At 66.2% G+C, this 95161-nt stretch carries 93 protein-coding genes and 4 pseudogenes (1 of these 97 running past the window's edge); 30 read left to right on the top strand and 67 right to left on the bottom strand.

Annotated elements, in window-relative coordinates; translation table 11 throughout:
- On the top strand, positions 1 to 1594 hold a 1594-nt coding region (locus tag A8M77_RS07115), incomplete at its 5' end, for a DUF637 domain-containing protein (RefSeq protein WP_192871559.1).
- A gap of 20 nt (positions 1595 to 1614) precedes the next feature.
- Positions 1615 to 1839 carry a hypothetical protein gene (locus A8M77_RS35115; protein WP_143694558.1) on the top strand — a complete coding sequence of 75 codons (225 nt, stop codon included), beginning with the start codon at positions 1615 to 1617 and terminating at the stop codon, positions 1837 to 1839.
- Between the two features lie 7 nt (positions 1840 to 1846).
- Here A8M77_RS35115 and A8M77_RS37200 read toward each other — a convergent pair whose 3' ends face one another.
- On the bottom strand, positions 1847 to 1981 hold the full coding sequence (locus A8M77_RS37200) for a hypothetical protein (protein ID WP_272947429.1): 135 nt from the start codon (positions 1979 to 1981) through the stop codon (positions 1847 to 1849).
- Between A8M77_RS37200 and A8M77_RS07110 the strand changes: the two genes are divergently transcribed.
- Genes A8M77_RS07110 through A8M77_RS07095 form a run of 3 tightly spaced genes read left to right on the top strand, consistent with a single transcriptional unit; the run spans position 1980 to position 5642 of the window.
- Positions 1980 to 4493 carry a DUF637 domain-containing protein gene (locus tag A8M77_RS07110; protein ID WP_086920837.1) on the top strand — a complete coding sequence of 838 codons (2514 nt, stop codon included), beginning with the start codon at positions 1980 to 1982 and terminating at the stop codon, positions 4491 to 4493. The two genes, A8M77_RS37200 and A8M77_RS07110, sit on opposite strands and share 2 nt — an antisense overlap.
- A 17-nt stretch (positions 4494 to 4510) precedes the next feature.
- Positions 4511 to 4942: a hypothetical protein gene (locus tag A8M77_RS07105; RefSeq protein ID WP_086920836.1), complete on the top strand. Its 432-nt coding sequence runs from the start codon at positions 4511 to 4513 to the stop codon at positions 4940 to 4942.
- Positions 4943 to 4994: 52 nt separating this feature from the next.
- On the top strand, positions 4995 to 5642 hold the full coding sequence (locus tag A8M77_RS07095) for a hemagglutinin repeat-containing protein (RefSeq protein WP_143694557.1): 648 nt from the start codon (positions 4995 to 4997) through the stop codon (positions 5640 to 5642).
- Here the strand turns inward: A8M77_RS07095 and A8M77_RS07090 are convergent.
- On the bottom strand, positions 5573 to 6850 hold the full coding sequence (locus A8M77_RS07090) for a c-type cytochrome (RefSeq protein WP_086920858.1): 1278 nt from the start codon (positions 6848 to 6850) through the stop codon (positions 5573 to 5575). The two genes, A8M77_RS07095 and A8M77_RS07090, sit on opposite strands and share 70 nt — an antisense overlap.
- 5 nt (positions 6851 to 6855) lie before the next feature.
- Positions 6856 to 7575 (bottom strand): c-type cytochrome, encoded by a 720-nt coding sequence (locus tag A8M77_RS07085; RefSeq protein WP_086920833.1) that lies wholly within the window; start codon positions 7573 to 7575, stop codon positions 6856 to 6858.
- A gap of 38 nt (positions 7576 to 7613) precedes the next feature.
- Here A8M77_RS07085 and A8M77_RS07080 point away from each other — a divergent pair, with 38 nt between their 5' ends.
- The gene (locus A8M77_RS07080) at positions 7614 to 8261 is read left to right on the top strand and encodes a DUF1345 domain-containing protein (RefSeq protein WP_086920832.1); all 648 of its coding nucleotides are present in this window, start codon (positions 7614 to 7616) and stop codon (positions 8259 to 8261) included.
- Positions 8262 to 8286: 25 nt separating this feature from the next.
- On the opposite strand, the gene A8M77_RS07075 is transcribed toward A8M77_RS07080, so the two are convergent.
- From A8M77_RS07075 to A8M77_RS07065, 3 genes are read right to left on the bottom strand one after another with little or no spacing between them, the layout of a single operon-like run.
- Positions 8287 to 9258, bottom strand: a complete 972-nt coding sequence (locus tag A8M77_RS07075) for a DMT family transporter (RefSeq protein ID WP_086920831.1) — start codon at positions 9256 to 9258, stop codon at positions 8287 to 8289.
- Positions 9255 to 9752 (bottom strand): methylated-DNA--[protein]-cysteine S-methyltransferase, encoded by a 498-nt coding sequence (locus A8M77_RS07070; protein WP_086920830.1) that lies wholly within the window; start codon positions 9750 to 9752, stop codon positions 9255 to 9257. Before A8M77_RS07070 ends, A8M77_RS07075 begins: the two co-directional genes overlap by 4 nt.
- 9 nt (positions 9753 to 9761) lie before the next feature.
- Complete coding sequence (locus tag A8M77_RS07065) at positions 9762 to 11306, bottom strand: Ada metal-binding domain-containing protein (RefSeq protein ID WP_086920829.1); 1545 nt, start codon at positions 11304 to 11306, stop codon at positions 9762 to 9764.
- Between the two features lie 122 nt (positions 11307 to 11428).
- Here A8M77_RS07065 and A8M77_RS07060 point away from each other — a divergent pair, with 122 nt between their 5' ends.
- Both A8M77_RS07060 and A8M77_RS07055 read left to right on the top strand, forming a co-directional pair.
- Positions 11429 to 12811 carry a phosphomannomutase/phosphoglucomutase gene (locus A8M77_RS07060; protein ID WP_086920828.1) on the top strand — a complete coding sequence of 461 codons (1383 nt, stop codon included), beginning with the start codon at positions 11429 to 11431 and terminating at the stop codon, positions 12809 to 12811.
- A gap of 21 nt (positions 12812 to 12832) precedes the next feature.
- On the top strand, positions 12833 to 14200 hold the full coding sequence (locus tag A8M77_RS07055; RefSeq protein WP_086920857.1) for a 3-deoxy-D-manno-octulosonic acid transferase: 1368 nt from the start codon (positions 12833 to 12835) through the stop codon (positions 14198 to 14200).
- 16 nt (positions 14201 to 14216) lie between these two features.
- On the opposite strand, the gene A8M77_RS07050 is transcribed toward A8M77_RS07055, so the two are convergent.
- The 6 genes from A8M77_RS07050 to A8M77_RS07025 are packed head-to-tail and all read right to left on the bottom strand — an operon-like array spanning position 14217 to position 21906.
- Positions 14217 to 15749: a TolC family outer membrane protein gene (locus A8M77_RS07050; RefSeq protein WP_086920827.1), complete on the bottom strand. Its 1533-nt coding sequence runs from the start codon at positions 15747 to 15749 to the stop codon at positions 14217 to 14219.
- 19 nt (positions 15750 to 15768) lie between these two features.
- Entirely contained in the window at positions 15769 to 16107 is a 339-nt protein-coding gene (locus tag A8M77_RS07045) for a rhodanese-like domain-containing protein (RefSeq protein ID WP_086920826.1), read from the bottom strand.
- Complete coding sequence (locus A8M77_RS07040; RefSeq protein ID WP_086920825.1) at positions 16107 to 16790, bottom strand: protein-L-isoaspartate O-methyltransferase family protein; 684 nt, start codon at positions 16788 to 16790, stop codon at positions 16107 to 16109. The genes A8M77_RS07045 and A8M77_RS07040 overlap by 1 nt, the downstream gene beginning before the upstream one ends.
- 46 nt (positions 16791 to 16836) lie before the next feature.
- The gene (locus tag A8M77_RS07035; RefSeq protein WP_086920824.1) at positions 16837 to 20067 is read right to left on the bottom strand and encodes an efflux RND transporter permease subunit; all 3231 of its coding nucleotides are present in this window, start codon (positions 20065 to 20067) and stop codon (positions 16837 to 16839) included.
- A gap of 16 nt (positions 20068 to 20083) precedes the next feature.
- Entirely contained in the window at positions 20084 to 21229 is a 1146-nt protein-coding gene (locus A8M77_RS07030; RefSeq protein WP_086920823.1) for an efflux RND transporter periplasmic adaptor subunit, read from the bottom strand.
- The gene (locus A8M77_RS07025) at positions 21226 to 21906 is read right to left on the bottom strand and encodes a TetR/AcrR family transcriptional regulator (protein ID WP_086920822.1); all 681 of its coding nucleotides are present in this window, start codon (positions 21904 to 21906) and stop codon (positions 21226 to 21228) included. Before A8M77_RS07025 ends, A8M77_RS07030 begins: the two co-directional genes overlap by 4 nt.
- 102 nt (positions 21907 to 22008) lie before the next feature.
- Here A8M77_RS07025 and msrA point away from each other — a divergent pair, with 102 nt between their 5' ends.
- The 3 genes from msrA to A8M77_RS07010 all read left to right on the top strand — a co-directional run bounded on the left by msrA (position 22009) and on the right by A8M77_RS07010 (position 25120).
- Entirely contained in the window at positions 22009 to 22557 is a 549-nt protein-coding gene (gene msrA / locus A8M77_RS07020; RefSeq protein ID WP_086920821.1) for a peptide-methionine (S)-S-oxide reductase MsrA, read from the top strand.
- A 7-nt stretch (positions 22558 to 22564) separates the two neighbouring features.
- Positions 22565 to 22942, top strand: coding sequence for a hypothetical protein (locus tag A8M77_RS07015; RefSeq protein WP_086920820.1), 378 nt, complete (start codon positions 22565 to 22567; stop codon positions 22940 to 22942).
- A gap of 78 nt (positions 22943 to 23020) precedes the next feature.
- Complete coding sequence (locus A8M77_RS07010; RefSeq protein ID WP_086920819.1) at positions 23021 to 25120, top strand: TonB-dependent receptor; 2100 nt, start codon at positions 23021 to 23023, stop codon at positions 25118 to 25120.
- Between the two features lie 3 nt (positions 25121 to 25123).
- Here A8M77_RS07010 and A8M77_RS07005 read toward each other — a convergent pair whose 3' ends face one another.
- A complete protein-coding gene (locus tag A8M77_RS07005) occupies positions 25124 to 26134 on the bottom strand; it encodes an aldo/keto reductase (protein ID WP_086920818.1) in 1011 nt (336 codons plus the stop codon).
- A 212-nt stretch (positions 26135 to 26346) separates the two neighbouring features.
- Between A8M77_RS07005 and A8M77_RS07000 the strand changes: the two genes are divergently transcribed.
- Positions 26347 to 27294, top strand: coding sequence for an AEC family transporter (locus A8M77_RS07000; RefSeq protein ID WP_086920856.1), 948 nt, complete (start codon positions 26347 to 26349; stop codon positions 27292 to 27294).
- A 12-nt stretch (positions 27295 to 27306) separates the two neighbouring features.
- On the opposite strand, the gene pdxH is transcribed toward A8M77_RS07000, so the two are convergent.
- A complete protein-coding gene (pdxH, locus tag A8M77_RS06995; protein ID WP_086920855.1) occupies positions 27307 to 27954 on the bottom strand; it encodes a pyridoxamine 5'-phosphate oxidase in 648 nt (215 codons plus the stop codon).
- A 43-nt stretch (positions 27955 to 27997) separates the two neighbouring features.
- On the opposite strand from pdxH, the gene A8M77_RS06990 reads away from it, so the two are divergent.
- On the top strand, positions 27998 to 28561 hold the full coding sequence (locus tag A8M77_RS06990; RefSeq protein ID WP_086920817.1) for a nucleotidyltransferase family protein: 564 nt from the start codon (positions 27998 to 28000) through the stop codon (positions 28559 to 28561).
- On the opposite strand, the gene A8M77_RS06985 is transcribed toward A8M77_RS06990, so the two are convergent.
- Together A8M77_RS06985 and A8M77_RS06980 are read right to left on the bottom strand one after the other, a co-directional pair.
- Positions 28548 to 29087, bottom strand: coding sequence for a superoxide dismutase family protein (locus A8M77_RS06985; protein ID WP_086920816.1), 540 nt, complete (start codon positions 29085 to 29087; stop codon positions 28548 to 28550). The genes A8M77_RS06990 and A8M77_RS06985 overlap by 14 nt on opposite strands.
- A 3-nt stretch (positions 29088 to 29090) precedes the next feature.
- A complete protein-coding gene (locus tag A8M77_RS06980; RefSeq protein WP_086920854.1) occupies positions 29091 to 29765 on the bottom strand; it encodes a gamma-glutamylcyclotransferase in 675 nt (224 codons plus the stop codon).
- 111 nt (positions 29766 to 29876) lie between these two features.
- On the opposite strand from A8M77_RS06980, the gene A8M77_RS06975 reads away from it, so the two are divergent.
- Positions 29877 to 30413, top strand: coding sequence for an OmpA family protein (locus A8M77_RS06975; RefSeq protein ID WP_086920815.1), 537 nt, complete (start codon positions 29877 to 29879; stop codon positions 30411 to 30413).
- Between the two features lie 3 nt (positions 30414 to 30416).
- Here A8M77_RS06975 and A8M77_RS06970 read toward each other — a convergent pair whose 3' ends face one another.
- Positions 30417 to 30806 (bottom strand): cupin domain-containing protein, encoded by a 390-nt coding sequence (locus A8M77_RS06970; RefSeq protein WP_086920814.1) that lies wholly within the window; start codon positions 30804 to 30806, stop codon positions 30417 to 30419.
- Positions 30807 to 30925: 119 nt separating this feature from the next.
- Between A8M77_RS06970 and A8M77_RS06965 the strand changes: the two genes are divergently transcribed.
- From A8M77_RS06965 to A8M77_RS06945, 5 genes are all read left to right on the top strand, one after another.
- Positions 30926 to 31807 carry a LysR family transcriptional regulator gene (locus tag A8M77_RS06965; protein WP_086920813.1) on the top strand — a complete coding sequence of 294 codons (882 nt, stop codon included), beginning with the start codon at positions 30926 to 30928 and terminating at the stop codon, positions 31805 to 31807.
- Between the two features lie 73 nt (positions 31808 to 31880).
- On the top strand, positions 31881 to 33719 hold the full coding sequence (gene edd, locus A8M77_RS06960) for a phosphogluconate dehydratase (protein ID WP_086920812.1): 1839 nt from the start codon (positions 31881 to 31883) through the stop codon (positions 33717 to 33719).
- On the top strand, positions 33710 to 34357 hold the full coding sequence (gene eda / locus A8M77_RS06955) for a bifunctional 4-hydroxy-2-oxoglutarate aldolase/2-dehydro-3-deoxy-phosphogluconate aldolase (protein WP_086920811.1): 648 nt from the start codon (positions 33710 to 33712) through the stop codon (positions 34355 to 34357). The genes edd and eda overlap by 10 nt, the downstream gene beginning before the upstream one ends.
- A complete protein-coding gene (locus A8M77_RS06950; protein WP_086920810.1) occupies positions 34354 to 35079 on the top strand; it encodes a haloacid dehalogenase type II in 726 nt (241 codons plus the stop codon). The genes eda and A8M77_RS06950 overlap by 4 nt, the downstream gene beginning before the upstream one ends.
- A gap of 233 nt (positions 35080 to 35312) precedes the next feature.
- Complete coding sequence (locus tag A8M77_RS06945) at positions 35313 to 36539, top strand: tyrosine-type recombinase/integrase (protein ID WP_086920809.1); 1227 nt, start codon at positions 35313 to 35315, stop codon at positions 36537 to 36539.
- On the opposite strand, the gene A8M77_RS06940 is transcribed toward A8M77_RS06945, so the two are convergent.
- From A8M77_RS06940 to A8M77_RS06835, 23 genes are all read right to left on the bottom strand, one after another.
- Positions 36466 to 36774 (bottom strand): helix-turn-helix domain-containing protein, encoded by a 309-nt coding sequence (locus A8M77_RS06940; protein ID WP_082321908.1) that lies wholly within the window; start codon positions 36772 to 36774, stop codon positions 36466 to 36468. The genes A8M77_RS06945 and A8M77_RS06940 overlap by 74 nt on opposite strands.
- Before the next feature lie 160 nt (positions 36775 to 36934).
- Complete coding sequence (locus A8M77_RS06935; protein WP_086920808.1) at positions 36935 to 37210, bottom strand: DUF2274 domain-containing protein; 276 nt, start codon at positions 37208 to 37210, stop codon at positions 36935 to 36937.
- The gene (locus tag A8M77_RS06930) at positions 37207 to 38520 is read right to left on the bottom strand and encodes a TrbI/VirB10 family protein (RefSeq protein WP_238136743.1); all 1314 of its coding nucleotides are present in this window, start codon (positions 38518 to 38520) and stop codon (positions 37207 to 37209) included. The genes A8M77_RS06935 and A8M77_RS06930 overlap by 4 nt, the downstream gene beginning before the upstream one ends.
- 2 nt (positions 38521 to 38522) lie before the next feature.
- Positions 38523 to 39536 carry a P-type conjugative transfer protein TrbG gene (gene trbG / locus A8M77_RS06925; protein WP_086920806.1) on the bottom strand — a complete coding sequence of 338 codons (1014 nt, stop codon included), beginning with the start codon at positions 39534 to 39536 and terminating at the stop codon, positions 38523 to 38525.
- Positions 39533 to 40237, bottom strand: a complete 705-nt coding sequence (gene trbF / locus A8M77_RS06920; RefSeq protein ID WP_086920805.1) for a conjugal transfer protein TrbF — start codon at positions 40235 to 40237, stop codon at positions 39533 to 39535. Before trbF ends, trbG begins: the two co-directional genes overlap by 4 nt.
- 12 nt (positions 40238 to 40249) lie before the next feature.
- Positions 40250 to 41620 carry a P-type conjugative transfer protein TrbL gene (gene trbL / locus A8M77_RS06915; protein WP_086920804.1) on the bottom strand — a complete coding sequence of 457 codons (1371 nt, stop codon included), beginning with the start codon at positions 41618 to 41620 and terminating at the stop codon, positions 40250 to 40252.
- 18 nt (positions 41621 to 41638) lie between these two features.
- Positions 41639 to 42412, bottom strand: a complete 774-nt coding sequence (gene trbJ, locus A8M77_RS06910) for a P-type conjugative transfer protein TrbJ (protein WP_086920803.1) — start codon at positions 42410 to 42412, stop codon at positions 41639 to 41641.
- Positions 42409 to 44856, bottom strand: a complete 2448-nt coding sequence (gene trbE, locus A8M77_RS06905; protein ID WP_086920802.1) for a conjugal transfer protein TrbE — start codon at positions 44854 to 44856, stop codon at positions 42409 to 42411. The genes trbJ and trbE overlap by 4 nt, the downstream gene beginning before the upstream one ends.
- 10 nt (positions 44857 to 44866) lie before the next feature.
- The gene (locus tag A8M77_RS06900; protein WP_086920801.1) at positions 44867 to 45151 is read right to left on the bottom strand and encodes a VirB3 family type IV secretion system protein; all 285 of its coding nucleotides are present in this window, start codon (positions 45149 to 45151) and stop codon (positions 44867 to 44869) included.
- A complete protein-coding gene (locus A8M77_RS06895; RefSeq protein WP_238136746.1) occupies positions 45148 to 45456 on the bottom strand; it encodes a TrbC/VirB2 family protein in 309 nt (102 codons plus the stop codon). The genes A8M77_RS06900 and A8M77_RS06895 overlap by 4 nt, the downstream gene beginning before the upstream one ends.
- 92 nt (positions 45457 to 45548) lie before the next feature.
- Positions 45549 to 46592, bottom strand: a complete 1044-nt coding sequence (gene trbB / locus A8M77_RS06890) for a P-type conjugative transfer ATPase TrbB (RefSeq protein WP_086920800.1) — start codon at positions 46590 to 46592, stop codon at positions 45549 to 45551.
- The gene (locus A8M77_RS06885; RefSeq protein WP_057597552.1) at positions 46589 to 47089 is read right to left on the bottom strand and encodes a CopG family transcriptional regulator; all 501 of its coding nucleotides are present in this window, start codon (positions 47087 to 47089) and stop codon (positions 46589 to 46591) included. Before A8M77_RS06885 ends, trbB begins: the two co-directional genes overlap by 4 nt.
- The gene (traG, locus tag A8M77_RS06880) at positions 47086 to 48486 is read right to left on the bottom strand and encodes an IncP-type conjugal transfer protein TraG (protein ID WP_272947428.1); all 1401 of its coding nucleotides are present in this window, start codon (positions 48484 to 48486) and stop codon (positions 47086 to 47088) included. The genes A8M77_RS06885 and traG overlap by 4 nt, the downstream gene beginning before the upstream one ends.
- Positions 48437 to 49108, bottom strand: a complete 672-nt coding sequence (locus A8M77_RS37195) for a type IV secretory system conjugative DNA transfer family protein (protein WP_272947427.1) — start codon at positions 49106 to 49108, stop codon at positions 48437 to 48439. Before A8M77_RS37195 ends, traG begins: the two co-directional genes overlap by 50 nt.
- A gap of 244 nt (positions 49109 to 49352) precedes the next feature.
- Positions 49353 to 49622, bottom strand: coding sequence for an EexN family lipoprotein (locus A8M77_RS06875; protein ID WP_057598389.1), 270 nt, complete (start codon positions 49620 to 49622; stop codon positions 49353 to 49355).
- The gene (locus A8M77_RS06870) at positions 49619 to 50551 is read right to left on the bottom strand and encodes a LysR family transcriptional regulator (RefSeq protein ID WP_057597550.1); all 933 of its coding nucleotides are present in this window, start codon (positions 50549 to 50551) and stop codon (positions 49619 to 49621) included. Before A8M77_RS06870 ends, A8M77_RS06875 begins: the two co-directional genes overlap by 4 nt.
- A 47-nt stretch (positions 50552 to 50598) precedes the next feature.
- Positions 50599 to 51528: an electron transfer flavoprotein subunit alpha/FixB family protein gene (locus tag A8M77_RS06865; protein WP_057597549.1), complete on the bottom strand. Its 930-nt coding sequence runs from the start codon at positions 51526 to 51528 to the stop codon at positions 50599 to 50601.
- Between the two features lie 12 nt (positions 51529 to 51540).
- A complete protein-coding gene (locus A8M77_RS06860) occupies positions 51541 to 52290 on the bottom strand; it encodes an electron transfer flavoprotein subunit beta/FixA family protein (protein ID WP_057597548.1) in 750 nt (249 codons plus the stop codon).
- A gap of 13 nt (positions 52291 to 52303) precedes the next feature.
- The gene (gene pcaF / locus A8M77_RS06855) at positions 52304 to 53512 is read right to left on the bottom strand and encodes a 3-oxoadipyl-CoA thiolase (RefSeq protein WP_086920799.1); all 1209 of its coding nucleotides are present in this window, start codon (positions 53510 to 53512) and stop codon (positions 52304 to 52306) included.
- A 48-nt stretch (positions 53513 to 53560) separates the two neighbouring features.
- Positions 53561 to 55624: a 3-hydroxyacyl-CoA dehydrogenase NAD-binding domain-containing protein gene (locus A8M77_RS06850; RefSeq protein ID WP_086920798.1), complete on the bottom strand. Its 2064-nt coding sequence runs from the start codon at positions 55622 to 55624 to the stop codon at positions 53561 to 53563.
- A 16-nt stretch (positions 55625 to 55640) separates the two neighbouring features.
- A complete protein-coding gene (locus tag A8M77_RS06845) occupies positions 55641 to 56861 on the bottom strand; it encodes a CaiB/BaiF CoA transferase family protein (protein WP_086920797.1) in 1221 nt (406 codons plus the stop codon).
- Between the two features lie 4 nt (positions 56862 to 56865).
- The gene (locus A8M77_RS06840; protein ID WP_086920796.1) at positions 56866 to 57855 is read right to left on the bottom strand and encodes a Bug family tripartite tricarboxylate transporter substrate binding protein; all 990 of its coding nucleotides are present in this window, start codon (positions 57853 to 57855) and stop codon (positions 56866 to 56868) included.
- Between the two features lie 42 nt (positions 57856 to 57897).
- Positions 57898 to 59058: an acyl-CoA dehydrogenase family protein gene (locus A8M77_RS06835; protein WP_086920795.1), complete on the bottom strand. Its 1161-nt coding sequence runs from the start codon at positions 59056 to 59058 to the stop codon at positions 57898 to 57900.
- Positions 59059 to 59189: 131 nt separating this feature from the next.
- Between A8M77_RS06835 and A8M77_RS06830 the strand changes: the two genes are divergently transcribed.
- Positions 59190 to 60083: a LysR family transcriptional regulator gene (locus A8M77_RS06830; RefSeq protein WP_086920794.1), complete on the top strand. Its 894-nt coding sequence runs from the start codon at positions 59190 to 59192 to the stop codon at positions 60081 to 60083.
- 17 nt (positions 60084 to 60100) lie between these two features.
- On the opposite strand, the gene A8M77_RS06825 is transcribed toward A8M77_RS06830, so the two are convergent.
- The 7 genes from A8M77_RS06825 to A8M77_RS06795 form a co-directional block, all read right to left on the bottom strand.
- The gene (locus A8M77_RS06825; RefSeq protein WP_086920793.1) at positions 60101 to 60991 is read right to left on the bottom strand and encodes a helix-turn-helix domain-containing protein; all 891 of its coding nucleotides are present in this window, start codon (positions 60989 to 60991) and stop codon (positions 60101 to 60103) included.
- 199 nt (positions 60992 to 61190) lie between these two features.
- Positions 61191 to 62090 (bottom strand): transporter, encoded by a 900-nt coding sequence (locus tag A8M77_RS06820; RefSeq protein WP_158100892.1) that lies wholly within the window; start codon positions 62088 to 62090, stop codon positions 61191 to 61193.
- 174 nt (positions 62091 to 62264) lie between these two features.
- The gene (locus tag A8M77_RS06815; protein ID WP_086920791.1) at positions 62265 to 63695 is read right to left on the bottom strand and encodes an NAD-dependent succinate-semialdehyde dehydrogenase; all 1431 of its coding nucleotides are present in this window, start codon (positions 63693 to 63695) and stop codon (positions 62265 to 62267) included.
- 15 nt (positions 63696 to 63710) lie between these two features.
- Positions 63711 to 64763: an alcohol dehydrogenase gene (locus A8M77_RS06810; protein ID WP_086920790.1), complete on the bottom strand. Its 1053-nt coding sequence runs from the start codon at positions 64761 to 64763 to the stop codon at positions 63711 to 63713.
- A 68-nt stretch (positions 64764 to 64831) separates the two neighbouring features.
- Complete coding sequence (locus A8M77_RS06805) at positions 64832 to 65584, bottom strand: glucose 1-dehydrogenase (protein WP_086920789.1); 753 nt, start codon at positions 65582 to 65584, stop codon at positions 64832 to 64834.
- A 34-nt stretch (positions 65585 to 65618) separates the two neighbouring features.
- Positions 65619 to 67214, bottom strand: coding sequence for a flavin-containing monooxygenase (locus tag A8M77_RS06800; RefSeq protein ID WP_086920788.1), 1596 nt, complete (start codon positions 67212 to 67214; stop codon positions 65619 to 65621).
- A 120-nt stretch (positions 67215 to 67334) separates the two neighbouring features.
- Positions 67335 to 68237 carry an alpha/beta hydrolase gene (locus tag A8M77_RS06795; protein ID WP_086920787.1) on the bottom strand — a complete coding sequence of 301 codons (903 nt, stop codon included), beginning with the start codon at positions 68235 to 68237 and terminating at the stop codon, positions 67335 to 67337.
- A 124-nt stretch (positions 68238 to 68361) separates the two neighbouring features.
- On the opposite strand from A8M77_RS06795, the pseudogene A8M77_RS06790 reads away from it, so the two are divergent.
- A pseudogene (locus A8M77_RS06790) lies at positions 68362 to 68617 on the top strand (IS3 family transposase); the annotation flags it as partial.
- Between the two features lie 120 nt (positions 68618 to 68737).
- Here A8M77_RS06790 and A8M77_RS06785 read toward each other — a convergent pair.
- The 9 genes from A8M77_RS06785 to A8M77_RS06735 form a co-directional block, all read right to left on the bottom strand.
- Positions 68738 to 70696, bottom strand: coding sequence for a relaxase/mobilization nuclease and DUF3363 domain-containing protein (locus tag A8M77_RS06785; protein WP_086920786.1), 1959 nt, complete (start codon positions 70694 to 70696; stop codon positions 68738 to 68740).
- Positions 70697 to 70967: 271 nt separating this feature from the next.
- Complete coding sequence (locus tag A8M77_RS06775) at positions 70968 to 71519, bottom strand: S26 family signal peptidase (RefSeq protein ID WP_086920784.1); 552 nt, start codon at positions 71517 to 71519, stop codon at positions 70968 to 70970.
- Positions 71516 to 72097 (bottom strand): DUF2840 domain-containing protein, encoded by a 582-nt coding sequence (locus A8M77_RS06770; RefSeq protein ID WP_238136742.1) that lies wholly within the window; start codon positions 72095 to 72097, stop codon positions 71516 to 71518. The genes A8M77_RS06775 and A8M77_RS06770 overlap by 4 nt, the downstream gene beginning before the upstream one ends.
- The gene (locus A8M77_RS06765; RefSeq protein WP_086920852.1) at positions 72094 to 72366 is read right to left on the bottom strand and encodes a chromosome partitioning protein ParB; all 273 of its coding nucleotides are present in this window, start codon (positions 72364 to 72366) and stop codon (positions 72094 to 72096) included. Before A8M77_RS06765 ends, A8M77_RS06770 begins: the two co-directional genes overlap by 4 nt.
- Positions 72363 to 73001 (bottom strand): ParA family partition ATPase, encoded by a 639-nt coding sequence (gene parA / locus A8M77_RS06760; protein WP_086920783.1) that lies wholly within the window; start codon positions 72999 to 73001, stop codon positions 72363 to 72365. The genes A8M77_RS06765 and parA overlap by 4 nt, the downstream gene beginning before the upstream one ends.
- A gap of 244 nt (positions 73002 to 73245) precedes the next feature.
- On the bottom strand, positions 73246 to 74091 hold the full coding sequence (locus A8M77_RS06750) for a replication initiator protein A (RefSeq protein ID WP_086920782.1): 846 nt from the start codon (positions 74089 to 74091) through the stop codon (positions 73246 to 73248).
- A 35-nt stretch (positions 74092 to 74126) separates the two neighbouring features.
- Positions 74127 to 74435: a helix-turn-helix domain-containing protein gene (locus A8M77_RS06745; RefSeq protein WP_086920781.1), complete on the bottom strand. Its 309-nt coding sequence runs from the start codon at positions 74433 to 74435 to the stop codon at positions 74127 to 74129.
- 84 nt (positions 74436 to 74519) lie between these two features.
- The gene (locus A8M77_RS06740) at positions 74520 to 75341 is read right to left on the bottom strand and encodes a DUF2285 domain-containing protein (RefSeq protein WP_086920780.1); all 822 of its coding nucleotides are present in this window, start codon (positions 75339 to 75341) and stop codon (positions 74520 to 74522) included.
- 293 nt (positions 75342 to 75634) lie between these two features.
- Positions 75635 to 75988: a DUF2958 domain-containing protein gene (locus A8M77_RS06735; protein WP_086920779.1), complete on the bottom strand. Its 354-nt coding sequence runs from the start codon at positions 75986 to 75988 to the stop codon at positions 75635 to 75637.
- 312 nt (positions 75989 to 76300) lie between these two features.
- Between A8M77_RS06735 and A8M77_RS06730 the strand changes: the two genes are divergently transcribed.
- Positions 76301 to 76591, top strand: a complete 291-nt coding sequence (locus tag A8M77_RS06730; RefSeq protein ID WP_060986960.1) for a helix-turn-helix domain-containing protein — start codon at positions 76301 to 76303, stop codon at positions 76589 to 76591.
- Positions 76592 to 76652: 61 nt separating this feature from the next.
- Here A8M77_RS06730 and A8M77_RS06725 read toward each other — a convergent pair whose 3' ends face one another.
- The 8 genes and pseudogenes from A8M77_RS06725 to A8M77_RS06690 all read right to left on the bottom strand — a co-directional run bounded on the left by A8M77_RS06725 (position 76653) and on the right by A8M77_RS06690 (position 85427).
- Positions 76653 to 76964: a DUF736 domain-containing protein gene (locus tag A8M77_RS06725; RefSeq protein ID WP_086920778.1), complete on the bottom strand. Its 312-nt coding sequence runs from the start codon at positions 76962 to 76964 to the stop codon at positions 76653 to 76655.
- A gap of 733 nt (positions 76965 to 77697) precedes the next feature.
- Positions 77698 to 78450 carry a hypothetical protein gene (locus A8M77_RS06720; protein ID WP_086920777.1) on the bottom strand — a complete coding sequence of 251 codons (753 nt, stop codon included), beginning with the start codon at positions 78448 to 78450 and terminating at the stop codon, positions 77698 to 77700.
- A 346-nt stretch (positions 78451 to 78796) separates the two neighbouring features.
- A pseudogene (locus A8M77_RS06715) lies at positions 78797 to 80203 on the bottom strand (chromosome partitioning protein ParB); the annotation flags it as partial.
- Between the two features lie 95 nt (positions 80204 to 80298).
- Positions 80299 to 81303 (bottom strand): annotated as a pseudogene (locus A8M77_RS06710) (tyrosine-type recombinase/integrase).
- Complete coding sequence (locus A8M77_RS06705; RefSeq protein ID WP_086920775.1) at positions 81300 to 82214, bottom strand: tyrosine-type recombinase/integrase; 915 nt, start codon at positions 82212 to 82214, stop codon at positions 81300 to 81302. Before A8M77_RS06705 ends, A8M77_RS06710 begins: the two are co-directional and overlap by 4 nt.
- Positions 82208 to 83326, bottom strand: a complete 1119-nt coding sequence (locus A8M77_RS06700; RefSeq protein WP_158100891.1) for a tyrosine-type recombinase/integrase — start codon at positions 83324 to 83326, stop codon at positions 82208 to 82210. The genes A8M77_RS06705 and A8M77_RS06700 overlap by 7 nt, the downstream gene beginning before the upstream one ends.
- A 568-nt stretch (positions 83327 to 83894) precedes the next feature.
- Positions 83895 to 84506: pseudogene (locus A8M77_RS06695) on the bottom strand (ParB/RepB/Spo0J family partition protein); the annotation flags it as partial.
- A gap of 93 nt (positions 84507 to 84599) precedes the next feature.
- Positions 84600 to 85427: a DUF932 domain-containing protein gene (locus tag A8M77_RS06690; protein ID WP_086920849.1), complete on the bottom strand. Its 828-nt coding sequence runs from the start codon at positions 85425 to 85427 to the stop codon at positions 84600 to 84602.
- Positions 85428 to 85962: 535 nt separating this feature from the next.
- Between A8M77_RS06690 and A8M77_RS36760 the strand changes: the two genes are divergently transcribed.
- Positions 85963 to 86145: a hypothetical protein gene (locus A8M77_RS36760; protein WP_238136741.1), complete on the top strand. Its 183-nt coding sequence runs from the start codon at positions 85963 to 85965 to the stop codon at positions 86143 to 86145.
- Positions 86115 to 86630 (top strand): DUF6988 family protein, encoded by a 516-nt coding sequence (locus tag A8M77_RS06685; RefSeq protein ID WP_238136740.1) that lies wholly within the window; start codon positions 86115 to 86117, stop codon positions 86628 to 86630. The genes A8M77_RS36760 and A8M77_RS06685 overlap by 31 nt, the downstream gene beginning before the upstream one ends.
- Positions 86631 to 86663: 33 nt before the next feature.
- Here A8M77_RS06685 and A8M77_RS06680 read toward each other — a convergent pair whose 3' ends face one another.
- From A8M77_RS06680 to radC, 3 genes are all read right to left on the bottom strand, one after another.
- Entirely contained in the window at positions 86664 to 87011 is a 348-nt protein-coding gene (locus A8M77_RS06680) for a DUF2958 domain-containing protein (RefSeq protein ID WP_086920773.1), read from the bottom strand.
- A gap of 211 nt (positions 87012 to 87222) precedes the next feature.
- Positions 87223 to 87747, bottom strand: coding sequence for a thioesterase family protein (locus A8M77_RS06675; protein WP_086920772.1), 525 nt, complete (start codon positions 87745 to 87747; stop codon positions 87223 to 87225).
- A 286-nt stretch (positions 87748 to 88033) separates the two neighbouring features.
- Positions 88034 to 88555, bottom strand: coding sequence for a RadC family protein (gene radC / locus A8M77_RS06670; RefSeq protein WP_086920771.1), 522 nt, complete (start codon positions 88553 to 88555; stop codon positions 88034 to 88036).
- Between the two features lie 487 nt (positions 88556 to 89042).
- Between radC and A8M77_RS06665 the strand changes: the two genes are divergently transcribed.
- The 6 genes from A8M77_RS06665 to A8M77_RS06645 form a co-directional block, all read left to right on the top strand.
- Positions 89043 to 90206 carry an AAA family ATPase gene (locus tag A8M77_RS06665; RefSeq protein WP_192871558.1) on the top strand — a complete coding sequence of 388 codons (1164 nt, stop codon included), beginning with the start codon at positions 89043 to 89045 and terminating at the stop codon, positions 90204 to 90206.
- Entirely contained in the window at positions 90203 to 90478 is a 276-nt protein-coding gene (locus A8M77_RS36755) for a hypothetical protein (protein ID WP_238136739.1), read from the top strand. Before A8M77_RS06665 ends, A8M77_RS36755 begins: the two co-directional genes overlap by 4 nt.
- 213 nt (positions 90479 to 90691) lie before the next feature.
- The gene (locus tag A8M77_RS06660; RefSeq protein WP_238136738.1) at positions 90692 to 92425 is read left to right on the top strand and encodes a S8 family peptidase; all 1734 of its coding nucleotides are present in this window, start codon (positions 90692 to 90694) and stop codon (positions 92423 to 92425) included.
- 63 nt (positions 92426 to 92488) lie between these two features.
- Positions 92489 to 93268 carry an RNA polymerase sigma factor gene (locus A8M77_RS06655; RefSeq protein WP_086920769.1) on the top strand — a complete coding sequence of 260 codons (780 nt, stop codon included), beginning with the start codon at positions 92489 to 92491 and terminating at the stop codon, positions 93266 to 93268.
- The gene (locus A8M77_RS06650) at positions 93265 to 93858 is read left to right on the top strand and encodes a hypothetical protein (protein WP_086920768.1); all 594 of its coding nucleotides are present in this window, start codon (positions 93265 to 93267) and stop codon (positions 93856 to 93858) included. Before A8M77_RS06655 ends, A8M77_RS06650 begins: the two co-directional genes overlap by 4 nt.
- A gap of 4 nt (positions 93859 to 93862) precedes the next feature.
- Positions 93863 to 95161, top strand: partial view of an ATP-dependent helicase gene (locus A8M77_RS06645; RefSeq protein ID WP_086920767.1) — the 5' portion only. The gene runs 2130 nt beyond the window's last position; 1299 of the gene's 3429 nt are visible here — the first part of the coding sequence; the start codon lies at positions 93863 to 93865; its stop codon lies off the right edge, out of view.

Below are 95161 nucleotides of genomic sequence, written 5' to 3'. Positions count from 1 at the left end.
CGAGCAACTCGCCAGGCAGCCGGGCATGGGCTGGATCGAGCAGCTCAACAACGATCCCAACCTGAGTGGCAAGGTCGACTGGGTCAAGGTCGAGGAAGCGCACCGCAACTGGGACCACAAGCAGCAGGGCCTCACGCCCGAGGGCGCGGCCATCGTGACGTTGGCGGTGGCATGGGCCACGTGGGGCGCGGCATCTGCCGCCGGGACAGCAGCCGGTGAAGCCGTGACGACCAGCGGCGTCGCGGCGCTGGGAGAGGGTGGGTTCGTCGCTGCCGGGGGCCTCACCGCTTCCAGCGTGGTGGGCGGTGCGGTGACAGCGGGTGTGACGGCGCTGGCGGGCCAGGCGAGCGTGGCGCTGATCAACAACCGGGGGGACATCGCAGGCGCGCTGAACGACCTGGGGTCCAGTGCCAGCGTCAAGAACCTGCTGACGGCGATCGTCACCGGTGGGGTGCTGGGGGGACTGAACCTCAATCCGACCGGCTTGCCGACGGTGGGCGGTGGTGCGCAGCCCTTCATGACGCAGTTGGGACAGAACCTAGCTGCGGGCGCAGCCAGAGCGCTCATCGGAACGGCCATCAATGGCGGCAGCTTCGAGGAGAACCTGAAGGAAGGGCTGAAGGGCGCGATCCTGGATACCGTTGCCGCGCAAACAGCATTCGCGATCGGGAGTGCCCGGCTGGACGACTTCACCAACAAGGTGGCACACGCGGTTGCCGGATGTGCAGTTGGGGCGGCAAGAGCAAGCGACGGATGTGCGGCGGGCGCGATTGGCGCTGTGATCGGAGAGATCAGTGGCGAAGCGTTCGGCTTCGACGAGAACGGCAACCCCAAACCTGCGGCAACCCAGTTTGCCGCCATGCTAGGCGGCATTGGCGCTGCGATCGCAGGGCTCGACGTAGACCAGATCAACCTTGCGAGCGGTGCGGCCGCGAATGCTGCAGCCAACAATGCGCTCAAGCACTATGTTGATCGTGCGCTCAGCAAACTGGCCGATGGCCTGAAGGCGCTCGAACTGAAGCCACTCGTCGAGAAGCAACAGTTGATCCGGGAGTACCTGGAGAAGGCCGGAGCGCGCGGTGGACTCACCGATTCAGAAATCTCTGCACTCGGCGTCATCTACGCCGCCAATGAAGCACTCTTCCCGACGAGCGTGCTTGACGTGTTTCCTGGGGGCGGCAAGGCAGTCAGCAAGGCCGGCACGCTTATCAAGGCCGGCGCGACAGCGGAAGATGTGGCAAAGGTAGCGGTGGCCGAGTCCAGAGCAATGAGGGAGGCTGCCGGAGAGGCAAGTAGCCTCGCGAACGCCGCCCGTTTGCGCATGCAACTCAAGGCAGAGGAGGTAGCGGGTGTACCTCTGCCGGTAGAAATCACTGGGTATTCGCGTCATGGACTGAATCAAGCAATTTCGCGTGACGGCGCGGGTGTTTCGCCTGACGCGATACTTGATGCCTTCAAGAATCCTATTAGCATCACAGGACAAAGCGGCGGACGATTTATGTTGACTGGTAAGGATGCCGTGGTTGTCGTAAACGGACAGGGCAGGGTTATTACCACCTGGGCAACTGGCGCGTCGGGGGTTCGACAACCATGAATCTAATTTTGACTCAAAGGATGCTTTCCCTTCTTGAGGAAGTTTTCACATTCCGTGGCGCAGATCTATCGTTGATAGAAAACCTGTCGCGCAACAAAGTGACGCCGGCTGAGCGTAAGGCAATCATCGATGTGATCGCTTTGGAGCTGTGTGATAAGGGATTCGATGCCCAATCAGAGCCGACCGCGTACGGCCTGGAATTAGAGCGATTGATTGATTTCGTGAACGGGCCCAATTTGAAGTAGCGTCTCCCTACGTGAGCGGCACACGAGGCGTGAGCTGTCGGCGGGCAACCGGCTGAACATCTACGAGGGCCGCAACACCCAGCAGCACCAGCATCGACGTCGACAAGAAGCGCTCCAGCCCGATCTTCGATCCGGTCTTCATGCAGAACAGGGCCTCGGGCACCGGCATCGACGTCAGGACCGACACGGCCGCGCCCAGCACCATCACCAGCAGCCAAGGTGGCGTCCTGCTGCAGGGCGGTGGCGTGGTCCAGCTGCAGGGCGTGCAGGTCGCGGCCGCCAAGGACATCGCCATCGAAGGCGGCGAGATCTACATCACTGCTGCCACCAACCGCAGCGAGGTCAGCGGCGAGCAGCGCCAGCGTGGTGGTGACTTCGGGCCCCTGGGCCTGCACGACCTGGGCCATGGCCTGGGCGCCAAGGCCAACGACACCCTGGATTCAGAGACCACCCGCCTTGCGCGCACCACGCTCAGCGGCGCCAACGTCAGCATCACCGCCACCGGGCCCGAAGGAAAGGGCGGCGACCTGCACATCGCCGGCACCACCGTCAACACCCCGGGAACCCTGAGCCTGAGCGCCGAGACCCTGTACCTGGATACCCAGAGCACCGTCGCCACGCTGGAAACCGGCAGCCAGCGCAAGGACTTCGCATGGCAGCAGCAGGGATCGCGCGGCACCAGCGACGAGACCACGAACTACAACCAGTTCAACGCCGCCGCCCTGGCGGTCAACGCCAACCGGGTGCAGGCCGGGGTCGGGGCGAGAGACAGCCTCGAGCAACTCGCCAGGCAGCCGGGCATGGGCTGGATCGAGCAGCTCAACAACGATCCCAACCTGAGTGGCAAGGTCGACTGGGTCAAGGTCGAGGAAGCGCACCGCAACTGGGACTACAAGCAGCAGGGACTCACGCCCGAGGGGGCGGCCATCGTGACGCTGGTGGTGAACTACTTCACCTTCGGCGCGGCATCTGCCGCAGGGACAGCAGCCAGTGAAGCCGTGGCGACGAGCGGCGTCTTGGCGCTCGGTGAAGGTGGGTTCGTCGCTGCCGGGGGCCTGACCGCTTCCAGCGTCGTGGGCGGTGCGGTCACGGCAGGCGTTACCGCGCTGGCGAGCCAAGCGAGCGTGGCGCTGGTCAACAACCGGGGCGACATCGCAGGAGCACTGGATGACCTGGGATCGAGCGCCAGCGTCAAGAATCTGCTGACGGCCATCGTCACGGGCGGGGTGCTGGCGGGGCTGAATCTGGACCCGACGGGCTTGCCGACAGTTGGCGGCGGTGCCCAGCCCTTCATGACGCAGTTGGGACAGAACCTCACCGCGGGCGCGGCGCGGGCGGTGATCAAGACGGCCATCAACGGCGGCAGCTTCGAGCAGAACCTAAAGGAAGGGCTGAAGAATGCGCTGCTCGATACGGTCGCTGCGCAAGGTGCGAATGCGATCGGCAAGTTGACCGCCAACGGCACGCTGGATGGCTTCACCAACAAGGTCGCGCATGCGATCGCGGGATGCGTGGTGGGGGCAGCGAGGGCCAGCAGTGCCAGCGGTTGTGCGCCGGGTGCACTCGGCGCAGCGATCGGCGAGATCGCGGCCGAGACCTACGGCCGGCAAGCTGACACGGTGCAGTTCGCTGCCATGGTGAGCGGTATCGCGGTGGCGGTCACGGGCGGGGATGCCAGCCAGATCAACATCGGCAGCCAGGCAGGGAGCAATGCGGCGGCGAACAACTATCTTGCCCATCCGGAACAGATCCGCGATCCGAAGATGCAGCAACGCATTCTTGCCGCAGGGGAAGGGTGCAAGGGGCCCTCCAGTTGCGAAGGCGTCGCTGCTCAGGCGCAAGCCCAGATTGATCTACTGAGCGACAGCAAGATCGCGGCGATGTGCAGCAGCAACACGGCTTGCGTGGCTGACCGTGAACTCGAACGCTCCATCTATGCCCGCACCCGCGATGAAGCCATATCGAAGTTCGATCCGAACACGGCGGCTGCGAAGTTCCTGGACGAACAGGCTGGCAAGAGCCCCTATAGGCCTGACGAACTGTCTGCCGCAGTCACCCGGATGCAGAACGGGCGCTCGGACGAAGGCAATCCCGTCGACCAGTATGTGCGAGACACGCTGGCGGGCAGTCCGCCGCTGTTTGCTGCGGTGCTGGGCGTGTCGCTCATCGATGGAGATGGCGGCAAGAGCGCCCGAAAAGGGCCGACACCCGGGCAGCGCATGGGCGACAGCATCAATGCCTATTACGCGAAACGCACGGATCAGGCAGTCCTCGAGCAGATTGACATCGAACACATTGCTCAAGGACACATCAACCGGGTCGGCAGGGCAGTCGGCTTCCATCATGAGCCCAGCGGAGAAGGTGTCGCGCGCGTCAACAGTTACACGAAGCCGCCAGATGCAAATGGGGTCTATGAAGGTACTGTGCAGGTTCAGAATGCGTTGGGTCAATGGGTTGACAAGAGTAGGTCTTCAACGTTCTTCCCGCAAAGTTGGTCCGAAGCCAGACTCAACTATGAACTGACTATCGCGTTCAACAATAAAGCGATCGAGCCAAACGGCCAATGGATCGGGAGAACATACTCCGGGATCAAAGTGCAGTTCGTTCCACCAACCGCCAGCATCACGCAATGGCGCGGATGGCCTTTAAGGTAGAGAAGATGAAACTAAGAATGTTCAGAGTGCTCGAAACATGGCCGGATACCGATCACCACAACAGGCTAACGCGCAAAGGCTTTTGTCCTCAGCGCTTGGAGGGCTGCGAAGTAATCGAAAAGGATGGGGTTTCTGTAGTAGGTACCGAAGGTGAGCTTCAGTACATGCCATACCAATTCCGCGACGATGTGCGATCGGAAGCATCTTTTCTTATCACGGAGAAGGCCATTGAAGATGTCGTTACGGGCCGGATTCCTAAATGGGAAGGAACTGGAAATGCCTGGACCACGATCATCTTCCCTGACAGGGTAATCTTCGAGTACTCCATCATGGATGGCGAACCAGGCGGCCAAGTTAGCTTGATAACCTACCGCCTCGCCCTCAAAGCTTGGCGAGACTTTCTGGCCGACGAGAGCTGCGACGAGCGCATCATTGAACTACCAGATTGATTCAATATCAGCGCCCGCGCTATTCCAACCACTGGTGTCCACTCCAGACGGTGTGCAAATCCACCTCGGTGGCGGGCTTCGGCAGCGGCGCGTCGATGTCGGGCGCCACCTCCCGCGAGATCGGCACCACATCGCCACCGATGGCACCACGCTCCTGAATGCGGGGCGCGATGTCAACGCACGCCAGGCCACGGTGGACGCCGGCGCCGGCCTGCTGAGCGTGCACGCGGATCGCGACATCCGCATCGAATCGGGCCAGGCGCAAGGCACGGGCAGCTACCAGATGCAGTGGACCGACAAGGGCCTGCTCAGCCGCTCCGACAACCGCGTGAGCGGCGGCTGGGACACCGGCACCAGCATCGCCAGCAGCTTCTCGGGTGGCCTCGTCTCGCTGGGCGCCAGGAACGACATCACCATCGAGGGCTCGCACCTCAGCGGCACGCAGGGCAGCGTCAGCGCGGGGGGCGACTTCGGGCTGTTAGGCCTGCACGACCTGGGGTCATGGCTGGGGCGCAAGGCCGACGACATCCTGGAATCAGAGGACACCCGCCTTGCGCGCACTACGCTCAGCGGCGCCAACGTCAGCATCTCGTACATGTCCCATGTCCCGTTGCCACACCAGGCCGTGACTCAGGACGGCCGCATGATCTGCGCGCGAGAAACCGGCGGGGCGTCGTTGCCCCAGGCGCCTCGGATGTAGGTCAGCACGGTGGCGATGCCGTCGTCGTCCAGCACATGCCCGAAGGGCGGCATGCCGTAGGGCCGGGGATTGCCGGCCGTGGCCGGCAGGAAGCCGCCGTGGCGCAGCACCTGCACCAGGTTGGCGGGCGAATCCATCAGCACCGCGCGGTTGCCGGCCAGCGGCGGGTAGGCCCCCTCGGCACCCTGGCCCGCGTCGCCGTGGCAGTAGGCGCATTGCTGGTCGTAGATCTTGGCTCCGCGCGTCATCACGCCGGCGTCGCGACGCAGGGGTGATTCCGGCGCGGCGCCGCTCTTCGCCGGGGCCTCGGGCAGTTGCTTGAGGAAGACCGCCATCGCCTGCAGGTCCGCATCGCTCAGGTGCTGCGTGCTGCCGTAGACCACGTCGGCCATCGGCCCCATCACCGAACCGCGCGGCGAGGTGCCGGTCTTCAACAGCGCGACCACGTGTTGCGTGTCCCAGTCGGCCACGCCGGCCTCGCGCTTCGCGCTGAGCGAAGGCGCATACCAGTTCTCCACCGGGATCAGGCCGCCGGAAAGCCCCAGCTTCTCCTCGGTCGCGCCAAGCACGTTGCGCGTGCCGTGGCAGGCGATGCAGTGCCCCAGGCCCTCGACCAGGTAGGCGCCGCGGTTCCACTCGGCGGGCTTTGTGGGGTCGGGCGCGAAGGTGCCCGGCGTGAAGAAGAGCGCGCGCCACACCGCCAGCGCGGCCTGGGTGTCGTAGGGAAAGCGCAGCCGGTGCGGCGCGTTCGGCGCCGCGGCCGCCGGCACGGTGCGCAGGTAGGCATAGATCGCATCCGAGTCCTCGCGCGTGATGTGCGTGAAGCTCGGATAGGGGAAGGCGGGGTAGAGCAGGCGCCCGTCCTTCGAGCGTCCGTTGTGCAGCGCGCGCCAGAAATGCGCGGCGCTCCAGCGGCCGATGCCGGCCTCGTCGTGCGGCGTGAGATTGCTCGCGACGACGGTGCCGAAGGGCGTGGCGATGCCCACGCCGCCGGCATAGGCCGCGCCGCCGCGCGCCGTGTGGCAGCCGGCACAGTTGCCGGCCAGCGCCAGGTAGCGGCCGCGTTCCACCAGGTCGGGCGTGGACGCGAAGGCGACCGATGTTTCGGGCAGCGGGTCTTCGCCGCGCAGGTTGAGGGCCACGAGGCCGAGCGCGGCCAGCACCATCAAGACGCCCAGGGCGATCAGGGTGTAGAGGATGCGTCGCATGGCCTTCACTTCCCCATCGCGCTGCAGGGCATCGGCAGCGGTCGTGCGGGCGCGGCCGCGGGCTTGGGATTGGCCGGCACCGGCTGCAGTGCGAGCCAGCTGGCCACGGCGTTGATGTCGGCGGCATCGAGCCTGCGGCCCACCTCGGCCATGCAGTCGGGCGCGAGTGCATGGCGGCCGTTGTTGAGCCAGTCGCCCAGCTGCGAGGCCAGGTACAGGCGCGGCAGGCCGAGCAGCGAGGGAATGGCGGGCGCGATGCCGGTCAGCGCCTCGCCGTGGCAGGTGGCACAGGCCGGGATGCGGCGCCCCGCATCGCCCTCGAACACCAGGGCCTTGCCGCGCGCGAGGCTCTGTTCCGAGGCGTCGGTGCGCGTGGGCGGCGGCGGGTAGGACAGGTCGAGCTCGGCGAAGTAGCGGGCGATCTCGCGCAGGTAGCCGTCGGAGAGGTGCCGCACCATGTAGGCCATGTCGCTGTTGAAGCGGCGACCGTCGCGGAAGCTCAGCAGCTGGTTGTAGAGGTATTCCTCTGGCTTGCCGGCCAGCCGCGGGAAGTAGCCGGCGTTGGTGCTGGCGCCCTCGCGCCCATGGCAGGCGATGCAGGCAGCCGCGCGCTGCTCGATGGTGTCGGGCACGCGCGCAGGAGCGGGGGAAGCGCCATGGGCCAGGGTGCAGAGGCCGAAGGCGGCACCGAGCAGGCGGCGCCAGGGGAATCGGTTCTTCGTCATGGGGGCCACGATTGTCGCCGCACGTTACAGTGCCGCGCATGCGCATTCCATTCACCTGGATGATCGGCTGGCAGCGGCTGCTGCTCGGTGCGGTGGTGGGGCTCGCCGTGGGGCTGCCGCCCTGGCCGTTGGACGGCGCGATGCGCGGCCTGCTGGGCTGGTGCTGTGGCGCGGCGGTCTATCTGCTGCTGGCCTGGTGGCTGGCCGAATGCTCGGACGCGGACAGCACGCGGGCGCGCGCGCAGTCGCTGGACCAGCCCAGCGCGCTGATCCTGGCCACCATGGTGGTCGTGGTCGTCGCGAGCGTGGCGGCGATCACGGTGCTGATCGGGCGCAGCGGATCGCTGACCGGCTCGCAGCGCGCCGGCCACATCGCGCTCGGGCTGATTGCGCTCGCGGGTGCCTGGCTGATGATCCACACCATCTACGGCTTCCACTATGCGCACCGCTACTACCAGGCCGATGCTGCGCGGCACCCGGGCCTGGACTTCCCGGGCAAGCTGGCGCCAGACTACTTCGACTTTCTCTACTACGCCTTCGTGATCGGCATGTGCTCGCAGGTCTCGGACGTGCAGGTGCGCTCGCGCGAGATGCGGCGCATCACGCTCGTGCACAGCGTGCTGTCCTTCGCATTCAACATGCTGGTGCTGGCCTTGTCGATCAACGTGGTGGCCGGAGCGATCTGAAGATGGCGCGGGCCTGATCCGCCGATCAGGCCGTCGCGCCCTGCCGCCGGCCCAGCTTGACGATGCCGGTCGACAGCGCCACGCCGCACACGATCACCACCGCGCACACCAGCATCCACTGCGTGATGTCCTCGCCGAGGAAGATGGCGCCGTAGAACAGCGCGAACACCGGGACCAGGAAGGTCACGGTCAGCGCGCGCGCCGGGCCCGCTCTCTCGATCAGGCGAAAGAAGAGGATGTAGGCCACGCCGGTGCAGGCGACACCCAAGGCCACGAGTGCGAGCCAGGCCTTGAGGCTGGGCATCTGCGCCGGCCACAGCCAGAGCGCCGGCAGGGCGAGTGCCAGCGTGGCGCCGATCTGGCTGCCGGCGGCGGTGGCCAGCGGTGGTACGCCGGTCAGGTACTTGCGGGTGAGGCTGGCCGAAAAGGCATAGCAGATGCAGGCCGCCAGGCAGGCGGCCATGGCCCAGCGTGCCGCCGTCTCGTCGGCGCCCGAGTGGAAGCCGGCACTGCGGCCCGCCAGCATGGCGACGCCTGCGAAGCCGATCACCAGGCCCAGGCTGCGCGAGCGGTCGGGCCGTTCGCCGAAGAAGCCCCAGGCCACCAATGCGCCGAACATCGGCACGGTGGCATTGAGGACGGCGGCCAGGCCGCTGTTGATGCTGAGCAGCGCGAAGCAGAAGAGGGCGAAGGGCAGGCCGGAATTGAGGACGCCGATGCCCAGCGCCGGCTTCCAGTACTGCCTGAGGCTGGACCATTGCCCGCGCATCAGCAGCAGCGGCAGCAGGAACAGCATGGCGATCCCGACCCGCACCGCCGCCGTCGGCAGCGCGCCGAACTCCGCCGCGCCGATGCGCATGAAGAGGAAGGAGGCGCCCCACAGGGCACCGAGCAGGACGAGGTCCACCAGCCAGGCCTTGCCCGACGGACGTGCGGAGAGGGCCGCGGGTATGGTGGTCGAAGGCTTGCCTTCGGCGCTGCACTCGCCTTCGCTCATAGAGCACCTTCCAGCAGCAGCAGCGCGCTCTTGCGCTCGAGGCCCCCGGCATAGCCGGTCAGCGAGCCGTCGGTGCCCAGCACGCGGTGGCAGGGCACGATCACGCTGATCGGGTTGCGGCCCACGGCCGCACCGACCGCACGCACGGCTGCCGGCTTGCCGATGTCGCTGCTCAGGGTACCGTAGCTGGTGGTGCGACCGATGGGGATGGCCAGCAGCGCCTGCCAGACGGTCTGCTGGAACGCGGTGCCGTGCGACAGGTCCAGCGGCAGGTCGAAATGCCTGCGCCGCCCCGCAAAGTAATCGGCCAACTGGGCGACTGCCTGGCGCAGCACGGGATGTGCGTCATCGACCTGCCAGCCCGCCGTGTCGGGCCAATGGCGCTGCCGCTCGAACCAGGCGCCGGCCAGGCCGTGGTCTGTGGCTGCCAGGACGATGCCGCCGAGGGTGCTGTCGATGCGGGTGCTGCGGATGGTGGTGTTCTTGAACTTCATGAAAGAGCCTCAGGCGGGAACGCTGTCGAGGGCGGCGGGCGTCGCGGCGGTTTCGGTGGCCGGAAGCGGACTGTGCCATGCGCGCAGCACCGCATAGCTGCGCCAGGGCCGCCAGGCCTGCGAAGCCTCGGCGGCGGCACGCGCCGACGAGACGCGCAGGGCCTTCTGCAGCGCGACGTCGCCTGCGGGGAAGGCATCGGGCCAGCGCAGCGCGCGCATCGCGATGTACTGCGCGGTCCAGTCGCCGATGCCGGGCAGCGCCTGCAGGGCGGCGAGCGTGGCAGGCAGGTCGGCGCCTGGGTGCAGCGTCAGCCGGCCTTCCATCGCCGCGTGTGCCAGCGCCGACAGCGCTGCCTGCCGCAGCCGCACGATCCCGATGCCGCCCAGCAGGTCGCCGCTGGCGCCGGCGATGGCCGCCGGCGTGGGGAACAGGCGCTCCAGCCCCGCGATCGGCGTGGTGATGGGTTCGCCCAGCGCCTGGACCAGGCGTGTGCCCAAGGTGCGGGCGGCGGCCACGGTGATCTGCTGGCCCAGCACCGCGCGCACCGCGAGCTCGAAGCCGTCCACCGTGCCTGGCACGCGCAGCCCGTCGCCCTGCGGGAAGCTGGCATGCAGCGTGGCGTTGATCGCCATCGGGTCGGCATCCAGGTCCAGCATGGCGCGCACGCGGCTGATCACGGTGGGGAGCACGGCGGCGAGGGAATCGCCCACCTGCAGCAGCCATTGTTCGCGGGTGCCGTCGAAACGCAGGCGCAGCCAGCCTGCATGGACCTGCTCGCCCTGTGCCACGCGCAGCGTGCGCGCCAGTTGCGGCGTGCTGCCGGCCGGCTCGGCCAACTCCACGCCGCCCAGCGCGCGTCGTGCAAAGAAGCCGAGCATCGCTTCCGCGTCGTAGGGCGGGCGCAAGCCCAGCCGCACATCGATGGCGTCGCTTGCACGGCCTCCCGCGCCGGGGCCGGCGCGCCGCAGGGCGCTCGGGTTGAGGCCATAGTGCGACACGAAGGCCGCATTGAAGCGCCGCACGCTGGCGAAGCCGCTGGCCAGGGCCACCTGCGTCATCGGCAACCGGGTGTCGGCGATCAGCTGCTTGGCGGCCAGCAGACGGCGTGTCTGCAGGTATTGCAGCGGCGAGACACCGAACTGCGCCTCGAAGATGCGGCGCAGGTGCCGGTCGCTCACGCCCAGCCGCGCGGCGATGCGCGCGGCGCCGGGGCCCTCGTCGTCCCAGGCGTCGGGCTCGTCGATCAGGCGGGCGGCCTGCAGGGCGAGGATGCGGGAGGCATCTTCCGTGGACCAGCTCGCGGCCCGCGGCGCCAGCTCGGGGCGGCACCGCAGGCAGGGGCGGAAGCCCGCGGCCTCGGCCTGCGCCGCGTGCTGGAAGAAGCGGCAGTTCTCGCGCCGCGGAAGCTTGACGCGGCAGACCGGCCGGCAGTAGATGCCGGTGGAAGTCACGGCGGTGAAGAAAGAGCCGTCGAAGCGCGCGTCATGGGCCTTCATGGCCAGATAGCAGGCGTCGCTTTCGAGCTCGGCGGGGGAGGCGGCAGCGGAGGACATGCACCAAATGATACGAATCGGGGCGCGCAGGAGTAGCCATTTCCGGACATCTGGCACGAAAGGCGCATGCCTACAATCGTCTTCAGTTTTCCGAACTCATTCAATCACTGCAAAGGACGCCCATGCAGCTCAGCGCATCGATCTTCAAGGCCTATGACATCCGTGGTGTCGTGCCCACCACGCTCGACGCCGATGTCGCCGAGGCGCTCGGCAAGGCCTTCGGCAGCGCGGCCCGCGCGGCCGGCGAGCAGGCGGTGGCGGTCGGGCGCGACGGGCGCCTCTCGGGCCCGGCGCTCGCCGAGGCCCTGATCCGCGGCCTGGTGGCCACCGGCATCGAGGTCATCGACGTCGGCGCGGTCACCACCCCCATGCTTTATTTCGCGGCCAATACGCTGGCCAGGAGCGGCATCCAGGTCACCGGCAGCCACAACCCCAAGGACTACAACGGCTTCAAGATGGTGCTGGCCGGCCGCGCCATCTACGGCGACGAGATCCAGGGCCTGCGGCGCGTGATGGAAGCCGGCAGCGCCCAGCTCGCCCCCGGCGGCAGCGTGCGCAAGGTCGACGTGATGGAGGCCTACACGCAGCGCATCGTGGGCGACATCAAGCTCGCCCGGCCCATCAAGATCGTGGTCGATTCCGGCAACGGCATCGCGGGCGCTTCCGCCCCGGCCATCCTGCGCGCCATCGGCTGCGAGGTGACCGAGCTCTTCAGCGAGGTGGATGGCGACTTCCCCAACCACCACCCCGATCCCAGCAAGCCCGAGAACCTGAAGGACCTGATCGCGGCCCTGGCTGCCGGCGATGCCGAGCTGGGCCTGGCCTTCGACGGCGATGGCGACCGCCTGGGCATCGTCACCAAGGACGGGCAGAACATCTTCCCGGACCGCCAAATGGTGCTGTTCTCGCAGGACGTGCTCTCGCGCGTGCCGGGCGGCACCATCGTCTACGACGTGAAATGCTCGCAGCGTCTCGGCCCCGCCATCGAGGCGGCCGGCGGCAAGGCCATGATCTACAAGACCGGCCACTCGCTGATCAAGGCCAAGATGAAGGAGATCGATTCGCCGCTGGGCGGCGAGATGAGCGGCCACATCTTCTTCAAGGAGCGCTGGTTCGGCTTCGACGACGGCACCTATGCGGGCTGCCGCCTGCTGGAGATCCTGAGCAAGACGCCCAACGCCAGCGACACGCTCAACGGCTTGCCGACCAGCTTCTCCACGCCCGAGCTCAATGTGAAGTGCGCCGAAGGCGAGCCGCATGTGCTGGTCGAGAAGCTGGTGGGCACCGCGAAGTTCGACGCGCCTGCGCAGGTCTCGACCATCGACGGCCTGCGCGTGGACTGGCCGGACGGCTTCGGCCTGATCCGCGCGTCCAACACCACGCCGGTGCTGGTGCTGCGCTTCGAGGGCCAGACCCAGGCCGCACTCGACCGGATTCAGCACGCCTTCCTCGCGCTGCTCAAGGGCGTGAAGCCCGACGCCACGCTGGCCGAAGCCGCGCATTGAACCCACGGATTCCGATTGAGCGTGCGTTCGCTGCTGCTGCGCCTGTACGGCGCCTTCACCACCCTTGCCCAACCGCTGGTGCGGCGCAAGCTGCGCCGGCGCGCGGTGGCCGAGCCCGGCTATGCGCATGCGGTCGAGGAGCGCTTCGGGTCCTATGACGAGTCCGCCGCAGGCACCGGTTGGTGCTGGGTCCACGCGGTGTCGTTGGGCGAGGCGCGGGCCGCGGGCATCCTGATCGCCGAGCTTCGGCGCCAGTACCCGGGCATCCCGATCCTGCTCACGCACGGCACCGCCACCGGGCGCGAGGAGGGCGCCAAGCTGCTGGAAGAGGGCGACCTGCAGGTCTGGCAGCCCTGGGATGCGCCGGCCGCAGTGGCCAGCTTCCTCGACCGTTTCGAGCCGCGCATCGGCGTGCTGATGGAGACCGAGGTCTGGCCCGAACTCACCGCCGCTTGCGCCGAGCGCGGCATTCCGCTGGTGCTGGCCAATGCGCGCTTGAACGAGAACTCGCTGGCCTCGGCCGAGCGCCTGGGCTGGCTGGCGCGGCCCGCCTACTCGTCGCTGACCGCGGTGTGGGCGCAGACCGAGGCGGACTCGCACCGCCTGGTCTCGCTCGGCGCCAAGGTCGAGGGGGTCTACGGCAACCTCAAGTTCGATGCCACCCCCGATGCGAGGCAGCTCGCGACCGCGGCCCGCCTGCGCGGCCAGTTGCCGCGTCCCGTGGTCATGCTGGCCAGCTCGCGCGACGGGGAGGAGGCACAGCTGCTGGACGTGCTCAAGCGCTTCGGCGCGCTGTCGCCGGTGCCGCCGGCGCAGGACGCGGTGCAGTCCATCGCCAGGCGCGTGCACGACGTGCAATGGATGATCGTGCCGCGGCACCCGCAGCGCTTCGACGAGGTGGCCGCGCTGATCGAGTCCAAGGGCTTCGCCGTCGCGCGGCGCAGCACGGCGGGCGCGCCGGCCGAGTCCGAGATCTGGCTCGGCGATTCACTGGGCGAGATGGCGCTGTACTACGGGCTCGCGGACGTGGCCCTGCTGGGCGGCAGCTTCGAGGCGCTGGGCGGGCAGAACCTGATCGAGGCGGCCGCCTGCGGCTGCCCGGTCGTCATGGGGCCGTCGACCTACAACTTCGCCGAGGCCGCCGAGCTCTCGCTCGCGGCCGGCGCCTCGCTGCGCGTGAGCGACATGGAGCATGCGGTCACGGCGGCGCTCAAGCTGGTCGAGAACCCCGAGCGCCGCGAGGCGATGGCGGAGGCGGCGCAGGCCTTTGCCAGCGCGAACCGGGGCGCGGCGCAGCGCACGGCGGCGGCGCTGCTGGCGATCGCTGAAACCGCGGCGGAGCCCAAGGCCGCAATGACCGAAGAGCGGACCGAGCCCAGCCTGGATTGAGGCGGGCGGCCCGCGCTCAGCGCGTCGGCGGCAGGATCACCGGCGGCGGAGGCGGCGAGGGCATCGTCGGCGGCGTTGGCGTGAACGGCGGGGTCTGCACCGGCGGCACTTGCGGAATGACCACGGGCGCGCCGGGCGGCTGGCCCGTCGTGCCGGGCTGCGAAAACGGTGTTTGCGGCGGCTGCGGCGGCGTGGCGGTCATGTCGACGGCCGGACGGCCATCGGTGGCGAGCGTGCCGTTGATGGGGCGCAGGTCGTCCGGCGTCAGCGTGCCGTTGGCCTGGCGCAGCTTGAGATTGCCCAGCAGCACGTTGTAGCGCGCCACGGCGAGATCCCGCTTGGTCTGGTAGAGCTGGCTCTGCGAGTTCAGCACGTCGATGTTGATGCGCACGCCCACCTGGTAGCCCAGGCGGTTGGCATCGAGCGCGCTCTGGCTGGATGCCTCGGCAGCTTCGAGCGCCTTCACCTGGCCCGCGCCCGACACCAGGCCGAGGTAGGCCGCGCGGGTGGCCTGCGTCACGCTGCGGCGCGTGGATTCGAGCACCGAGCGCGACTGTTCCTCCAGCGCCAGCGTTTCCTTCACGCGGTTCTCGATCGCGAAGCCGGCGAACAGCGGCATGCTGAAGGTCACGCCGACGGTGGCGGCATTGATGCGCGAGCGGCCGGTGGTGGTGCTGGTGCCCTGCGGGTTGTTGGTGACGTTGTAGCCCAGGTTGGCGTCGATGGTGGGCTTGTGGCCGGCCTGGGCCTTCTGTACCTCCAACCCGGCCACGTCCAGGCCGAGGCGGGCCTGGCGGATCGAGGGGCTCACGTCCTCGGCCTGCGCGACCCAGGCATTCATGTCGGCCGGCATCACCTCGGGCAGTTGGACCGGCGCGGCCAGCGCCACCGGCACGCTGCCGGGGCGGCCGACGAGTTGGTCGAGCGCGATCTTCTTGACCTGCAGGTCATTCTGGGCCGCGATCTCCTGCGAGATCACCAGGTCGTAGCGTGCCTGTGCCTCGCGGCTGTCGGTGATGGTGGAGGTGCCGACCTCGAAGTTGCGCTTGGCGGCGGCCAGCTGCTCGGCCGTTGCGGCCTTCTGGGCGCGCACCAGCGAAAGCGTGTCCTGCGCGGCCAGCACGTCGAAGTACGCTTGGCTGACCCGCACCACCAGGTCCTGGTCGGCGATGGTCAGCACGGCTTGCGCGATGTCGGCTTGGCGCTTGCTCTGCTCGTAGGTGGCCCAGTTCGCGGGGCGGTACAGCGGCTGCGTGGCGTTGATGCCGGCGCTCTGGGTGTTGAAGCCGCGCGAGCTGTCTCCGGCGGGCGTGTGCACGTCCAGCTCGGTGCGCGAGGCGCCGGCCGACAGCCCGACCGACGGCAGGATGCCGGCCTTCGCCTGCGCCGCGCGGGCCAGGGTGGCGTCGTACTGGGCACGGGCGGCCTGGTAGGTCGCGTCGTAGCCGCGTGCCGCTTCGTAGAGTTCGATCAGGCTCTGGCCGTGGGCCGGCAATGCGATCGCGGCGGCGATGGCCGCCGTGAGGGGAAGAAGCCGGTGCACGGGCATGAAGGTCCTTGATGTCTGTCTAGTAGCGCGGAACGGAGGGGTCGTGCTGGATCGACCAGGCGTCGATGCCGCCGGCGACGTTCGCCACCTCGGCAAAGCCGTTCTGTTCGAGGAAGAGGGCCACGCGCTGGCTGCGCGCGCCGTGGTGGCACAGGCAGGCGACGCGCTGGGCGGGGTCGAGCTCGGCCAGGCGCGCCGGGATCTCGTTCATCGGGATCGCGACCAGCGTGAAGCCCTGCGGCGTCACGCTCGCGGTCTGGCGCTCCCAGGGCTCGCGCACGTCCAGCAGGACGGGTTGCGCGGCGGCGTCGAGCGCGAACCAGTCGGCCAGCCGGGCCGGGGCAACTTGCTCGATCATCAGAAGTTGAAGCGCGAGGGCGCCGGGAAGTTGAGCAGGCGCGGCGCGACGGTGTCCCAGGGCTGGAGGATGTCCCACTTGCCTTCGCCCACGCGGGTGACGAAGTGGGCCCGCATCATGGGCTCGTCGCCGACGACGGCGGCCAGGCGCCCGCCCATCTTGAGCGAGCCCATCAGGCCCTGCGGCAGGCGCGCGACCGAGCCGCTGAGCACGATCACGTCGAAGGTCGGGCCGCTGGGCAGCGGCACGGCACCGTCGGCATGGCGCACCTCCACGTTGTTCACGCTGTTGCGGCGCAGGTTCTCGGCCGCCAGGGTGGCGAGGCCGGCATCGATCTCCAGGGTCAGCACCTGGGCCGCGCGGTGGGCCAGCAGCGCGGCCATGAAGCCGGAGCCGGTACCGACCTCGAGCACGGTCTCGTGCTTCTGGATGTGCAGGTCCTGCAGCATGCGGGCCTCGACCTTGGGCGAGAGCATCACCTGGCCGGGCTCCTTGTTCTTGGCGCCTTCGAGCGGGATCTCCATGTCGAAGAAGGCCAGGCCGCGGTGGGCGCGGGGCACGTAGTCCTCACGGCGGATCTGCGAGAGCAGCTCGAGGATCTCGAAATCCAGCACATCCCAGGGACGGATCTGCTGCTCGATCATGTTGAAGCGCAGGCGCTCCAGGTCGGGGTTGGCGGTCATGGCATGGTTCCTCGTATGGATGTGTGCAGGGATGCGCGGGGCTGATTCAGGACAAACCTTCAATTTTAGGCGGCGCATGTGACGCGCCTGCCTCCGGCCGCGGCCGGCGCTCGCCGCGCCACAGGCGCTTCGCCCAGGCGGCCAGGTCGTCCATGTAGCAATAGACCACGGGCACCACGACCAGGGTGAGCAGCGAGGAGGTGATCACGCCGCCGATCACGGCCTGTCCCATGGGGGCGCGCTGCTCCGAGCCCTCGCTGAGGGCGAAAGCCAGCGGCACCATGCCGAAGATCATGGCCAGCGTGGTCATGAGGATCGGGCGCAGCCGCACGCGTGCGGCCAGCAGCAGGGCCTCGGCCCGCGGCAGGCCGGGCGTGGCGCTGCCGTCGGGCTGCACTACCGGTTCGCGTGCGCGGATGGCGAAGTCCACCAGAAGGATGGCGTTCTTGGTCACCAGGCCCATCAGCATCACGATGCCGATGATCGAGAACATCGAGAGCGTCGAGCCGAAGCCCATCAGCGCGAGCACCACGCCGATCAGCGTGAGCGGCAGTGCCGTCATCAGCGCCAGCGGCTGCAGGAAGCTCTTGAACTGGCTGGCCAGGATCATGTAGATGAAGATGATCGCCAGCGCCAGGGCCGAGACCGCGTAGCCGAAGGACTCCTGCATGTTCTTGGTCGAGCCGCTGAACTGCCAGCCGTAGCCGGGCGGGAAGGCGATGCCGGCGAGCGCGGTGCGGATGTCGGCCGAGACCTCGCCGGCCGAGCGGCCCGCGACGTTGGCGTTGATGCTCACCTCGCGCGCCAGGGCGCGCCGGTTGATCTGGTTGGGCCCGGTGCTCTCGCGCACCTCGGCCACCTGCTGCAGGCGCACGATGCGGCTGGAGCCGTCGGCGTTGGCCCCCATGGTGGTGCTGACGAAGGGCAGACGCGCCAGGTCGGCCGGCGAGTTGCGCACCTCGGGCGCCAGGCGCACGTTGACGTCATAGGTCTGGTCGTCGGGTGCGCGCCAGTTGCCCACGGTGGTGCCGGCCACCAGGGTCCGCAGGGCGGCGGCGATGGGCGCCACACCCAGGCCCAGGTCGGACGCCGCATCTCGCCGCACCACCACGTTCACGGTGGGCTTGTTGGGCTTCTGGCTGGAGTCGAGGTCCACCAGGCCGGAGATGGGGCGGATCGTTTCCATCACCCGCTGCGTGAGCCGCTCCAGCTCCTGCAGGTCGGGGCCCTGCAGCGAGAACTCGATCGCCTTGTTGCCGCCCACCGAGTCGCGCAGGCCCACGTGGGTGACGGTGATGCCGGGGATCGTGCGCAGCCGCTCGCGCAGCACCGTGGACATCTGGTCCACGCTGCGGCTGCGCCGGTGGCGGTCGACCAGGCGCACGTAGATGCTCGCGTAGATCTTGCCCTGGGCGTCGCCTGTGTTGATGGTGCTCAGCGTGTAGCGCACCTCGGGCATCTCGCGCAGGATGCCCTCGACCTGGCGGGCCTTGGCCTCGGTCACCTCCAGCGACGAGCCGACCGGCGTGTAGAAGCTGATGTTGGTCTCGGAGTAGTCGGCCTTGGGCACGAACTCGCTGCCGAGCAACGGGACCATGAGCACGCTGGCGACGAAGATGCCGATCGCGGTGAGCAGGGTGGCGAGCTTGTGCGCGAGCGACCAGCGCAGGATGGCCTGGTAGCCCTCGCCGAGGCGGTCGGTGGCGCGGTCGAACCAGCCGGTGACGCGGCCGATGGTCCTGTCGTAGAGGCCGGTGGGCGCCTTGCGCTCGCCGTGCGCATGGATGGACGGGTCGTGCCAGATGCTGGACAGCATCGGGTCCAGCGTGAAGCTCACGAACATCGAGATCAGCACCGCCGCCACGATGGTGATGCCGAACTCGTGGAAGAACTTGCCGATGATGCCTTCCATGAAGCCGATGGGCAGGAACACCGCCACGATCGACAGCGTGGTGGCCAGCACCGCCAGGCCGATCTCCTGCGTGCCGTCGAGCGCCGCGGCGTAGGGCGCCTTGCCCATCTGCACGTGGCGCACGATGTTCTCGCGCACCACGATCGCGTCGTCGATCAGAAGGCCCACGCACAGCGACAGCGCCATCAGCGTCACCATGTTGATGGTGAAGCCGAACATGGCCATGAACCAGAAGGTGCCGATCAGCGCGATCGGCAGCGTCAGCCCGGTGATGACGGTCGAGCGCCAGGAGTTGAGGAACAGGAAGACGATCAGGACCGTGAGCAGCGCTCCCTCGATGAGGGTCCGCCGCACGTTGTCCACCGCGACGCGGATCGGCCGCGAGGCGTCGCCGATGGGCTCCAGCTTCACGCCGGGCGGCAACTGCGGCGCGATGTCCACCAGCGCCTTGCGCAGGCCGTCCACCACCTGGATGGTGTTCTCGTCCTGCGCCTTCTGCACCGACAGGAGCAGGGTGCGCTGGCCGTTGTAGAGCGCCAGGCTCTCGAGCTCCTGCGCGCCGTCGCGCACGCTGGCCACCTGGTCGATGCGGATGGGCGCGCCGCCCTTGCGCGCGAGGATGATGCGGCCGAAGTCCTCCGGCCGCGCCATGCGCGCATCGATCTGCACCACGCGCTCCTGTTCCAGCGAGCGCACCGCGCCCACCGGCAGGGCCTGGTTCTCGGCCCGCACCGCCTCCACCACCTGCTGGGCGCTGACGCCGAAGGCCTCCATCGCCTGCGGGTTGAGGTAGATGTTGATCTCGCGCTTGGTGCCGCCCACCAGCGTGACGGAGCCGACGCCGCGCACGTTCTCCAGGCGCTTCTTTAGGACCTGGTCGGCCCAGTTGGTCAGTTCGACGGCGGAAGGCTGACTGCCCTTGGCGCCGTCCGGAAGCACCGCCACCGACCACACGGGCCGGGAGGCCGGATCGAAGCGCAGCACCCGCGGCTCCTTCACCTCGTCGCGGAAGAGGGGCCGCACGGCCGCCACCTTCTCGCGCACGTCGTCGGCCGCCTTGCGCCCGTCCACGTAGAGCTGGAACTCGATGATCACCACCGACTGCCCCTCGTAGCTGCGCGAGGTGAGGGCGTTGATGCCGGCGATGGCGTTGACGCCTTCCTCCACCTTCTTGGTCACCTCGCTCTCCACGATCTCGGGCGAGGCGCCGGGGTATTCGGTGATCACCACCACCACCGGGAAGTCGATGTTGGGGAACTGGTCCACCGCCAGGCGCTGGTAGGAGAACAGGCCCAGCACCACCAGCGCGAGCATCAGCATGGTCGCGAAGACCGGGTTCTTCAGGCTGACGCGGGTGAACCACATGGCCGGCCGGATGCCTTCAAGGGGCGACGGGCGCCGCGAGCTTCACCGCGGTGCCTTCGCGCAGCTGGCCGACGGTGCCGGCCACGACCGGCATGCCCTCCTCGACGCCCTGCACCGCGATCAATGTCTGGCCGCCGACCTGGCCGCGCGGCCCGGTCTGGACGGGGCGGTGCGCGATGCGGCCCTCGATCACCACCTGCACGTAGGGTGCCGGCTTGTCGATGCGCACCGCCGAAAGGGGCAGCGCCAGCGCCTCGGTCTGGCCGACCGCCAGGGTGCCCTGCGCGAACAGGCCCTGGCGGAAGCCGGTGCTGCGGTCCAGCCGCAGGTAGACCAGCACGCTGCGGCTGCCGGCCTGCGCGCTGGGGTTCACGCGCACCACGGTGGCATCGACCTGGCGCGCCGCGCTGGTGGGGTCGAGGAGGCCGCTGCCTTCCACCTGCAGCGTCGCGCGCTGGCCCACGCGCACGGCGACCGAGTCGGCGGCCGAGAGCGTGGCCTCCACTTCGAGGCGGCTGAGGTCCACCACTTCGATCACCCGCGCATCGACCGAGACGCGCTCGCCGTTCTGCGCCAGGCGCTGTGCCACCTGGCCGTCGATCGGGCTGGTGAGCGCGGTGTCGTGCAGCGACTTGCGCGCCATCTCCACCGCCGCCAGCGCGGCGCGATGGGTGGCGCGCGCGGCATTGAGGTTGGACAGGGAGGTGTCCAGCGCGGTGCGCGAGATGAAGCCCTGGTCCACCAGGGCCTTGTTGTTCTCGTAGGTGCGCTGCGCCACCTCGGCCTGGGCGCTGGCGCTGTCGGCCTGCTCCTGGGCCTGGCGCACGCGGGACTGGTATTCGGCCGGCTCGATGCGCGCGATCACCTGGCCGGCCTTCACCGTGTCGCCCTCGCGCACCGTGAGGCCGGTCAGCTCGCCAGCGACGCGGGCCTTGACCAGGGCCCAGTCGACCGCCCTGAGGGTGCCCGACACCGACAGGGTCTGCGCCAGCTCGCGCCTGGCCGGGCGGACCACGTCGGCCGGGGCCAGCTGGACCACGGTCTCGGCCGGCGGCGCTGCCGCGGCCTGCTTCGCACGACGTGCCTCGATGGCACGCAGCCCACCGGCGGCCAGCAGCACCAGCAGCAGGGCCGCGACGCTCCAGGCGAGGATGCGCTTCATGGGCCCGCCTTCTGCGGCTTGCTCAGGCCGTGCAGCACCGTCTCGGCCTGGATCGCAAGGTACTTTTCGGGGTCGATATCGGCCTCTCCGTCGACGCAGACCATGGCCGAGTGCTTCCACAGCATGAGGAAGATCATCGGCGCGATCACCGAATAGATGGCATGGTCCACGTCCACCGGCCCGAACTCCCCGCTGTCGATGCCGCGTTGGATGATGCGCCGCAGGAGAGAGTGCCCGGGCCGCACCACTTCCTGACGGTAGAACTCGGCCAGTTCGGGGAAGTTGCTCCCCTCGCTGAGCATCAGCTTGGTCAGGCCCGAGGCCTTGGTCGAGCCCACGCGCTCCCACCAGATGCGCATGCAGTAGCGCAGCATGTCGGAGGTGCTCCCCTCGAAGGCCTCGAACTCGGCATTCCATTCGGTGAAGCGGCCGGACAGGTTCTCGATCACCACGGCCTTGAAGAGCTCTTCCTTGCTCGGAAAATAGAGAAAGAGGGTGCCCTTGGAGACCCCGGCGCGGGCCGCCACCTCCTCGGCCCGGGTGGCGGCGAAGCCCTTGGCCACGAACAGGTCCAGCGCCGCCTCCAGCAGTTCGCCGGGCCGCGCCTCCTTGCGTCGCTCGCGCTTGGCGCGTTCGGGGAAGAGCTTGTCGCTGATGAAGCGGGAGGCGGCGGGCATCGATTTCTTAATGACTGGCGGGTTAGTAATGTAGTGAGCGCACCCGGGGGCGTCAAGCCGCGACAATGCGGGGTTTGCAATTTCCAGCCGACGGAGCCGCTCATGTCATCACCGCAAGTCGAAACCATTGTCCTGGGCGGTGGCTGCTTCTGGTGCACCGAGGCCGTTTTCGACAGAGTCCAGGGCGTGCTCGACGTCGAGTCGGGCTACAGCAACGGCGAGACGATCAATCCGAGCTACGAGCAGGTTTGCACCGGCCGCACCGGCCATAACGAGGTCGTGAAACTGGCGTTCGACCCGGCGCAGATCTCGCTGCGCGAGATCCTCGAGATCTTCTTCGTGGTGCACGACCCGACCACGCTCAACCGCCAGGGCAACGACGTCGGCACCCAGTACCGCAGCGGCATCTACTACCTGGACGAAGCCCAGAAGCAGATGGCCGAACAGGTCATCGCCGAGATCGGGGCCAGCAAGACCTATCGTTCGCCGGTAGTCACGGAGGTGAAGCCGCTTTCGAACTATTCGACGGCCGAGGCCTACCACCAGGACTACTTCGCCAACAACCCGAACCAGGGCTATTGCGCCTTCGTGGTCGGGCCCAAGGTCGAGAAGTTCCAGAAGACCTTCGCTTCACGGCTCAAGAAGGCCTGAAGAAGGCATGCGCTTCGCCCGCCGCCCCAGCCACGCCCGCGCACTGCTGTGCGTGCTGGCGTTCGCGCTGTGGCTGGCGACCACGTTGGGGCTGATGCACCGCACGCTGCATGGCCATGCCCTCTTGCATGCGCCCGCAGCGGTGGCCGGGCAGGGCGAGGCGGGCGATGCCGGTCACGGGCTGTCCGCGCTTTTCGGCGGCCACGGCAGCGATGCCGACTGCCGGCTCTACGACCAGCTCTCCCATGGCCCGGCCGCACTCTGCGTGCCGGCGCTGATGCTGCCGGTTCAACTCCCGGCCGCCACCTTCCTGTTCCTCGAGGGCGAGGCACTCGCCCGCTGGGTTGCGCTGTTCGACGCGCGCGGCCCGCCTGCCACTCGCTGAATCCGTCTTGCCGACCGCGCTGCTGCGCCCGCCTGCGGGCCGCGGCCGGATCCTCATCGATTCAACGAATGTCCTTCCATGTCTACTCTTTTCGCGCGCAACGCCTTGGGCGTTGCCGTTCTCTCGCTTCTGTCCTGCGCTGCCTCGGCGCAATCCGACGCGGCGGCGCCTGCGGGTTCGCTGCAGGAAATCACGGTCACCGGCAACCCGCTGGGCGCCACGGACCTGATCGCGCCCACCACCGCCGTCTCGGGCGACCCACTGCTGCTGCGCTCCCAGCCCACGCTGGGCGAGACGCTGAACACCCTGCCGGGCGTCAGCAGCACCTACTTCGGTCCCAATGCCAGCCGGCCCACCATCCGCGGCCAGGACGGCGATCGCATCCGGATCCTGCAGAACGGCGGCGCCGCGCCCGACGCCTCGGCCCTGAGCTATGACCATGCGGTGCCGGTCGATGCGCTGGTGACCGAGCGCATCGAGGTGCTGCGCGGCCCCTCGGCCCTGCAGTACGGCGGCAGCGCCGTCGGCGGGGTGGTCAACGTGATCGACAACCGCATTCCCAGCGAGCCACTCGACGGCTTCGGTGGCCGCATCGATGCCGGCTGGGCCAGCGGCAGCCGTGAGAAGAGCGGCGGGGCGGTGCTCGAGGGCGGCAACGACCGCTATGCGCTGCACGTCGATGCCTTCAGCCGCGACGCGGACGACACCCGCGTGCCGATCGAACTGGGCTGCGGGAACCCGAAGCGTCCGGGCCCGGCGCGCAGGATCTGCAATTCGGCCAACCGTGCCGACGGCGGCGCCATCGGCGGCACGCTGTTCTTCGCCCAGGGCTGGATCGGCGCCTCGGTCAGCAGCTACCGCAGCAAGTACGGCACGGTGGCGGAAGACGACGTCAGCATCGACATGAAGTCCGACCGCTATGCGCTCGAAGGCGAGTGGCGGCCGGGCGGCTTCTTCAGCAGCATCCACGGCAAATTCGGCTACACCAACTACCGCCACACCGAGTTCGAAGGCCAGGCACCCGGCACCACCTTCGCCAACAAAAGCCACGACTTCCGCCTGGAGGCGCGCCACCGCAAGATCGGCAACCTGGAGGGCCTGATCGGCTTCACCAGCGAGACCGGCCGCTTCTCCGCCGATGGCGAGGAGGCCTTCGCACCGCACAGCCGCACGCGCTCGAACGCGCTGTTCCTGCACGAGGAGCTGGGCATGCCCTGGGGCCGGCTGAGCTTCGGCGCGCGCACCGAGCAGGTGAAGGTGCGCTCGCTGGGCTCGCCCGATCCGGACGTCGCGCGCTTCGCGGTGGGCGAGCGCACGTTCAATCCGCACAGTGCGGCGCTGGGCGCGCTGGTGGACCTGAACCCGCAGTGGCAACTGACCTCGAACCTGGCCTACACCGAGCGCGCGCCCAAGGACTACGAACTCTTCGCCAACGGCCCGCACGTGGCGACCGGCGCCTGGGAACTGGGCGATCCGACCCTGCAGAAGGAGAAGTCGGTGGGCTTCGACCTCGGTGCGCAGTGGAAGTCCGGTGCCAACACGGCGCGGGTCAACGCCTACGCCACGCGCTTTCGCAACTACATCGGGCTGACGGCCTCGGGCAACGTGCGCGGCGAGGACGGGACGGTGAACCCCGGCCCGATCGAGACGGAGGAAGGCCTGGTGTTCCCCGACGTGATGGACGAATACGTCTACCGCGGCGTGCGCGCCCGCTTCACCGGCATCGAGGCCAGCGGCAACCTGCGCCTGCTGGGTGTCGACGGCTTCGGGAAGGCGGCCGACGGCTCCACGCTGGACCTGCAGTGGCGCGGCGACCTCGTGCGGGCGAAGAACACCGACACCGGCGAGCCGCTGCCGCGCATCTCGCCGGCGCGCGTGGGTGCGACCCTGGTGTACGGCAACGGCCCCTGGTCGGCGCGCCTGGGCTTCGATCACTACGCGGCCCAGCGGCGCGTGCCCGCCGTCGGCGCGCGGCCGACCGATGCCTACACCTTGTGGAACGCGGCGCTGACCTATCGCATGAAGGTGCAGCACGCCAGCCTCACCTGGTACGCGCGCATCGACAACGCGACCAACAAGCTGGCCTACAGCGCGACCTCGATCCTCACCACCACCGCCTTCCCGAATGCACCGCTGCCGGGGCGCAGCGTGAAGGTGGGGCTGCGGGTGAACTTCTGAGGCTCAGCGCGGCGCGTCGCCCTTGCGGTATTCGGCTGTCAACTCGTCGAGCCGCTGCTTGAGCGCCGCGTCGAGCTGGTAGCCGGCCGCCGCGATCGTGGCGTCCAGCTGATCCGGCCGGCTGGCGCCCAGCAGCGGCGCGGTGATCAGCGGGTTGGCCATCACCCAGGCCACCGCGAGCGTCGCGAGCGGCACGCCGGCCTCGTCGGCCAAGGCGTGCAGTTTCGCGACCGTGGCGAAGCTGCGCTCGTTCCAGTAGCGGTCCTGGTACATGGAGCCTGCTGTGCCGAGCGTGAAGCGGGTGTTGTCCTCCAGCTTCGTGTCGTGCTTGTACTTGCCGGTGAGCAGCCCGCCCGCGAGCGGGTTGTAGGGGATGACGCCCAGTCCCTCCTCGTCGGCCAGCGGCAGCAGCTCGCGCTCGATCTCGCGGAACAGCAGGCTGTAGCGCGGCTGCACGCACACGATGCCGGTGAGGCGGCGCAGCTCGGCGCGGCCGATGGCGCGCGCCAGGCGGTACGCCAGGAAGTTCGAGACGCCGACGTAGCGCGCGCGGCCCGAGCGGACGATCACGTCCAGCGCCTCCAGACTCTCGTCCAGCGGCGTCGTGCGGTCGTCGCTGTGCAACTGGTACAGGTCCACGTGGTCGGTCTGCAGGCGTGCCAGCGAGGCATCGATGGCATCGAGCAGGTGCTTGCGCGAGGCGCCCTGGTCCCAGGGGTTCGGGCCGACTTTGCCGACGGCCTTGGTCGCGAGGATGAAGCGGCGCCGCGCGCCGGGGCCCTTGGACTGCAGCCAGCGGCCGATGATCTCCTCGGTGCGGCCGGTGGTCTCGACCGTGCCGCCGAGCGGGTACACGTCGGCGGTGTCGAGGAAGTTGATGCCGGCCTCGGTGGCCTTGTCGAGGATCTGCCGCGCCACCGTCTCGTCGGTCTGAAGGCCGAAGGTCATGGTGCCGAGGGCGAGGCGCGAGACGACGAGGCCGGTGCGGCCGAGGCGGGTGGTGGGAATGCTCATGGGTAGAGTCCTGCGGTGATGGCGGGAGGGAGCGGGCCATCATAGTTGTCGACCGTGCTTCCTGCGACGCGCGACCTATGAGGCTTCGGTGGATATTCGGGGAACACCGCGGAACCGGCTTTGCCGGGCCGCTGGTGTTGCCCCCGGTGAGGGGGTTGGCGGACCACACGAAGTGGGGGAGCCTGGGGGAGAGCTTCTGTATGCTCGGCGCGGTGAACTCGTCGGTCCTGTCGTCGCTGCTTCCCGTTTTTCTGCTCATCGGCGCGGGCTTCCTGGCAGGGCGGCGGGGCTGGGTCACCGGCGGCGCGGTGCGCGACCTGTCGAACCTGATCTTCCTGCTGCTCGCGCCGGCCCTGCTGTTCCGCACCATGAGCACGGTGCGCGTCGAGCAGCTGCGGCTGGGGCCCGTGGCGGCCTACTTCCTCGCGGCCGGCCTGATCTTCGCGGCCACGCTGCTGGTGCGCGGCTTCAACCGCACCGCGGCCGTGGTCGCGCTGGCCAATACCTTCAGCAACACGGTGATGATCGGCATCGCGCTGATCGGCCTGGCCTACGGGCCCGAGGGCATGGTGGTCCTGCTGACCCTGATCTCGCTGCACTCGCTGGTGCTGCTGACCAGCGCCACCCTGGTGCTGGAACTGGCCGTGGCGCACGAGCAGGCGCGCCAGGCGGGTGGCGAACGTACGCCGATCCTGCGCACGCTGGCCAAGGCTTTCTACAACGCCATCGTGCACCCCGTGCCGCTGCCGATCGTCTGCGGCCTGCTGTTCGCGCAGACCGGCCTCACGCTGCCTGAGGCGATCTACAAGCCCATCGCCTGGCTGGGCCAGGCCTTCGGGCCGATCGCGCTGGTGATGGTGGGCATCACCCTGGCTGCCACGCCCATCGGCCACCAATGGCGTCCGGCGCTGGTGCAGGCGCTGATCAAGAACCTCGTCCATCCGCTGCTGGTGGCGGTGCTCGGCTGGCTGTTGGGCCTGCGCGGGCTGCCGCTGCAGGTGATGGTGGTGGCCGCCGCGCTGCCGATCGGTGCCAACGTGTTCCTGTTCTCGCAGCGCTACAGGACGGCCGAGGACCTGGTGACGGCGAGCGTCGCGGTGTCGACGGCGCTGGCGCTGGTCACGCTGTCGGTCGTGATGTCGCTGGCGAAGTGGCTCTGAGTCGACCCTGGCTCACGGCGCCAGCCGCTCGCGCATCCAGTTCCCATCCTCCAGCCGATAGCGCAAGCGATCGTGCAGCCGGCTCTTGCGCCCCTGCCAGAACTCCCACCGGTCGGGCACCAGCCTGAAGCCGCCCCAGTGCGGCGGCCGCGGCGGGGAGAGCAGGTGCTTCGCGGCCTGCACGGCGGCGTTCTTCACCAGCACGTCGCGTCCGCTGATGACCTCGCTCTGCGGGCTGGCCCAGGCGCCGATGCGGGAGTCGAGCGGGCGGCTGGCGAAGTAGGCATCGCTCTCGGCGTCGTCGACCTTGCCGACGCGGCCCTCGATGCGGACCACGCGCTCCAGCTCGACCCAGTGGAACTGCAATGCGGCCCAGGGATTGCCGGCCAGCTCCTGGCCCTTGCGGCTGTTGTAGTTGGTGTACCAGATGATGCCGCGCGCGTCGTAGCCCTTGATCAGCACGATGCGGGTCGAGGGCCGCAGGTCGCCGCCGACGGTGGCCAGGGTCATGGCGTTGGGTTCGGGCAACTGGGCATCGATGGCTTCGGCGAGCCAGCGCTCGAACTGCAGCAGCGGGTCGGGGGTGCTGCTGGCCTCGTCCAGCTCCGCGCGCTCGTAGCTCTTGCGCAGCGCGGCGAGGGTGTCCTTGGGGGAAATCATCATGGCTGCATTGTTGCGCAAGCGATGCGGGGATACTGCGCGCATGCCAATGCCTCTGCCCACCGTGATCGTGCTGGCCTCCGGTCGTGGAGAGCGATTTCGCGCCGCCGGCGGCAGTGGCTCCAAGCTGCATGCCGCGCTGGCGGATCGCACGGTGCTCGAGCACACGCTGGCCGCGGTGCGCGCCAGCGGCCTTCCCTGGCACCTGGAGGATGCCGGCCATCCCGGCATGGGCGATTCGATCGCCGCCGCGGTGCGCGCCACCGGCGATGCCGCGGGATGGCTGGTGCTGCCGGCCGACCTGCCGCTGGTGCTGCCTTCCACCCTGCAGGCGGTGGCCCGGGCGCTGGGCGGCCCAGTCCAGGCGGCGCAGCCGCATCACCGCGGGGAGCGGGGGCATCCCGTGGGCTTCGCGGCCGCCTGCGGCCCTCGGCTCTCGGCGCTGGCCGGACCCCAGGGCGCGGCGCCCGTGCTGCGCGCGCTGCGCGAGGCCGGAGCAGTGGCGGAGGTCGAGGTGGACGACATCGGCATCCTCACCGACATCGACACGCCCGAGCAGCTCGCCCGGGCGGAAGCGTTGCTGGCCGGTCGCCTCACCGGCGGGTGATCAGCGCGCAGGCGACGCGCGGCCCCGAGTTGCCGGCCGGCTGCGAGGTGAAGTCGTCGCGGTCGCGGTGCACGATGAGCGCACGCCCGATGACGTTGTTGGCGGCGCCGTCGGTCAGCGAGATGGAATGCACGTCGACGCTGAAGCGCGCCGTGCCGGTGGCGTCGGCCACCAGGCTGGGCAACTCGCCCGCATGGCTGCCGGGTGCGCCGAACTTGCCGTGCGTGCCGCCTGCCGGATTGAAGTGGCCGCCGGAGGCATTGCCGTTGTCGCCGCAGTCGCCCTTTTCATGGATGTGGAAGCCATGCTCCGTGCCCGGCGCGAAGCCGCGCACCTCGCCGGTCACGCGCACGCCGTGATCGAGTGCGGTGAAGGTCACGTTGCCCGTGGTCGGATTGGGCGAGATCGCGCCTGTCGGCGCCAGGTTGGCAGTGGCGCTCGCCTTGCCCCCCATGGTGCCGCAGCCCGCAAGCAGGCTGGCTGCTGCTGCGATGGCAAGAGCGGGGGCGATGAGGCGAGGGGACATGGGCTACTCCTTGGAAGTCGTGGAAGGGGTCGAATCAGTGGTCGGGTATACCGGAGTGGCTGCATCGCCGCAATCGGGGGACTCCGACAACCTGGATTCGGCCAGCCTGACAAGCCGCGCCAGCGCCGCGTCGTGGATCGAGTGGCGCTGCAGTTCCAGCAGAGTCTGCTGCGCATAGTCGAGCGAGCTGCCGTAGCGCCCGACCGCGCTGGCGAAGATGCGGCGGTAGCGCTCGTCGTCCAGGTGGCCGGTGAAGTTGGGGCTGCGCCGCGACAGGGTGAAGGCCAGCGCCCGCACCGCGCCATGAGGCATGTCGCACTGCAGCCAGCGCGGGTCGTAGACGCCGGTGGGCATTTCGCGCAGCCACAGCCGGCCCAGCGTCTCCAGGCCATCGGCGGCCGGGATGCGGAACACCATGCCCCGGCAGCTGCCGCCCGAGAGCAGGCCGAACACCAGGCCGGGGTTGTCGACGGTGCCGCGGTTGACACGGCTCCACATCTTGAGCGCCCGGTGCCAGCCGTGCACCCGCGCCGGATGCCGCTCGATGAAGCCGAACTCGGGCCGCCAGATCAGCGAGCCGTAGCCGAATATCCACAAGTCTTCGTGGCCACCCCATTCCTCGATCACGCGGTCGAGCATGGGTTGGGGGTCGCGCAGGGGCTTGGGCAGAGGATCCAGTCCCGGTGGCCCAGGGTTGCCTTGGGGCTGCAACGGGCCCGCGCCTAGAATTTGGCGGTCATGGTTCACCGCACCATTATTTACCGGCCCCTCAACGAAGGAGTTCGACCCATGTCCGCATTCGCCGACGACGAGAGTCAGCAGAATTTCGTTCTCGCCTTCGTGCTGGGGCTCATCGCCCTGGTGATCCTCTTCGTGATCGGCATCGTGCTCTACACCCAGGGCCACAAGGCGCATCCCGTGGCGGCTGGCGCGGCCGCGCCGGCGTCGGTGGCCGTGGTGGAAGTCACCGAAACGGTGACGGTGGTCATTCCCGACGGGGCCAGCATCCGCGTGCAGGGCGGGACCGTGAACTTCTATTTCGCCACCGGCAGTGCCGATCTGGCGCCCGGTGCGGCCGAGGCGCTGGCCGTGGTGATCAAGGGCGTGGAGGGCGGCCGCAAGGCGGTGGTCTCGGGCTTCCACGACACCACCGGCGACCCGGCGCAGAACGAACAGCTCGCGAAGAAGCGGGCCGAGATGGTCCGCGACGTGCTTGCCGGCCTGGGCGTGCCGGCCGGCAGGATCGACCTGCAGAAGCCCGCCGTGACCACCGGCTCCGGCACCGACGCGCAGGCGCGCCGCGTGGAAGTCAAGCTGGTCGACTGAGGCTCACCACGGCAGCGGCATCGGCCTGCGCTCGAGGTCGAACACGCCGACCGGCGCGGCCGGAAACACGCCGGTGATCTCCATCGGCTCGTCCCCCACATTGAAGATCTGGTGCGGCACGTCGCGCGGCAGCAGCACGCTCGTCTCGGCGCCGAAGGGGTGCACGCGGCCGGCCAGGTGCACCTCGCCGCGTCCGGTGTGGCACAGCACCACCTCCTCGGTGTCGTGGGAGTGCGGCGGCGTCGCGGCGCCGGGCGCCAGCGTCTGGCGCCAGATCGACAGCTGGGTCGAGCCATGCTCGCGGCCGGCGAGCGTGCGGTGCGCGATGCCCGGCAGTTCGGCCAGGGGCAGGGCGGCGTGGGAGAAGACGGTGGCGTCGGGCGGGGTGGTCATGGGGCGGCTCCTGGGGTTTCGAGTGACGGTGAAGGCAGTGTCGTGAAGCGCGCGGCCATCGGGAAGACGTCTCAATAACCTAAGATTGAGGACATTCCTTCCTCAATCGGAGGTGTGCGATGCAGGGCCTGCAGCAGTTCCTCGCCTTCACCGAGACCGCCAAGCACGGCAGCTTCGCCGCCGCGGCGCGCGAGGTGGGCACCGCGTCCTCCACGCTCGCCAAGGCGGTGCTCCGCCTGGAGGACTCGCTGGGCGTCAAGCTCTTCCACCGCACGACGCGGCAGGTGACGCTCACGCCCGACGGGGAGCGCCTCTACCACCGCTGCCAGCGCGTGCTGGCCGAGATCGAGGACCTGCATGCCGATGCCGCCGGCACGCGCGCGAGCGCCACGGGCCTGCTGCGCATCGACATGCCGATCGTGTTCGGCCGGCGCGTGATCCTGCCGCTGCTGGCGCGGCTGCAGCAGCAGCATCCGGGCCTGGAGCTGGACCTGCGCCTGCAGGACGGTTACGTGGACCTGGTGAAGGATGGTATCGACCTGGCCATCCGCGTCGGCGCGCTGCAGGACTCCTCGCTGGTGGCGCGCCGCTTCGCGAGCCAGACCCTGCTGCTGGTCGCCGGCCCGGCCTACCTGGCCCAGCACGGCCAGCCGACCACGCTGCGGGCACTGGCGCAGCACCGTGCGATCGTCTTTCGAATGCCCACCAGCGGCCGCGACCGGCCATGGCAGTTCATCCAGCGCGGCCATGCCATCACGCTCCACCCGACGAGCCACATGCGCCTGAACGACGGCGAGGGCATGGTGCAGGCGGCCCTGCTCGGCCAGGGCATCGCGCAGCTGCCCGACTACATGGTCACCGACGAGCTGGCCGACGGCCGCCTCGTCGAGCTGCTGCCCTCGCTTCGGCCTGCGGCGATGCCGATCAGCGCGGTCTACCCGTCGCAGCGGCTGCTGCCGCCGCGGGTGCGGGTGGTGCTCGATGCCTTGACATCCTCGTAAGGTCGTGAGGGCTTGGTACGATGTATAGCCGCGTCGGCGTGGCGGCCGCGCGGCCACTGCACAGCGAAGCACCATGACCACACACCCCACAGTCCACGAGGTCACCGAGCGCATCCGTGCGCGCAGCCGTGACCTGAGAAGCGCCTACCTCCAACGCCTCACTGAGATCCGCAGCCGCGACCGCGGCTCCGACCGCATGGGCTGCGCCAACGTGGCGCACGCGGTCGCCGGCATCCCGGCCAACGACAAGCTCAAGGTCGTCGCAGAGCGGGCGCCCAACATCGGCGTCGTCACCGCCTACAACGACATGCTCTCGGCCCACGCGCCGTACCAGGGCTACCCCGACATCGTCAAGCACGAGGCGCGCCGCCTCGGCGCCACCGCGCAGGTGGCGGGCGGCGTGCCCGCCATGTGCGACGGCGTGACCCAGGGCACGCCTGGCATGGAACTGAGCCTGTTCAGCCGCGACGTGATCGCCATGGGCACCGCCGTGGCGCTCACGCACGACATGTTCGATGCCGCGCTGCTGCTCGGCGTGTGCGACAAGATCGTGCCGGGGCTGCTGATCGGCGCGCTGCACTTCGGGCACCTGCCCACCGTCTTCGTGCCGGCCGGCCCCATGCCCTCGGGCCTGTCGAACAGCGCCAAGGCCAAGGTGCGCGAGCAGGCCGCGCAGGGCCTGGTCGGGCGCCAGGGGCTGCTCGATGCCGAGATGGCCGCCTACCACGCCCAGGGCACCTGCACCTTCTACGGCACGGCCAACAGCAACCAGATGCTGCTGGAGGCGATGGGCCTGCATGTGCCGGGCACGGCCTTCATCCAGCCCGGCGACGCGATGCGCGAGGCGCTCACGCGCGAGGCGGTGCGCACGGTGCTGGGGCGTGCGGCCGACAATGCTTATGCGGTGCCGCCGATCGGCGAGATGGTGGACGAGCGCTGCATCGTCAACGCGATGGCCGCGCTGCTGGCCACGGGCGGCTCGACCAATCACCTGATCCACTGGGTGGCCGTGGCGCGTTCCGCTGGCATCCTGATCGACTGGAACGACTTCTCCGAGCTCTCGGAGGTGGTGCCGCTGCTCACCCGCGTCTACCCGAACGGCAGTGCCGACGTCAACGAGTTCCAGGCCGCGGGCGGCCCCGGCTTCGTGATCGGCGAGCTGATCGACGCCGGCCTCATGCACGGCGACGTGCTGACGGTGCGCACCGGCGGCCTGCGCGAGTACGCGAACATCCCGACCCTGGTCGGCGAGCCCTCGCAGGAGCACGTGCTCAAGTGGCATCCCGCCGCGCCCTCGAAGAACGAGGCGGTGGCGCGGCCGGTCTCGGCGCCGTTCAGCGCCACGGGCGGCCTGAAGCTGCTGTCCGGCAACCTGGGCCGCAGCGTGATCAAGGTGTCATCGGTGCCGGACGACCGTCACGTGATCGAGGCGCCTGCGCGCGTCTTCGATTCGCAGGGCGCGCTGCAGCAGGCCTTCAATGCCGGCGAGCTGGAGCGCGACGTGGTCTGCGTGGTGCGCTGGCAGGGCCCGCAGGCCAACGGCATGCCCGAGCTGCACAAGCTCACGCCGCCTCTGTCGGTGCTGCAGGGCAAGGGCTTCCGCGTGGCGCTGGTGACCGATGGCCGCATGAGCGGCGCCTCGGGCAAGGTGCCGGCCGCCATCCATGTCTCACCCGAGGCCGCCGCCGGCGGCCCCCTGGCCAAGGTGCGCGACGGCGACCTGATCCGCCTGGATTCGGTCGCCGGCACCCTGGCCGTGCTGCTGCCGGCCGACGAGTGGGCCGAGCGAAAGAACGCGACCATGCCCGACGAGCAGCGCAGCGCCAACGGCCACGGCCTGGGGCGCGAGCTGTTCGCCGGCATGCGCCGCAATGCATTGACTGCCGAAGAAGGAGCCTGCACATGGCTGTAGAGAACCACACGAGCATCACCGCGATCGAGGTGATGCGCGACGCGCCGGTGATCCCGGTGATCGTGCTGCACGACGTCAAGGACGCGGTGCCGCTCGCCCGCGCGCTGGTGGCTGGCGGCATCCGCATGCTGGAAGTGACCCTGCGCACGCGCGAGGCGCTCGAATGCATCGAGATCATCTCCAAGGAAGTGCCCGATGCGGTGGCCGGCGCCGGCACCATCCGCAGCGCGGCCGACGCGCAGGCCTCGGCCCTGGCGGGCGCGAAGTTCGGCGTGAGCCCGGGCTACACGCGCGCGGTCGGGAAGGCCTGCCACGACCTCGGCCTGCCGCTGCTGCCCGGCGTGGCCACCGGCAGCGAGATCATGCTGGCCCAGGAGGACGGCTTCACCGAGCTGAAGTTCTTCCCGGCCGTGCAGGCCGGCGGCGTCGCCATGCTGAAAGCCTGGCAGGGCCCCTTCGGCGACGTGAAGTTCTGCCCCACCGGCGGCATCACCGCGGCCAATGCGCACGAGTTTCTCTCGCTGTCCAACGTGGCCTGCGTGGGCGGCTCCTGGATCGTCCCCACCGATGCGATCGCGGCGGGCGACTGGGGCCGCATCGAGGCGCTGGCGCGCGAGGCCAGCAAGCTGGCGAGATGAGCGTCGACTTCGATCCGGGCGAGCTCAAGGTCATCGCCTTCGACGTCTTCGGCACGGTGGTGGATTGGTACAGCGGCATTGCCGCCGAGGCCGAGCGCCTGCTGCCCGGCGTGGACGGCGGTGCCTTCGCGCTGGCCTGGCGTGCCGGCTACCAACCCGCGATGAAGAGCGTGATGGAGCGCATCGCGGCGGGCGAGGGCGGCTTCACGCTGCTGGACGAGCTGCACATGGGCATCCTCGGGGGCGTGCTGCGCGACTTCGGCATCGAGGAGCTCGAGAGCGGGCGCAAGCGCGAGCTCAACAAGGCCTGGCACCGGCTGCCGGCCTGGCCGGACTCGGTGGAAGGACTGGCGCGGCTCAAGCGCAAGTACATCATCTGCTCGCTGTCCAACGGCAACATCGGCCTCCTGACCGAGATGGCCAAGAACGCCGGTCTGCCCTGGGACTGCGTGCTGTCGGCCGAGGTCTTCAAGGCCTACAAGCCCGACCCGCGCACCTACCTGGGCGTGGCGGCGGTCTTCGACGTGACGCCCAACCAGGTCATGCTGGCCGCCGCGCACCACGACGACCTGGCCGCGGCGCGGACCTGCGGCCTGCGCACCGGCTACATCGAGCGGCCGAACGAGTTCGGGCCGGCGCGGCCCAAGGACGTCTCGCCGCACCCCGACAACACGCTGCACGCGCGCGACATCGGGGCGTTGGCGGATCTGCTGGGCTGCTGAGAAGGCTCAGCGCAGGCCGCCGCCGGCGGCTTCGTCGGCGCGCTGGATCAGTTCGATCTTGTAGCTGATTGTTGTGTTTGTCGTCATTTTTTAATGTCTTATAAATCAATAGCTTATAAGATTTTTGTGCCTGAGAAGTGCCTCAAAAACATCCACAGACGCCACAAAATGGCGGCTGAAACTCGATCAGATCATGCGATGATCCATCTCATTCATGTGATGGAGATTGTGGCATGGCAAAACCCCGACTCAAGCCATCCGGGAAGTGGGAAATTGGGCTGAGGCACCCATCGCTTCCAAACGGACGCAAGTACTTCACCTTCGATACCGAGGCCGAGGCCATTGCCTACGGGCAGCAGTGGAAGCTGATGAAGCACGCGGACATCCCGCCGCCGGCAGAACTGACTGCCCCTACATCCCCCGGCGACGGCGTGCGCTTGTTGCGCATTCTTGGTGAGTGGTCGGACAGCGGCTTCGCGGCGCCTTCGCAAATTCTCACGCTCAAGACGCTGACGCATGAGGTGGGTTCGGTGCGGTTCTCGGACGCCAATTACAAGTGGCTGACCGGCTATCTCCGTTCCCTGAAGGTAGAGAAGAACCTGTCCCCTTCGTCCATCAAGCACCGCATTCAGGCGCTGAGCCGGGCCATTGACGAGTACCTGCGGCACAACGTGAACGTCAAGATCAGCAACCCCGTGAAGCTGCTGCCCAAGGGCTACTCGACTTATACCGACGTCGATGCCCAGATGGTCAAAGCCAAGGGAGGCAAGGTGAAGGTGAACCTGGCGCGCGACAGGCGCCTGCTGCCAGGGGAGCACGAGAAGATCGTGGCGGTGCTGTCGGGCTATGAGCGGCCGGATCGCGCGCGCGGCCTCGAACTCAAGGGCGGCGATGCGTTGCTGACCTTGTACCTGCTGATCCTGAACACGGGACTACGGCTCAGGGAGGCGTACACCCTGACCAGGGGCCAGATTGACATGGAGAACAAGGTGATCCATGCCAAGGAGACCAAGCAGTGGCGTGGGAAGATTTCTTATCGGGATGTCCCGATGCGCCCCGAAGTGCATCAGGCGCTTTCCTCGTACTTTGCATCGCGGCCGCCGTTTGAACCCGACGCGCACATCCTTCCGTTCCTCCACGAAGAAGGGATCGAGGAAGGGAAAATGGGCTTGGTGCGTACCAGTCAACGGCTGTCATTCCGTTTCAGGATCGCTTTCGAGTACATGGACATCGTTGGCCTCCATGAACATGACCTGAGACACGAAGCTACGTGCCGATGGCTGGAGCTGAAAGACAAAGACGGGCGCGATCTGTTCCGACTGGAGGAGCTGAACAAGATCATGGGATGGAAGCCGGGCTCGGTGATGGCCCAGCGCTACGCCAGCTTCAGGGGCGTGGACCTTGCGCAAAGGCTTTGGCCGGCACCGGAAGCGGTGGAGGCGTCTGTCGCCGCGGCTTGATCGGTATGTCCAGGCGCGGCACCGACTTTCGGGCGTTGAGGTCCTGGCGCCGCTCTTCCGCCTCTTTCCGGGCGCGGTCGGCAATGTAGGCCAGCAGGTCGGCCTTCACGTAGATCCAGCCGCGGCCGAATTTCATCCCCGGTAACTCGCCGGTTCGGGTCAGTTCCTCGATACGTTGCTCGGTGCAGTGCAGGAGTTCGGCGCACTGTTCGGCGTTGATCGTTTCGTCGGTCATGTGGCACCGCCTTGCTGATGGTGCTCGCGGCGCTCGGGCGGATCGAACACCATGGAGCTGCCCACCCACGAGCCATTCTTGACTTTGTGGTGTGCCGCGTTCTCGCTACAACCTAACCCAAGATGTGGCCAGATGGGCTCAAACGTTTTCACCAAGCAGTTCATTCCAGTACCCTGCCAGCACCGGCCGATTTGGTCGACGCCAATGGAGTCTTACCTTTGGCATCTCCTCGCCGGAATCCTCGGTCCCTGGCCATGAACGCTGCCAGCATGTGCGGAATCAGCGCCAGCGCATCCGTCGCCTCGCCATAGGTCTGAGCGTGCAGAGCGGCGTAGCGATCCAGTTCGGACTTGAGGTCGGACGGACAAGAGAAGGTCAGCTTGACGCTTTCGGTCTTGGGCAGAGGCCCCAGTCGAAGCTTGTGGTTCGTGCTCATCGCGGCGTCCCCCGGACGAAAAACAGCGGCTGGTAGGGCCTCAGCACCAGGTCGCGGTTGACGATGACGCGCATGGGCAAGCCGGGCCGCGCGGTCAGCGTGGGTTGGATGTTCAGGTTGCGGCGGGTCACCTCCTGACCGATCTGGTTCACGCTGTCTTGCAGGCTGTCCCGTCCGGCGATCACGATGCGGTTGCCGTCCTGCCGGTTCTCGGGCGCGGCCAGCTCGGCACCGATGCCCAGCAGCGAGGTCAGTGCGGCCCCTGCGAAGACGCGATCCCAGTGCCAGTCCACGCCATCTTCGAGCCCGGCCCGGCCGGCAGGGTCGGAACCCACCAGGTTGTCCAGTGTCAGTGACGACGTGTCGGGCAGGATCACCCGGTTCCACACCACCTGCACCCGGCTCTGGCCATAGCTCACCTGGCTGTTGTAGCGCCCGAGGATGCGAGAGCCCTGCGGGATCAGCAGGTGTTTGCCGGTGGCGGTGTCGTAGACCGGCTCGGTGACCGTGGCGATCACGTCGCCGGGCAGGTCGGACTGGATGCCGGTGACCAAGGCACCGGCGATCACCGTGCCCGCCATCACCTGGTACGGCGAGGCGGGCAGTTGCAGCGAGCCGGAATTGCGTGTTTCCGTGGAAGCGGTTTTCTGGAAAGCCTCCTTCTGGTCTTGCCGGTTCTGTGACGCCGTGGCGTCGGCACCGCTGGCCTGCGCCGGCGTGGACGCCGGGCCAGCCGCCATGGGGTCGAAACCCGTCAGGTCGCTGGGCACCGAGCTCGGGGTGCCAGGGGCCGCAGAGGTCGGCGCAGCAGTTGTCGCGCGCTGCGAACCATTGCGAAAGAACACCGATGCGGCGGCAGCTTGCTCGGACTCCTTGCGCCGGGCATCGCGCTCTGACGCGGCAGGGTCGTGTCCCGGCGGCGAATAGCTCGGCACCACCGGCTGTTGCGATTTGACGATGGCTGGGCCCAGGTCGCCGGGCAGGGGTGGCCCCAACTCCGGTACCGGTGCGGGTTGTTGCAGCTTGGAGTAGTCCGCCGGCAGCTGCCCCAGGCCTTCGGACCGCGAGACGCGATCAACGTTGAACAGCTCGGCGGGTTCGCTGGACTCCCGGCGGGTTTTGGGCTGCAGCGACCAGACCGTCGCTCCCAGCACGCCCAAGGCCAGCAGACCCGCCAGCAGCGCAAGGCTGCGGCGATTGAGCCGGGTCACCGGGCGTGGCTGGGCGCGCAGCGCCATCGAATCGGGAGACACCTTGGCCGCTGCAGGGCGGCCGGGCGCGCCCGACGGTGCAGGGTCGTGCATGGGCATGTTCAGTTCCTCCGAGTGGTCGGCGTCCATCCGTCCGTGCGCTCGATGCGGACCACGTCGCCCTTGTCGGCGCCCAGCCGCAGTTCTGCCGCACCAAACAGGCGGTCGACGATGTAGTAGGGCGAGCGGAAGCGGTAGTTCACCAACTGCCCGTCGCCCTGCGCGCCGATCACGAACAGCGGCGGCAACTCGCCTTGCGCGATGCCAGCCGGGAACTGGATGTAGACCTTCTCGCCATCGTCAAAGGCCCGCAGAGGCTTCCAGGGCGGCGTGCTGCCGCTGATAGCGTAGCGAAAGCGCAGGCGCTCCAGCGACAGCCCAGCGTCCACGGGCGCTGCCGTCTTTGCCGCCTGGGCCTGGCGCTGCAAGGCCAGCATGCGGTCTTTGGGGTAATCCCAGGACACCGAGGCCATCCATGCTTTCTCGGTCGAGGTCAGTTCGATCAGATAGGTGCGCCGGTTGGTGGTGATCACCAGGTTGGTCTTCAGGCCGGTGCGCACCGGCTTGACCAGCACGTTCACGCGCAGCGCATCGCCGGCTCCGCTGGACGTGTCGCCGACGATCCAGCGCACCGTATCACCGGCTGCCACCGTGACCAGCTCTTCGCCCGCTTGCAGCGAAATCACCGTCACGCGACCTGGCGCGGCATAGACCTGGTACAGCGCGCCGTCCGTGTAGGGCCATACCTGGATCGCATTGACGTAGCCCTCACGCGTCGGTGCGACCCGGGCCTCTTCGTTGGCCCTTGACACCCGCAGCCGTTCGTCCACGGGCTCGGGCACGGGCGGCTTGTCCTGCGCTGCAGGCAGCAGCTTCATCTGCGAGGGCATGGGCAGCACCTGCGGTACCGCGACCACCTCCACCGGCTGGGGCGGCTCGGGCAGGGGCTGCGCCATCACCGGCTCGTCAAGTGGAATCACTGGTGGTGGCGTGCCTGGCGACGCGCAACCCGTCAGAGTGGCGGCAACGGCGATCGCACTGAAGAGCAAGCGATGGGTCTGGTTCGGAGTGTTCATGGTTTGCTTCCTTCATTCGCATCCAGTTCTCGGGTCCAGGACAGGCCGTTGACGTAGATGCCCAGGGGATTCTTGCGCAGGCGCTGCTCGGTGCGCGGCGTCTGCAGCACGATCGAGACCACGGCTGTCCACCGCTCGGTGCCGGCTGGTGCGCCGTTGACGAAGCGCTGCTCGGTCCAGCGCACGTTGAACGAGGCATCGCTGGCCCGGACCACGCTGGTGATCTGTACCGTCGCAGACTCCTTGCCCACCCGCACGAACGGATCGTTGGTGCGGGCGTATTCGTTGAGCACGGCGGCCCCGCGGTCGGTCGTGTAGTCGTAGGCGTCCAGCCAGTTCTGCCGCACCACGATCGGGTCGATGGACAGCGAACGCACCAGCGTCACGAAGCGGGCCAGGTGGTGCGCGATCTGCGCATCGCCGGGGCGGTAGGGTGAGGCAGCCTCGCCCACGGTGCGCACCTGACCTGCCTGATCCACCTCCACCACGTAGGGCGTCACGATGGACTGTGCCGAGCGCCAGACCAGACCACCGGCCATCAATAAGGCCAGCGACAGACAGCCAAAGGCCATCAGGCGCCAGTTGCGGGCCTGCACGCGGGCCGATCCGATGCGCTCGTCCCAGGCCTGTGCGGCCGATTGGTAGGGGGTGGCAGGCTGCGGCGTGTCGGCATAGCGCACCTGCGGTCGTTTGAATCGCATGCTGGGTTCTCCTCAGGAATCCGAATCACGAAGGCTGGGCCCGCTGCCCGAGCCGCCCCCATCGCCACCGCGCAGGGTGTGCGAGGCCGTCGTGGCGGCGTGCCCCATCTGCTGGCGCCGGCGCATGCGCTGCGCCCAGGCGGGCTCGGTGGCGGGCGCTGAGGTGGATGTGCTCGAAGTGGCCGATTCGGCGCTCGATGCCGCAGCAGGCGCAGCGGCCTCCGCCACGAAACCCGACACCTTGTCTTTCACGGTCTTCGCACCTTCGGCCAGTTTTTGTCCCACCGCGCTGGCGCCTGTGCGGGCCGCGTAGGCCACGCCGGCCCCGGCGGCGCGCAGCGGACCGCCAGAGGAAGCGGCAGCGCCGGCCTCGTAGGCGGATTTCGCGCCGGCCGCGAGGCCACTGGCCGAACGGGCCGCCGAAGCGCCACTGCTGATCGTGGCGCGTGCCGCGCCCGGCGCCATGCGTGCGCCGGCGGCCACAGCCGCACCGGCACCTGCCATGGCAGCGCCTCCGGCCACCGCCAGACCCGTGGCCCCCAGCGCCGTGCCGGCCACCGCGCCCGCACCCAGCTGCGGTGCCCCCGACACCAGGCCAGTCGCGATGCCGGGCCCGAAGATGCCCAGTCCCAGCAATGACAGTGAGGCCAGCATCACCACCAGCGCGTGGTCGATGGAGGGCTCGGCTGGTGCCGTCTGGAACTGGGCGAACAACCCTGTGCCGATGCCCACGATCACCGCGAGCACCAGCACCTTGATGCCCGAAGACACCACGTTGCCCAGCACCTTCTCGGCCAGGAAGGTGGTCTTGTTCCACAAGGCAAAGGGCACCAGCACGAAGCCGGCCAGCGTCGTCAGCTTGAATTCCAGCAGCGTCACGAAGAGCTGCACGGCCAGCACGAAGAAGCTCACGATTACCGTGAGCCAGGCCAGGAACAGCACCACGATGGGTGCGATGTTGATGAACACCTCCGGAAAGCCGGACAGGTCGCTGATCTGCTGCAGGATGGGGGCCGCCGCATCGATGCCGGCCTTGGCCAGGTGGCCCGGCTGCAGGAAGGAGGCCAGGCTCATGCCCGAGCCACTGGCCTGCAGGCCCAGGCCAGCGAACGAGCGGAACACGATGCCCGACAGGCTGTTGAAGTTGCCGATGATGTAGGCGAAGGCACCCACATAAAGCACCTTGCGGATCAGCTTCGCCATCACGTCCTCGCCCTGGCCGGTGGCATGGCCCATGGCCCAGAACAGGCCGACCAAGGTCATGTCGATGGCCACCAGCGTGGCGGTGAGGAAGGCGACCTCGCCGTTCAGCAACCCGAAACCCGAGTCGATGTAGGTGGAGAACGTGTTCAGGAAGCGGTCGATGACGGCGACGTCGTCCATGGCAGGGCCTCCGGTGGTTCAGTGGCCGTAGAAGCTCACGCCCTGTGGCGTGTAGCCCGTGCCGCTGCCGATGAATCGGCGCGTCACCTCGCGGCCGCGCTCGATGGCCGCAGCCTGCCGGGCCAGCTCCAGCGAGGCTGCGCGGTCCTGCGTCAGCATCAGCTGCTGCGACTGGATGGACTGCTTGGCCTGCAGGGCCAGCAACTGGTTGGTGGCCTGCATGGCCTGCAGCGCTCCGGTGGCCGACTGGCTCTGGCTGACCAGGTCGGCCAGCACGCCTTCGTCCAGGCTCAGGTTCTGCGACACCTGGGCCTGCATCTGCATGGCGGTCTGCAGGCCATTGAGCGTGTTCTTCCAACGCTGGCGCGCGTCCTGGAACATCTGGTTGCCACTCACCGTGGCGGCGTACTGCTCGGGATAGAGGCGGGCGAACTCGGCGTCGAGGTTCGATACCTGGTAGGCCAGGCCCTGGGCCTGGGCGATCAATTGCCGCGTCGTGTCCAGCGTCGAGCGCAGGCGGTTGACGACGTTGAATGGCAGGCTCGCCAGGTTGCGCGCCTGGTTGATCAGCATCTGCGCCTCGTTCTGCAACTGGCGGATCTGGTTATTGATCTGCTCCAGTGTGCGCGCAGCGGTCATGGTGTTCTGCACCAGGTTGACCGGGTCCAGCACGATGTCGCCCACGCCGAAGAGTGCGTGTGCGGGCTGCGTGACGCCCAGGGTCAGCGCGGCGGCGGTGGCCAGCGCTGTCAGGCGGGACTTGAGGGCTCGGGCGGGGAACTGAAAGCTCATGGCGTTTCTCCTGAAGGTCGGGCATGCCCGGGTTGGTGGTGGGTGTGTTGGTGAAAGAGATCGGCCGCCCAGTCCAGGCCACGGCGGCGCAGCCAGGCCGGGGCGAAGCCCTCGGGCGGGTGCGAAGCCAGCACCTCGTCGATAAGGCGCTGGTCCTGCGGTGTCGAGGCTCCGGCGAAGGCCAGGGCCACGGCGCGCAGGTCCAGATCGAACAGGCGGTTGCCCAGCCGGGATTGGTAGTAGTAGTCGCGCTTGGGCACGGCGGTGGCCACGATCTCGATCTGGCGGCGGTTCAGGCCGAAGGCCTCGTAGATCGAGCGCACCTGGGGTTCGGTGGCCTGCGGGTTGGGCAGGAAGATGCGGCTCGCGCAGCTCTCCACGATGGCCGGAGCGATGCTCGATCCCTGGACGTCGGCCAGGCTCTGCGTGGCGAACAGCACCGACACGTTCTTCTTGCGCAGCGTCTTGAGCCACTGGCGGATGCGCGCCGCGAACACCGGGTCGTCCAGGAACAGCCAGGACTCGTCCAGCATCAGCAGGGTGGGGGCACCATCGAAGCGTGCCTCCAAGCGTGCGAACAGGTAGCCCAGCACGGCCATCACCGCCGCACGGCTGCCCATCAGCTCTTCCATCTCGAAGCACTGCACGTCGGCAGTGCCCAGGCGGTCGTGATCAGCGTCCAGCAGCTTGCCGTGGGCGCCGCCCAGCACGTAGGGGGCGAGCGCCTGGCGCAGCGCGTTGGACTGCAGCAGCACCGACAGACCGGTGAGCGTGCGCTGCTCGCGCGGCGCGCCGGCCAGGCTGCCCAGCGCCGACCAGATTGCAGCCTTCTCGTCCGGCCCCACGGCCACGCCCTCGTGCACCAGCCGGCCTTCGACCCACTCGGCGGCCCAGCTGCGGTAGCCCTCCTGGTCGATGCCGGCCAGTGGCTGAAAAGCGATGTCGCCGTCGCTGCCCAGGTCGTAGTGCTCGCCACCGAGGCCGAGCACCGTGGCGCGCATGGACCGGCCCATGTCGAACGCGAAGATGCGCGAACCGGGGTAGCGCCGGAACTGCAGGGCCAGCAAGGCCAGCAGCACCGACTTGCCCATGCCGGTTGGTCCCACCACCAGGGTGTGGCCCACGTCACCGACGTGGGTCACCAGCCGAAACGGCGTGGAGCCCTCGGTGCGGGTCACGACCAGGGGCGGACCGTCCAGGTGCCGGTTGCGCTCCGGTCCCGCCCACACCGCCGACACCGGCATCAGGTGCGCCAGGTTCAGTGTCGAGACGATGGGCTGGCGCACGTTGGCGTAGGCGTTGCCTGGGATTGACGACAGCCAGGCCTCCACCGCGTTCAGCGTCTCCGGGATGGTGACGAAGCCGCGCCCCTGGATCACGCGTTCGGCCCTGCGCAACTTCTCGTCGGCAGCGCTCGCGTCGGCATCGAGCACTGTGACCGTGGCGGTCACGTAGCCAAAGGCCACCTGGTCGCCGCCCAGCTCCTGAAGGGCCGCATCGGCATCGGCCGCTTTGTTGCCGGCGTCGGTGTCCACCAGCGGCGACTCCTGCTGGAATATCGTCTCGCGCAGCAGGGCCAGCACGTTCTTGCGCTTGGCGAACCACTGCCGGCGCAGCCGGCCCAGCTCCTTCTCGGCCTCTGCCTTGTCCATGCACAGGAAGCGCGTGGACCAGCGGTAACCGAAGCCGAGCCGGTTCAGATCGTCCAGCACGCCGGGCCAGGTGGACGTGGGGAACCCGCGCACCGTGGCCACCCGCAGATGCGCGTCACCCAGCATGGGCGCCAGACCGCCCAGCAGGGAGGCATCGGCCAGCAGCGCATCGAGGTGGAAGGGCACCTCGGGAACGGCCACCGGGTAGGTGCGTGGCGACACCGTGGTATGCAGGTAGCTCAACGTGTCGGCGTCCTGCAGCCAGGCGATCTCCGGCATCACGCCGTCGAGCAGGTCGAATACGCGGTCGGTCTCGGCGATGAAGGCGGCCAGCCGTTCGCGCCAGTCCACACCGTTGCTGGAGCGGTTTTCGTAGAGCAGGTTGGCGGCCCGTGCGCGCGATTCCTCGGGCGGCAGGTACTGCAGCGTGAAGTGGTAGCGGCTCTCGAAGTGGCTGGCCGATTCTTCGAAGGCTGCGCGCCGCTCTTCGTCCACCAGCCACGACAGCGCGTCCGGAAAGGACGAGCGCGGGTAGTCGGCGGCTAGTCGGCGCTCGGCGTCCACGTACAGCGCCCAGCCCGACCCCAGACGGCGCAGCGCGTTGTTCAGGCGCGCGGTGGTGGCAACCAGCTCGCCCTGCGTGGCACTGTCCAGGTCCGGCCCTCGAAAGCGTGCGGTGCGCTGGAACGAGCCGTCCTTGTTCAGCACCACGCCGGGCGCTACCAGTCCGGCCCAAGGCAGCCAGTCGGCCAGCAGGGCGGGGCGTTGCCGGTACTCGGAGAGGTTGAGCATGGCGTCGTCCTCACACGTCCAGCAGAGGCTTGTGCTTCAGGTGCCGGGCAAACACCGCCATGAACTGCGGATCGGCCCGCGCACCCCAGACAGCAAGCGAATGGCCCACGATCCACAGCACAGCGCCCGGAATCCACAGCTGCAAGCCCAGACCCACTGCGGCGGCCAGCGTCCCGTTGGCGATGGCTACCGTGCGCGGCGCGCCGCCCATCAGGATGGCCTCGGTCAGCGAGCGGTGCAGCGGAATCTCGAAGCCGCTGGCCAGTGAGGTGGCGTGCTCGGCACCGCCGCTCATACCAGCGCCCCGCCCGAGAAGCTGAAGAAGCTCAGGAAGAAGGACGAGGCCGCGAAGGCGATCGACAGACCGAAGACGATCTGGATCAGCTTCCGAAAGCCGCCAGAGGTGTCACCGAAGGCCAGGGCCAGGCCGGTGGCGATGATGATGATCACGGCCACGATGCGGGCCACCGGACCCTGGATCGAGTCCAGGATGGATTGCAAAGGCCCCTCCCAGGGCATGCTGGAACCGGCTGCCTTGGCCGTGCCGGCCAGGCTCAGCATGATGGATGCGGTGAGCAGACCCTGGCGGGCGGGCTGCATCAGCCGGTTCAAGCGGCGCAGCCGGGCTGTTCGCGAGGACACCAGCAGACGGGTGAACGGTTGGGCAAAGGAGCGCAGGGCAAGCGAAGGGGTCATGAAAGATCTCCGGGTGGGGTTGAGGAAGGGGAGTGCTCCGCTGAAGGCGGGGAGGGCGTTGGCAGTTCAGGCAATGGCTCGTTCACCGACACCAGGTGGTAGCCGGTGCTGTCGTGTCCGGTGACGTGGGCAATCGTCTCGATGCGGCGCTTGCGCCCGCGACCGGCGATGTACACCACCACGTTGATCGCCTCGGCGATCAGGGCGCGCGGCGGGTTCACCGCGACCTCCAGGATCAGTTGCTCCACCCGCAGCAACGCTCCGAGTGCGGAGCCGGCATGAATGGTGGCGATGCCGCCAGGGTGGCCGGTGCCCCAGACCTTGACCAGGTCCAGCGCTTCGCCGCCCCGCACCTCGCCCACCACCACGCGGTCGGGCCGCAGCCGCATCGTGGCGCGCACCAGCTCGGTCATCGAGACGGCACCCGCGCGCGTGCGCAGCGGCACGTGGTCGCGCGCGGAGCACTGCAGTTCGATCGTGTCTTCGAGCACCAGCACCCGGTCGCCGGTGGCGGCGATCTCGGCCAGCAGCGCATTGGCCAGTGTGGTCTTGCCGGTGCTGGTGCCTCCCGCGATCAGGATGTTCTGCCGCTCGTGCACGGCCCGACGCAGGAAATCGGCCTGCTCTGGGCTCATCATCCCGTCGGCCACGTAGCGGTCCAGCGGGATCACGCCCACGGCGCGCTTGCGCAGCGCGAAGGCCGGCCCCGGTGCCGCCGGCGGCAGCACACCCTCGAAGCGTTCACCCGTCTCGGGCAACTCGGCGGTGAGCAGCGGCTGGCCCCGGTGCACCTCGGCACCCACGTGGGCCGCCACCAGGCGAATGATGCGTTCACCATCAGCCGCCGACAGCGTCATGCCCGTCGGTGCTCGCCCGGTCGAGAGCCGGTCGATCCAGAGCGTGCCATCGGGGTTGAGCAGCACCTCCACCACATCCCGGTCTTCCAGCGCGGCCGCGATCACCGGCCCCATCGCCGTGCGCAGCATGCGGACACGGCGGTCGAGCGTGGTCTTTTCGGGGCTGGGTGGGAGGGCCGTCATGGGGTTGGGCCCTCGTTCGGTTGGGTCGAGTCCACGCTGTCAGTTGGCGCGGCTGCGGCCTCATCCAGTTGCCGGTTCAGGCCTTGCTCCTGTGGATGCAGTTCCTCAATCACGTCGCGCACCAGGCTGCGACCGCGCAGCAGGTGGCGGCTCAGTTGTTCGACGAACTGTTCGAAGCGCGCCTTGCCTTGTGCGCGGGCCGCATCCTGATGGCTTTCAGGCACCGGTGTGCTGACGGTCAGGTAGTAGCGGATGAACAGCGCCAGCGTCTCAATCTCGATGTTCTGGTCGCGCTCCAGCCGCTCGAACTGGCGCGAGAGACGGTCCAGCCGCTTGGCGATGGCGGCCTCCCGTTGGTCGCCCGAGTCCGGCGACAGCCACGAGGACAGCGCTGCTGCAACGATGGACGACTTGGAAACGCCCTTCTTGGCGGCCACCTCTTCGAGGCGGCGCGCGTGCTCGGGCGGGATGAACAGGTTCAGGCGGTACTGGCTCATAGTGCGATGCCGTCGTCGGGGTCGAGTGCGGCCAGGCGCGCCGCGCGCTGCGGGGCCGGGTCGATCTGGCGGGGGAGGGGCAGGGGGGCGTCGTCGTCATCGAGCAGTGCCAGGTCATTGGTCAGTGCGTCGAGCGTGGGGCTGTGCGTCGCAATCTCCGTCAGTTCTGGCTGCAGGCGGGGACCGCCTTCGTCGGCATCTATGCCAGGCATGAAGGCTGTGTTGGATGCAGTAGGTGCCAACGGCGCGGCCAGTTCGCCCCAGTCGTCAGCCCGCACCGGTGGCGCATCGGGGTAGGGGCCCGCAATTAGGACGGGCGGCGGCAACACGCGGCGCTTGAAGTTCGCGTCGGCGTAGTAGCGCAGCTTGCGGGCCTTGACCGGTGGCGTGCTGGAGACCATCACCACCGCTTCGTCGGGTGGCAGCTGCATCACCTCGCCAGGCGTCAGCAGCGGGCGCGCCGTCTCCTGGCGCGAGACCATCAGGTGACCCAGCCAGGGCGCCAGCCGATGGCCGGCGTAGTTGCGCTGGGCGCGCAGCTCGGTGGCCGTGCCCAGTGTCTCGGAAATGCGCTTGGCCGTGCGTTCGTCGTTGGTGGCAAAGGTCACCCGCACGTGGCAGTTGTCCAGGATCGAGTGGTTCTGGCCGTAGGCCTTGTCGATCTGGTTCAGGCTCTGCGCGATCAGGAAGCTGCGGATGCCGTAGCCCGCCATGAAGGCCAGCGCGGTCTCGAAGAAGTCAAGACGACCCAGCGCCGGGAACTCGTCGAGCATCAGCAGCAGCTTGTGCCGTCGCGCGATGCCGTCGGAGCCATCCAGCGACTCGGTCAGCCGCCGTCCCACCTGATTCAGGATCAACCGGATCAACGGCTTGGTACGGCTGATGTCGGAGGGCGGCACCACCAGGTACAGCGACACCGGGTGCGCGGTCGAGATCAGGTCGGCAATGCGCCAGTCGCAGCGGGAGGTCACCTTGGCCACCGTCGGGTCGCGGTATAGACCCAGGAAGCTCATCGCGGTGGAGAGCACACCCGAGCGCTCGTTCTCACTCTTGTTGAGCACCTCGCGCGCGGCGGATGCGACGACGGGGTGCGGGCCACCGCCTTGCGCGTTCGCCAGGTGAGGCGTCGTCATCATCCGGTGCAGCGTCACCTCGAAAGGGCAGGCCGGATCGGACAGGAAGTTGGCCACGCCGCGCAGCGTCTTGTCTTCGCCCGCGTAGAGCACGTGCAGGATGGCCCCCACCAGCAGCGCGTGCGAAGTCTTCTCCCAATGATTGCGGCGCTCCAGTGCGCCCTCCGGGTCCACCAGGATGTCAGCGATGTTCTGCACGTCGCGCACTTCGTGTTCACCACGTCGAACCTCCAGCAGGGGGGTTGTATGCGGCCGATCGCGCATCGGTGGGGTTGAACAGCAGGCAGTGCGAGAAGCGCGAGCGCCAGCCGGCCGTCAACTGCCAGTTCTCGCCCTTGATGTCGTGGATGACGGCCGAGCCGGGCCACGACAACAGCGTGGGCACCACCAGGCCGACGCCCTTGCCCGAACGTGTGGGCGCAAACGCCAGCACGTGTTCCGGCCCGTCATGGCGCAGGTAGTGCTCACCATGCTGGCCGAGGAACACTCCGCCGGGGCGGTTCAGGCCCGCCTGGCGCACGTCATCTGCCGTGGCCCAGCGGGCGGTTCCGTAGGTGGTGACCAGTCGCGACTGCCGCGAGCGCCAGACCGACATACCCACCGCCACGCCCACCGAGGCCAGGCCGCTGCCGCCTGCTATCGCGCCGCCCACGTCGAAGACATCGGGTGCGTAGGCGTCGAAGAAGAACCACCATTCGAAAAGGCGCCAGGGATGGTAGACCGGCGAGCCGAAGGCCTCGAACCACGGAGTGCCCAGACGCGCCTGATGGCCGAGTGCCGTAGCGGTCCACTGGGTTGCACCCCACACGCCGACCACGACGACGCCCAGAACCGCCGCGATCTGACCGTAGAGAACCCCCTGGTGGCTTTTGCCCTGAGCCTGCACCTTGACCTCCGATTCTGTGGCCCGCCATGCGGAGCCATGCGCGCGGCACGAAGGTGTGCCGCACGCATGAGCATCAAGGCTGGCTATCGGTGGGTCAAAGTCCGAAATCGACAGGCTCGCAACTCGGCCTGCAAGAATGCAAGTGGCAGCGTGCTGCCGCGTGTCATGGCTCCCTGAAACGATGCGCTTAGCACCGCTTCCATGCGCGAGATGAGTGCCACCGAGTGTGGCCACGAACGCAAGTTCAGAACTTGGGCGATTCCTTGGGTGGGTTGTACGGCACCTTGCCGTCCCCGAAAAATCGTCGCTTCGAGGCCTCGGCCACGCGGTCACAAAGTTCGTCGCCCAGTTTCGTGCGCTCGGTCTTGCACTGCTCTCTCAGCAGCTTCAACCGTTCTGGATCGGCCATAAACGATTCCAGCGAATCAGTGGGCTGCTGCTTGCCGCAGGCCGACAGAAGGAGGGTGGCCGAGGTAACTGCCAAGGCTGCTTTCCATTTGTGAAGCTTTTTCATGTCGTACTCCCTGGTGAAGTGTCCTGAGCATCATTGGCCGGCCGATCCGGCGCGTTTATGAGTGCTCTTTCTACGAAACGTCGCAAGGTCTCAGACGGGTCACCGATACGGTGGATCAGGTAGGTGGTCAGCAACGGTGTGCGGCCTGCCAATGGCCTGGTGACGATTTCTGGGTGGCTGCTGGTTGATACGTGTGCCTCTGTCGAAAAGCCCAACCCGTATCCCGCTGCCACTAGCGTCACCATGAGGTCGTGACTGGCGACTCGCTCAGCCACGATGGGCTCCATGTCAGTCGCGCGAAGTACCCGGTCCAGCTGGCGACAGCAGCCCTCGCAGACCTCAGGGTCGCACAGCACCAGTGGGTAGCGCAGGACCTCGTTCAGCGGCGGTTTCTCGTAGGCCAACAAGGGGTGACGCAAAGGCATCACCACCACTATCGTGTCGCTCCATGCCGGCACAGCAGACAGAGCCTCGCCGACATCCGTCCATTGGGAAAACCCCAAGTCATACAAGTCGGATTCGAGGCCCTTGATCTGCTGCGCCAGCGGAACCTCGTATAGGCGGATTTCCGTATCTGGCTCCTCTTCACGGCAACCCGATAGCAATGCAGTGAGACGGGCCTGCGAGATGTCTTCGGACAGCGCGATGCGCAACTGCCTCTGGTAACCGGCCGACACGGCCCGTACGCTGTCACGAGCCTGGGTCAGCGCAGCGAACACGCGTGGCACGTGATCCATGAAGACCTGACCAGAACGGGTCAGGCGCGTGCTGCGGGTGTTGCGGTCGAAGAGGCGGACCCCCAGCTCTTCTTCCAGTTCCTTGATCGCCCGCGAAAGTGGCGACTGTTCAATGTGAAGCTTCTCAGCGGCTCTGGCGAAGTGCAGTTCCTGAGCGACCGCCAAGAAGCACCGAAGGTGCCTCAGTTCCATTGTTTTCCCTGAATGTTTTCATTTTCTGCTTCAAGCTACTTCTGTTCTTAAATCGCTACCACCAGCTCGGGCACAGCGGTGAACAGGTCGGCCTCCAGGCCGTAGTCGGCCACGCTGAAGATCGGCGCCTCGGGGTCCTTGTTGATCGCCACGATCACCTTCGAATCCTTCATGCCCGCCAGGTGCTGGATCGCACCCGAGATGCCCGCGGCGATGTACAGCTGCGGCGCCACGATCTTGCCCGTCTGACCCACCTGCAGGTCGTTCGGGGCGTAGCCCGCGTCCACCGCCGCGCGGCTGGCACCGATGGCCGCGCCCAGCTTGTCGGCCAGCGGGGTCATCACTTCGTTGAACTTCTCGCTGCTGCCCAGCGCACGGCCACCGCTGACGATGATCTTGGCCGCCGTCAGTTCCGGGCGGTCGCTCTTGGCGATTTCGCTGCCCAGGTAGCTGCTCTTGCCGTTGCCCGCTGCGGCCGCAACCGGTTCCACGGCGGCCGATCCACCCTGGCCTGCCGGGTCGAAGCCGGTGGTGCGCACGGTGATGACTTTGGTGGCGTCGCCGCTCTGCACGGTGGCGATGGCGTTGCCGGCGTAGATGGGGCGCTCGAAGGTATCTTGGCTGATGACCTTGGTGATGTCGCTGATCTGCGCGACGTCGAGCTTGGCGGCCACGCGCGGAGCCACGTTCTTGCCGCCGGCCGTGGCAGGGAACAGGATGTGGCTGTAGGCATTGGCGATGGCCAGCACCTGGGCGGCGACGTTTTCGGCCAGGCCGTGGGCGAAGCCTTCGCCATCGGCGTGGATGACTTTGGCGACACCGGCGATCTGGGCGGCGGCGGCTGCAGCGGCAGCGGCGTTGTGGCCGGCCACCAGCACGTGCACGTCACCGCCGCAGGCAGCGGCGGCGGACACGGTGTTGAGGGTCGCGCCCTTGATGGCGGCGTTGTCGTGTTCGGCAATGACGAGTGCGGTCATGTTGTTTCTTCCTCAGATCACTTTGGCTTCGTTCTTGAGCTTGTCCACCAGGGCGGTCACATCGGGCACCTTCACGCCGGCGCCGCGCTTGGCCGGTTCGGCGACCTTCAGAGTCTTCAGGCGCGGCGCCACATCGACACCGAGGTCGGCCGGCTTGACAGTCTCCAGCGGCTTCTTCTTGGCCTTCATGATGTTGGGCAGCGTCACATAACGCGGCTCGTTCAGGCGCAGGTCGGTGGTGACCACGGCCGGCAGCGAGACTTCCAGCGTCTCCAGGCCACCATCGATTTCGCGGGTGACCTTGGCCTTGTCACCAGCGACTTCCACTTTGGATGCGAAGGTGGCCTGCGGCAGGTCGGCCAGGGCCGCCAGCATCTGGCCGGTCTGGTTGGCGTCGTCGTCGATCGCCTGCTTGCCCAGGATGATCAGACCCGGTTGTTCCTTGTCCACCAGGGCCTTGAGCAGCTTGGCCACGGCCAGGGGCTGCAGCTCGACATCGGTCTCGACCAGGATGGCGCGGTCGGCACCGATGGCCATGGCCGTGCGCAGGGTTTCCTGGCACTGGGCCACGCCGCAGGAAACGGCGATGACCTCGGTGGCCGCACCTTTCTCCTTCAGGCGCACGGCTTCTTCCACTGCGATCTCGTCAAACGGGTTCATGCTCATCTTGACGTTGGCGATGTCCACGCCGGTGCCGTCGCTCTTGACGCGCACCTTGACGTTGTAGTCCACCACGCGTTTGACGGGGACGATGATTTTCATGGTGTGGATCCCTTCAGACGCGTTCGACGATCAAGGCAATGCCCTGCCCCACGCCGATGCACATGGTGCACAGCGCGTAGCGTCCGCCGGTGGCGTGCAAGCGATTGACCGCCGTGGTGGCCAGACGCGCACCGCTGGCGCCCAGCGGGTGGCCCAGCGCGATGGCGCCGCCCCAGGCGTTGACGCGTGCGTCGTCGTCCGACAGGCCCAGCTGGCGCAGCACGGCCAGACCTTGCGCCGCAAAGGCTTCGTTGAGTTCGATCACGTCCAGCTGCTCCAGCGTCAGGCCGGTGAGCGCGAGCACTTTCTGCGTGGCCGGCGCCGGGCCGATGCCCATGATGCGCGGGGCCACGCCGGCCGTGGCCATGCCGACGATGCGGGCCCTGGGTGTCAGCCCATTCTTCGCAGCCGTGGCTTCGTCGGCCAGCAGCAGCGCGCAGGCGCCGTCGTTCACGCCGCTGGCGTTGCCCGCGGTCACCGTGCCGTCCGGGCGCACCACACCTTTGAGTTTGGCCAGGATTTCCAGACTGGTTTCGCGCGGGTGTTCATCGGTGTCCACCAGCACGGCATCGCCCTTTTTCTGTGGGATGCTCACGGCACAGATTTCGCGCGCCAGGTGGCCGGCCTTGATCGCTGCCACGGCCTTCATCTGGCTGGCCAGGGCCATGCGGTCCTGCGCTTCGCGCTCGATCTGGAAGTCCGACGCTACGTTCTCGGCGGTTTCGGGCATGGAGTCGACGCCGTACTGCGCTTTCATCAGCTTGTTGACGAAGCGCCAGCCGATGGTGGTGTCATAGACAGCGTTGTTACGGGAAAACGCGCTTTCGGCCTTGGGCATGACGAAGGGCGCTCGGCTCATGCTCTCGACACCGCCGGCGATCATCAAGCCGGCTTCACCGGCTTTGATGGCGCGAGCTGCGGTACCGATGGCATCCAAGCCAGAACCACACAGGCGGTTGACGGTCGATCCTGGCACTTCAAGTGGTAGTCCTGCCAGCAATCCGCTCATGCGCGCCACATTGCGGTTGTCTTCACCGGCCTGGTTGGCGCAGCCAAAGATGATGTCAGTCACCGCAGCCCAGTCAACACTGGGATTGCGCGTCATGAGGGCGCGCAAGGGCACGGCGCCGAGGTCGTCGGCTCGAACGGAAGACAGTGCACCACCGTAACGGCCGAAGGGGGTGCGGATAGCGTCACAGATGAAGGCTTGGGAAGTGGTCATGACAGGCATCAAGTGAAGGGGAAAAAGAAGGAAGCAAAAGGGCTGCGCTCAGCCGAGCAGTAGGTCCAGCATGGCCGGCGTGGCGCGCACCGCGCCATAGCCGTTGGCCGCGACGAGGCGATCCAGTTCCTGCTCCAGCCGGTCCCGTGGCTGGGTGCGGGCCCAGTAAACGGGGCCGCCCACCCATGACGGGAAGCCGTAGCCGTTTACCAGGACGACGTCGATGTCGCCCGCGCGGTGCGCCACCCCTTCGCTGAACAACAGCGCGGCTTCGTTCACCATGGCCAGCAGGGCTCGGCGCTGGATCGTCTCGGCCGACAGAGGCGAGCGCTCGATGCTGCGCGCGGCCGAGGCCTGCGCGATGACGCCACGCACCACCTCATCGGTGGCGGGGCTAGCCTTGCCGTCGGTGTAGGTGTAGTAGCCCGCCTGGGTCTTGCGCCCCATGCGGCCCATCTCGCACAGGCGGTCGAGGATGTGCACATAACGCTCCCTCGGGTCGCGGGTGGCGGCGCCGGCCTGCCGCATGCGCCAGGCGATGTCCAGGCCCGAGAGATCGGCCACGGCGAACGGCCCCATGGCGAAGCCGAAGTCGGTCAGGGCCCAGTCCACCTCTTCCGGCCAGGCCCCGTCTTCCAGCATGAACTCGCACTGCTTGCGGTAGGCGTTGTAGATGCGGTTGCCAATGAAACCGAAGGCGTTGCCACAGAGGATGGGCGTCTTCTTGAGCTGGCGCCCCAGGGCCATGCCGGTGGCGATGACGTCGGGCGCGCTGTCGCGGCCTTGCACCACCTCCAGCAACTTCATGACGTTGGCCGGACTGAAAAAGTGCAAGCCCACCACGTCCTGGGCCCGGGCAGTGGCCGAGGCAATCGCATCAATGTCGAGGTACGAGGTGTTGGTGGCCAGCACCGCACCCGGCCGGGCGTGCTGGTCGATCTGACGGAACACCGACTGCTTGACCGCCAGGTCTTCAAAAACCGCCTCGATCACCACATCGGTTGCCTGCAGCGCCGACCACTCCAGCGTCGCCGTCAGGCAGCCCAGCAGGCGCTCGGCTTTGGCCGAGTCCACCTTGCCGGCCTTCACGCGCGAGGCGAAGTGCTCGGCGATGCGCGCCGAACCGCGCGCCAGCGCATCGCCCGACTGCTCCAGCAGGCAGACCTGCAAGCCGGCTTCCAGCGCGGCGATGGCGATGCCCGAGCCCATGGTGCCGGCGCCGATGACGGCCACGCGCTCCAACGCACGGGGCTCGGCCGAAAGGTGGGCTGGCAGTTTGGCCGATTCGCGCTGGACCCGGAACTGGTAGCGCAAGGCGGCGGCTTCGCCGCTCTGCATCAGCGAGAGGAACAGTTCGCGCTCGCGCTGCATGCCGGCGTCGAACGGCAGCGCGCTGGCCTGCACCGCGTCCAGCAGGGCCTGGTAGGAAGGCTGGGCGCGCTGGCGCGGGTTGAAGCGGGCGGACGCCTGATCGACCGCGGCCTGGCAGGCCGCGGCATCGACGCTGCGGTCCCGTGCCCGAGGCAGGACCTTGCCGTCCTGTGCCAGCGCCAGGGCCAGTGCGGAGGCCGCTGCCCACAGATCTTGCGACACCACTTGGTCCAGCAGGCCGGAGGCCGAGAGGTCGGCGGCCGCCTGGGGCTGGCCCGAGAGCATCATCGCCAGGGCTTTCTCGGGCCCCATCAGCCGCGGCAGCTTCTGGGTCGCCCCCGAACCGGGGATCAGGCCCAGCTGGATTTCCGGCGTGCCCAGGCGGGCCGATGCCAGGGCCACGCGGGCATGGCAGCCCAGGGCCAGCTCCAGCCCACCACCCAGGGCGACACCCGAGATGGCGGCCACCACCGGCTTCGAGCAGCCTTCCAGGGTGGCGATGACATCGCGCAGCATGGGTGTTTCAAACTGCAGCGGCGTGCCGAACTCGGAAACGTCGGCACCAGCCGAGAAGGCTTTGTCGTTGCCGATGAGCACGATCGCCGCGACTTCGGGATCTGCCTCGGCGGCGCGCACCGCGTCGACGATGTGCCTTCGCAGCGCGATACCCAGGCTGTTGACGGGAGGGGCATTGAGTTCGATGCGTTCGACGCGAAGCGCTGTCGGTAAGGGCTGGCTCATGGGATGGTTCACGGGTTCAGATGATCTGTCGGTTCTTCAAGGCGTCCAGCTCGTCCACCGACAGGGCAGCGAGCGACTGCAGCACTTCCTGCGTGTGTTCGCCCAGCAGCGGCGGCGCGCTGCGGTAGGTCACGGGCGTGGCCGAGAGCTTGAGTGCGCTGCCCGGCACGCTGACCTGCCCGGCGGTGGGATGGGGCAGTTCCTGGCGCATGTCGCGGGCCAGCACCTGCGGGTCGCGGAACACGTCGGCCATGTCGTTGATGGGTCCACAGGGCACGCCCACCGCTTCCAGCAGACGGATCCACTCGTCGCGAGGGCGCTGCTGCATCAGCACCTCCAGCAAGGGCACCAGCTGGTCGCGGTGCCGCACCCGGGCGGGGTTGGTGGCGAAACGGGGGTCGTCGGCCAGTTCCGGCTGCCCTGCGACCTGGGTCAGTTTGCGGAACTGGCTATCGTTGCCACAGGCGACGATGACCCAGCCATCGGCCACCTTGAACACTTGGTAGGGAACGATGTTGGGGTGCGCGTTGCCCCAGCGCGTGGGCGGCTTTCCCGTGGCCAGGTAGTTTGTGGCCATGTTGGCCATCATGGCCACCTGGGTGTCCAGCAGGCAGATGTCCAGGTGCTGGCCTTCGCCGGTGCGCTCCTTGTGGTTCAACGCCGCCAGGATGGCGATGGTGGCGTGCGCCCCGGTGAACAGGTCTGCGATCGCGACACCGGCCTTCTGGGGCGACGCGCCGGGCTGGCCGTCGCGCTCCCCGGTGACGCTCATGAAGCCGCCCATGCCCTGCACGATGAAGTCGTAGCCGGCGCGCGGCGCGTACGGACCGGTCTGGCCGAAGCCGGTGATGGAGCAGTAGATGAGACCGGGGTGCTCGCGGCGCAGGCTTTCGTGGTCGAGCCCGTAACGCTGCATGTCGCCCACCTTGAAGTTCTCGACCAGCACATCGCATTGGGCCATCAGGCGGCGGACCAGGTCCTGGCCCTCGGCGGTGGCGATGTCGAGCGTGACGGACCGCTTGTTGCGGTTCACCGCCAGATAGTACGCGGCCTCGGTGGTGTCCTGCCCATGCGCATCGCGCGCATAGGGCGGCCCCCATTGCCGTGTGTCGTCGCCCTGGCCAGGACGTTCGATCTTGATCACGTCGGCACCTAGGTCGGCCAACGTCTGCGTGCACCAGGGGCCTGCCAGGACCCGCGTCAGGTCCAGCACCCGAATGTGGCTGAGGGCTCCCATGTCTTCAGTCCAGTTGCACGTTGGCCGTTTTAACCACCTTCGCCCACTTGGCAGCCTCTGCCTGGATGAAGGCTGCGAACTGCGACGGACTATCGGGTGCGGCTTCTGCCCCCTGCTCCTTCAATGTCTGCCTGACATCGGGCTGGGCCAGGATCTGTCTGATTTCCTCATTCAGACGGCTGACCAGGCTTGCGGACGTCGACGCGGGTGCCCAGATTCCAAACCACGAACTGGCGTCATAGCCCGCCACACCGGCCTCTGCGATGGTGGGCACATCGGGCAGCGCAGCGGAACGCCGGACTGTCGTTACCGCTACAGCACGCAATGCGCCGGATCTGATGTGCGGCATAGCCGACGGCAGGTTGTCGAACATGCAGGTGGTCTGACCTCCCAGCAGATCCGTGATGGCTGGGGCACTCCCCCGATAGGGTACGTGCGCCATGGAAACCTGCGCCATCTGCTCGAACAGCGCCCCGCACAGGTGTATCGAGGTTCCATTGCCGGCCGATGCATAGCTCAGCTTTCCAGGTTCGGCTTTGGCGGCAGCGATCAGATCCTTCACCGTCTTGATTGGTGAGGATGCATTGACCACCAGCACGTTCGGGACCATGGCGACCAGACTGATTGGGGCAAAGTCCTTGAACGGATCGTAGGCCAGCTTTTTGTAGAGATACTGGTTGATGGCATGGGTCCCAATGGTTCCCATCAGCAGGGCGTGACCGTCCCCCGCAGCCTTCGCTACCAGGGCGGATCCCACGGCGCCACCAGCGCCTGGCTTGTTTTCGACCACCACGGTGCCTCCGAGGCGGGTGGCCAGATGGCGGCCGACTAGACGCCCCAGAATGTCGGTGGTTCCACCAGCCGGGAAAGGCACCAGCATGGTGATCGGTTTGCTCGGATAACCCGTTTGTGCCCAAGTGGGCACTGCCAGAGTCATGGCTGTCAGGGTCAGGATCTGGCGACGATTGATGCTGGGATCGTGTGGTCTGGACATGGTGTGTCTCCGGTGTTTGGAATGCGAAATGGCGGTCTCGGATCAGTCTTGACGCATCAGCTGCTTGCCAATGATGAGCTGCTGGATCTGGGTCGTGCCCTCATACAGTCGCAGCAGGCGAACGTCGCGGTAGAAGCGCTCAACCTTGTATTCGTTGATGTAGCCCGCGCCGCCATGGATCTGCACACCACGGTCGGCCACGCGGCCCACCATCTCTGTCGTGAAGAGCTTGGTGCACGAGGCCTGCATGCTCACCGCCGGATCGGTCACACTAAAGGGCTTGGCGTCGTAGCGCTGCGCCACCGCCTGCACCATGGACCAACCCGCCAGCAGCTCGGCCTGGCTGTCGGCCAGCATGGCCTGCACCAGCTGAAAGTCACCGATGCGTTGCCCGAACTGTTTGCGCTCCTGGGCATAGGCGACAGACTCGTTCAGGATGCGCTGGGCCATGCCGCAAGCCAGGGCCGAGACGTGCAGCCGTCCGCGGTCCAGCACCTTCATGGCCGTCTTGAAGCCCTTGCCGGGTACGCCGCCGATGATGTGGGACGCCGGCACCCGCACGTTGTCCAGGTTGACATCGCAGGTCTTGGTGCCGCGCTGGCCCATCTTCTTGTCCGGCTTGCCCAGGGTGATGCCGGGCAGGTCCGAGGGCACGATAAAGGCCGAGATGCCGCCGGCCCCCGGGCCGTCGGTGCGCGCCATCAGCGTGAAGGCGCCGGCGCGCGGTGCGTTGGTGATGTAGCGCTTGCTGCCGCTGAGCAGGTAGTCGTCACCGTCGCGCACGCCACGGGTCTGCAGGGCTGCGGCGTCCGAACCGGCGTTGGGCTCGGTCAGCGCGAACGAAATGATCAGCTCGCCACTGGCGATACGAGGCAGGTACTCGGCTTTCTGCTCGGCCGTCCCGTCCATCAGGATGCCCTGCGACCCGATGCCGATGTTGGTGCCCACCACCGAGCGGAACGCCAGCGCGGTCTGCCCCAGCTCGAAGGCCACCTCGCACTCTTGCGCCATCGACAGGCCGATACCGCCGAACTCTTCCGGGATCGACAGGCCAAACAGGCCCAGCTCTTTCATGTCATCCACGATGTCCGAGGGAACGTCGTCGTGCTCTTCCACGCTGTTTTCAGAGGGGACCAGACGCTCGCGAATGAAGCGTTGCACGCTGTCCTTGAGCAGGGAGAAGGTTTCCGTGTCGAGTGCCATGTGATTTGAATTTCCGAAGAGGGCCCTGGGATCAGGGCTGTTTGGGGTTGGGGGATTGTGTTGATCGCACATTGACTTGACAATCCGATCGATGTTTAACACTGTGTCAAAATTCGTTTGACAGTTGATCCATGGACCTGACCGGACTGGTGCTGCTGGTGGACATCCTCGATGCCGGCAACCTGAGCAGCGCGGCGCGCAAACTCAAAGTCAGCCGCGCCAACGTGAGCTACCACCTGCAGCAGCTGGAGAAATCGGTGGGCGCGCAGCTGGTGCGGCGCACCACCCGGCGCATCGAACCGACGGAGATCGGTCAAACGCTCTACCGCCACGGACGCGCCATCCGAGACGAACTGACCGCCGCCAGGGAAGCCATAGACTCCCTGGGTCGCGGCCTGCACGGCGCCGTGCGGGTCAGCGTGCCCACCGGCTTCGGGCAACTGGTCATGACCGGCTGGCTGCTGGAATTCAAGCGCCAATACCCCGACATCAGTCTGGAGTTGCTGTTCGAGAACCGGGTGGACGACCTGCTGCGCGACGAGGTGGATGTGGCGATTCGGGTGATGTCCGAGCCACCGGAAGCACTTGTGGCCAGAGAACTGGCGCAGGTGCGATACGTGGCGTGTGCCTCGGACGTGTTCACCCGCATACACGGTCTGCCGGATGATCTGGAAGACCTGCGGCGCATGCCGCTGATCACCTCGTCGGTGGTTGGACGGGAACTCAGGCTTTCGGCCTACAAGGATCAGGTGCGTCAGGAAGTCACACTGAGCCCGACGCTGGCTTCCGAGAACTTCCAGTTTCTGCGAGAGGCCATCCTGTCGGGGCTGGGGGTTGGTCTGGTGCCGAGCTATGTGGTTCAGGAAGACGTGAACACCGGCCGTGTTGTGACCGCGCTGAACAACTGGCGCCTGAGCATCTTCGGAACCCGGCTGTTTTTGCTGCGCATGCCAGGGCGCTACCAGACCCAGGCGGTGCGAACTTTCATCGATTTCGTCATCGAGAAAGCTTCACGCTGGCGGTGATGCAGGGGCCTGGATTGTCATGAGGTGGACGAAGACCGCCGGTATTCGGCAGGTGTCACATTCAGCATGCGTCGAAAAACGCGGGTCATGTGGCTCTGATCAGAAAATCCGCAGTTTGCGGCAACCACCTTGAGCGGAATGTCAGGGCGCGCAAGTTGTTGTTGTGCTCGCTTGACACGCTGGGCCAGTACGTAGGCGTGCGGTGCACACTGGAAATCAGCCCGAAACTTTCGCATGAAGGCGAAGACGCTCAATTGGGAAAGGCTGGCCAGATCCTGCAGCGAAATGTTCTTATCAAGGTGTTCTTCTATGTACTGAACCACCAGTCGACATTGGGCACGAGACAGCCGACCATAGTTGCGGTAATCCCGAAAAACGACTTTTGCATATTGGCGCAGCATATGAATGCATAGCTGAGCCTTAAGAGCGTCTACATAAATCTGACCGCCAACCAATCCGCATTTCAGTTCGTTCTCAAACAGGGAGACTAAAGCCGGCAGAACTGGATCTTCGGATCGAACCATGTCCTGCATCTCCACATCCCTCACGTCTTTGTCGAAAACCTCGCCTGCGACACGAGCGACAGCGCTTTGGGAAAGGTAGAGATGAGACACATTGATCCCTTTGTCCCAACGCCACTGTGATTGTTCGGCACGGGTCAAAACGGAAACAACGCCTGGTTCGACCCTCGCGGACTGCCAGGGCCCCCCGCTTCGCCGGCTCATCTCTGCCACCCCACTCCGATACACGACGATCATGTAATCACGCATTGTGGGTATCTCAACGTCGAGGCTGTCGTAGCGATAACCCTTCAAAATGGTTTCTTCCCACCCAAGAGGTGAGCTATCCAGAGTGAGCCGGCCGGGGATCCAGCGCGGCACTTCGTCGGGCGTGATCAATGAGTTCATACACCGGTGCTCCACGTTCACCAACTGGCCAAATTACCGTTTCCCGGCGAGACCGCCCCTAGGGTTTACCCATGCTGTGCAGTCAGTGCCGAATATTCCAACGGCTAAGACAGTCAATGCCTATCGGCTTGCGGCGCTCACACCCAACCGTCGACACTGCAAAAATCGATGATTGTTTGTTAGGGCAAGCACTACCAAGTCAAAATACTTTGAGCAACCTCACGTTCAGTCGACTGGACTCTTTGAACCCGTTGCCGACCTTCAGATCGCGACCGACAGACACCAGTACTTGCAACGAAGGGCTCACAAAAGTTGATGCTGTCAGTGTCACTTTCGTGGTGGTGATCTCGTTTTCCAGGGACACACCGTTCACTCTCTGAATACCACCAAAGGTGTGCGACAGACCTGCCGCCAACAAGGTGCCTGGGCTTTGGTGCCAGTTCAGAGAACCCTGCAGTTGGTAGAGGGCTTTTTGTTGAAGCGTGTCCGCTCCGGAGGCACCAAATTTCTTGTTCTTCCCAAACAGGGTTGCGTCGACAGCTCCCTCCGCATCAAGCTGTTGGCTCAATTGATACGTGCCACCGAACTGGAAAATGGCTTTCCATCGGTTCTCTCCAATGTTGAGTGTCTGACCTGTGTCGTAGTCACCGGTTGGGAGGACCAGATAGGGGGCAAACGAGAAAGAGTTCCGCGACGCCGCGTCTGCCTTGGCGAACCAGATCGGGCTGGCCAAGATCAGATCACCAGCACCCGATGCATTGCCGAGCCCTGCAACCACGCCACCCGTGCGCAAACGTGCCCAAGGCAGCAGTACCTGTGGAGCAACAACAAAGCCTGAGACCTCAACAGGGCGAACATAACGAAGGATGGCCACGTCCGAGCCAAGCTCTGCGTTGGGGGTTTGTTGCCCATTGGTGTAAAGAACACTCCTGTTGGCGTGCTGCGCGTAGAGCAGAAACAGGTTGGTGCCCGGTGGCGGAGCAGTCCAATCACCTGGATCGGTGTCGATCGCATAGACCGAGGTCATAACGGACGCAGCAAGAACCGTCGCAAACGCAGAACGCAGCCCAGCCGAGCTGAGGAAGCACTGAATATTCATCTTGTCTCCTGGAAACTTTTTCGAGTTACTGGCTCTAGGACACATTGGACCAAGAGCGTTTGGCACAGTCATGGGCAAAGATTTGGACTCATCAGATGATGGTGTTCCTCCTTGTTTGTTCACGAATCCGACGAATCAAGAAGCTGGATTGAGCAGCTTCTGGCATCGAGAACGTCAGTTGAGCTGGGATATGAACTTGGTGGTCAGGTAGCCGTCGAAGGTTTCAATGCCCCCTTCGCTGCCATAGCCGCTCTCCTTGAGGCCACCAAAGGGGGTTTCGGCCAGCGCCAGCCCGATGTGGTTGATTGACACCATGCCGGCCTCCAGTCCACGAGAGATGGCATGCGCGTTTTTGGCTGACCTTGTGAAGGCATAGGAAGCCAAGCCAAAAGGCAGTCGGTTGGCACGCTGCAACGCATCCTCCAGGTTCGTGAAGCGCACGATCCCTGCCACGGGACCGAACGGTTCTTCGTTCAAGAAGCGGGCGTCTTCGGGCAGGTCCGTGATGACGGTAGGGGCAAAAAAGTTGCCCGCGCCTAGCACCGCATGACCACCAGTACGGATGTTGGCACCGCGCTGACGCGCGTCGTCAACGAAGCCCTCCATCGCCGCGATACGGCGGCGCTGGGCCAACGGCCCCATTCGGGTCCCCGCCTCCAGTCCGTCGCCCACCTTGATGGCCTGCGCCTTGGCGACAAAACGGTCAACAAAGTAGTCGTGTATCCCGTCCTGCACGAAGAAGCGCGTTGGCGATACACAGACTTGACCGGCGTTCCGAAACTTGTAGCCCACCAGCTGATCGACGGCGGTGTCGATATCTGCGTCATCGCACACGATGACTGGCGCGTGCCCGCCCAGTTCCATCGTGCAGCGCTTCATTAGCGAGCCAGCCAAAGCGGCCAGTTGCTGACCGACAGGGGTCGAGCCCGTGAAGGAGATCTTGCGCACGATGGGCGACCGGATCAAGTGATCGGAGATCATCCCCGAGTCGCCCCAGACCACGCTCAGCACACCAGGAGGCAAACCGGCATCGTGAAACAACTGGGCGATGGCCACCACGGCGCTTGGAGTGTCGCTGGAACCCTTGACGATCACCGAGCAGCCGGCGCCTATCGCCGCAGCCACCTTGCGGATAGCCTGGTTGAAGGGGAAGTTCCAGGGTGAAAATGCGACGCACACGCCAATTGGCTCGCGCAAGACCGTTTGCTGCACCTGGCTGGAACGGGCCGGGATGACCCGACCGTAGATGCGGCGGCACTCTTCGGCATGCCAGTCGGCGTGTTCAGAGCAGACGGTCACCTCGCCCACCGCCTCGGCCAAAGGCTTGCCTTGATCCAGCGTGATGTTGCGTCCGATCACCTGAGCACGCTCGCGGGCCAGTTCGCCTACCTTGCGCAGGATCTGACTGCGCAGCATGGGCGAACTGTTTCTCCAGGATTCAAACGCCCGCTGGGCACTCGACAAGGCGCGTTCCAAATCAGCCGATGTTGCATGCGGCAGTTTGCCGATCGGTAGATTGGTGGCAGGGTTCAGCACATCCGTTTCGCGGCGACCATCGCCTTGTATGAACTCGCCATCGATATATTGGGTAATGTGTGGGTACATGGGTCAGGTATCGGGTCAGGGAACGAGAATCGTGCGGCCAACCACACGACCATGCAGAAGGTCTTCCATCGCTGCATTGGCCTCGCTCAATGGCCGGCTCACAATGGGAATGGCGCGCACGGTCTTGCCCTTGAAGAGCTGGACCAGCTCCTTCAGCTCCGAAAGCGTGCCCACATAGCTGCCCTGCAACGTCAACGGGCGCATCGCGATCAAAGGCAATGAAAGGTTGATTTCTCCGCCCATCAACCCGCACATCACGATGTGCCCATCGCGTGCAGAAGCATTGATGGCCAAGGTAGCTGTCGACGCCGCCCCGACCAGGTCCAGCACCGACCGGGCACCGCCGCCGGTGGCTTTGACGATCTGCTTGACCGCATCGTCGGCCTGGCCATCGATGGCCACCATGGCCCCGGCCGCCACGGCCGCCTCTCGTTTGACTGGATCGATATCGACCACGATGGCACCCTTACCTCCCAGTACCTTCAGGACTTCGAGTGCCATCAGCCCCAGCCCGCCAGCACCGATGATGACCACTGGGTCCTGCTGCAGGCGATCGCCCAACTTCTTCAATGCGCTGTAGGTCGTCACGCCCGCACAGGCAAGAGGTGCTGCGCTGATCGGATCCAGCCCATTGAGATCCACCAGATAGCGCGGGTGTGGAACCAGCACGTATTCAGCGAAGCCCCCAGGGCGTACCACGCCCAGCGACTGGGATTTCAAACACAAATGTTCTTCGCCCCGAAGGCAGGTGGGGCACTCGCCGCACCCGATCCATGGATGCACGAGCACTGTTGTCCCCGTTGGCACAAGGCCCGCGTCGGCACCCGCTGACACCACCTCCCCACAAATTTCGTGACTCAGCGTGAGAGGGGGCTTGATGCCCCGATCCGAAAGCTGGAGTCGGCGGCCGCCCCCAAGGTCGTAGTAGCCCTCCCAAAGGTGAAGATCGGTGTGGCAAAGTCCGGCCGCCTTAACCCGCAGCAGAACTTCAGTCCCACGCGGTTGTGGATCGGGTCGTTCAAGCAGTTCAAGTGGCTGGCCGTGGTGTGTTACGCAATAGCAGCGCATCGGATGTTCCTGGTGATGGGTAAGACGCTGGGTCAATGCCTTCTTGAAGGCATTGACCCATGCACGGATCAGTTGGCGGTGTAACCACCATCGACCACGAGTTCCGCACCATGCACGAAGGACGATTCATCGGATGAGAGGAACAGAACCGCTTGCGACACTTCGATAGGCTGCGCTGGCCGCTTGAGCAGCGTTGGACCCAGCAGGAGCGGGCGCACCGCTGGATCATCCAAAAGTGCTTTTGTCATCTGTGTCTCGATGACACCTGGATGGACCGAGTTCACACGAATGTTGAAGGGGGCGAGATCCACCGCGCAGGACTTGGTGAACAGGCGCACCGCTCCCTTCGATGCCTCATAGGCACTCGCGCCCGGGGCACCAACCAATCCGTAAATGGACGAGACATTGACGATCGTTCCGCCACCCTGCTTCTGCATCACGGGGATGGCCGCACGGGTTCCGATGAAAACGCTGCGCACATTGACATCGAAGATGCGGTCCCATTCCTGGTTGCTCGTGTCCTGCACAGGCTTCAGAATCAGGATGCCCGCGTTGTTGACCAGCACATCCAAGCGCCCTGCGCGTTCAACGATCTGGTTCATAGCGGCGCTCCAGTCGGCTTCCTGGGTAACGTCCAGCTTCAGGAAGTCGGCCTTGCCACCGCTCTTGCGGATGCCGTCCACGGCGCTTTGACCCTGCGTCTGATTCACATCAGCAACAAACACCCAGGCGCCTTGCGATGCGAGCAGTTCGCTGTGCGACTGCCCCATACCCATGGCGCCACCAGTCACGAGAATCACTTTGTCTTTTACGCGTTTCATGTGGTCTCTTTCGTTTGTTTTGTGCTTGCGGGTATTACTGAAACAGGAAGCCCTGATAGCCCTCGCTCTTGACTGCGGAGAGTTGTTGTCGGTAGGCACCAAGACCGGCCATGTAGAAATAGACCGTGTTGCTCTTGCCAGGAATATTGGCGCCAAAGATCCAAGACTCGGCTTTGGGAAACAGGGTCATGCCAGCAATGTCTTGACAGGTCTTGGTCCAGCTGGCTTCGGCTGCTTTGGTGGGTTCCACCGTGCTCAGATCCTTCGCATTGACCTCACTGATCAGTTCGCTGATCCACTCGACCTGGGTCTCGATTGACGGCGGCAGGTTCGTGAAGGGACCGTTGGGGCCGAGCACCATGAACATGTTGGGATAGTTCGCATTTGTCATGCCCAGGTAGCTGGTGGGACCGGTTTTCCAGTGGTCCTTGATGCTCAGTCCGTTGCGCCCACGGATGTCGATCTTGGTGTAGTTGCCGTCCACCGCGTCGAAACCTGTGGCAAAGATCAGCATGTCGAGTTCATGCTCCACGCCATCCGATGTGCGCACGCCCTTGGGGGTGATCTCGGCGATCGGGTTGGCCTTGACGTCAAGCAGCTTGACGTTCGGCCGGTTGTAGGTCGCGTAGTAGCCGCTATCGCACAGCGGGCGCTTGGCGTACAAGTCCTTCGGCATGAGCTTGCGAGCAACTTCCGGATCCTTGACGATTTCGGCGATCTTGCTGCGGATGAAGTTCTGCGCCGCCAGGTTCGCCTGCTCGTCGGTGGCGATGTCGCAGAAGGTCTCGAACATGAAGCGAAAGCCACCACCGTTCTCCCAAGCCTTCTGGAACACGGCTTTGCGCTCCTCTTCGGACACACTCATTGCAGGGACGGTGCTTTCCTTGAACCCGAAAGCGACGACGGAACTCTTCACCTGTTCCCAGATTTCGTCGTAGTTCTTCTTCACATTCGCCACGTAGTCCGCTGTCACTGGGCCATTGCCGACCGGGACGCTGTATTGGGGTGAGCGTTGGAAGACAGTCAGGTGCGCGACATTCGGTGCGATCGCGGTGATGACCTGGGTGCCAGTGGAGCCGGTGCCGATCACGCCCACGCGCTTGCCTTCGAATTGAACGCCCTCAGGCCAGTTGCCGGTGTGGTACCACTCGCCCTGAAAGCTGTCTCTGCCTTTGATGTTGGGGATGTTGGTGGCGGACAGCAAACCGAGCGCCGTCACGATGAATTTGGCAGTGTGGGTTTCGCCCGTATCGGTCATCACCTCCCACGTATTGGACGATTCATTGAAGTGCGCAGCCGTAATGCCGGTATTGAGTTGGATGTCGGGCCGAAGCTGGTACCGATCCGCCACATGTTCCAGATAGGAAAGAATCTGTGGCTGGGTCAGATAGCGTGTGGTGATGTGCATATCCTGCAGCAGCGCTTTGTCCCACGAGTAGCAGTACACAAAGCTCTCGGTGTCGGAAAGCGCACCCGGGTAGCGGTTCCAGTACCAGGTGCCGCCCACGCCGCCAGCCTTGTCGAAGACGCGGACCTTCAAGCCCTGTTCATCGCGCAACTTCTTGAGCATGTACATGCCGCCGAAGCCCGCGCCAATGATGATTGCGTCGAAATGGGTTGTGTTTTTCATGACTTGTCTCTTTGATGGCGCCAAAGCTCCGCCCTGCGAGGGCACTTTGGCTCCCGTTGAATGAACTGAAAGAAAGGAAAACCTGAGCCGATACGGCTCAGGCAAGGAAATGAGCGAGCGTCAACTGCCCTTGAACCACTTCGCGATGCGACGCAGTTCCTCGTCCGCCTCCACGGCACGGCCGGCCAGGAAGGGGAAAACGTGCTGCATGCCGTCGACCACAGAGAGCGTCACCTGGACCCCTGCGTCCTTGGCGATGCTGGCTAGGCCGGTGGCGTTATCAAGCAGCGTCTCGTTGGAACCGGCGTTGACATACAGGCGCGGAAAGCCCTTGTAGTTCGCCTTGAGCGGATTGGCCAAAGGATCCGTTCGCGACCCCTGCTCGCCGAGGAACATGCCAGACATGGCCTCCAGAATGCCCTTTCCAACCAGGGCATCAGTGGCCGCATTGGTCTCCAGCGTCATGCCCACATGTTCCATGTCCAGCCAGGGCGAGAACGCGATGACCGAACCTGGCAATGGAACACCATCATCACGCAATTTCAGCACCGTCGCGATGGCCAGATTGCCGCCCGCGGAGTCACCACTGGTGGTGATGTCCTGCGCCTTGTACCCCCTGGAAAGCAGGTCTCGGTAGACAGCCGTTGCATCTTCGATTTGGGCGGGGAACGGATGCTCGGGAGCGCGACGGTAGTCGATGACCACAGCCGTGACGCCCAGGTGTTTGGCCAGGTGCCCGGCGAGCTTGCGATGGCTGGCTGCCGATCCGACCGCGAAGCCCCCGCCATGGGTATAGAGAATCACTTTGGAAGTATCGGCGCCTACGGGCAGCGCCCAGATGGCCTCAATACCGGCCACCACCTCTGACTTGTAGGTGACCCCCTCGGGCTCCATGGTGGGCTGGTGCCACTCGTCAAACAGACTTCGCAGGTCGTCGATGGTCAGTGCAGGGTTTGCCGCCATGCGCTCTGACCAGGACTGGTAGAGCTTGCGCAAGAAATCGGCCGGGGGTGAAATACTCATGATGTCTCCTTGTGGGCGGTTGGATGAAGCTCTTCCCATTTTCGAAACGTAGGTGCATGGCGTATTGAATGAATTGAATAAAGTTGTTGTCCAAAATTGCTATCGACCAGAGGAGCCCCAGGAGGCGTTTCCTGGTAACGGCAAACAGAAGGTCCAGGACGCCGAGATAGCGCGGCTGCGCAAGGAAGTGGCCAAGCTCAAGATGGAGCGCGACATCCTGAAAGAGCCGCGGCCTACTTCGCGAAGGAGTCGATGTGAAGTTCGGCTTCGTGGCGAAACACCGAGGGGCCTGGCCGGTCAATCTGATGTGCGAGGCGCTCGGTGTCTCGCGTGGCGGGTTCTACGCCTGGCTCACACGACCCAGGAGCCGGCGCAGCCTCGGTGAAGTTCCCCCGGGGAAACCGGACAGTTCTGAACTACAGGCTGACCGCTGGGGTTAACTGACCTGCTGTTGATGAATGCAACCGAGGAGATTTGACCGCGCATTGGCTGCAAGCAACCTATCCAATAGGCAACCCTATTTGTTTTCTGCTGTCCAACACCACGCATCCTCCACGCACAACGGCCGAAATGTTCTTTCCCACCCGCTGCTCAATGGTTGGGTTCCAGGGCACCAGGCTGAACCCTATGCCGTCATCCAGCATAGCGTAGCGCCCGCTGGCGAGCATGAAGCTGCGGCGATAGATGCCCACCACACGCTGACCGTCGGCAATTGGACGATATTCCAGGCTGGTTTCTGCTGTGACGTCCTGCGCAGTCCTTTTTAGCTCGCGTCCGCGCAGCGTCGCCAAAAGACTGCGAGCCAAAACCACATGCTGCCCGCGCCGCTCAGCCAGCCCCTGTTCGGCCAGAAAATCAACCCGTTGCTGCAGCGCGTCCTTGACCTCCCCGCCAAAGCCCACATCTCCCAGCCCCTTGCCACCGCTGATCAACTGCTGATCCAGCCAGGTCGCGCCGATCACGCGGGTCTGCCTTTCGATGGGCAGGTGTGCCTTCAGTTCCACAGCAACGCCACCGCCCAGGCGCTGGACATCGTATTGGCGGCCTTGTTCGGTCAGGTCGCTGGGTATGCGCCAAACGCCTTCGGCCTCGCGCTCCGCGATGCCGGCACGGCGCAGAGCTTCGAGCCGGCGCGCATGCGCGGCCACCACCTCGCGCGGGTCGCGATTGGGCGTGGCCTGACCTTGGGCGAGCGCCAGGTGATGATCGGTGCGATAGATGCCGTTCACCGACAGCGCGGCGATGTTCCGGTCAGCCGCGCGCACGTCGGGAGAACCTTTCACCTCCACCACGGCGCCTGTGGGGTATTGCTCCAGTTCCGACCGCGGTGGCAGAGCGACGTAGTGCGCCTTGCCGTCGGTCCCGTCGATGACCAGATAGCCCTTGTCGTGCAGCTCGTCTGCCAGCCCTTTAGCTACGACGCGGCCTACGATGGTGTGGCCATCCGCGCCAGACTGGAACACGGCCAACTCTCGCTGCTTGCCGCTCATGACGCGTTGCATCGTGCGGATGATGTCGCCGCGCTCGCCCATGGCTCGCAGAGTCGGTTCGGCATCGGCGTGGATGGCCCACGTGCCGAGCTGTTGCTCGGTCGCCAGGCCAAGGCGTTGCAAGCGCTGCAGACGACCGATCAGCATCTGCCGCTGGCGTTGCAGCCGGGGTGCGGCCAGCGCATCCGGCGGCACCAGACCGTCCTTGACCTCACGCTGCAAGGTGCGGTCCAACCCTGTCCACCGCTCCTGGTCGACTTCGCGCTGCATGGCGTGTTGGATCTCCAGCTCGGTGAGCGGCCCCAGCCATCCGGTTGCCAGTTCGGCGGCCCGGTGGCGCATTCCCACGGCGATGTAATCGCGGGAAATGATGAGGTCTTTGCCGGTGTCGTCCTTGCCGCGCAGGACGACGTGCGTGTGCGGGTTGTCGGTGTTCCAGTGATCCACCGCAACCCAGTCCAGCCGCGTGCCAAGGTCGGCCTCCATCCGCGCCATCAGGTGCCGGGTATAGGTGCGCAGGTCATCGAGCTGTTCGGCGTCTTCCGGTGAGACGATGAAGCGGAATTGGTGGCGATCTTCGCGTCCGCGCTCCTCGAAAGCGGCGGTGTCCGCCACGCCAGTGGTCGGACCATAGGCGTGGCCCGGCCCGCCTTGGCGATCGACCCCTTCGCGTTCGATGTAGCGCAGGTGCGTAGCGGCTGAGCGCGGCCCGGCCTTGGCCATATGGACCAGGCGCGCCTTGATCGTCACGCGGCGGGCGTTGGGCGTGAGCGAGGCTCCGGCGAAACGGGCCGCGACGTGGCCGCGCCCCAGCCGGGAGCCGGGTCGCAGTCCGACTTTGTCGACCGTCTTGCCGAGCTTGGCACCCGCCTTGTTGGTCTGGCGCAGCACCTTGTTGATGAAAGCGTCGCCACGCTGTTTCGGCGTGCCGGGACGGATCCGAAAGTGGTCTTCATTGCTGCGGCTCATCGGGCGATTCCATCCAAGACCGGCGCAGCCAAGCGAGCGAAGCACGCACCTTCGCCAATGCCGATGCAGCGTTGCGCACTCTCGCAGCACGCCGCTGCCCCTTGGCGCGTGCCGCGCCACCCCCACGTGCAGACAGGGTTTTCAAGCGGCTGAGTGCCGCGACCTTTTATCTTGCCCTGCATCTTTCCCCGTGTGCCTGCGCCGTCCACAGGGCCGACGGGCACGGTGAGGCGATGCATCGGCGGCGACGGCGACTGTCGTCTTGCGGCCGTCATGGCTGCTCCAGCAGCCACAGCGGCTGCGCAATGCCGATCACATCGACGGCGCGCACCGGCCCGAAGTAGCGGCTGTCGAACGACGCCGGATTTGTCACGCTGAGCAGGAAGACCTCGCCAGCCTGCAGGCGGCGGCATAGCGGCCAGCCTTGCAGCGGGCGGCCCATGCGGTCAACGCTCAATGCGGTGGCCGCGGTGTGCCCGTCAATGCGCACAACCTGGCCGGTGATGCACGCGCGTTGTGGCGCCACGGCGCCCACGCGCTTGAGCAACGGCACGCGCGGCGGCAAGTATCCGCGCTGCGCAGCCAGTGCTGCGGCTTCGGCAGGCAAGTGGACGAGCACGATGCTTCCGACTTGCAGCTCAGTTGGTTGCTGAGTGGGGTCCTGCTCCAGCGGCTTGATGCTGTACCAGCCAACCGGCACGCTGTCTGACGGGTTGTAGACCAAGCGTGGCGAAGGCTTGGCGAACGAAGCACAGGCAAGTGCTGCCAATGCGATGGCCGCCGCGCTGCCGAGCGCAAGGATGGAAGCACGAGAGCTGCTCATTGCAAGTCCCCCGTGGTCAATGCTGCAGCGTGACGTTCGGCGCTGTATGCAGGCAGTTGCAGCGGAGCGACTGACGGCCCAGTAGTCCAGGCCGCAAGGCGGTTTCCCAGCGTGCCCCAGTACGCGGCGGTGACGGTGGAGGCGTCGATGTCTTGAGCCTCGATGGCATCGATCTGCTGAAGCACGGCGCGCACCTTCAGTTCGCCTTCTACGTGCAGCAACACGCGTGCTCCCGGTCGCACGCCGGGCAAGCGCTGTAAGGCGTCCAGCGGGGTGCCGGCCTGCAGCACCATCAACTGCCACAGCGTCGTGCCGTGGTCGTTCGCCTGCCAGCGCACGCGGCAGAAGATAGCAGACGGATTGAAGATCGCGCAGCGACGCCAGTGGTCAAGTTGCAAGGTGCGCTCGGGCTGCCCAAAGCGCAGGTAGAGGTTGAACCGCTGGTGGACGTAGGCCAGCGAGACGCGGGTCGGTGGTGGGGTATCGGCTGGTTTGTGCTGCAGCGCAAGGGGCTGCGGCAGCGACGAACGTGCTGCGCCGTGCGCAGCCGTGCCATCGGGCGTGATGTGCATGTTCATGGGGATGTCTCCGAACGGGATTGCGGGAATTCGCGATCCAGCAAGGCGCGCAGCAACTCGGCCACGGTGGTGCCCTGGGTGAACGCCGAGACCTTGATGCGTGCGCGCATGGCGGGCGTCACATCCAGCGTCAGGCGGGCGGTGAACAGATCGCCTTTCTGCAGCGCCTCGCCATCACCCTGGCGCACCCAGGCATCGGCCTGCGGGTTGGCGGGTGGGCGTGCGCCGATGGCGATGCGTTTGCCACGCGACGGGTGTTCTGCCGTCATGACGGCCACCGCAGCAGTTCATCGACCAGGGCGGTCACCTCGCGTGCGGCCGCGCTGTCGGGTGCAGTTTCGCAGGCCAGCCGGCCGGCGGCCACGCTGTCGGCGAACACGATGCGCTGGTGCACCTCCGAGCGCAGCGCGGGCAGCGGCTGCTCGGCCAGCGCCTGGCGGGCTTCGCGGCCGATGACGGTGGTGCTGACGCGTCGGTTGATGACAAAGGCTGCACGCAGCGCCGGGCGGAAGACTTGGGCTTCGCGGATCAGCGCCACCATCTCGGCGCTGGCCCACAGGTCGTAGGGGCTGGGCTGCACCGGGATGACCACACGGTCGGAAGCCAGCAGCGCGGAGCGCGCCAGCGCCGCAATGCGTGGCGGGCCGTCGATGACGACGTGATCGACCCGCCGGGCGAGTTCAGGCGCTTCCTGGTGCAGGGTTTCGCGGGCCAGGCCGACGGCGCTGAAAAGCCGGGGCAGGCCCTGCTGGCTGCGGCGCTGGGTCCAGTCCAGTGCCGAGCCCTGCGGGTCGGCATCAAGCAGAACCACCTGCTGGCCCCGCAGCGCGAGCTCGCCCGCGATGTGGGTGGCCAGCGTGGTCTTGCCCACGCCGCCTTTCTGGTTGAGCAGGGCCAGGATCATCGCGTCGCCCCGTCTGCTCGTAGCGTGGTGGCAGCGGCGTGCCGGTCGTCACTTGTCCACTGAAACGGCGCGCTCCCACCACCAGTTAGATGAATCTGGTTAGGGCAGTTACGGCCGGTGCAAAGCCGCGCCGCCGTTGGGCTGACGGCCGATCGGCACGCCTGATGGCACGATGGACACACGCCTGATGGCACGACGCTTGGCACGCCCGATGGCACGAGCCCGTCCACAGGCCATGAACCGCTTATCCCCGTGCCGTGGGCGGCACCGGCCGGAACGTCAACACCTCGGCACCCGTGCCCGGCATGCGCACGATGCCCAGGCGGTAGCCGGGCATGGACTGCCGCGCCACCAGGGCGCGTAGATCGCAGGCGAAGTCGTGCGGCTTCGCCGTGCTGCCCGATTTGCGGTGCAGGTGTTTGAAGTCGAACTGCCAGCCGCCGGTCTGGTGGCCGCCATGCTTGCGTACCAGGCGGTAGAGCCAGCGCTCGATGCCACCGGTGAGGTTGAAGTAGGCCGGGTCGATGGTCAGCACCAGGGCAGCGTCCAACACGCCCGCGTAGAACCAGTCCGGAAGGATCAGCTCGATGCCCAGCGGGGTGCCGCGAGCGTCGGCCAGTTCCTTCCACTCGTTGATCCACGAAAACCGGTGCAGGCGTCGGCCGGTGGTCTCGCGAATGGACGTGGCCACGGTGGTGGACTGCAGGCGATCGAGCGCTGCCTTGAGGCGCTGGTAGTCGCGCAGCGAGACCCCGCGCCCGATGAAGCGCAGGATTTCGTAGGGCCGGGCACGCATCAGCCGCGAGGTGGTGATGCCGGCGTCGCGCGCTTCCACGATCTGGCTGGCGGCCCAGATGAGGATGTCGGCGTCCCAGATGGTGGCGATGCCGTGTTCCTGCGTGCCTTCCACTCGGATGGCGACGTTGCCGCTGCGAAAGTCGATGGGCTTGGTGCGCCGGGACTTGGCCAGCGAGAAGAAGGGGTAGGCCATCAGGTCCTGGCTGTCGCGCGGCGCCATGTCGCCAGGCAGCGCGCAGAACATGTCGAGCTGTTCCGTCGGGCATTGGAGGCGTGGCGCTGGCAAGGTCATCAGCCGTTGGCAAGGGAGAGGGCGCGCAGCGCCCCTCAGCGCGCACGGCTGTCGGCCGAGTGGTGCTCGGCGTACTCGGGGTCGGAGGTGGCCTCGAAGCTGCGCTGGTCGGCCCAGGTGTCGAGGTCGGTGACGGCGTACATGACGCGCCGGCCGAACTTGCGGAAGCGCGGTCCGCCGCCGATGACGCGCTGTTTCTCCAGCGTGCGCGGCGACAGGCGCAGGTAGTCGGCGGCCTCGTCGTTGGTGAGATAGCGTGGCGGTTGTGGCTTGGGTGCAGCTTGTGCGGTGGCCTGTGGCGGGTGGGCGGGTGCGGCGGCAGGCCGCAAGGGAAAGGGTCGCATGAGAGGCGCCTCCATCGGTTTGGAAGGCCCGCCTGCGGAGTTGCAGGCGGGTGGAGGCAGTCTCAGGAAGCGCGGGCGTTTTGCTCAGGGACGATCTGGGGTGGGACTGTTTCGTCCCAGGGGCGGAGGGGCGAGCTGATCGAGACCCGCCAGTTCGCGGTAGCCGCCATCCACCAGAGCACGGCCACGCTGCACCAGGCGCCGCACACGGGCACGCAGCGCGCTGTCGGCGTGCCAGTCGGATGCGACCTCGGTCGAGCCGAAAAGCCCTTCGGCAATCTCGCGCAGCGAGGCGCCTGCCTGGCTGGCATCCAGGGCCTGCAGGGTCAGCAGCGCCTGCAGGGCACTTTGGCTGGGCCGTGGACAGGTTGCGGCTGAGGGCTCGCAGCGACTGGCGGCGGCCAGTTGGTCCAGATCGTTTGCCAAGTCACGATAACGCATGCAAGGCTCCTGGCAGGCGCGCATGGCGAATGCGTGCGGCATGCCGTCGTGCAACTCGGGCGCCAGCTTCAGGCGTACACAACAGCCGGGCCAGCGCGCGGCGAGCAAGAGGCCTCGGCCATCGTGCTGCAACTGCTTGCGACCCGGTAGGCGCCAGAGCTCAAAGGGGGAAGCTTCGGGGATGGGGTCATCGTCGTGTATCACGCGAATGGTGCACGCCCGGGCGTTGAGCCAGTCGGGCAGCGTTTCGCGCGCATCCAGCGCTGGGTCTTCCAGTGTGCGCAAACCCCAGTGCTGCGCCGCGTCGGCGGCCTGCGTGTGCCAGGCCTGCCGGTAGCCGGGATGGCGCCGCAGGTACTCCCAGGCCAGCGCAGGGCCGTCCAGTTGCAGCACGTAGAGGTACGCCGCGCTGGCGTGCCAGGGCGGACGCCGGGCGGCCAACTGGCCGTCCTCGATATTGACCATATGCGAACTCCCTGTTCTTCTGCAGGAACGTCGCATCGGCCGGCAAAGGCTACGGGTTCATCGGTCGGCGATCCGGTCGTGAGGGGCTGTGCGGTGGTTCATCGTCCGATGGTGGCTGGACTCGCCAATAACGAGCCCAAAGCGACGGCCACGTGGTGGAAGACCATCGCGGCAAGAATGACCATGGCGTGGTGCAGCGTGTTTGTCATGTCCATTTCGGTCTGGATCGTGACCCGGAATGGCATCGTCAGCAGTCGGACCCATAGGGTCTGACGCGCACGTCGATCCTTTGCTCAATCCGTGACCGAGCCGTTGGCCTGTGCCAGCCGCAGGTATTCCGACATCGGTCGCACGGCATGGAAGTGCAGGTCGCGCCGCACCGGCATCTGCTGAGGACCGACGATGGTCGCGAGGTCCGACAGCTTGATGGTGCCCAGCTCGGGCATTCCGATGCCCACGTCGCACAGCCCCCAGGCAGTGTCGCCATCGGCCGGGTCGAGGGCGGCGAGCAGCCAGGTCGCGTGCGCGTCCGGCGTGAAAAGACGTACCACGGGCCACAGGTCGACCTGCGCGTCAGCGGCGCGAGCATGTCCGTTCTCCAGCAACTGCGCGCGCTGCTCGTCGGTCACAAGGGGTTCAGTCGGCATGGTCAGGGTGCGTGGCGCTGTGCGGAAACACGTGTTGCATCAGAAGCACCGAATCCCAAAGCCGCTTTCGTGTCTCCCCGCAAAGGCGCAGAGGCGCTTTTGCAGAAAAGCACCCTTGCACGAAGGCTGAAAGTCGGCATGACGTGAATGCTCGAATGAGCAAAGGTGGCTGTGAGGCTCTACGTAGATACACGAGTGTTACGCAAAAGCACAAAAGCACCCATACGGAGATTTACCAAAGCGGCAGCTCAAATCGCCAATGAGTTAAAGATAACGTGGTTTTAATTGTCTCTCGACAGGACGCTTCTGTCCATGCAGAAGCGTCCTGTCCAGGCTGGCCGTCCGGCCGGCGCCACCACCTTCGATGCCGAACTGGCGCAAGCCTTCGGCGCGGCGGTGCGTGCGCTGCGCTCGGGGCAGGGCATGGCCCAGGAGGCGCTGGCGCACCGCGCGGGTATCGAGCGCTCGCACATGGGCAAAATCGAGCGCGGCGAGCACATTCCCTCGCTGCCGCTCATCTTCAAGATCGCGGCAGCGCTGGAGTGCGGTGCGACCGACCTGATGGCCGCGACCGAAGCCCAACTGGGTTCGGCCGAGGCCTGAGACTGCAGCAGGCTCGGCCTGCAGCAGCGATCCCGCCAGGGCGGCGGGATCGGACCGGCCGTCAGGCCGTGGGCTTGCTGCGCGACCAGATCAGGTTGTGTGTGCCGTCTTCTTCCTCGATCAGGCGGGCGTAGATGGTGGCCGGGAACGAAGGATCGTCCAGCGTCACCGACAGGTAGGGGCGTTCGGACTGGCTGACCTTCTTCCAGGCGGCGCCGATGTCGTAGCCGGTTCCGGCCTGGATGCGGTAGTCGGGGGCGTTCTCGCTGCCCTTGTCGTTGCGCACGAACTTGACCTTGACGTTGAGCGTGAGGGTGCGAACGGTGCCGATAAAGCCGTCGTTCTGAGCGGTGAAGGTGCCGATGTTGGCCATGATGATTTCCTTTCGGGTTGCCAAGGTCGCGCCCATCGCGTCCTTGTTGTGATCCGTCAGGCGGGGGACGGGCGGGCCGCACCCCGCAGCGCAGCGAAGGGGCCGCAACAGCGTGGAGGACCGGCAGGCACGGGAAATTTGCCTCGCGAGGAATCCGCGCAGCGGAGGGGAAATTTCTTGGGCCGTACGGTTGCGGCCATCAAGCCCGAGGCGAAGCCGCGACCCCGCCAGGATTCACAACGAGACAAGGACGCCTGGGACGCACCTTTCCCGAAAGCCTCATGGCCGAGCACGTTCATCACGCCTCCGGCAAGACTTCAGCGGCCACTACCCATGCGCTATTGGTCAGAGTCGCAACGGCGCGAGAAGCCACTGCAGCATCCACCCGGCGCCTCGCATCGCACGTCGCCTGTCAGGTTCGACCAGTACGGTGCCAATACCCATGCGGTATGTAGCGATCACCTCGGCCAACTGCCCGCCAGCGTGAGGGAGAACGGCATGCCAGGCAACCCAGCGCAGCGAGCAAGGGCGTAGCACCCGGCTCGCACGGCAGAGGAAGACAGGGCCGGACGTCGGAGCACGAACGCATTCGGCCCCCTGGCAAGCGCAGCGCGCAGGCGTGAAGGATCGAAGCCGAAGGGCCGTGACGGCCATGACGGCACGGGGCGCAGCCCGAGAGCCTGGCGGCGCTGGGCGCCGACACGCCCGGCCCCGGGATTCACCGTCACCAAGGTCACATGAAGAAGCTGCCCTGATCCGAGTAGCCCTTGGTGTCGATCTTCAGTTGAGCCAGCCAGGGCTGGACCGCTCGTTTGCAGGAAAAGTCCTCACCGCCGTCCTGAACCCACGCGCCCAGGCGGCGCTCCACCCAGGCGTGAGCATGGGCGTCGCCATCGCGCAGACCATTGAATCGGTCGGGCTCGATTCCCTCGTGCCGCGGGTGAAGCACCACGTTGATCGTCAGTTCGTCACCGCTGATGGCATTCACGCCGGCCACGGCCGCATGGCCGTCCTCAAGCTCGAAGCGGTAGACGTGCCGCTTGCAGAGCTGGCTGTGCGGGTTGCCGCCGGGCCACCAGTTGTCGCTGGGCTCCAGCCCGAACAGTCGTTGTTCCAGGCCCGCATTGATGGCGGAGACCACCAGGTTGCGCCAGCCCATCCAGCGCACACCGCGCTTCTTGGTCAGCGGGAAGTTGCGGAAGGGCGAGTACGAGTGTTCGAACTCTGGGACCAGGCGCAGGTCCGGCGTGGCGTTGTGGCCCAGCTCTTGGAGCCGCTGCACCATGCGCGCATTGCTGGGCTTGGGCACCTCGATGGTCGTGCGACCGGCCAATGCGGCGCGCAGCGCCGCATGCGTCTTGAAGCCGAGCGCCGACGCGAGGGCTTCACTGAGATGAGAGGACGAGACACCGCTGACGCGGTACTGCGCACTGTGCTTGAGATTGCGCACGGCCGCAGCGGAGACGAAGAATGTCGAATCAGACATGCCAAATTCCTTTGTGCATGGTCGATGACTGCCGATTACGCACCGACCGGAGGAATGGACACGGTCTGCGATCAGAGAAGGGAAGCGAGAAACGTCGTTTAACCCGGCAGCAGGTTCAGCGTGACGCGGCTGTCTCGGCATTTTATGCGCTGACACCAACAGCGTTGGCATGAAGCGCCCGCGCAAGCCCTTGCGCGCCGCCACGCCGCCGCCTGATCAAAGGCGGCGGCGTGGCGGTTTTTGTGTGACCGCGTTTGGCACGAACGGTCGCGAGCCTGCGCGCACAAGGAAAAGCCCCGCGCGCAAAACGCTGGAGCCATGAGAGGGCCCGTGGGTGTTTCCTCTGTCAGTTTGCCGAGCCTTGCGCGGTCGCACCATTCACCGTTGTCGGCATCTGACGACCGAACACGGCAGGCATCCAGCCACTGCCCTTGGTCAGCCGCTCGGCCTCCTTCGCAATTTCCGCCTTCTTGAGCTTGGACAGACGCTGCACCTCATTCGGCGCGAACTGTGCCATCGCATCCAGGATCGCGGCCTTGGGCACGTGCAGGAAATAGCTGTCGGCCGTGGGCTTCCACCATGCGGCCATGTCCAGTCCCAGCGCCTGTGCCAGTTCGGCGCCGGGCTGGCTGGCGGTCGCGCGGGGCGTCACCACGTCCACCGCCGGGGCGGTGCACAGCGCAAGCAGCTGGACCAGTTCTTCCTGGCGCATGGACAGCAGCACCATGAACAGTTCGCCGGGTTCCTGTGGCAGCTTGTCGGCCCAGGTGTGTCGCAGTTCACGCAACGCGAGCGCCGCAGGCGACTCGGGCCAGTCGGGTGCCAGGTCTTCCAGCCGATCACGCAAGCTCAGGCGAACGCCCAAGGGCAGGGCATTGCGATAGCCGCCCTGCAGGGCCTGTTGCACCATGGCATGAACCAGCGCAGCCAGCGCCACCTGCGGATGGCGCGCCAGTTCGATTTGCAGGGCGGCGGTGCGGTGCGCGCTCAGGCGCTGCGCCAGCCGGTCGGACAGGTGTTCGGCGCCGTGTGGCGCATCACCCGTGGTCGATTCATCCGACTCGCCACTGCCGCCGCCGTCGTTGCCTGAGCCGGTGGCGGCGCGTTGCCGTGCCGCGTCCAGCGCGCGCAGCGCCTTGGCTTCGGCCTCGCGCAGCAGGCCACGGTGAATGAGAACCCGTCCCTCCCGGTCCAGCGTCACGATGGCACCGGCCATCGCGCGGACCTCAAGCGCATGCCCGCTCAGTTGGGACTGCACGGCTTCCAGTTCGGCCACCAGGGCCTCGCGCCGCTGGTGCAGGGTTTCGGCCTTGTCTTCGTCGTCCGCGTCGTAGGCTTCTTCGAGCGCGGCATCGGTGCGGGCGATGCGACCTTGCAGCACCTCCATGCGCCGGGACTCGCGCGCCGTGGGTTCGCGGCGCTGACGCGGTGCGTTCTGGAATGCCTGCCGCTCGGCCGGGCTCAGGTGCGGCACCGATTCCACCCAGGCCCAGCCCTCGGCGCGCACAGGCTCGGCCAGTGACTCCAGCTTGTCGCGCACCAGCCGTTCCAGCAGCGCGACATCGGTCAGGGTGGTGCCGGTGGCCTCGTCGTCGGCGAACAGGTCGCGGCGGATGCCACCCCCGGCGGCGGTGTAGTCGTCCAGCCCGACGAAGCGCACCAGCGCATGGTCGGCGCCGATTTCCCGCTCGGTGAGACGCTGGCGCAGCGCAGCCGGGCTGCGCTGCCATTCGGGCGCCTCATAGAACGCGGCTTATGTGGAGTGCGAGGTTATGCCGAGCACGGTCGGCAACAGCCTGCATAGATTCCCAGAATCACTCGGCATAACTGTGCCCCTCGTGGGCTCTTTTACGTTGCGTTCCGAACTTCGGCGAGCATGTTTATGAGGGTATCGGACGGTGACCGGAACTTTCCGGGCTTGATCGATGGCGGCACGTGCGCGGCCAGTACTGCCAGTTTCTCTATTGGATCAGCGCGCAGATAGGTCTCGGTGGTCGTGATGCTCGCGTGCCCGAGCCACAGCGCGACCTTGCGGATGTCGCCGGTGGCCGCGAGCGTATGCATGGCGCAGCTATGCCGTAGGACGTGGGGAGTGATGCGCTTGTGCAGCAACGACGGCTGCTTCTGAGCGGCGACCGCAACGTGCTGGGCAAGCCGATGAGCAAAGCCGTCTCGAGTCATTGGTGCATCTTTGCGGTTGAGGAAAATCTCTGGTGTCCGCGCCTGGGGTCGAACAGAAAGCTAGGCTCGCAGTGAAGCCTGGGTCTCGCGCCACAGTGGCAGGACACGCTCGCGGCGACCTTTACCAACAATCCGGACCATCGAGAGAGAGCGGTTGGGAAAGTCATCCAGGCGCAGCGCCAACAGCTCGGCAACCCGCAGTCCCGCAGCGTAGGTGAGATGCATCATGGCCCGATCGCGCATACCGCCGGCGGTGTCGTTGCTCGGGGCGTCCAGCAGGGCCTGAATCTCCTCGCGCGTCAGATAGTCGATCAGCGCTGTATCTGTCCGCTTCTGAGGCAGCGCACGAATGCGCATGACCTGGTCAAGGCAAGCCGGAGCCTGATATTCAAGGTAGCGGAAGAAAGCTCGAATTGCGGCAAGTCGGGCATTGCGCGTGCGAGCACAATTGCCGCGCCCCACCTCTATGTCGTCGAGGAATTTGAGCACGAGGTCCGGACTGAAGTCTTCGACGCAAAGATCACTGGGTCTGCGGACGAGCCTGGTGGCTGCAAACCGGACCAACAATGAGAAGCAATGTGCATAGGTCGCAACAGTATGGGGACTGGCGTTGCGGTCGCGCGGCAGATGCTCCCGTAGGAACCCGGTGAGGTATGGGGCGAGAGCTGTCATGCCACCTCTCCCCGAAACAGTTGTTCTCCAGCATCGGCGATGTCCCGCATCAGGAGCGGCGTCGCTTCGAGGTACCAGTAGGTCTTGTTGACATCCACATGACCGAGGTAGGTGCTGAGCGCCAGCATGTGGTTCGCGACGGCTTGTCGATCATGGGAGCAGGACTCCAGCGAACGCACGGCGAAGGTGTGCCGCAGATCATGCAACCGCGGGCCTGGCGCCGGACTGGGCGAACGCAATCCCAGTTGCCGCAGGAGTTGAGTGAATACTTGTTGTGCGCAGCGCTGATGCGGAGCACGGCCAGTGGTCACCACGAACAGGTCATCGCCATGGGCACTGAGCTTCGCGCGGACCGCGAGGTAACGGTCCAGCGCCTGTCGGGTCGTCGGATGAAGCGGCAAGAGCCGACTCTTGCCGAACTTGGCATTGCGGATGACGAGCCCGTCCTCGCTGAGGTCATCGCGTTTGAGTGCCAGGGCTTCGGATATGCGCAGGCCGGCCGCAGCCAGCAGACCGAAGAGATGATGGTACGTATGCGGCCGGATCGAACCTTCGGGTCCGAGGTTGAGCGCGGCGTCCATGATGGCGCGGACGTGGTGAGACTCCAGCAGATGCGGCGCTGGGCGTGGCCCCTGCCTTCGCCCGAAGGCACCAGCCGGAGGAACTTCATTGCGAGCATCCTCGGCATGGAGAAAGATGCAGAAGAGTCTGATGGCGTTGAAGAAGGTGCGTGCACGATTTGGCGTGGAAGCCAACCGACACCAATCAAAGATGCGGTGAGACTGAAGGTGCTGATCCCCGTGCTCCTCCGCGTAACAGGCAAACTTCCGTAGGATCCGGTCCGATACATCAAACTTGAGTCCGAAGCCGCGTTGCATTGCGACATAGCGCATGACGTCAGCGCTCAGCATGATGCGTCTCCCGGCCAGGGCTGCGCGACACGGGCCAGCATGGTCACATCGACCTTGGCATAGATGGCGGTCGTCTCGGGCGATTGATGACGCAGGATTGCCCCAACGGCTTCCAGGCTGGAGCCTGCCCTCACCATCGAGGTCGCCAGCGAATGGCGGAACACATGCGATCCGGATGGACCGTCTTCAACGCCGGCACGGGTGCGTGCCCTTGCGACGAGACAAGCGATCGCCGAGGGCTTCAAGGGTCTGAACGGCGCCTGCAGGCGTAGGAAGACGCAGTCCTCCCGCACGGTCGGGCGAACTTGCTCGATGTAGGCCAACAGCGCGTCACCGGCGTCTTGTGGCAATGGCTGTTGCGTCGCCCTTCGACCCTTGCCATCGACACGCAAGCGCGCAGTCGGCCAGTCAATGTCTGCCAACCCGAGCTGGCAGATGTCACCGGCGCGCAGGCCAAGCCGCGCCAACAGCAGAATGATCGCTCGATCCCGCAAGCCTGCTGGTGTACAGGTGTCGCAGGAAGCAATGATCTGCTCGATGGTCGCTGGGCTGAGAAACCGTGGCAAGCCGGCATACCGAGGGCGCCGCGCGTAGGGGACGGCATGCACGAGTTCGGGACGACAGGCGTCCCCGGCGACGAGATGCCTGAGATAGGACCGGAGCACTATCGCGGTCAGCTGCACCGACCTGTGGGATCGGTTGGCAGGCTGGTTCAGAACGATATTGCGGATCGTGATGGCGTCATACGTGCGGGGATCCTTGTCGAGTGACGACAGCCAACGCGCGACCTCGGCCAGATAGCGCACGGTCGTCTGCCTGGTGACTCCGCATCGATGTGTAAGCCACGCCTGGAAATCGGCAAGACGTGGATCTTCCTCAAGGGCACTGCGTGGGGGCACGAGGCCGCAGTCACGCAGATACTGAAGGAAGCTCGCTCCTCCACGCCGCCTGCGAATCACACCTGAGTCGGTCAGGGTCCCGTGTTTGCGGCAGAGAAAGCACCGGCAATCGTGGCGCGCGAAGCGTTCGACATGCCGGTCATCCATATCCTGTGCCGCAATCCGCGACAGGTGGAGCCAATGAACGAAGTGTTCAGCAGCGGAGGCGAGCATGCTCCGGGTTCCGCTGCTGTATCCCAAGGCGATGAGCTGGAGCTCATAGGCAGGGCGTCGGGCCGCCACTGGAGCGAGGTCTTCGGGAACTGGAATGCCGCCGTGATCTTCGAGGAAGCCAACGAACCGGCGGACATTGGTGATGTACCCCGGTCGATGAGCCTCTTGCTGGCTGTAGACCTGGCCACCATAGCCCAGGCACTGACATCGATGGCATGCAAAGCGCTCAACGACAGCGGCGTCCACTTGTTCGAGTGGAACGCGACGCAGCCGCAGCCAGTGGAGAAAATGGCGAGCTGCACTGGCGCGGGATGCAAAGGATGGGACGCCACGTTGGGCCTTGAGATAGTCGGCCAGGAGAGTCGCACCCCGATCCGATGTGCGACGCGAACCTTCCTTGCCGAATGCGATGCTTGAGTTGGAAGTCATGATGATTCCTTCGTCTGGTTGAGGAGAAATGCATCATGGTTATGCCGAGTGATTCGGGGAATCTATGCAGGCTGTTGCCAGCCGTGCTCGGCATAACCTCGCACTCCACATAAGCCGCGTTATGCCGAAATCGGCATAACGCAGCTTCCTGCGCGGCGTGGTCATCGGTCACGGCCAGCGCCATCAACTGGTCCAGGCTGAGGGCGTCGGCGCGGTAGTCGGCCATCAGGCGTGGGGAGACGTTGGCCAGCTTGAGGCGGCGCTGCACCACCAGAGGCGTGACGCCGAAGTCGGCCGCGATGTCTTCCACCGGGCGCCCTTCGGCCACCAGGGCGGCGAAGGCTTCGAACTGGTCGGCCGGGTGCATGGCCTCGCGCTGCACGTTCTCGGTCAGGCTGGCGGTGCGCGCGCTGCCGTCGGCCACCAGCAGGCAGGGCACGTCCCAATCCTTGGCGATGCGGCGCTTCTTGGCCAGCAGCTTGAGGGCCGCGAAGCGGCGACCTCCGGCCACCACCTCGTAGTGTCCGCCGTCCGCAGCCAGGGTGACAGTGAGGTTCTGCAGCAGGCCCACGCGCTCGATGCTGGCGGCCAGCGCTTCGATGGACGGGCTCGCGGTCTTGCGCACGTTGCGGCGCGACGGGCGCAGCCGCGACAGCGGCACGAGCAGCATCTGCTGCGAGGGCTGGGCGGGCACCTGCGGTGCGGGGATGGCGTGCAGGGCCTGGGCTTCGGCATCGGTGAGTGCGTTCATGGTGAAACTCCTGTCGGATGAGAGGTGAAAGGGGTGAGTGATGAGGAGAGGACGGCGGCAGGGCCATTCCCTGCGCGCCGCCTGGGTTCTGGATCAGCCCTTGAGCTGGCGCATGCCATCGGCCAGCAGCCACAGGGCGCGGTTCAGGCGCAGGTTCTGGTCGATGCCCTGCACGGGGCGGGTGCTCTGGCGGCGCCCGTTGGCGCTGCGGCCCGTCAGTCCGCCCTTGATCAGGTTTTCCTGGGTGCGGTTGAACACGCTCCACAGGTCGCGCCGGTCGTCGTCGTGGCGGCGCGGCATCAGGATTTGCGATTCCGTGACGGGCGGCGCCTTCTCGGTGTCGTCGTACTTGAGGGCCAGCGCGGCGCGGCCGAACACCTCGGATTCGCCCGCGTCCAGCGTCAAGGACTGCATGGCCTCGCGTGATTCCTGCGCCTGTCCGAAGCCTTGCAACACCGTGTAGGCGCCCTTGATCACCTGCGCGGCCACGTCGCCCTTGTGTGGCACCCGCACGTCGGCCACGGTGTCGCCGCACACCAGCCCGTTCTGGCAGACAAAGCGGAGCATGCCGGCCAGCATCTGGTAGCTGCTGGTGCCGTCGTGCGAATTGAGCAGGATGATTTCGTTGGCCTCGCGGCCGTTGATCTGGCTGGCGTGGCGAAGCCGGATGAGGTGCTTGGTGAATTCGCGCCGGTCGTCATGGCGCACGCGGGTCTGGCACACCATGAAGGGCTGGAAGCCTTCGCCGCGCAACTCCTGCAACACGGTGGCGGTGGGGATGTAGCTGTAGCGCTCGGAGCGGCTGCCGTGCGGCGCCTCCGCAAAGATGGATGGCGCCACCGCGCGGATCTGGTCATCCGACAGCGGGGTTTCGGAACGCAGCACCGGCGAACGCGGTGCGAAGCGGGAGGCAAGTTGCATGGTCATTTCTCCAAATGAAGCTGGCTGTTGAAAACCCCCACCGGATTCCTAGATTCGGAGCCCTCTTCGGGTCTTCCGGTGGGGTCGGCGCAAAGACCTGGGCCGGTCCCGTCGCCACCGTCTTTCCTGAGTTCATCGCCCGCGACCCAAGGAGCGCGCCGCCCGGTGCCGTCAAGGAAGCAAGCGCCAGGGCTGGTGCGGCCCGTAGGCGCAGCCGAGGACACGGCCTGGCGCGCCTTGACGGCACCGGGTGGCGCGCTACGGTCGCGGAAGTGGTGATGGACGAGGGAAGAGGGCGCAAGTGGCACCTGGCCACAGATGGCGCCGACCCCACGCAAGCGCAGCGCGCAGGCCCGGGTGTCAGGCCGGGCCGAAGGCGTCAGCCGACCGGAAGGAAGGGAACGATGGAAGCCCGTCAGGGACGAGACCGCGGGACTGCAGGGGCCGGGGGCTCGGTGCGCAGCACGACAGCGCGGCCGGCCAGACTTACAAGGCCGGCGACGCCCGGTGGCACGGAGCGCTCTACGATGACGACATGACCGAGAAAGACCAGAACCACCTCGATCCCCTGGAGCAGATGCTGCTGCGCTCGGATGCCTTGCACGAACGGCTGAACGAGCTGCTTGACGAGGCCGCGTTCGACGGGTCTGCGCGTGGCGAGGCCGCGCTGGGCATGTGTGGGTGGCCATGGAACACGGGACCGCCTTGCGTGCCTTGATGGCGCTGGGAATGCCCACCTCGGCGGTCAGCCTGATGAGACTGCAGTTCGAGGCCCTGACCCGCTCGATGTGGCTCATCTATGCGGCCAGCGATGCCGCCATCGAGAGGCTGTCCGCCCCGCTCACGCTCGAAGCCGAACAGGCCGCCAAGAACCTGCCCAGTGCAAAGGAGATGATCGATCAGATCGGCAACCGCGTCGGGCATACCGTCCCTGCCGCAGCCCACCAGATGCTGACCCAGTTCAAGGACGTGTCCTGGACCGCCATGAACTCCTTCGTGCACGGCGGTATCCACCCGCTGCGACGCAGCGCCGATGGTTTCCCCGTGCACCTGGCCCTGCAGGTGCTGCGCAACTCCAATGGCCTGAGCACCATGACCGGCATGACCATGGCCGTGCTCACCGGCGATGAAGCCATCGCCACGCCGATGAGCAAGATCCAACCAGCGTTCGCGGACTGCCTGCCGGATCTGCGGAAACCCTGAAAACCAGGGCGTCAACGACGCCCTGGCGGCGGATCAGGCGACGATGCGCCCGGCCAGCCGCGCGTCCCGCGCGTAGGCGTTCAGGCGCTTTTCGGCACGAAAGTGCAGGTCGCGTTCAACCGGTAACCCGAGCCGACCACGTACCGTCGTCAGTTCCTGAAGACTGACCCAGCCCAGTTCGGGCGCACCCAGGCCAAGATCGCACAGACCAAAGACATGGTCGTGGTCGTCCGGGTCGATCTCGGTCAATAGCCAGGTTGCGCCGGCGTCGGGTGTGAACAGCTTGACCACGGGCGCAGGGTCGAAGTCAGGGTTCTGCAACGATTCGCGGCCATTGGCCAGCAGCAGCACGCGCTGCTCGTCGGTGATGAGTGTGTTCATGGTGAACTCCAGAAGGAATGCCGGGCGAGATTGCCCGCAGCCTCCGGGTCACGGCGCAGCGCAGCGGTCAAGGTTCGAAGACGGCCGCCGAGGCCGCCAGCGCAGCGCAGATGCGCGCCGACCTTGACGGCGAGAACGGCGTGGCACGCTGGGTGCAACAGCAAGCCAGCCCACCCTCACTCTTCAGATACCCCGCTGTGGCGGGGCGCATTCAGGAAGCTTGGGACTCCCGGCGACGGAACGACTCAGGCGGAGCACACCAGCCGGGAGCGCTGTCAACCGGGTCTCTGTCTGATTTCGTCGTGAGCGCTTCTACTTTCGCGGCGATGCGCGATTCCATCGAGACTCGGGGCGCCACGACCAGAATGACGCAGCCCTCGCAGACCACCTCGTGGTCGTCGGATGCCTGAACGCGGAATTTCGCGCTTCGCTGCCCCAGGCGTTCAACCCATCCCCGCAGCTTCAGGGTCGATCCGGGCGGGATCGGCCCCTTGTGCTCCAGCTCTATCGTCCGGCCTACCACGACCTCCGAGGTGGCATCCACGTGCCGCTGCATCTCGCGAATGCAGATGGACTCCACCACGGCGACCAGGTACCCGGTCGCCAGGCATTCGATCAGCCTCTGCGCATAGTCGCTCCCATGCGGGAGCCTTGAAAAAAGCGCCCGTGCCGTCTGCTCCGGCGGCACGCTGTAGGTTTCTTCAAAGGAGATTTCGCTGATGCCTTGGTGGTTCATGGAACTGGAAAATGGGTTGACGACGTGCGTTTGCTCTCCGAAACCCCGCTTCAAAGCGGGGTGACAGGAACAGCGTTCGATCCTCGTTCGGATGCATCGCGTCTTCAACCCAGTTAGGCGTTCTCCAGCGTAGCTGGCTCGATGCGGATGTCCGTGCGAGGCGGACGGAGGAAGCCCCACCGTCTCTGGCTTTGAAGTCATGAAGTGCTCGTGCCACTGTGTGGTGGCACGCTGTTGGGCAGGAAACGAAGATCCGGGAGCCGGTGTGGCTCCCGGTTGTGTGGGCTCAGATCAGCCCGCGTTCTGCAAAGGACAGGATCGTCGGCCCGGCCACGATCAGGTGATCGATGACGCGCACGTCCACCAGCGACAGCGCGCTCTTGAGGGTTTGGGTCATATGCTCATCGGCCCGCGAGGGCTCGGCCACGCCCGACGGGTGGTTGTGGACCAGAACGATGGCCGCTGTGTTGTGTGCCATGGCTTCCTTGACCACCTCGCGCGGATAGACCGATGTCTGGGTCACGGTGCCGCGGAACATCTCGACGTACTCGATGACCCGGTGTTGGGCGTCCAGGTGGATCACCGCGAACACCTCGTGCTCCAGGGTGCCCAGCTTGATGCGCAGGAAGTCGCGCACAGCCTGCGGCGACGACAGCATCTCGGTGCCGCGCAACTGGCCCTCCAGAACCCGCAGCGCGGCCTGCAGCACCTCAGCCGGCTCGGCCGGACGGTAGCTGCCCGCGACATCGCGGACGAGCAGGGAGGAATCGATGTAAGACGTGAACGACAGGGAAGACAGCTGCGACATGATCGGCTCCGGTTCGGAATCGGGCGGGATTGCCCGGAACCGGCCACTCACGCCGCAGCGCAAGCAGTCAGGGGTCGAAGGCGCAGCCAGAGACGGCCGCCAGGACGCCAGCGTGCAAGGCACGCGCAGCCCTTGACGGCGAGAACGTGCGTGGTAGGTTGAAAGGGCAAAGCAAGACCGCCCCCCCCGCACACCACAACAGCCCCGGCAAGCGGAGCGCGCAGCGGCCACGCCGCGGAGACGTCAGGGATCAAAGCCGGATGGCCGGGATGCGGCACGAAGCCCGGGGCACAGCTCGCAGAGCCCGACGGCGGGACGCCGGGACGTTGTATCAAGGTCGCACGACCCGGACATCCGTCGACGACCAGACTGTCACCGCCACTGGCACTGGCTTCGTTTGTCAACTTCACTCTGACTTGTGAGATAATGAATTTAGTCCGATAATGTTTTTGTTTTTATACATATAAATCAACAGGTTAATTAAGTGATGGGCGAAATGAAGGAAGAGCAGTCAGATTTAGCCCAGATGGTTCGCTTGGCTCTGGCCGAGCAGACAGAAGACGTGCGCCTGTTCGCGGCGCGACTGGTCCGCAAGTACCGTGGGACGGCGCCCGACCTGGCCGAGCAACTCGAACTGTTCCTGAAGTCGAAGCCGGTACGCAGCGTCTCTCCCATGCGCAAGCTGTCGCCTCCGCCGTCGGCGACCCAAGCCCTGCCGGTCGATGACGAATCCCGCCTCTCGCTCCTGAAGGTGTTCAAAGACGAGCCGACGAAAGACGCGCCGCTGCTGTCCAGCGATGTCGAGGATGTCTTGGGGCAACTCATCGCCGAGCGCCGACAGAGTGAACGGCTGCGGGCCATGGGGCTGACGCCGACCCGCTCCGCCATCTTTGTGGGACCGCCCGGGGTTGGCAAGACGCTTACGGCACGCTGGCTCGCCGCGCAGTTGAAGGTGCCGCTGTACGTGCTCGACCTGACCGCCGTGATGAGTAGCCTGCTTGGCAAGAGCGGCGCCAACCTGCGGGCGGCCATCGACTTCGCCAAGCGCGATCCCTGCGTGCTGCTGCTGGACGAGATCGATGCCATCGCCAAGCGGCGCAGTGATGACAGCGACGTGGGCGAACTCAAGCGCCTGGTCACGGTGATCCTGCAGGAAGTCGACGAATGGCCCGCCAGCAGCGTATTGCTGGCGGCTACCAACCACCCAGAACTGATCGATCCAGCGCTGTGGCGCCGCTTCGACCTGGTGGTCCAGTTCAAGACGCCCGATGGGCAGGCCGTCAAGGAAGCTATCAAGCGTTTTCTGGGGCCGGACTACGCCCTTTTTGCCCGTTGGATCGACATCCTGGTGTTTGCATTCGCCGGGCACTCGTTCAGCGACATCGAGCGCGATGTGCAGCGTTTCCGGCGCGCCGTGGCCCTGGGTACGACCACCGACGCCGATCTGGTTGAGGACTTCATGAAGGCTCGCGCTTTGGCTCTCGACAGGCAGGGGCGCATCGACCTGGCAGTGATGCTGGCCAAGCAGACCCGCCTGTCCCAACACGCCGTCTCCGACATCACGGGCGTGAGCCGGGACACGATCCGCAAATACACCAACGATACGCCTGCGGCACGAAAGACCGCGCTCAGGAGAAAGGCTGACGCATGAGCCAAACCAATTTTTTGATCGGTCGTGGCGAACTGTTGACCCATGACATTGTCGGTCCGAGGCGCATGCCCGGCAAGGCTGAGGTCTACACCTTCGCGCAGGCGCGGGAACAGTTGGTGCCCCAATTCCGCAGCGCTGCGAAGGCGCTCGACGAACTGTCTGCCGACGCCTGTCCGGGAGACTTCGCCGTGGCCCGGTTGATGATGAATCCCAGCTTCATTGCTCGCTCCTATTTCCCAACCGGCCTGTTGCGTAGCACGGGGCTGGAGTAAATCGGCAGCCGCACCGTCAAGGTCAAGCCGAAGGCTTGGACTCGCAAGGGGCAGCCACAAGAGACCACAACCACCGAACTGTTCGTCGCTGGCAAGCGCCAAGCCTTCCGTAAGCTCTCGCAGTGGACGGAAACCATCGACGCGCAGTCCGACGAGGGCGAAGACCTGACCCACATCGAACAGTTCGCCGCCTTCGCGCCAGCGGAGCGCATCGTGAGCCTAGGTGGCCCGAAGGATCGCTTTTTCGAGGTGGGCCTGCATCTGTTGCCTGACGAAGATCCTGGCCTGATTCAGCAGGCTTTCGTGAAGTTCGCCCAGCGGGAGGGCGTGAAGGTCCATAGTGAAGTCGATTTCGTCGCAGGCAACCTGTGGTTCGTGCCGGTCGAGGGAAAGCCGCGCGAAGTCGAGAGGCTGGCCAGCTTTGCCTTCGTCCGGGTGATCCGGCCGGTGCCCAAGCTGCGCGGCATCCGCCCCTTACAACGCAGCGGTGGGCCCTCGGTAGGGTGCAGCCTCCCCACCGAGCAGGCCCTGTCGTCTGAGCCTCGCGTCGCCATCCTGGACGGTGGCTTGCCGAAGCACCACCCAATCGGTCCCTGGCTTCGCTCGTACCGCAAGCTCGACGAGGACGCCGACGATGACCCGCATGGCCCGGAGCACGGCCTGGGCGTGACCTCGGCCGTGCTGTTCGGACCGATCCAGCCCAACGGAGCGGCCGGCAGGCCTTTCGCCCCGGTGGACCATTTGCGTGTGCTCGACCAGAAATCGGGTGGCGAAGACCCGCTGGAGCTGTATCGCACGCTCGGTCTCATCGAACAGGTTCTGCTGTCCCGCTCCTACGAGTTCATCAACCTGAGCCTGGGGCCGGACCTCGAAGTGGAGGATCAGGAGGTCCATGCTTGGACCTCCGTCATCGACGAACTGCTCAGCGATGGCGACACGCTCATGACCGTGGCCGTGGGCAACAACGGAGAACGCGACCGCGAGCTCGGCTACAGCCGGGTGCAGGTTCCGTCTGACTGCGTGAATGCGCTCGCGGTCGGCGCGGCCGATGACACCGGCGCGGACTGGGCTCGCGCGCCCTACAGCGCGATCGGGCCGGGCCGCAGCCCCGGCGTCGTCAAGCCGGATCTGATGGCCTTCGGCGGCAACCCGGCGGCCAAATACTTCCACGTCTTGGCCCCGAACGCGAAACCGGTGCTGACGCCACAGCTCGGCACCAGCTTCGCGGCGCCGTACCTGCTGCGCAGTGCGGTCGGTATCCGTGCGATCCTGGGCGGCAACCTGACGCCTCTCGCCATCAAAGCCTTGCTGGTCCATGCGGCTGATTCCGGCGAACATGACCCGATCGAAGTGGGCTGGGGCAAGATTCCCGAGGACACGCTCGACATCATCACGTGCCCGGATGGCGTGGCCCGGGTTGTCTATCAGGGGGAGCTCAAACCCAGCAAATACCTGCGCGCCAGCCTTCCGCTGCCCAAGGAGGGCCTGACGGGCAACGTCCGCCTAAAAGCCACGTTCTGCTATGCGTCGCCCACCGATCCGCAGGATGCCGCAGCCTACACCAAGGCTGGTCTCGAAGTCGTCTTCCGACCCAACGACGAAAAGATCAAGGACGGCAAGAGCAACGCGGAAACCAAGGGCTTTTTCGACCTGAAGAAGTTCGCCACCGAACAGGAACGCCGTTCGGATCAGGGCAAGTGGGAAACCGTTCTGCACGGGGCCAAGACCTTCCGTGGTTCCAGCCTCAAGAACCCTGTGTTCGACATCCATTACAACGCCCGCGACGGTGGTGGCCGAGCCACAGGTCCTGAGAAGATTCGATACGCGCTGATCTTGTCGGTCGAGGCACCGAAGCACGCTGATCTGTACAACGACATCCTGCGCGCATACGCCAAGACGCTGGTGCCGATCCAGCCGCAAGTGTCGTTGCCGATCCGCATTCGGTGATATCGAAGGTGGAATCCAAAGCAAGCTTGAAGCAGCGAGGACTAAGGAGCAAGGAGAAGACCGATGCCGGAGCCTTTGAAGAGCAAAGACAAGAATGGGGCGCCGTTCACGCGACCGCGGGAGATTGAGGCCTGCTTGGTAAGACTGGAGTCGCTCGATGCTGCTACACGCCTGCAGGCTTTCGCCATCACGTCGAGAAAAAGCGACGGCTATGTTCCGTCGGAAGCGATGACGTATTTCCTGCGGCGCGCCTGGGCTGCTGGTGCCCAGAGCGAGTTCAAGCAGATCTTCGAACTGCTTATGAAACGCGTCGGGCAGTCCCTGTGTTCGACGATCTCCGACGCCCGTATGGCCGGGGCGCAGGGCATACGCGAAGAGGTCATGGGCCGATTCGCCGAGCGAATCGCCAAGGACTGCAACGGCCGCTTCGCCATGCTGGACTTCTTTGAGGTGCGGTTCGACCTGGCATTTTCCCGGTTCCGCAAGACTGTGCTGAGGCAGATCGGGCCGGCTGCGGTGGTCACCGTGCCGCTCTCCACCGACGGTGATGAAGGTCAGGACATTTCTCCTGAGGTCGAAGCAGCCGCAGCCGACTTCCTCGGAGGTGATCCCAAAAAAATTGACGACCCGGCTTTCCGGTTGGAGCTAGACGCTGCGATTGATGCATTACCAGATGATCAGAGACGGGTCGTGGGCTTGTTGCGACAAGGTTTCCAGACCCACTCGGAGGACCCCAACATGATGACTATCTCCAAGATGCTGAAGTGCGATGAGAGGACCGTAAGAAATCGCAAAGTCCGAGCGTACAAGACCTTGAGGGCCGCTCTTCAGGGGGACGTATGAGCACCTCAAAGCCCTTCCCCGCGGACGAGGAATCCGTGCTGATGGCGTTCTCCATGGAGCCCGACCATGGCCGGGAAACGCTCGAGCGCTACATCAGCGAGTACCCGCAGCATGCGACTGCGCTGATCGACTGTTCGATCGATCTGCGTCATCAGCCGCCAGCGGAAGATGTTTCGGCAGCCGTGGTGCCGGATAGTCTGGTGGACAAGGCCTGGCAACGGTTTGAGCGGGCTGTCCAGCAGCCCGCCGCGGAGGTGGTGAATCCGTTCGCCAAGCTCAATTCGAGCGGCTTCAAGTCGCTCGCGCGTAGCCTGGATGTCAGCAATCTCTTTCTGATGCGCGTGCGCGATCGAGCCATCAGCGCTGTAACCATTCCCGCCCGATTCGTCGAGAAGCTTGCTTCGGAGTTGGGCGCCACAGCGCAAGCTGTGGGCGCGTACCTGCAGGGCCCACCGGGGATGGTCTCCGGACATGCTTTTCGGTCCAGCGTGAAGCCGAGTGTGGGAGAACAGATCACATTCGACCAAGCGGTCGCGACTTCACAGCTCACGCCAGAACAGCAGGCGACGCTGAAGGCGTTGTCGGACTAAAGCGATGGACGCCACCGAGGCCGCTCGCCGGGAAGCAGAACGCCTGCACCGTGCGAACGTCGCGGCCGGTGGCGATCCGACCCAAGCTCTGGAGTTTGCGCGTCGGGAAGCCACGAGTCGCAGCTTGGATGTGTATGCGCTGCAGGTAGGGGATACGCAACTAAAGGGAGGCAGAGCCACACTCGACAGCCAGGCTGGAAGCATCCTCTACGAGGATTGCGGATCGGACTTCGAACGCGCCTTCCTCATCGCACACGAACTCGGCCATGTCGTGCTGGAAGGTGGCGTGCTGGACGTGGTGACGGTGGACGTCGAGCCCGATCGATCGATGGAGGACGCTCCGGTCGGTGTCGATCGCGTTCTTGACTACGGGGCGCGCGAGCGGCGTGAGGTCAAGATGGACCTCTTCGCGCGAGAGTATCTGCTTCCGCGCCCTGTGCTGCGCGAGTTGCATGTCCACGAGGGGCTGAGCTCCCTCATGATCGCGACGCGCTTTGGCGCGCCGCTCGCCGTCGTGCAGCAACAGTTGCTGGATGCGCTGCTGCTGCCACCGGCCGAAGAGCCGCACCCCGTAGGCACCGGCGCCGTGGCAGCTCCGCTCACCCCAGACCCCACGCAGGCTCAGGCGGCAGCACATCGTGGCTTGGCGTTTCAGCTGCAGGCAGGGCCGGGTACGGGCAAGACGCGGACGCTTGTTCGTCGCATCGAAGGGTTGCTTGCGGACGGCGTCGATCCCACTACGATCCTGGTACTCACCTTCTCCAACAAGGCGGCCAATGAACTGTGCGAGAGGATTGCCGCGAGCAATCCTGTCGCGGCGGCAGCGATGTGGATCGGCACATTCCACGCGTTTGGCCTAGACATCGTTCGCCGCTTCCACGACCGACTGGCGCTGCCGCCGGACCCGCGACTGATCGACCGGACGGAGGCAATTGAACTCCTGGAGGACGAGTTTCCGCGGCTCGACCTGAAGCACTATCGCAACCTCTGGGATCCGTCCCTGGACTTGAGCGACATGCTGAGCGCGATCTCGCGCGCCAAGGATGAGGTTGTCGATGCTGCGGGTTATCGCGCCCTCGCGCAGTCCATGGCGGTCCGAGCGGGAACCGACCAGGACGCCAAGGTCCGCGCCCAGAAGTGCCTGGAGGTTGCCACGCTCTTCGAAGCGTACGAACGGCTGCTGACCGGGCGCCAGCTGCTGGACTTCGGCGACCTGGTTGCGCTGCCGGTCCGTCTTGTCGAGGGTAGCGCCGAGGTAAGGGACGCCCTGCGTGCTCGCCATGAGCATGTGCTGGTAGATGAG

Origin of the sequence: Variovorax sp. JS1663 (assembly GCF_002157355.1) — a bacterium.
In the GTDB taxonomy this organism is placed as follows: domain Bacteria; phylum Pseudomonadota; class Gammaproteobacteria; order Burkholderiales; family Burkholderiaceae_C; genus Variovorax.
This window is presented reverse-complemented; position numbering and strand designations above follow the sequence as displayed.

What these genes read in the sequence shown, in the direction of transcription:
- A8M77_RS35115 (WP_143694558.1), top strand. Translation starts at nt 1,615, where the DNA reads ATGCTTTCCCTTCTTGAGGAAGTTTTCACATTCCGTGGCGCAGATCTA.
- A8M77_RS07110 (WP_086920837.1), top strand. Translation starts at nt 1,980, where the DNA reads ATGCAGAACAGGGCCTCGGGCACCGGCATCGACGTCAGGACCGACACG.
- A8M77_RS37200 (WP_272947429.1), bottom strand. Translation starts at nt 1,981, where the DNA reads ATGAAGACCGGATCGAAGATCGGGCTGGAGCGCTTCTTGTCGACGTCG.
- A8M77_RS07105 (WP_086920836.1), top strand. Translation starts at nt 4,511, where the DNA reads ATGTTCAGAGTGCTCGAAACATGGCCGGATACCGATCACCACAACAGG.
- A8M77_RS07090 (WP_086920858.1), bottom strand. Translation starts at nt 6,850, where the DNA reads ATGCGACGCATCCTCTACACCCTGATCGCCCTGGGCGTCTTGATGGTG.
- A8M77_RS07085 (WP_086920833.1), bottom strand. Translation starts at nt 7,575, where the DNA reads ATGACGAAGAACCGATTCCCCTGGCGCCGCCTGCTCGGTGCCGCCTTC.
- A8M77_RS07080 (WP_086920832.1), top strand. Translation starts at nt 7,614, where the DNA reads ATGCGCATTCCATTCACCTGGATGATCGGCTGGCAGCGGCTGCTGCTC.
- A8M77_RS07075 (WP_086920831.1), bottom strand. Translation starts at nt 9,258, where the DNA reads ATGAGCGAAGGCGAGTGCAGCGCCGAAGGCAAGCCTTCGACCACCATA.
- A8M77_RS07070 (WP_086920830.1), bottom strand. Translation starts at nt 9,752, where the DNA reads ATGAAGTTCAAGAACACCACCATCCGCAGCACCCGCATCGACAGCACC.
- A8M77_RS07065 (WP_086920829.1), bottom strand. Translation starts at nt 11,306, where the DNA reads ATGTCCTCCGCTGCCGCCTCCCCCGCCGAGCTCGAAAGCGACGCCTGC.
- A8M77_RS07060 (WP_086920828.1), top strand. Translation starts at nt 11,429, where the DNA reads ATGCAGCTCAGCGCATCGATCTTCAAGGCCTATGACATCCGTGGTGTC.
- A8M77_RS07050 (WP_086920827.1), bottom strand. Translation starts at nt 15,749, where the DNA reads ATGCCCGTGCACCGGCTTCTTCCCCTCACGGCGGCCATCGCCGCCGCG.
- A8M77_RS07045 (WP_086920826.1), bottom strand. Translation starts at nt 16,107, where the DNA reads ATGATCGAGCAAGTTGCCCCGGCCCGGCTGGCCGACTGGTTCGCGCTC.
- A8M77_RS07040 (WP_086920825.1), bottom strand. Translation starts at nt 16,790, where the DNA reads ATGACCGCCAACCCCGACCTGGAGCGCCTGCGCTTCAACATGATCGAG.
- A8M77_RS07035 (WP_086920824.1), bottom strand. Translation starts at nt 20,067, where the DNA reads ATGTGGTTCACCCGCGTCAGCCTGAAGAACCCGGTCTTCGCGACCATG.
- A8M77_RS07030 (WP_086920823.1), bottom strand. Translation starts at nt 21,229, where the DNA reads ATGAAGCGCATCCTCGCCTGGAGCGTCGCGGCCCTGCTGCTGGTGCTG.
- A8M77_RS07025 (WP_086920822.1), bottom strand. Translation starts at nt 21,906, where the DNA reads ATGCCCGCCGCCTCCCGCTTCATCAGCGACAAGCTCTTCCCCGAACGC.
- msrA (WP_086920821.1), top strand. Translation starts at nt 22,009, where the DNA reads ATGTCATCACCGCAAGTCGAAACCATTGTCCTGGGCGGTGGCTGCTTC.
- A8M77_RS07015 (WP_086920820.1), top strand. Translation starts at nt 22,565, where the DNA reads ATGCGCTTCGCCCGCCGCCCCAGCCACGCCCGCGCACTGCTGTGCGTG.
- A8M77_RS07010 (WP_086920819.1), top strand. Translation starts at nt 23,021, where the DNA reads ATGTCTACTCTTTTCGCGCGCAACGCCTTGGGCGTTGCCGTTCTCTCG.
- A8M77_RS07005 (WP_086920818.1), bottom strand. Translation starts at nt 26,134, where the DNA reads ATGAGCATTCCCACCACCCGCCTCGGCCGCACCGGCCTCGTCGTCTCG.
- pdxH (WP_086920855.1), bottom strand. Translation starts at nt 27,954, where the DNA reads ATGATTTCCCCCAAGGACACCCTCGCCGCGCTGCGCAAGAGCTACGAG.
- A8M77_RS06990 (WP_086920817.1), top strand. Translation starts at nt 27,998, where the DNA reads ATGCCAATGCCTCTGCCCACCGTGATCGTGCTGGCCTCCGGTCGTGGA.
- A8M77_RS06985 (WP_086920816.1), bottom strand. Translation starts at nt 29,087, where the DNA reads ATGTCCCCTCGCCTCATCGCCCCCGCTCTTGCCATCGCAGCAGCAGCC.
- A8M77_RS06975 (WP_086920815.1), top strand. Translation starts at nt 29,877, where the DNA reads ATGTCCGCATTCGCCGACGACGAGAGTCAGCAGAATTTCGTTCTCGCC.
- A8M77_RS06970 (WP_086920814.1), bottom strand. Translation starts at nt 30,806, where the DNA reads ATGACCACCCCGCCCGACGCCACCGTCTTCTCCCACGCCGCCCTGCCC.
- A8M77_RS06965 (WP_086920813.1), top strand. Translation starts at nt 30,926, where the DNA reads ATGCAGGGCCTGCAGCAGTTCCTCGCCTTCACCGAGACCGCCAAGCAC.
- edd (WP_086920812.1), top strand. Translation starts at nt 31,881, where the DNA reads ATGACCACACACCCCACAGTCCACGAGGTCACCGAGCGCATCCGTGCG.
- eda (WP_086920811.1), top strand. Translation starts at nt 33,710, where the DNA reads ATGGCTGTAGAGAACCACACGAGCATCACCGCGATCGAGGTGATGCGC.
- A8M77_RS06950 (WP_086920810.1), top strand. Translation starts at nt 34,354, where the DNA reads ATGAGCGTCGACTTCGATCCGGGCGAGCTCAAGGTCATCGCCTTCGAC.
- A8M77_RS06945 (WP_086920809.1), top strand. Translation starts at nt 35,313, where the DNA reads ATGGCAAAACCCCGACTCAAGCCATCCGGGAAGTGGGAAATTGGGCTG.
- A8M77_RS06940 (WP_082321908.1), bottom strand. Translation starts at nt 36,774, where the DNA reads ATGACCGACGAAACGATCAACGCCGAACAGTGCGCCGAACTCCTGCAC.
- A8M77_RS06935 (WP_086920808.1), bottom strand. Translation starts at nt 37,210, where the DNA reads ATGAGCACGAACCACAAGCTTCGACTGGGGCCTCTGCCCAAGACCGAA.
- A8M77_RS06930 (WP_238136743.1), bottom strand. Translation starts at nt 38,520, where the DNA reads ATGCCCATGCACGACCCTGCACCGTCGGGCGCGCCCGGCCGCCCTGCA.
- trbG (WP_086920806.1), bottom strand. Translation starts at nt 39,536, where the DNA reads ATGAACACTCCGAACCAGACCCATCGCTTGCTCTTCAGTGCGATCGCC.
- trbF (WP_086920805.1), bottom strand. Translation starts at nt 40,237, where the DNA reads ATGCGATTCAAACGACCGCAGGTGCGCTATGCCGACACGCCGCAGCCT.
- trbL (WP_086920804.1), bottom strand. Translation starts at nt 41,620, where the DNA reads ATGGACGACGTCGCCGTCATCGACCGCTTCCTGAACACGTTCTCCACC.
- trbJ (WP_086920803.1), bottom strand. Translation starts at nt 42,412, where the DNA reads ATGAGCTTTCAGTTCCCCGCCCGAGCCCTCAAGTCCCGCCTGACAGCG.
- trbE (WP_086920802.1), bottom strand. Translation starts at nt 44,856, where the DNA reads ATGCTCAACCTCTCCGAGTACCGGCAACGCCCCGCCCTGCTGGCCGAC.
- A8M77_RS06900 (WP_086920801.1), bottom strand. Translation starts at nt 45,151, where the DNA reads ATGAGCGGCGGTGCCGAGCACGCCACCTCACTGGCCAGCGGCTTCGAG.
- A8M77_RS06895 (WP_238136746.1), bottom strand. Translation starts at nt 45,456, where the DNA reads ATGCAGCCCGCCCGCCAGGGTCTGCTCACCGCATCCATCATGCTGAGC.
- trbB (WP_086920800.1), bottom strand. Translation starts at nt 46,592, where the DNA reads ATGACGGCCCTCCCACCCAGCCCCGAAAAGACCACGCTCGACCGCCGT.
- A8M77_RS06885 (WP_057597552.1), bottom strand. Translation starts at nt 47,089, where the DNA reads ATGAGCCAGTACCGCCTGAACCTGTTCATCCCGCCCGAGCACGCGCGC.
- traG (WP_272947428.1), bottom strand. Translation starts at nt 48,486, where the DNA reads ATGCGCGATCGGCCGCATACAACCCCCCTGCTGGAGGTTCGACGTGGT.
- A8M77_RS06875 (WP_057598389.1), bottom strand. Translation starts at nt 49,622, where the DNA reads ATGAAAAAGCTTCACAAATGGAAAGCAGCCTTGGCAGTTACCTCGGCC.
- A8M77_RS06870 (WP_057597550.1), bottom strand. Translation starts at nt 50,551, where the DNA reads ATGGAACTGAGGCACCTTCGGTGCTTCTTGGCGGTCGCTCAGGAACTG.
- A8M77_RS06865 (WP_057597549.1), bottom strand. Translation starts at nt 51,528, where the DNA reads ATGACCGCACTCGTCATTGCCGAACACGACAACGCCGCCATCAAGGGC.
- A8M77_RS06860 (WP_057597548.1), bottom strand. Translation starts at nt 52,290, where the DNA reads ATGAAAATCATCGTCCCCGTCAAACGCGTGGTGGACTACAACGTCAAG.
- pcaF (WP_086920799.1), bottom strand. Translation starts at nt 53,512, where the DNA reads ATGACCACTTCCCAAGCCTTCATCTGTGACGCTATCCGCACCCCCTTC.
- A8M77_RS06850 (WP_086920798.1), bottom strand. Translation starts at nt 55,624, where the DNA reads ATGAGCCAGCCCTTACCGACAGCGCTTCGCGTCGAACGCATCGAACTC.
- A8M77_RS06845 (WP_086920797.1), bottom strand. Translation starts at nt 56,861, where the DNA reads ATGGGAGCCCTCAGCCACATTCGGGTGCTGGACCTGACGCGGGTCCTG.
- A8M77_RS06840 (WP_086920796.1), bottom strand. Translation starts at nt 57,855, where the DNA reads ATGTCCAGACCACACGATCCCAGCATCAATCGTCGCCAGATCCTGACC.
- A8M77_RS06835 (WP_086920795.1), bottom strand. Translation starts at nt 59,058, where the DNA reads ATGGCACTCGACACGGAAACCTTCTCCCTGCTCAAGGACAGCGTGCAA.
- A8M77_RS06830 (WP_086920794.1), top strand. Translation starts at nt 59,190, where the DNA reads ATGGACCTGACCGGACTGGTGCTGCTGGTGGACATCCTCGATGCCGGC.
- A8M77_RS06825 (WP_086920793.1), bottom strand. Translation starts at nt 60,991, where the DNA reads ATGAACTCATTGATCACGCCCGACGAAGTGCCGCGCTGGATCCCCGGC.
- A8M77_RS06820 (WP_158100892.1), bottom strand. Translation starts at nt 62,090, where the DNA reads ATGAATATTCAGTGCTTCCTCAGCTCGGCTGGGCTGCGTTCTGCGTTT.
- A8M77_RS06815 (WP_086920791.1), bottom strand. Translation starts at nt 63,695, where the DNA reads ATGTACCCACACATTACCCAATATATCGATGGCGAGTTCATACAAGGC.
- A8M77_RS06810 (WP_086920790.1), bottom strand. Translation starts at nt 64,763, where the DNA reads ATGCGCTGCTATTGCGTAACACACCACGGCCAGCCACTTGAACTGCTT.
- A8M77_RS06805 (WP_086920789.1), bottom strand. Translation starts at nt 65,584, where the DNA reads ATGAAACGCGTAAAAGACAAAGTGATTCTCGTGACTGGTGGCGCCATG.
- A8M77_RS06800 (WP_086920788.1), bottom strand. Translation starts at nt 67,214, where the DNA reads ATGAAAAACACAACCCATTTCGACGCAATCATCATTGGCGCGGGCTTC.
- A8M77_RS06795 (WP_086920787.1), bottom strand. Translation starts at nt 68,237, where the DNA reads ATGAGTATTTCACCCCCGGCCGATTTCTTGCGCAAGCTCTACCAGTCC.
- A8M77_RS06785 (WP_086920786.1), bottom strand. Translation starts at nt 70,696, where the DNA reads ATGAGCCGCAGCAATGAAGACCACTTTCGGATCCGTCCCGGCACGCCG.
- A8M77_RS06775 (WP_086920784.1), bottom strand. Translation starts at nt 71,519, where the DNA reads ATGAGCAGCTCTCGTGCTTCCATCCTTGCGCTCGGCAGCGCGGCGGCC.
- A8M77_RS06770 (WP_238136742.1), bottom strand. Translation starts at nt 72,097, where the DNA reads ATGAACATGCACATCACGCCCGATGGCACGGCTGCGCACGGCGCAGCA.
- A8M77_RS06765 (WP_086920852.1), bottom strand. Translation starts at nt 72,366, where the DNA reads ATGACGGCAGAACACCCGTCGCGTGGCAAACGCATCGCCATCGGCGCA.
- parA (WP_086920783.1), bottom strand. Translation starts at nt 73,001, where the DNA reads ATGATCCTGGCCCTGCTCAACCAGAAAGGCGGCGTGGGCAAGACCACG.
- A8M77_RS06750 (WP_086920782.1), bottom strand. Translation starts at nt 74,091, where the DNA reads ATGACCTTGCCAGCGCCACGCCTCCAATGCCCGACGGAACAGCTCGAC.
- A8M77_RS06745 (WP_086920781.1), bottom strand. Translation starts at nt 74,435, where the DNA reads ATGCGACCCTTTCCCTTGCGGCCTGCCGCCGCACCCGCCCACCCGCCA.
- A8M77_RS06740 (WP_086920780.1), bottom strand. Translation starts at nt 75,341, where the DNA reads ATGGTCAATATCGAGGACGGCCAGTTGGCCGCCCGGCGTCCGCCCTGG.
- A8M77_RS06735 (WP_086920779.1), bottom strand. Translation starts at nt 75,988, where the DNA reads ATGCCGACTGAACCCCTTGTGACCGACGAGCAGCGCGCGCAGTTGCTG.
- A8M77_RS06730 (WP_060986960.1), top strand. Translation starts at nt 76,301, where the DNA reads ATGCAGAAGCGTCCTGTCCAGGCTGGCCGTCCGGCCGGCGCCACCACC.
- A8M77_RS06725 (WP_086920778.1), bottom strand. Translation starts at nt 76,964, where the DNA reads ATGGCCAACATCGGCACCTTCACCGCTCAGAACGACGGCTTTATCGGC.
- A8M77_RS06720 (WP_086920777.1), bottom strand. Translation starts at nt 78,450, where the DNA reads ATGTCTGATTCGACATTCTTCGTCTCCGCTGCGGCCGTGCGCAATCTC.
- A8M77_RS06705 (WP_086920775.1), bottom strand. Translation starts at nt 82,214, where the DNA reads ATGCTGAGCGCTGACGTCATGCGCTATGTCGCAATGCAACGCGGCTTC.
- A8M77_RS06700 (WP_158100891.1), bottom strand. Translation starts at nt 83,326, where the DNA reads ATGCTCGCCTCCGCTGCTGAACACTTCGTTCATTGGCTCCACCTGTCG.
- A8M77_RS06690 (WP_086920849.1), bottom strand. Translation starts at nt 85,427, where the DNA reads ATGCAACTTGCCTCCCGCTTCGCACCGCGTTCGCCGGTGCTGCGTTCC.
- A8M77_RS36760 (WP_238136741.1), top strand. Translation starts at nt 85,963, where the DNA reads ATGACCGAGAAAGACCAGAACCACCTCGATCCCCTGGAGCAGATGCTG.
- A8M77_RS06685 (WP_238136740.1), top strand. Translation starts at nt 86,115, where the DNA reads ATGGAACACGGGACCGCCTTGCGTGCCTTGATGGCGCTGGGAATGCCC.
- A8M77_RS06680 (WP_086920773.1), bottom strand. Translation starts at nt 87,011, where the DNA reads ATGAACACACTCATCACCGACGAGCAGCGCGTGCTGCTGCTGGCCAAT.
- A8M77_RS06675 (WP_086920772.1), bottom strand. Translation starts at nt 87,747, where the DNA reads ATGAACCACCAAGGCATCAGCGAAATCTCCTTTGAAGAAACCTACAGC.
- radC (WP_086920771.1), bottom strand. Translation starts at nt 88,555, where the DNA reads ATGTCGCAGCTGTCTTCCCTGTCGTTCACGTCTTACATCGATTCCTCC.
- A8M77_RS06665 (WP_192871558.1), top strand. Translation starts at nt 89,043, where the DNA reads ATGGGCGAAATGAAGGAAGAGCAGTCAGATTTAGCCCAGATGGTTCGC.
- A8M77_RS36755 (WP_238136739.1), top strand. Translation starts at nt 90,203, where the DNA reads ATGAGCCAAACCAATTTTTTGATCGGTCGTGGCGAACTGTTGACCCAT.
- A8M77_RS06655 (WP_086920769.1), top strand. Translation starts at nt 92,489, where the DNA reads ATGCCGGAGCCTTTGAAGAGCAAAGACAAGAATGGGGCGCCGTTCACG.
- A8M77_RS06650 (WP_086920768.1), top strand. Translation starts at nt 93,265, where the DNA reads ATGAGCACCTCAAAGCCCTTCCCCGCGGACGAGGAATCCGTGCTGATG.